Below are 113,737 nucleotides of genomic sequence, written 5' to 3' on the forward strand. Positions count from 1 at the left end.
CGTCCCCTCCCGGGCCCGGCGCGTGGTCGCGTCGATGCCCGAGTACGGGCCCTGAGCGGGGCTCCCGAGGGTCCCGGGGTGCGGCCGGGGCGGGCGGGGAACCGGAATCGTCCGGGCCACGTCACATCCCCGCGGTGCGGCCGGCAAGGCGTACCGCTGAACCCTCGGGAGGAAGTTCAGATGGATCTGGAAAGCATGCCCAGGCGTTCCGGCCGGGCACGCGCGACGGCGCTGGCCGCCCTCGTCCTGGCGGCGGTGGCCGTCCTGGCCGGTTGCGACGGCGGGACCGAGGCGGCTTCGGACGCGGCGGCCTCCGGCGGGGAGCGGGCCTCGGCGAGCGCTTCCGCCTCGCCGGGCGCGGCCACCGGCAGCGCCGACCCTGCCGCCCCGACCTCGACCTCCGCCCCGTCCGCGCCGGCCCCGGTGACCACGCCGCCGGTCGACCCGACGGCCACCGCCCCGGACCCGCGGCCGACCGGTCCGGCCCCGGCCACCAAGCCGCCGGCCCCGGCGACGACCCCGACCCCGGCGCCCACTCCCCCGGGCTCGGGCGGCAACGGCATCGCGGTGGGCGAGCCGCCGCCGAACGGCACCGGGAGCGGCTCGCCGGTGCACCCGGCGATCACCTACCGGGTGGACGGCAACAAGCTGACGGTCTGGTTCTACGGCGGGATCTGCCAGCGGTACGCGCTCAAGGCCGACGAGTCCAAGCCGGGCCGGGTGGACGTCCGGGTGACCACGGCGGCACCGGTCCCGGCCGGACAGGCCTGCGCCGAGCTGGCGAAGCGGCAGACCGTGACGGCCGACCTGAAGCAGCCGCTCCAGGGCCGGGCGGTGACCGATCTGGCGACCGGGCAGGAGGTGCCGCTGGAGGCGGACGCCAAGATCGGCCCGGATCCGGCGGTCCCGGACGTCCCCGGCAACCCGTGACCCCGGCGCGGACTCCGCGCGGACACGACGAAGGCGGCCCCCGGTGTCCGGGGGCCGCCTTCGTGGTCGGAGCGACGAGCTCCGGACCGACTAGCTGAACGAGTCGCCGCAGGCGCAGGAGCCGGTGGCGTTCGGGTTGTCGATCGTGAAGCCCTGCTTCTCGATGGTGTCGACGAAGTCGACGGTGGCGCCGCCCAGGTACGGGGCGCTCATCCGGTCGGTGACGACCTTCACACCGTCGAAGTCCTTCAGCACGTCACCGTCGAGCGAGCGCTCGTCGAAGAACAGCTGGTAGCGCAGGCCCGAGCAGCCGCCGGGCTGGACGGCGACGCGCAGCGCCAGGTCGTCCCGGCCTTCCTGCTCCAGCAGGCCCTTGACCTTGGCCGCGGCGGCATCGGTGAGGAGGATGCCACTCTCGACGGTGGTCTCGTCCTGGACGGTCATCTGCGTTCTCCCGGTCTTGACGACGGTCTGCCGCCAGTACCAACCGACGGCCGTCCGGATTCATTTCCCGGACGACGGAGTGTTTTCGGTGGATTCACGGCGGCGGTGTTCCGTGGGCCGGGCGTGCACCCGTTCCCCATACGCCTTCCATGCTCGCACACCGGCGGACCTCGGCGGCATCCCAGTCGGACGGATCCGGGCGAACCGGCCCCGCGGCGCGGGTCCGGCGGTCAGGATGGAGGGCATGCTCCTGCGCCCGCTCCAGGACTCCGCCGCCGACGCGGAGGCGGTCCGGCAGATCTCCGTCGCCGCGTTCGCCTCGCTCCCCGACACCCCGCAGGTCACCGGGCCGCCCCCGCCGTCCGTGTTCCAGCTGGCCCGCACCAGACATCTCGCGCGCACCGATCCGCAGGGCTGCTGGGTGGCCGAGCTGGACGGCGAGCCGGTGGGCGCGGTGCTCGCGCTGCGCCGCGAGGGCGTCTGGGTGCTGGCGCTGCTCGTGGTGCTGCCGCGGGCCCAGGGCAAGGGGGTGGGGCGGCTGCTGCTGGAGCGGGCGCTCGCCCACGGGCGCGGCTGTCTGCGCGGGATGCTGTGCGCCTCGCCGTCGCCGGCGGCGGTGCGGCGGTACCGGCTGGCCGGGTTCACGCTGCACCCGGCGATGCAGCTGACCGGGCGGGTGGACCGGTCCCGGCTGGTCGATCCGGGCGACCTCCCGGTGCACCCCGGCAACGCCACCCACCGGCACCTGCTGGACTCGGTGGACCGGCGGCTGCGCGGCGCCGCGCACGGTCCGGACCACGAACTGCTGCTCGCGCACTGCGAGGAGGTGCTGGTCGCGGACACCCTGGCCGGCAGCGGCTACTGCTACCGGGAGGGCGGCGAGGTGCGGCTGCTGGCGGCCACCTCGAAGCGGATCGCCACCCGGCTGCTGCGCGAGGCGCTGGCCCGGGTGCCGGAGGGGGTGGAGGCGCGGGTGGAGGCGCTGACCGCCGAGCAGGAGTGGGCGCTGGACGTCGGCCTGGAACTGGGCCTGTCCGTGGAGACCCGGGGGTACCTGGGGCTGCGCGGGATGCGCCCGCCGGCGCCGTACATCCCCAACGGCGGGCTGCTCTAGCCCGGACGCGCGCGACCCCCGCCGGGCGGTGCCGGGCGGGGGTCGGTGCGCGCGGGGACGCGGGCTCCTCGGGACAACGGGCGGCGCAGACCGCGGGGCGCCGCGGGCGTCACTCCATGGTGTCGAGGATCTCCTTGACCATCTCCATGGTGGTGCCCGGGTGCAGGAAGGCGAAGCGGGCGACCGTCTCGCCGTCCCAGCCGGTGGGGGTGACGAAGCCGATCTGGTCCGCGAGCAACTGCTGCGACCAGCGGTAGTAGTCGTCGTTGGTCCAGCCGTTGCGCTTGAAGCAGACCGCGGACAGCTGCGGGTCGAACAGCAGCTCCAGGTGCTCGCTGTCGCGGATCAGCTGCGCGGTGTCCCGGGCCAGCGTCAGGCCGGCCTCGATGGCGTCGGTGTACGCCTGGACGCCGTGCACGGCGAGCGAGAACCAGAGCGGCAGGCCGCGGGCGCGCCGGGTCAGGTGGTAGGCGTAGTCGGTGGGGTTCCACTCGTCGCCCTCGGTGTGCAGCACGTCCAGGTAGGAGGCGTCCTGGGTGTGCACGGCACGGGCGAGCTGCGGGTTGCGGTAGATCAGCGCGGCGCAGTCGAACGGCGCGAACAGCCACTTGTGCGGGTCGACGACGAAGGAGTCGGCGTGCTCGATGCCGTTGTAGCGCTCCCGGACGGAGGGGGCGAACAGGCCCGCGCCGCCGTAGGCGCCGTCGACGTGGAACCACAGGCCGCGCTCGCGGGCGACCTCGGACAGGCCCTGGAGGTCGTCGACGATGCCCTCGTTGGTGGTGCCGCCGGTGCCGACGACGGCGATCACCGTCTCCGGGTTCGGGTCGGCGGCCAGGGCGGCGCGCAGCGCCTCGCCGGTGAACCGGCGGTCGACGGTCGGGACCTTGAACGCCTCGACGCCGATGATGTTGAAGGTGTTCTTGACCGAGGAGTGCACCTGGTCGGCGACTGCGATCCGCAGCCGGACCTCGGGGCCACTGGGTCGACCCTGCTCGGCGAGCTTGCGGCGGGCCGTGTCCCGGGCGACGACCAGGGCGGAGAGGTTGCCGGCCGAGCCGCCGGAGACGAAGGTGCCGCCGGCCGAGGCCGGCATGCCCGCGCGGTCGGCTATCAGGCGCAGCACCTGGTTCTCGGCGGCGATCGCGCCGGCCGCCTCCAGCCAGGAGATGCCCTGCAGCGAGGCGCAGGAGACCACCATGTCGAAGAGCAGCGCGGCCTTGGTGGGGGCGCACGGGATGAACGACAGGTAGCGCGGGCTGTCGGCGGAGATCACCGCGCGGGAGAGCTCGTGGTCGTAGAGCTTGAGCACGTCGGCCGGGTTGTTGCCGTCCTGGTTGAGCAGGCCGGACAGCTGGGCGCGCAGGTGCTCGCCGTCACCGGGGTGGTCGAGCGGGACCGGGTCGTACTGCAGCCGCTCGCGCATGTAGTCGAAAACCAGGTCGACCAGGTCGCTGTCGGGCCGGTGCATGCGGTCGGGGGCTGCGGACACGGGTGTCCCTCTCGGCTGTGGGGGTCGGGGAGGATCCGGTGGAACGGGGGGTTGGCACCGCACGGCCGGACATGATCAGCGTAGGCAGCCCCGGGCCCTCCCCGCGCGTCGGAACGCGGCCGGTCGGGCAGCTTTCGGGCGTCTTCGGCGGACCCGGCGCAGGATTCCTGCGCGGGGGGCGAAATGGGCCGAACGGGGAGGTTCTCCCGGCCGGCCGATCGGCTAGCCGATCAGCTGGGAGAGGACCACCGAGGAGCGGCTGCGCTGGACGCCGGGCTCGCGGCGGATCCGCTCGATGACCGCCTCCAGGTGGCGCATGTCGGCGGCCCGGAGGTGGACCAGCGCGTCCGGATCGCCGGTGACCGTCCAGGCGGCGATCACCTCGGGGAACTGCCGCAGGCTGGCGAGGATCTCCTCGGGGGCGGTCCGTTCGCGGCAGTAGACCTCGACGAAGGCCTCGGTCTGCCAGCCGAGCACCGAGGGGTCGAGCACCACGGTGAAGCCGCGGACCACCCCGCGCGCCCGCAGCCGGTCGATCCGGCGGCGGACGGCGGTGGCGGACAGGTTCACCTGGAGCCCGATCTCGGCGTACGAGGCGCGGCCGTCCCCGGCCAGCCGGGCGAGCAGGAGGCGGTCGGTCTCGTCCAGGGAGGCCCCGACCGTCTCGTTCGCTCGGCTGCTGGTCATCGGTGCGGGGCTCCACGGGTCGTGCGGCGTCGGGATCGGGGCGGGGCCTCGCCCGCCGGGGACGGCGGCAGCGGCCCGCTGAAACGGTTCGGCTCCATTCTGGCGGATGTCAGGAGCGAGTTCACCGCTGACGGATGACAACGGGAGGACGCGCGTCCGTCGGCCGGGCGGCGGCGCTCAGTCGGTGAGGAGGACGATCTTGCCCCGGGTACGGCCCTCCGCGCTGAGCGCCTGGGCGGAGGCGGCCTGGGCGAGCGGGAAGGTGGAGGCGACGGTCACGGTCAGCCGCCCCTCGTCGGCGAGCGCGGCCAGCTCGGCCAGCCCGGCGGCGTCCGGGCGGACCCAGACGTAGCGGCCGCCGAGGGCCTTGACCCCGAAGTCGGCGACGGAGGCGATCCGCGCCGGGTCGGCGACCAGTCCGGCCGAGACCTCGACGGCGTCGCCGCCGACCAGGTCCAGGGCCGCGTCCACCCCCTCCGGGGCCAGGGCCCTGATCCGTTCCGCCAGCCCCTCGCCGTACCGGACCGGCTCGGCGCCGAGCTCGCGCAGGTAGTCGTGGTTGCGCTCGCCGGCGGTGCCGATCACCCGGGCGCCCAGGGCGCGGGCGATCTGGACGGCCAGGTGGCCGACCCCGCCGGCGGCGGCGTGCACCAGGACGGTGTCGCCGGGGCCCGCGCCCACCGCCCGCAGCGACTGGAGGGCGGTGAGCCCGGCCAGCGGCAGTCCGCCGGCCTGTGCCCAGTCCAGCGCGGCCGGCTTGTGGGCCAGGGTGCGGACCGGCGCGGCCACCAGCTCGGCGTAGGTGCCGTGCTCGACCGTGTCCTTGCGCACATAGCCGTAGACCTCGTCGCCGGGCGCGAACTCGGTGACACCGCCGCCGACGGCCCGGACCACGCCCGCCGCGTCCCAGCCCATCACCAGCGGGAAGTGCGCGTCGAGCAGGCCGTCCAGCCGCCCGTCCCGCACCTTCCAGTCGACCGGGTTCACCCCGGCCGCCCTGACCTGCACCAGTACCGAGTCCGGGCCGACCTTCGGGTCGGGCAGGTCGGTGTACTCGACCACTTCGGGGCCGCCGTAGCGGTGGATCGCGATTGCCTTCATGCCACCAGCGAAACCCGGCCGGACCGGGATCCGGTTCCGGCCACGCCGGACGGGCCCGGGAAGGCTCCGAACCGGCGAGCGGTTCTCGTCACATCGACAGGATGGCCATCGTCACTCTGACGCTAACCGGTTATCATAGATTGCGTCAGTTAGACGAAAAGGCTGCACCGCTTGATCGGCCGCACAGAAGGGCACCCGCCCGTGACCACCACCATCACCGAGACCTACGGCGTCGACCCCACCCCGACGCCGCTCGCTCTGCTGCTGCTCGGCCGCCAGGCCGACCCGAACAGCGAGCGCGGCGTCGAGTGCCCCGGCGACCTCCCCCCGGCCTCCGACCCGGACCTGGTCGAGCGCGCCCGCGCCGCCAAGGCCGCGCTCGGCGACCGCGTCTTCATCCTGGGCCACCACTACCAGCGCGACGAGGTGATCGAGTTCGCCGACGTCACCGGCGACTCCTTCAAGCTCGCCCGGGACGCGGCGGCCCGCCCGGAGGCCGAGTACATCGTCTTCTGCGGTGTGCACTTCATGGCCGAGTCGGCCGACATCCTCACCGGCGACGCCCAGCAGGTCGTCCTGCCGGACCTCGCCGCGGGCTGTTCGATGGCCGACATGGCCACCGCCGAGCAGGTCGCCGAGTGCTGGGACGTGCTGACCGACGCCGGGATAGCCGACGTGACCGTCCCGGTCTCGTACATGAACTCCTCCGCCGACATCAAGGCCTTCACCGGCCGGCACGGCGGCACCATCTGCACCTCCTCCAACGCCCGGCGGGCGCTGGAGTGGGCGTACGAGCAGGGCCAGAAGGTCCTGTTCCTGCCCGACCAGCACCTGGGCCGCAACACCGCGGTGCGGGACATGGGCTTCTCGCTGGACGACTGCGTCGTCTACAACCCGCACAAGCCGAACGGCGGCCTGACCGTCGAGCAGCTGCGGGACGCGAAGATGATCCTCTGGCGCGGCCACTGCTCGGTGCACGGCCGGTTCACCCTGGACTCGGTGAACGACGTGCGCGAGCGGGTCCCCGGCGTCAACGTCCTGGTGCACCCGGAGTGCCGGCACGAGGTCGTCGCGGCCGCCGACATGGTCGGCTCGACCGAGTACATCATCAAGGCGCTGGACGCCGCCGAGCCCGGCTCCAAGTGGGCCATCGGCACCGAGCTCAACCTCGTCCGCCGGCTCGCCAAGGCGCACCCGGACAAGGAGGTCGTCTTCCTCGACCGGGCGGTCTGCTTCTGCTCCACCATGAACCGGATCGACCTCCCGCACCTGGTGTGGGCGCTGGAGTCGCTGGTCGAGGGCCGGGTGCCGAACGTGATCAAGGTCGACCCGGAGACCGAGAAGTACGCCAAGGCGGCGCTGGACCGGATGCTGGCCCTGCCGTAACGATTCGCCGGACCGCAGCCGGTCCACAGCCGGTCCGGGCGCGGTCCGGACAGCGACAAAGGGCGGGCCCCCTCCGTGCGGAGGGGGCCCGCCCTCGTGTCTGGCGCGAGACGGCGGCTACTCGGGAATGCCCGGAATGAGGCCGTCACCCTCCGCCCGCAGCATCTCGCGGACGTCCTCGATGGTGGCCTCGGCGTCCGGCAGGATCAGGTCGGACGGCTCCAGCGAATCGTCCGCCAGCGGGGTGCCGAACTCCCGCACGGCGCCGAGCAGCTCCACGAGCGCCCGGCGGAACCGTTCCTCGTCCCCCGACTCCAGTGCGGTGAGAAGCTCCTCGTCGAGCTCGTTGAGCCGGTTCAGATGGGTCTCGCCCACCTGGAACTGCCCCTCACCCATGACCCGCATGATCATGCCGTGCGTCTCCCTGTTCCTGGGGATGGTCCCGGAGGTGCTCCGGGGCGGAGCTCAGGTCGGTTGCCGCTCCGACTACTTGTTGTAGTTGATCCGCGGGCCGTCCTGCTGCTGCGGCGCGGCATCCTGCGGGCGGCCCTGCTCGATCGCCTGCGGGGCGGCCGGGGATCCCCCGGTCAGCTCGGCCTTCATCCGGGCCAGCTCCAGCTCGACGTCGGAACCGCCGGCCACCCGCTCCAGCTCGGCCTCGATGTCGTCCTTGCGGCCGAGACCGCTGGCGTCGTCGAGCGCGCCGGAGGCCAGCAGCTCGTCGATCGCACCGGCCCGGGCCTGCATCTGCGCGGTCTTGTCCTCGGCCCGCTGGATCGCCAGACCGACGTCGCCCATCTCCTCCGAGATACCGGAGAAGGACTCGGCGATCCGGGTCTGCGCCTGGGCCGCGGTGTAGGTGGCCTTGATGGTCTCCTTCTTGGTGCGGAAGGCGTCGACCTTGGCCTGCAGCCGCTGGGAGGCGAGCGTGAGCTTCTCCTCCTCGGCCTGGAGCTGCTGGTACTGCACCTCCAGGTCGTTGATCTGGGACTGCATGTTCGCCTTGCGGGTGAGGGCCTCGCGGGCGAGGTCCTCCCGGCCGAGCGAGAGCGCCTTGCGGCCCTGGTCCTCGTACTTCGCCGACTGCTGCTGCAGCTGGGTCAGCTGGAGCTCCAGACGCTTGCGCGAGGTGGCCACGTCCGCGACGCCACGACGCACCTTCTGCAGCAGCTCGAGCTGCTTCTGGTACGAATAATCGAGCGTCTCACGCGGATCCTCCGCCCGGTCCAAGGCCTTGTTCGCCTTGGAGCGGAAGATCAGCCCCATACGCTTCATGATTCCGTCGCTCATGGGCCTCGGGTGCCCCCTTCTCCGGCCTGCGGTATCAGTCTCTTACCAGACACGACGAGTGTATGTGCAGCGAGCCCGTCGCCGCAGTGCACCTGCCTGCAACAAGCCTGCTACAGGTCGGTCCCGGGAAGCCTCATCCGCGGGGTGGATCCCGCCCTCATTCCACCCGCCGGTCAGCGGAGTGATCCCCTACGGGACTCCCCCCTGAACGGGTACGGGACCCCGACCCGGGTCCCCCCTGGGGCCCGTCGCGGCCGGTCCGGGACGCGATCGATACGCGTTCGGTTCCCGGGCGACCCGGAGAAGCGTCGCCGCACCCCGTAGGCTGGTGGTGTGTTCCGACGCCGTTCAGATGAAGCCGCCGCCTCCGCCACCGTGCTGGAGAAGCAGGACGGCAAGACGCAGACCCGCGACCCGCAGGCGAAGAAGGGGCGGCCCACGCCCAAGCGCAGCGAGGCCGAGACCAACCGCCGGACCAGGGTCACCGTGCCCAAGGACCGCAAGGAGGCCTCCCGCCAGGCCCGCGAGCGGATGCGCTCCGAGCGCGAGAAGCAGCGCCAGGCGCTGATGGACGGCGACGAGCGCCACCTGCCGGCCCGTGACAAGGGCCCGGTGCGGAAGTTCACCCGCGACTACGTGGACGCCCGCTGGTCGCTGGCCGAGTTCTTCCTGCCCGCCGCCGTGCTGATCCTGGTGCTCAGCATCGTCAAGGTGCCGGCCCTGCAGCTGCTCTCCACCGTGCTGTTCCTGCTCTTCTTCGTCCTGGTGATCCTGGACTTCGTGCGGCTCGGCTTCGGCCTGCGCAAGCAGCTCGCCGAGCGCTTCGCCGGGCAGAACACCCGCGGCGCGGTCGCGTACGGCCTGATGCGCATCCTGCAGATGCGCCGGCTGCGACTGCCCAAGCCGCAGGTGCGGCGCGGGGAGAAGCCCTGACCGCCGAACCGGTGGACTCCGGCTGGGCCCCTCCCCTGTGGGACGGGCCCGGCCTCTACGCGCTCCCCGGCCAGGGGGGCGGCGGCCACGACCGGCTCGCCCAGGAGCGTGACGGGTACGAGCGGCACGGCCACGAGCGGCGGCTGCCCTCGCGCAGCGGCTCCTTCGCCGGCGGCACCGGCCCCGCGCCGGGGCGCTCCGGCACCCTGCGCAACCTCGTCCGGCAGGAGATGGTCGCCCGGCAGCTCGCCGAGCAGCTCACCGGACGCACCGCCCAGCGCGTCCTCGACATCGGCTGCGGCCAGGGCACCCAGGCCCTGCGGCTGGCCCGGGCCGGCCACTACGTCACCGGCATCGACTCCGACGCGGCCGCGCTCGGCGCCGCCCAGGAGACGCTGGCCGAGGAACCCGACGCGGTACGCGAGCGGATCCAACTGCTGATCGGCGACGGGCACCAGTGCGGGCGCTGGTTCGGGGCGCGCAGCTTCGACGTCGTGCTCTGCCACGGCGTGCTGATGTACCTGCCGGACCCCGATCCGATGATCGCCTCGCTGGCCCGGCTGCTCGCCCCGGGCGGGCTGCTCTCGCTGGTGGTCCGCAACCGCGACGCGCTCGCCCTGCGGCCCGCCGCCGCCGGCGACTGGCGCGCCGCCCTGGAGGCCTTCGAGAGCGACCGGTACTACAACCGGCTCGGTCTGGCGGCCCGCGCCGACCGGATCGGCGACCTCGCCGTCACCCTCTCCGAGGTGTCCGTGCCGCTGCGGCACTGGTACGGCGTCCGGGTCCTCACCGAGAGCACCCCCGACGACGCGCCGCCCGTGGACGGCCGACAGCTCGCCCAGCTGCTGGAGGCCGAGGAGCGGGCCGGCCGCACCGACCCGTACCGGCAGGTCGCCGCGCTGCTGCACGTCGTCGGGATGAAGTAGCCCCGACGGGCAGCCCGGGGAGGCCGCCCGCGCACCGGCGCGCGGCCCCCCGTCCGGGCCGGATCAGCCCTCGTGCAGGCTCATCGTGTAGATCTCGCGGTCGTCGTCCAGCAGGACCGCGCGGTCCACGCCGTCCTCGGCCAACTGCTTCCAGTTCTCCCCGATCCAGGTCTCCGCGTCCCCCTGGCCGGCGAACTCCTCCGCCTGCCCGCTGCCAGGGGCCACCACGGTGCCGTCCGCCTTCTCGTACCGCCACGTCCAGACCATGCCCGGCTCCTCCCGCCGACGACCAGCGATGTGCTGTGCTGCGCACCCTAGGTGCTCCCTTCCGGATCACGCCATGCGCGACCCGGCGGAGAGCACCTGCCCTCAGGTTGCCCGGCCGGATCTTCGGTATGCGCCGTGGGCGAGGATGGGCGCATGACACCTGACGCACCGCTCCCCCGCACCCTGCTCCTCGGCGGCGCGCGGTCCGGCAAGTCGACCCGGGCCGAACAGCTGCTGGCCCGGTACGACGACGTTCTGTACGTGGCCACCGGCGGTACCCGGGACGGCGACGCGGAGTGGGCGCAGCGGGTCGCCCTGCACCGCGACCGGCGCCCGGCGAGCTGGCGCACCGCCGAGACCTGCGGGCTGGAGGCCGTCCTGGCCGACACCGCCGACCCGGCGCCGGTGCTGATCGACTGCCTGGCGCTGTGGCTCACCTCGGTGATGGACGAGTGCGGCGCCTGGGACGACGCGGTCTGGGCGGACGGCGGCGAGGCCGAGGTGCAGCGGCGCTGCGAAGCACTGGCGGCCGCCTGGGCGGGGACCCGGCGGCCGGTGGTGGCGGTCAGCAACGAGGTCGGCATGGGCGTCGTCCCGGCGACCGCCGCCGGCCGACGGTTCCGCGACACCCTGGGCCGGCTCAACATGATGGTGGCCGACGCCTCCGAGCGTGTGCTGCTGGTGGTGGCGGGGCAGGTTCTCAGCGTCAAGCCGCCCGTCCACTGAGGAAGTGCGGCGTGTAGCCTTCCGGACGATGGACACGACCGTGGATCTCGATACGTTCTCCTCGCTCGTCGAGCGCCCCGACGAGAGCGCCCGGCGCGCCGCCGAGGAGCGGTGGCAGGAGCTGGACCGGCCGCTGGGCGGCCTCGGCAAGCTGGAGGAGCTGGGCGCCTGGCTGTCCTCCGTGCAGGGGCGCTCCCCCGTGCGGCCGCTGTCGGCGCCCAAGGTGGTGCTGTTCGCCGCCGACCACGGGGTGGCCCGGGTCGGGGTCTCCCGGCTGCCCGCCGCGGGCGGCACGGCCGCGCGGGTGCGGGCCGTGCTCGACGGCACCGCGCCGGTCGCACTGCTCGCCCGGCGCTTCGGCGCCGAGGTGCGGGTGGTGGACGTCGCGGTCGACGCCGACACCGCGGACTTCCCCGACGAGGTGACGGCGCACCGGGTGCGGCGCGGCTCCGGGCGGATCGACGTCGAGGACGCGCTGAGCCCCGAGGAGACCGCCAGGGCGTTCCGGGCCGGGATGGCCGTCGCCGACGAGGAGGCCGACGCCGGGACCGACCTGGTGGTGCTGGGCGACCTCGGGGTCGGCTCGACCACGGTGGCGGCGGTCCTGGTCGGCGCGCTCTGCGGGACGGACGCGGCGGCGGTCACCGGACGCGGCTCGGGCATCGACGACCGGGTGTGGATGGTCAAGTGCGCGACCGTGCGCGACTCGCTGCGGCGGGCCCGGCCGGTGCTGGGCGACCAGCTGGCGCTGCTCGGGGCCACCGGCGGCGCGGACTTCGCGGCGATCACCGGCTTCCTGCTGCAGGCCGCGGTGCGGAAGCTGCCGGTGGTGCTGGACGGGGTCGTCTCGGCGGCCTGCGCGCTGGTCGCGCAGCGGATCGCGTTCCGGGCGCCGGAGTGGTGGCGGGCCGGGCAGACCAGCGGCGAGCCGGCCCAGGCGAAGGCGTACGACCGGCTGACCCTGACGCCGCTGCAGGAGCAGGGGATCACCATGGGCGAGGGCGTCGGCGCGCTGATGGCGCTGCCGCTGCTCCAGGCCGCGGCGGACACGCTGGCCGACGAGCCGCCGACGGCGTACGTGCCGGCGGCGCCGAAGGAGCCGGCGAGGCTGCCGACGGCGGCGGAGCTGCTGGGCAAGCTGTAAGGAAGGGCCGGGGCCCGGGATCCGTCGCTGGTCGACGGGTCCCGGGCCCTGCTCTTGGCACGCGCGCTTCCGGCACCCGGCCGGGTGCCGGACGGGAGTGGGTGGTTGACGGTGCGGGACGGGCTGCGGGACGGGCTGCGGTTCGCGTTCGGGACCCTGTCGGTGCTGCCGGTGCGGGTCGACCGGTGGGACCGGGCGTCCGGGGGGCGGGCGATGGTGGCCGCGCCGCTGGTCGGGGTGGTGCTCGGGGCGCTCGCCGGGGCGGCGGGGGCGCTGGTCGCCTGGCGCGCGGGCGGGCTGCTCGGGGCGGTCGCGGCGGTCGCCGTGCTCGCGGTGACCACCCGGGGCCTCCATCTGGACGGCCTGGCGGACGTCGCGGACGGCCTGGGCAGCGGCAAGCCCGCCGAGGACGCGCTGCGGATCATGAAGCAGTCGGACATCGGCCCGTTCGGCGTGCTCACCCTCGTGCTCGTCCTGCTCGCGCAGGTGGCCGCGCTGGCCGGGCAGTTCGACGGTTCCCCGCTGCGGGGCGCGCTCGCGGTGCTCGCCGCGGCGGTGGCCGGGCGCTGCGCGCTCGCCTGGGGCTGTCTGCGCACGGTGCCGGCGGCCCGGCCGGGCGGGCTCGGCGCGATGGTGGCGAGCACCGTGACGCCGGGTGCGGCGCTCGCCTCGACCGGGGCCGCGGCGGCCCTGCTCGGACTCCTCGGGATTCCCGACGGATGGTCAGCCCTCCTGCTGCCACTGGCCGTTGTGCTCGGCACCGCCGCCGCCGGGCCGCTGCTCCGGCGGTGCGTGCGGCGGTTCGGCGGGATCACCGGGGACGTGCTCGGCGCGACGGTGGAGACCGCCGCCACGGGTGCGCTGCTGGCACTGGCGCTGCTGCCCCGCTGAGGGCGCCAAAGCCCCGGTGCCGAAAGGGGGTAGACCGGGCGGCGCGTGATCCCACCATGCGGACTACCATGCGGGGAGCACCGCAGCCCTGCACCGTCGCAGGTCCTGCCCGTCCGGCGCCCGTCGCGGCGCCGGGGCCTCTGGTGTGCGCGACCGCCGCGACGGCGGTCGCACGCACCAGGGGTCCCGGGTCCGACACCGCCGGCCGGCCTGGCCGGCGGTTCCGGGCTGCGCCGGTGCGGCACTCGCGCCGCGACCGGTCGTGGACCGCGAAAGAACAGGACGCATTACGTGACTGCATTGTCTGTGAGCACCTCCGCCGCCGCCTCGCTGCGCGCGGACGCCCTGGTGATCGGCGTGGCGAAGGGCTCCAAGGGCATCGTGCTGGCCCCGGGCGGCGAGGCCGTGGCCGAGGCGTTCGAGGGCAAGCTGGCCGAGGTTCTCGCCACCCTGGGCGCGACCGGCGCCGAGGGCGACGCCGTCAAGGTGCCCGCCCCGGCCGGTCTGAAGGCCGCGCTCGTGCTCGCGGTCGGCCTCGGCGACGCCGTCGAGGGCGGGTACGCGCCGGAGGCGCTGCGCCGCGCGGCCGGTGTCGCCGCCCGCACCCTGGCCGGCAGCAAGAAGGTCGCGCTGGCCCTGCCGGCCGAGTCCGCCGAGGAGGTCGAGGCGGTCGCGCTGGGCGCCCTGCTCGGCACCTACGCGTACGGCACCTACAAGAGCAACGGCAACGGCGGCAAGGAGCCGGTCGGCGAGCTGCTGGTGCTCTCGACCCGCAAGGGCAGCAAGGACGCCAAGGCCGCGGTCGAGCGCGCCGTCGCCGTCGGCGAGGAGATGAACCGCGCCCGCGACCTGATCAACGCCGCGCCGAACGACCTGAACCCGAAGTCCTTCGCCGCGATCGCCCAGGCCGCCGGCAAGGAGCACGGCCTGAAGGTCGAGGTGCTGGACGAGAAGGCCCTGCTCAAGGGCGGCTTCGGCGGCCTGCTGGGCGTCGGCAACGGCTCGGCCAACCCGCCGCGGCTGGTGAAGGTGGCGTACACCCACCCGAAGGCGAAGGCCACCCTGGCGTTCGTCGGCAAGGGCATCACCTACGACTCGGGCGGCATCTCGCTGAAGCCGGCCGGCCACAACGAGACCATGAAGTGCGACATGGCCGGTGCCGCCGCGGTGTTCGCCGCCGTCGTCGCCGCCAAGCGCCTCGGCCTCCAGGTCAACGTCACCGCGTGGCTGGCGCTGGCCGAGAACATGCCGTCCGGCACGGCCACCCGCCCGGGCGACGTGCTGCGGATGTACGGCGGCAAGACCGTCGAGGTCCTGAACACCGACGCCGAGGGCCGCCTGGTGCTGGCCGACGCCATCGTGCGGGCCGGCGAGGAGAACCCGGACGTCATCGTCGACGTGGCGACCCTGACCGGCGCGATGATCCTGGCGCTGGGCAACCGCACCTTCGGTGTGATGGCCAACAACGACGAGCTGCGCGCGGACCTGCACGCGGTGGCCGGCGAGGTGGGCGAGCAGTCCTGGCCGATGCCGCTGCCGGCCGAGCTGCGCAAGGGCATGACCGAGTCGACCATCGCCGACCTGGCCAACATGGGCGAGCGGATGGGCGGCGGCCTGGTGGCCGGCCTGTTCCTGAAGGAGTTCGTGGCCGAGGGCATCGACTGGGCGCACCTGGACATCGCCGGCCCGGCGTTCCACGAGGCCGCGCCGTTCGGCTACACCCCGCGGGGCGGCACCGCCTCCGCGGTCCGCACCCTGGTCCGCTTCGCCGAGCAGAAGGCCGCGGGCGGCAAGGGCTGACGGACGGGTACGACCGAGGACGGGGTCCGGCGCGCACGCGCCGGGCCCCGTCCGGCTTCCGCCGCGGGTTACCTGCGAGTAGGGGGCGCGGGCGCGCTCCGCACCCGTGTTCGCTGCGGGCGAAACTTTGTTCCACAGTGCGGAACCACCGGCTGCGAGGGCACCCGGAAACCCTCTCCAGCCCCCTGTCAACCCCGCCTTGAGCTGCGACGATGCCCCTCCGTCCGGGGTAATCCCACCCCTGCGACCACCCTCAGGGACACCCCTGGGGTGGACCCGGACATCAGCCGCCGCGAACAAGTGCGAAGATGTATTTCCGGCACGACTGGGCGCCCCACAAGGGCTTCCGACCCACCGGACCGCGACCGGCCCGGCGATCCACATCCCATTGCATGGAGGACGTGACGTGGCGAACGACGCCAGCACCGTTTTCGACGTAGTCATTCTCGGAGGCGGAAGCGGCGGTTACGCCGCGGCGCTCCGCGGCGCCCAGCTGGGCCTGAGCGTCGCCCTGGTCGAGAAGGGTGAGCTCGGCGGCACCTGCCTGCACCGCGGCTGCATCCCGACCAAGGCGCTGCTGCACGCGGCCGAGATCGCCGACGAGACGAAGGAGGCCGCCGAGTTCGGCGTGCTGGCCACCTTCCAGGGCATCGACATCAACGGCGTCCACAAGTACAAGGACGACGTCGTCGCCGGCCTGTACAAGGGCCTCCAGGGCCTGGTGGCGTCCCGCAAGGTGACCTTCATCCAGGGCGAGGGCAAGCTCTCCTCGCAGACCTCGGTGGACGTCAACGGCCAGCGCATCGAGGGCCGCCACATCCTCCTGGCCACCGGTTCCGTGCCGCGCTCGATCCCGGGTCTGGAGATCGACGGCAACCGCGTCATCTCCTCGGACCACGCCCTCAAGCTCGACCGCATCCCGCAGTCGGCCGTCATCCTCGGCGGCGGCGTGATCGGTGTCGAGTTCGCCTCCGTCTGGAAGTCGTTCGGCGTCGACGTCACCATCGTCGAGGCCCTGCCGCACCTGGTCCCGCTGGAGGACGAGAACTCCTCCAAGCTGCTGGAGCGCGCCTTCCGCAAGCGTGGCATCAAGTTCGAGCTCAAGGCCCGCTTCTCCGGCGTCGAGTACACCGAGACCGGTGTGCGCGTCTCCACCGAGAACGGCAAGCAGATCGACGCCGACCTGCTGCTCGTCGCCATCGGCCGCGGCCCGGTCTCGGCCGGCCTCGGCTACGAGGAGAACGGCGTCGCGATGGACCGCGGCTACGTCCTCGTCGACGAGTACATGCGCACCAACGTGCCGACCATCTCGGCCGTCGGCGACCTGGCCCCGACCCTGCAGCTGGCCCACGTCGGCTTCGCCGAGGGCATCCTCGTCGCGGAGCGCCTGGCCGGCCTCAAGCCGGTGCCGATCGACTACGACGGCGTCCCGCGCGTGACCTACTCCAACCCCGAGGTGGCCTCCGTCGGCATCTCCGAGGCCAAGGCCGTCGAGCTGTACGGCAAGGAGAAGGTCGTCACCGTCAAGTACAACCTGGCCGGCAACGGCAAGAGCAAGATCCTGAAGACCGCCGGCGAGATCAAGCTCGTCCAGGTCAAGGACGGCGCCGTGGTCGGCGTCCACATGGTCGGCGCCCGCATGGGCGAGCAGGTCGGAGAGGCCCAGCTGATCTACAACTGGGAGGCTCTCCCGGCCGAGGTCGCGCAGCTCATCCACGCGCACCCGACCCAGTCCGAGGCCCTGGGCGAGGCGCACCTGGCGCTGGCCGGCAAGCCGCTGCACGCGCACGACTGATCGCGCCCCCACACCCCCCATCTTCCAGTTCGCAAGACTTGAATAGGAGTCGCTGAAACCATGGCGGTCTCAGTAACACTGCCCGCGCTGGGCGAGAGCGTTTCCGAGGGCACTGTCACCCGTTGGCTGAAGGCCGAGGGTGAGCGTGTGGAGGTCGACGAGCCGCTGCTCGAGGTGTCGACCGACAAGGTCGACACCGAGATCCCGGCCCCGGCCTCCGGCATTCTGGCCTCGATCAAGGTCGGCGAGGACGAGACCGTCGAGGTCGGCGCCGAGCTGGCGATCATCGACGACGGCTCGGGCGCTCCGGTCGCCGCCGCGGCTCCGGCCGCCGCTGCTCCGGCTCCGGCTCCGGCCCCGGTCGCGGAGGCCCCGGCCGCCGCTCCGGCTCCGGTCGCCCCGGCCGCCCCGGCCCCCGTTGCCGCCCCGGCTCCGGTCGCCGCCGCTCCGGCCGCCCCGGCCGCCGACGCCACCCCGGTGCTGCTGCCGGCCCTGGGCGAGTCGGTCACCGAGGGCACCGTCACCCGCTGGCTGAAGGCCGAGGGTGACACCGTCGAGATCGACGAGCCGCTGCTCGAGGTCTCCACCGACAAGGTCGACACCGAGATCCCGTCGCCGGTCGCCGGCACCCTGGTGAAGATCCTGGTCGCCGAGGACGACACCGCCGAGGTCGGCGCCCAGCTCGCGCTGATCGGTGCCGCGGGCGCCGTCGCCGCCGCCCCGGCCCCGGCTGCCGCTCCGGCTCCGGCTCCGGCCGCTGCCCCGGTCGCTGCTCCGGCTCCCGTTGCCGCCCCGGCCCCGGTGGCCGCTCCGGCTCCGGTCGCCCCGGCCGCTCCGGCCCCCGTTGCCGCCCCGGCCCCGGTCGCCCCGGCTGCCGCTCCGGCTCCGGCCGCCCCGGTGGCCGACGCCGGTGACGCCTACGTCACCCCGCTGGTGCGCAAGCTCGCCGCCGAGCACGGCGTCGCGCTGACCGCTGTCACCGGCACCGGTGTCGGCGGCCGCATCCGCAAGCAGGACGTCCTGGCCGCCGCCGAGGCCGCCAAGGCCGCGCCGGCCCCGGTCGCCGCTGCCCCGGTCGCGGCCGCCGCCGCGCCGAAGGCCGCCGCCGCCCCGTCGGCCCTGCGCGGCCAGACGGTCAAGATGACCCGCATGCGCAAGGTCATCGGCGACAACATGATGAAGGCCCTGCACGAGCAGGCGCAGCTCACCAGCGTGGTCGAGGTGGACGTCACCCGGATCATGTCGCTGCGCGCCAAGGCCAAGGACTCCTTCCTCGCCCGCGAGGGCGTGAAGCTGTCCCCGATGCCGTTCTTCGTCAAGGCCGCCGCCCAGGCGCTGAAGGCCCACGCGGTCGTCAACGCCCGGATCAACGACGCCGAGGGCACCATCACCTACTTCGACACCGAGAACATCGGTATCGCGGTGGACTCGGAGAAGGGTCTGATGACCCCGGTCATCAAGGGTGCGGGCGACCTCAACATCGCCGGTATCTCGAAGAAGACCGCCGAGCTGGCCGGCAAGGTGCGCGACAGCAAGATCACCCCGGACGAGCTGTCCGGCGCCACCTTCACCATCAGCAACACCGGCTCGCGCGGCGCGCTGTTCGACACCGTCATCGTGCCGCCGAACCAGGCCGCCATCCTGGGCATCGGCGCGACGGTCAAGCGCCCGGTCGTCATCGAGGCCGACGGCGGCACCGCCATCGGCATCCGTGACATGACCTACCTGTCGCTCTCCTACGACCACCGCCTGGTGGACGGCGCCGACGCCGCCCGCTACCTGGTGGCGGTCAAGGAGATCCTGGAGGCCGGCGAGTTCGAGGTCGAGCTCGGCCTGTAAGGCTCCGCCCGAGGGTCCCCCTCCGGCAGCACCGGAACCCCGCGTCGTCCCCGGACGGCGCGGGGTTCCGCGCGTCCGGGGCGGGCCGGCGGCGGACGGTGGGGGCGTCCTGGCGCCGTTCCGGGTTTTTCGTGCCGTTCCGGGCGATTCACCCGCTCTTCGCATGCGCGCGTGCGGCCGAACAGGGATGCTGGAGCGGTGATGGACGAGACCGACTTCTGGCAGATCATCGACGACACCCGGGAGGACGCCGAGGGCGACCCGGACGAGCAGGCGGACCGTCTGGTGGAACGGCTCGTGGAGCTGACCCCGGACGACGTCATCGACTTCGCCCGGCTCTTCGAGGCCCGGTTCCAGCGTGCCTACCGCCACGACCTGTGGGGTGCGGCCTACCTGCTGCTGGGCGGGGCCTCCGAGGACTCCTTCGACTTCTTCCGGTGCTGGCTGATCGGTCAGGGCCGGGAGGTCTTCGAGGGCGGGCTGCACGAGCCGGACGACCTGGCCGACCTGCTGCCCGGCTTCGACGAGGAGGAGGACGGCGAGGCCGAGGACCTCGGCTACGCGGCCGACGAGGCGTACGAGCAGCTGACCGCGCTGCCGCTGCCCGAGGTGGGCGGACGCCAGCCCGCGCAGCCGTTCGGAGCCGCGTTCGACTTCGACGACCCCGAGGTCATGGCAAAACGGTTCCCCAAGCTCTGGGAGCGGTACGGGGACTGACTCCGGCGGGACGGTCCGGGCGGACCCGGCGCACCTGGTGGACCTGGTGGACCTGGTGGAGGGACGGACCGGGCGGACGGGCCGGGCGGGCCGGGGCTCGCGGCCGCCGGGCCCGCCCGGGCGGCGGCTCAGGCGTTGGAGCCCGCCGCCTCGCTGGTGTCCTGCTTGATGCCCTTGAGGATCTGGTCCAGCACGGACGGGTCGGGCGCGCCCGCGGCGTCGTCCACCCCGCCCTCGAAGGCCACGAAGCCGCCGCCCTTGGCGGGGACGGCCACCATCAGGATGTAGCCCTTGCTGCCGTCCGAGGTGGTGATGTGCCAGCGCACCGCGTACCCGGAGATGCCCGCGACCGTGGTGCTGGAGGAGCCCGCGTCGGTGTGCCCGGTGATGTTGCTGAAGATCGCCGCCGCGTAGGCCGGCATGGCCGCCTCGGCCGCCGCCCGGGCGGTGGTGCCGGCGATGGTGTCCTTCTCCACCGAGAACTGGCCCCGGATGCAGTTGCCGCCGCCGGGGCAGGTGTACTGGCCGCTGCCGAGGAAGACGGTGGAGTGGGAGCCGCTGGTGTTCGCCTCCCAGCCCTCGAACACCGGCACGGTGATGGCGTGCTGCGGGTCCGCCACGGTGTCCTTGAGCACCGGGCTCGGCTTCGGCGGCGTGGTCGGCGGCGGCGGGGAGGACCTGGTCGGGCTGGGGGTGGTGGCGCTCGGGCTCGGTGTGTCGGTGACGGTGACGGTGGTCACCGGCTGGGTCGGCTTGGCGATGGGGCTGTCGCCACCGCTGTTGAGCGCCACCGCGGCCACCACGCCGACCACGGCCAGCACGCCGACCACGATGCCGATGGCCGTCCCGGTCCTGATCCGGTTCGGCCGCTCCGGCGGCGGATAGGCGGCCGGCGGGTAGCCGTACGCCGGCGGGTTCTGCGCCGGGTAGCCGTACCCGGGCTGCCCCTGCTGCGGGGCGCCGTAGCCGTAGGCCGGCGGCGCGGGTGCGGAACCCCCCGAGGGGTTCTGCCAGGCGACCTGTGTCGGGGCGTCGGCAATCGGGCCGCCGCCCGCCTGGACGGGGCGGACGTCACTGGTCCAGGCCGTGCCGTCCCACCAGCGCTCATGACCGGCCGTGCCGTCCGCACCCGGTACCGGGTACCACCCGGGAGGCGTCGAGTTGCTCACGGCCGTAACCTACCCGTCCGGGTGACGCTCCAGACAGGGCGGGTCTGTCACGACTCTGCACCACCCGCGCACCGGATCTGACGCTGCGTCAGCGCGACGGGAAGGGTCGTGCGGGAACGGTCGGGCGGGTGGCTCGGCCGGCCGGCCGGTCGCTCAGTCGGCCGCCCGACCGGTCGGCCCGTCGTCGAGGGACCGGGCCATCCAGATGTCGTCGACGTAGACGCCGTCGATCAGGAACTCCTCCTTGAGCGAACCCTCGACCACGAAGCCGCAGCGCTCGTAGAGGGCGCGGGCCGGGGCGTTGTGGCCGAGCACCCGCAGGGTGATCCGGCGGGCGCCCTGCTCCTTGGCGGTCCGGCAGGCCGCCCCGACCAGCGCGACGCCGATGCCCCGGCCGCGCACGGCGGTGTCGACCGCGAGGCCCTGGATCTGGCGCACGTGCTGGTTGCTGGCCAGCGGGGTGGGCGGGACGACCCGGATGTAGCCGACCACCCGGCCGTCGAGCAGGGCGAGCCGGAACTGGTCCGGGCTGTGGCGTTCGTCGAACACCCCCGCGTCCTCGTCGGGCCTGGGGGCGACCTCGGCCAGCGCGGTCCAGCTGGAGCGGTTGAGGGCGGCGAGTTCCTTCTCGTCCTCGGCCCGGGCGGGGCGGATGATCAGCTGATCGTTCTCGTGCATGCGCCGCATGCTAATCACCCCCGGCCCGGACGTACACGGCAATTCCCGCGACCCGGCCCCGGCGTACACGGCAATTCCCGCGACCCGGCCCCGGCGTACCCGGCAATTCCCGCGACCCGGCCGGACCGCCGCTCCCGGGAAGGCCCCCGGCCGGCTGCGAGGATGGGCCCATGAGAATCGCGGTCACAGGATCCACGGGACTGATCGGCGCGGCACTCGTCGGCTCGCTGCTGGCGGACGGGCACGAGGTGGTGCGGCTGGTCCGGCACCGCTCGCGGACCGGGCCCCGGCCGGACGGCACCACCGCCATCGGCTGGAACCCGCTGCTGGGCCAGATCGACCGGGCCGGGCTGGCCGGGGTCGAGGCGGTCGTGCACCTGGCGGGCGCCGGCGTCGGCGACCGCCGGTGGAGCGACTCCTACAAGCGGGAGATCCGGGAGAGCCGGGTCCTGGGCACCGAGACCCTGGCGACCGCCCTGGCCGGACTGGCCGAACCGCCGAAGGTCCTCGTGAGCGCCTCCGCCGTCGGCTACTACGGGCAGACCGGGGACCGGGTGATCGACGAGTCCTCACCCGCCGGGGACGACTTCCTGGCGGAGGTCTGCGTGGAGTGGGAGGCCTCGGCCCGGCCGGCCGAGCGGGCCGGGATCCGGGTGGTCCACCCGCGCACCGGGCTCGTCCTCTCCGCCGCCGGGGGCGCGGGCGGACGGCTCTTCCCGCTGTTCCGGCTGGGCCTCGGCGGCCGGCTCGGCGACGGCCGGCAGTACTGGAGCTTCATCTCGCTCACCGACGAGGTCGCGGCCCTGCGCTTCCTGATCGACCGGGAGGACATCGAGGGGGCGGTGAACCTGACCGCCCCCGAACCGGTGACCAACGCCGAGCTGACGGCGGCGCTCGGGCGGGTGCTGCGCCGGCCGACGCCGTTCCCGGTGCCGAAGGCCGTCCTGGACACGGTGCTGGGCGAGCTGGCGGTGGAGGTGGTCGGCAGCCACCGGGTCGTGCCGCGCCGGCTGCTGGACGCGGGCTTCCGCTTCGCGCACCCGGACGTCGACTCGGCGGTGCTGGCGGCTCTCTGAGGTTCGGGCCGCGCCGTTGGGGGTGGCTCCGGGGCGACTCCCCGAGGCACGGCCCCAGGGCGGCCGGGGCCGGACGCGCGCGGTCGCGTCCGGCCCCGTCGCGTAGACGCGCTACGACGTCCGCCCTGGCCAGGGGCATATGCGCAGCGGAGTCCGGGCGACTGCGGCGCAGGGCTCCGAGAGGGGGCGCACGGGAGCACACGGCGGGCGCGCTGCGCGCCCCTGGTGACCGTGCGCGCCCGTCGGACGGGAACACGGGCGAGGAGGAGCACAGTCCGTGACCGCGCGGCCACCGGATGCGGCCACTCCCCTTCCCCACCGGGTTCGGGACCCGTGTGCTTGTCTGACGCTCGTACTGACTGGGCATCACACCGGTCGGACCGTGTCCCAGCACCCTGCTGCCTGCACCGGCCCGAAATCCCGGGACCAGGGAGGGAGCCACCAGTGCCCACGTACGACTTCACCCGCCGCACCCGCCGACAGTCCGACCCGGACGTCGTCGTGGTGGGAGCCGGCCTCGCGGGCCTCGCCGCCGCCCGCGTACTCACCGCCCACGGCCTCGCCGTTCAGGTCCTGGAGGCCGCGGAACGGATCGGAGGTCGAGCGGCCTCCCACGAACTCGACGGCTTCCGGCTCGACCACGGCAGCCATCTGCTGAACACCGCCTTCCCCGAGCCGCGCCGCGTGCTCGACCTCGACCGCCTCGATCCGCGCCCGCTCACGCCGGGCGTACTCGTGCACAACGGCGGGCGCCGGTACCGGGTCGGGGACCCGCAGCTGACCACCGCCCGGCAGGCCGCCGCCCGGGTGCCACTGGGCAGTCCGCTGGACAGGGCGCGGCTCGGCAGCTGGCTCAACCGCCTCGCCAACACCCCGCCCGCACGACTGAAGGCCCGGCCGGAGACCACCGCCGCCCGGGCCCTCGGCGACCGGGGCCTCGCCCCGCGCACCGTCGACGGACTGCTGCGGCCCCTGCTCGGCGCACTGCTCAGCGACCCCGCGCTCGGTACCAGCAGCCGAGTCGCCGACCTGGTGCTCCGCTGTTACGCGCGCGGCCGGCTCTGTCTGCCCGCCGGCGGGATCGCGGCCGTGCCGGCCCAGCTGGCCGCCGCCCTGCCCGCCGGTACGGTCCGCACCGGAGTGCGGGTCACCTCGATCACGGCCGACGGCGTGGAGACCGCCACCCACGGGCGGATCGGCGCGCAGGCCGTGGTCGTCGCGACCGACCCCCGCTCGGCCGCCGACCTGCTGCCCGGTCTGCGGCTGCCGGACTTCCACCCCGTCACGACCTTCTACCACGCGGCCGACCGCACCCCCCTGGGGGAGGCCGCCCTGCTGCTGGACGGCGACCGGCCGGGCGGGCAGCCGTCCCTGGTGTCGCACTCGCTGGTGCTCAGCGAACTGCACCCCTCGTACGCCCCGACCGGACAGGCGCTGATCGCGACCACCGTGCTCGGCCGCCGCACCTTCGACGCCGGCGGACCGGCGGCGCTGGAGCCGGCCGTCCGGGCCCGGCTGGCGGAGCTGTACGGCACGCCGACCGGCGGCTGGCAGTTCCTGAGCGTGCGGCACCTGCCGGACGCGGTGCCGGCCATGCCGCCGCCGCACAACACCCGGCGGCCGGTCCGGCTGCTCGCCGGGCTCTACGTCTGCGGCGACCACCGGGACACCAGCAGCGTGCAGGGGGCGCTGGTGTCGGGGCGGCGCGCGGCCGAGGCCGTGGCGCGCGATCTCGGGCTGCCGATCGCCGTACGGGAGGCGGAGGCGGCCTGACGGCGGACGGCGCCGGAGGTGTCCTGTGCGGGCCACCCCCGGCGCCGCTCGGCGTGCGGGCGCACGGAGCGCGGCGCCCGGCGTGCGTCCTGTGCTGTGCGGCGCGTGATGTGCGGCGCGTGATGTGCGGCGGGCAGCGCCCGGCGTGCGGCGCGCGGCCCGGCTGCCCGAGTGGTGCTGGTTCGCGTGCCAATATGCCGATATGACCGCTGATCGGACGACCTCCGCTCCCCCGCCGGGCCGCCCGGTGAACGCCCGGTGAGCGCCGACTTCGATGTCCAGCCGCTCACGCTGATCCTGGTCCCGGCCGCCGCGGTGGCCGCCCCGCTGATCGCCGACCGGCTGCTGCGCTGGGTCGCCGTCCCCACCGTCGTGTTCGAGATCCTGCTCGGCGTGCTGATCGGCCCCGACGCCCTGAACTGGGCGCACGTGGACGACCTGATCGACGCGCTCTCCCAGTTCGGCCTGGCGATGCTGATGTTCCTGGCCGGCTACGAGATCGACTTCGCCAAACTGCGCGGCGGACCGCTCCGCCGGGCGGGCACCGCGTGGCTGATCAGCGTGGCGGTCGCGCTGGTCGTGGGCGCGGTGATCAACCCGAAACCCCTGGACGGCGCCTTCACCGGGCTCGTGCTGACCACCACCGCACTCGGCACCATCCTGCCGATCCTGCGCGACGCCGGCGAACTGCCCACCCCGTTCGGCTCGCTGGTCATGGCCACCGGCGCGGTCGGCGAGTTCGGGCCGATCATCGCCGTCGCCGTCCTGCTCAGCGGCAACAGCGCGGGCCGCACCGCCGTCATCCTGGGCGCCTACGCGGTGATCACCGCCGTCGCGATCGGCGGCGCCCGGCGGCCGCGGCCGGCCTGGATGACCCGGCTGATCCGCCGCACCCTGCGCACCTCCGGCCAGTTCGCCGTCCGGACCGTGATCCTGGTGCTCGCGACCATGGTGGCCGCCGCCCTCTGGCTGGAACTCGACATGCTGCTCGGCGCGTTCACCGCCGGCATCGTCTCCCGGCTGCTGCTCTCCGACATCCCCGGGCCGGCCGAGGAGGTGATCGAGGCCAAGCTGGAGGGCATCGGCTTCGGCTTCCTCGTCCCGGTGTTCTTCGTGGTCAGCGGGATGAAGTTCGATCTGGAGGCGCTGATCGACGATCCGGGCACGCTGCTGCTCGTCCCGCTCTTCGTGGTCCTGCTGCTGGCCGTGCGCGGACTGCCCGCGGCGCTGCTCGCCCCCGCCGGTCTGGGGCGGCGCGACCGGGGAGCGCTCGGCCTCTACGGCTCGACGGCGCTGCCGCTGGTCGTGGTGATCACCACGATCGAGGTGGACGCCGGCCATCTGCCGTCCTCCACCTCGGCGGCCCTGGTCGGCGCGGGCATGCTCTCCGTGCTGCTGTTCCCGCTGGCCGCGCAGCGGCTGCGCGGGGACGTCCGGCCGCCGGCCGCCGTGGAGGGCGACCGGCCGCGGGTGAACGCCGAGAGCTGGTGACTCCGCCGGTCCGGACGGAGCCCCCGGTTCAGATCACCCCCGCCTGACGGGCCGTCTCCTCGAACGCCCTGGCCACCGGGCTGCCCCGGTAGGGCGTGAGACGGCGGTGGAAGTCGCGCACGTACTCCAGCGACCGGGCCGAGCGCATCTCCCCCGCCGCCCGCAGGGCGTCGGTCGCCATGCCGCAGGCCTCGTCGAGGTCCCCCATGCCGAGCCGGGCGGTGGCCAGCACCAGCCGGCAGAAGATCCGGCTCCGGGCATAGGCGGGCGAGCGCAGCCGCAGCGACTTCTCGGCGTGCTGGGCGGCCGTCCGCCACTGCTGGAGGTCCCGGTAGCAGTGCGCGAACTCGTCCGAGAGCTGCGCCTCGTCGAAGAACCGCGCCCAGGCCGGCAGCTCGTCGCCGGTGCGGGCCGCCGCCAGCGCCCGTTCGGCCCGGACCAGCGCCGTGGTGCAGGAGCGGACGTCGCCGAGCAGGCCGTGTCCGCGCGCCTCGGCCGCGTGCAGCAGCGCCTGCACGGTCGGCGGCACCGCCGTGCCCACGCCCTGCTGGGCCACCCGGGCCAGCTGGACGGCCTCCCGGCCGTGGCCGAGGTGCACGGCCTGCTGGCTCATCGTCACCAGGACGTACCCGCCGAGCGCGCGGTCCCCGGCGGCCTGGGAGAGCCGCAGGGCCTGGACGAAGTAGCGCTGGGCCAGACCGTGCGCGGCGATGTCGAAGCTCGTCCAGCCGGCCAGCCGGGTGAGGTCGGCGACCGCGCCGAACAGGGCCCGGCCGATCTGCTCGCCGTAGCGGCCGCGCAGCATCGGCTCGGCCTCGCTCTCCAGGTAGCGGACCAGCGCCTGGCGGGCGTGGCCGCCGCCGTAGGCGTGGTCCAGCGCGCGGAACAGGTCGCCGACGGCGCGGATGGCGGCGATGTCGCCCCGGCCGACGCGCAGGGCCGGGCGCGGATCGCGGGCCGGGTCCTGGAACGGCGGCTCGACCGCGATCGGCGGACGGCGGCTCTGGGTGGGTACCCGGGCCCCGAACGCGGCCGCCCCGGCGGCGGGGCCGGTGGTCGGGCCGCCCGCGGGCGCGGCGGCCTGGCCGCCGGCGGGACCGGTCGAGGTGGTGGCGGTGCGGCCGGCCTGGGCGCCCTGGGCGGCCTGGCCGCGCGGCGCGGGGCCGGCCGGGCCGACGGGGCCGGTTGCCGCCCCGGCCGGCGCGCCCGGCCCCGGGTCGGGACGCGCCAGGGTGGAACCGTCGCGGGCGACCCGCTCGTCGGTCCGGCCGATCAGCCAGTCCCGGCTCGGCACCACCAGGCCGGCCGGGGTGAAGGCGATCCGGCGCAGCTCGGACTGCGGTCCGTTGTCCTTGCGCCACATGCTCGCGACGATGTCCACCGCTTCCTGCGGCGTCTCGGCGAACTCCAGGCCCGCGTAGACCGGGGCGCAGGCGTCCAGGCCGAGGTCCTGCGCGGTGAGGCGGCGGCCGAGCCGGCGGGTGAACACCTCGGCGATCAGGGCCGGGGTGGCGCCGCGGGGCTGCTGGCCGCGGAGCCAGCGGGTGACCGAGGTCTTGTCGTAGCGCAGGTCGAGGCCGTGCTCCAGGCCGAGCTGGTCGACCCGGCGGGCCAGGCCGGCGTGGGAGAAGCCGGCCTCCTCGATCAGGGCGGCCAGTTGGAGGTTCTGGGTGCCGGCCGTCTGGTGCCGCTCGGTGGGCGGCCGTTCCGGGACGTGCCGCTCGGGAACGGGCCGGGCGGGAGCGGACCGGTCGGGCGTGTGCCGGTCCGGACCGGGCGTGTGCCGGCTGCCTGGGCCGGGCCGGTCGAGGGCGTGCCGGTCGGGCGTGGCCTGCTCGGGCAGCCGCAGTTCGTCGGCGGTCGGGGCGTCGGGGGCGTCCGGAAGGGCCCGGCCGACCGGACCCCGGTGCTGGTCGAGCGGGTCGAGCGGTCCGTACGCCGGGCTGTCGGTTGCAGGCCTTTGGGGCATAGTCAGTCAACACCTCTCGGACGCCGCACCGGCTCCACCAGCGGTTCGGCTGCCTGTGGCGACGCCCCCTGTCGGGAATCGGCGTGAATGTAGCGAGCATTCGGGCGCTATGGGTGGTTCTGACCGAGCAATCCTCCGAACGGGTGAAGCATCCGCGCCCATTGTGGGGAAGACCCCTCAGGGTGGGTTTGGCTTTCGGGGCTTCTGCCGGCCGGCGACCGTCATGGCGGAGAACCCCACAGTTCTCAGGGGTGCTGTGGAGGACCACCACATAGGAGCCCGGGCGTCGGATTCCTACCGTTCTGGGCCATGGACACCACTTCAGCCCGCCCGCTCGACGGCCGCACCGCCCTCGTCACCGGGGCCGCCTCCGGCATCGGCCGGGCCTGTGCCGAGGTCCTCGCCGAGGCCGGCGCCCGGGTGTACGTCGTCGACCTCGCCGCCGACCCCGCCCGTCGGCTGGCCGAGCGGATCGGCGGCGTCGCGCACGTCACCGACCTCGCCGACCCGGAGGCCGTGGAGGCCCTGCCGGCCGATGCCGACATCGTGGTCAACAACGCCGGCCTCCAGCACGTCGCCCCGGTCCACGAGTTCCCGCTCGAACGCTTCGTCCAGATCCAGCGGGTGATGGTCGAGGCCCCGTTCCGCATCCTGCGCCGCACCCTCCCCCACATGTACGCGCGGCGGTGGGGCCGGGTCGTCAACATCTCCTCCGTCCACGGGCTGCGGGCGAGCCCCTTCAAATCGGCCTACGTGACCGCCAAGCACGCCCTGGAGGGCCTCAGCAAGACCGTCGCGCTGGAGGGCGCGCCGTACGGCGTCACCAGCAACTGCGTCAACCCCGGCTATGTCCGCACCCCCCTGGTGGAGCAGCAGATCGCCGCCCAGGCCCGGGCCCACGGCGTGCCCGAGGAGGAGGTCGTCGAGCGCGTCCTGCTGGAGCGCACCGCCGTCAAGCGCCTCATCGAGCCGGTCGAGGTGGCCCGGCTCGCCCTCTACCTCTGCCTCCCGCACGCCGCCTGCCTCACCGGCGCCTCGCTCCCGCTCGACGGCGCCTGGACGGCGCACTGAGCGGGGGCGTGATGGTTCCTCCAACCACGGCAGCCGACCAGGGTATGTGGGTCGGTCACATAGTCCCGGGCACCGCGGCTCCCTACCTTGTGGCGACACCCCCGTCCTGCCCGCTCCTCGCGCTGCGCCCGCTCCCCCGTCCCGTCCCGCCCTGTTCCGCCCTGTTCCGCCCTGTTCCGCCGCCCCGCCCCGTTCCCCCGTCCTGTCCTGTCCCCGGCCCGGAAGTGGTGACCCCATGACAACCGCCGTCTCGGATCAAGCACGGAGCCGCTCACTGCCCAGAGTCGTGGCGGCGAGCCTGATCGGTACCACGATCGAGTGGTACGACTACTTCCTGTACGGAACGGCCGCGGCCCTGGTGTTCGGGAAGGTGTTCTTCCCCAACAGCGACCCGCTGACCGGCACGCTGCTGTCCTTCCTCACCTACGCGATCGGGTTCGCGGCGCGCCCGCTCGGGGCGCTGGTCTTCGGGCACTTCGGGGACCGGGTCGGCCGCAAGCGGCTGCTGGTGGTCAGCCTGCTGCTGATGGGCGGCTCGACCACGCTGATCGGGTGCCTGCCGACCTACTCCTCGGTCGGGGTGACGGCGCCGGTGCTGCTGACGCTGCTGCGGCTGGTGCAGGGCTTCGCCCTGGGCGGCGAGTGGGGCGGCGCGGTGCTGCTGGTGTCGGAGCACGGCGACGCCCGGCGGCGCGGGTTCTGGGCGTCCTGGCCGCAGGGCGGCGCCCCGGCCGGGAACCTGCTGGCGGCCGGGGTGCTCTCGCTGCTGACGGGCGTCCAGTCGGAGGCGACGTTCCTGGCCTGGGGCTGGCGGGTGCCGTTCCTGCTCTCGGCGGTCCTGGTCGGGGTCGGCCTGTGGATCCGGCTGGCCGTGGACGAGTCGCCGCTGTTCAAGGAGGCGCTGGCCCGGGCGGCCGCGCGCGGGAAGGCCGAACAGCCGCCGCTGGTCGGGGTCCTGCGGCACCACTGGCGCGAGGTGCTGGTCGCGATGGGCGCGCGGATGGCGGAGAACATCTCGTACTACGTGATGACCACCTTTGTGCTCGCGTACGCCGTCTCGCACGTGCACTTCCCCAAGCAGACCGCCCTGAACGCCGTCCTGATCGCCTCGGCGGTGCAGTTCGCGCTGATCCCGGTGTTCGGGGCGCTCTCCGACCGGGTCGGGCGCAAACCGGTGTACCTGGTGGGCGCGGTCGGCGTCGGGGTGTGGGCGTTCGTCTTCTTCGGGATGGTGGACACCGGCTCCTTCGGGTCGCTGGTGCTCGCGGTGACCGTCGGCCTGGTCTTCCACAGCGCCATGTACGCGCCCCAGGCCGCCTTCTTCTCCGAGCTGTTCGCCACCCGGATGCGCTACTCGGGCGCGTCGATCGGCGCGCAGTTCGCCTCGGTGGCCGCCGGCGCACCCGCACCGCTGATCGCCACCGCGCTGCTGAAGGACTACGGCAGCTCGACCCCGATCTCGGTGTACGTGGCGATCGCCGCCGCGATCACCGTCCTGGCGGTGCTGTGCGGACGGGAGACGCGCGGGCACGACCTGGCGGAGGTGACCGGCGGCCGACCGGCCGAGGACGGCGCGGAGCCGGGAGCGGCCACGGTGGGGAAGGCGGCCACCGCCTGACACGCCGTCCGGCCCGCCGGCGCCCGTCACCGTACGGGCGCCGGCGGGCTACGGCCACCCGGGCCGAGCGGCTAGCATCGCGCTTCCCTCCCCGGGACACGAACACCCACTGCCGATTGGCGGCCGTACCATGAACGACCTCCACGCCGGCTCGGCGCCCGCACTGCGGCGACTGCTGGACCTGCTCGCCTCCGGCGCCGCCACCGAGGACTTCACCGACGTGCTGGCCGACGCGCGCCGCCGGGGCGCGCCGGCCGACGTGCTGGGCGAGATCGACGACGCGACCTGGCAGGCACTGCGGGTCCACCGGACCCTGCGCCAGCACCGGCGCCGCGAGGCCGAGTTGACCGCCCTCTTCGACACCGCCGGCGACCTCGCCGCCTCCCGCGACCTCGACTCCGTGCTGCAGGCGATCGTCCGCCGGGCCCGGATGCTGCTGGGCACCGACACCGCCTACCTCACCCTCCCGGACGAAGCCGCCGGCGACACCTACATGCGGGTCACCGACGGCTCGGTCTCGGTCCTCTTCCAGACCCTGCGGCTCAGCCTCGGCGACGGCCTCGGCGGCCTGGTCGCGCAGAGCGCCCGCCCGTACGCCACCCCCGACTACCGCACCGACGACCGCTTCCACCACACCGACGTGATCGACGCGGGCGTGGTCGACGAGGGCCTGGTGGCGATCATCGGCGTCCCGCTGCTGCTCGGCGGGCGGGTGATCGGGGTGCTGTTCGCCGCCGACCGCTCGCCCCGCGCGTTCTCCCCCGACGAGGTCGCACTGCTGTGCACCCTGGCCGCGCACGCCGCGATCGCGCTGGACACCGCCAAGGCGCTCGCCGACACCCGGTCCGCGCTCGCCGAGCTGAACAGCGCCAACGAGCTGATCCGCGCCCACTCCGCCGCCGTCCAGCGCGCCGAGCGGGGCCACGACCGGCTCACCGACCTGGTGCTGCGCGGGGCCGAGGTGCCGGACGTCGCCGCGGCCGTGGCCGCGCTGCTCGGTGGGGGAATAGCCGTACTGGACACCGAGGGCGAGCCGCTCGCCGGACGGGCCGCCGCACCCGGCGCCGGGCCGGCCGAGACGGCGGCGGCGTCCCGGGCCGAGGGGCGCGCGGTGCGCCACGGCGGGGCCTGGGTGTGCGCGGTGCTGGCCGGGCAGGAGCAGCTCGGCACGCTGGTGCTGCGCGGCCGGCCGGACCTCGACGACGCCGACCGCAGGCTGTTCGAACGGGCCGGAGTGGTGACCGCGCTGCTCCTGCTGCTGCGGCGGTCGGTCGCCGAGACGGAGAACCGGGTCCGCGGCGAGCTGCTGGCCGACCTGCTCACCGCTCCCGACCGGGATCCGGCCGGGCTGACCGCGCGGGGGCGCCGGCTGGGCGTCGACCTCGGGCGGCCGCACCTGGTGCTGGTCGCCGAGCCGGGGCGCGGCGGGGTCGGCGGGGGTCCGGCCGCCGTGCGCTCGCGGCTGGCGGGGGCGGCCGGGCGGTATCTGTTCGGCGCCCGGGGCATCAGTGCCGAGCACGGCGAGGCGGTGGTGCTGCTGGTCCCGGACGGGGGCGGGGGCGGGGGCGGTGCTCCGGTCGAGGCCGGGGCCGGGGCTGTTTCCGAGAGCGGGGCGCCGGTCGGGGCGGCGGGCGGTTGCACGGCGGGCGGAACCGCGGCCGGGGACGTCGCCCAGCGGGCGGCCGAACAGGCCGCCGAGCGGCTGGCCCGGCTGGCGGGCTTCCCGGTCACGGTGGGCGCCGGCCGCCCCGCCTCCGGACCGGTCGCGCTGGCCGCCGCGTACGCCGAGGGGCTGCGCTGCGTCCGGGCGCTGCGGGTGCTCGGCCGGGACGGGGAGGGCGCCTCGGCGGGGTCGCTCGGCTTCCTCGGGGTGCTGCTCGGCGACGGCCACGACGTCTCCGGCTTCGTCGGCGCGACGCTGGGGCCGCTGCTGGACTACGACGCCCGGCGCGGCACCGAGCTGGTCCGCACCCTGCGCGCGTACTTCGACTGCGGCGGCAGCCTCACCCGGGCCAAGGACGAGCTGCACGTCCATGTGAACACCGTCGTCCAGCGCCTCGACCGGGTCGAGGTACTGCTGGGCCAGGACTGGAACGGTCCCGAGCGCTCGCTGGAACTCCAGCTGGCCCTGCGGCTCCAGCTGCTGTCGGGGGCCTGAGCGGGCGCCTGGACGGTCCGTACGGGCCGGGGCGTACAGTGGCGAGGTTGGTCTCGAACGCCTGGCAAGGAGCAGCAGCGGTGAGCGAGAACGTTCGGTTCGTCCGGATGGGCATCGGCGACGGTGCCGTCCCGTACCAGGAGGCCTGGGAGGAGCAGCAGCGGCTGCACGCCCTCCGGGTCGCCGACGAGATCCCCGACACGGTGCTGCTGCTGGAGCACCAGCCCGTGTACACGATGGGCAAGCGCACCAATCCGGCGGACCTGCCGCTGGACGGCACCCCGGTGGTCGAGGTGAACCGGGGCGGCGAGATCACCTGGCACGGCCCCGGCCAGCTGGTCGGCTACCCGATCGTCAAGCTGCCCGACCCGATCGACGTGATCGCGTACGTGCGGCGGCTGGAAGAGGCGCTGATCCGGGCCTGCGGCGCGTTCGGCGTCGGGACCACCCGGGTCGAGGGCCGCAGCGGCGTCTGGGTGCTGGGCGGGGACATCCCGGACGCGGTGGTGGACCCCGCGCAGGTGGTGGACATCGGCAAGCTCACCCTGCGGATGGGCCTGCCGCTCGGCATCGACCCCCGACTGGCCGGTCCGGAGTACGCGCCGTCCAACGCGGGTCAGCGCGGCGACGACCGCAAGCTGGCCGCGATCGGCGTCCGGGTCGCGCGCGGGGTGACCATGCACGGCTTCGCGCTGAACTGCGACCCGGACATGACCTGGTTCGACCGGATCGTGCCGTGCGGCATCCGGGACGCCGGGGTCGCCTCGCTGGCCGGCGAGCTCGGGCGGGCCCTTCCCGTCGCCGAGGCGCTGCCGCTGGTCGAGAAGCACCTGGCCGAGGTGCTCGCCGAGCTGCCGGAGCCGGCGACCGGGCGTTGAGCCCGCGGAACCGGTTCCGGGCGTTGAGCCCGGACGCCGGTCCGGACGCTGGTTCCGGATGCCAGTCCCGATGCCGGTCCGGATGCCAGTCCCATGCCGGTCCGGACGCCGGTCCCGCACCCGGGAATCTACTTGCCGGTAGCCCTGTTGCCCTGCGATTGCGGGGTCCCGGCCCCGGCGAAGGCCGTACAAGCACAGGCGTACCCTGGGGGTACCCCGTCTAGTTCTAGGAGTCGCACGTGTCCGCTGTCGCGCCCGACGGCAGGAAGCTGCTCCGCCTGGAGGTCCGCAACAGCGAGACCCCCATCGAGCGGAAGCCCGAGTGGATCAAGACCCGCGCGAAGATGGGGCCGGAGTACAACGCCCTCCAGTCGCTGGTGAAGAAGGAAGGGCTGCACACGGTCTGCCAGGAGGCCGGCTGCCCCAACATCTTCGAGTGCTGGGAGGACCGCGAGGCGACCTTCCTCATCGGCGGTGACCAGTGCACCCGCCGCTGCGACTTCTGCCAGATCGACACCGGCAAGCCCGCCGACTTCGACCGGGACGAGCCCCGCCGCGTCGCCGAGTCCATCGTCACGATGGACCTCAACTACGCCACCATCACCGGCGTCGCCCGCGACGACCTGCCGGACGGCGGCGCCTGGCTGTACGCGGAGACCGTGCGCCAGGTGCACGCGCTGACCGCCGCCCGCGAGGCCGGGCGCACCGGCGTCGAGCTGCTGATCCCGGACTTCAACGCGGTGCCGGAGCAGCTGGCCGAGGTCTTCTCCTCGCGCCCCGAGGTGCTGGCGCACAACGTCGAGACCGTGCCGCGGATCTTCAAGCGGATCCGCCCGGCGTTCCGCTACGAGCGCTCGCTGAACGTCATCACCCAGGCGCGCGAGGCCGGGCTGGTCACCAAGTCCAACCTGATCCTGGGCATGGGCGAGACCCGCGAGGAGGTCAGCCAGGCGCTGGCCGACCTGGTCGGGGCCGGCTGCGAGCTGATCACCATCACCCAGTACCTGCGGCCGTCGCTGCGCCACCACCCGGTGGAGCGGTGGGTCAAGCCGCACGAGTTCGTCGAGCTGCAGCAGGAGGCCGAGGAGCTCGGCTTCGCCGGGGTCATGTCCGGCCCGCTGGTCCGCTCCTCGTACCGCGCCGGGCGGCTGTACCGGCAGGCGCTGGAGCACCGCGAGCGGCAGAGCGGGACGGCGGCGTCGGCCCCGGCCGCGTCCTCCCCGGTCGCGGACGCCCCGGTCGCGGCGGTCTGACGGGCAGCGGCGACGGTTTCACGCCATCGGAGGGGCGGGGCTTCGGCTCCGCCCCTTTCGCTTCACCGGACTTTGACTGCCTGGTCACGGACTGGTAACACGGAGTGGGGATGATGGCGTCTCCATGAGTGTTCGATTTTTCTCAGCCACACCTCCGAGCACGTCCGCACCTCCGCGCGCACCCGGTCACGGGTCCGCGCGCGCGGCCGCTCGGTCCGAGGGGAGCTGTTTCGGCATGCGGGTCGATTTCCGGGTGGAACTCCGGTCGGTGGGCACCGCGCTCCGGCTGGCCGAGAGCGTGCTGCTGGCGGGCGGCCAGCGCCAGGCGCGGCGGAACGCCTGGGCCGCCGTCTGCGAGAACCGCAGGCACGCGGCGGCGCGGGAACTCGACGGCGGACCGGCGGGCGCCCCGGTGGGCGGACCGGCGAACGCCGCGCGCCGCTGACGGCGGACAGCGGCGGGCGCCGAGGGGTGGGGAGCCGGGGTGGAGGACGGTACTCCAGGGGTACGTCAGGAGTACTTCGAGGGCAGTTCAGGGGCAGTTCGGGGGGCGACACACCGGGCGGAACAGGGGCACCCGGGTCACGGTTCGGGGCGAACGGGTACCCGGGCTTGGATATCCCGTACCCGCGCCACGTACCATGAGCGTTATGGCGAGGGAAACATCCGAGAACCCCGGGCGACTGAAGCAGATCCGCCTGGCATACACCATGACCAAGAAGGTCGACACCAAGATCGGCCTGATCATCGCCGGCGTCGGCCTGCTGACCTTCGGCGTGTTCCTGGCCATCGGTTTCGCGATCGAGCACCCCGTCTACCTGGGAATCCTGGGCTTCATCGTGGCCTTCCTGGCCATGGCGATCGTCTTCGGGCGCCGGGCCGAGCGCGCGGCGTTCGGGCAGATGGAGGGCCAGCCGGGCGCCGTCGCCGCTGTGCTGAACAACATCCGGCGCGGCTGGAGCGCGAGCTCCACGCCGGTGGCCGTCACCCGCAGCCAGGACGCGGTCTACCGCGCCGTCGGCCGGGCCGGCATCGCGCTGATCGGTGAGGGCAACCCGAACCGGGTCCGCCAGCTGCTCGCGTCCGAGAAGAAGAAGATGGCCCGGGTCGTCGGCGACGGCGTGCCGGTGCACGACATCGTGGTGGGCGACGGCAAGGACGAGGTCCCGCTCAAGAAGCTGCAGATCCACCTGATGCGTCTGCCGCGCGCCATCACGCCCGCCCAGGTCACCGAGACCAACGACCGGCTGCGCGCGCTGGGCGACCTGCTCTCCAAGGCCCCCATCCCCAAGGGCCCGATGCCCAAGGGCGCCCGGATGCCCAAGGGCGGCCAGGCTCGCTGAGCCCCTCCCCCGTCGACACCAGAACGGCCCCGCCGCGGAGCTTCCGCAGCGGGGCCGTTCGGCATTACGGCGCGTTCGGCGTTCCGACGTTCGGGGTTCCGGCATTCGCACCGGCTCGGGATCAGATCCGGACCTCGACGGTGCCGACCGCCTTGTCGTGCAGCCCCCGGGTGTCGCGGTCCCAGACCAGGGCCGGCACCACCAGGAAGAGCAGCGCCGTCCGCAGCAGCACCTGCGGGATGGTCGCCCGGCCGCCGTCGAGCCGGACCACCCGCAGGCCGAACAGCCGCTTGCCGAAGGTCGTCCCGGTCGTCGCGAGCAGCAGCACGATGACGGCGAAGAGCAGCGGAGTGGTCCACATGTTCGCCGAGCCCGCGGAGCCGTTGCCGAGCAGCCCGTAGGCGACGACGGCGACCAGCCAGCCGTCGACGAACAGGGCACCCAGCCGCCGGCCCGGGCCCGCGATCGAGCCGGAACCCTCCTTGGGCAGTCCGAGGCGCTCACCGCGGTAGCCGAAGTCGGCTCCCATCTTCTCGGCGGCCGCCTTCGGGCCGTCGATCCACGATCCCAACGCTTCTCTGGTGTCCACGAATCCACATTAACCGGGCGAACACCGGGGACGGCCACCGCCTCCCCGACCCGCACCGCGCCGCCCGCCCGCGCGCGCCACCGGAGAGTGAATCGGCCGCCGCCGGCTTTCCCCCGCCCTTCCCCAGTGGTCCAGACCACTTCAACGCCCCCACCTGGCCGGGCGAGGCGTTTTGTCCAGGACCGTAGGGCTTTGCCGCCCGCGTGACGTGTGCGGTTAACATTCAGGAAACGACTGGGTCACCGGCCGGAAACGGCCCATTCCTAGGGTGAGCCCCATTCGCTACGCCGAGGAGGATGGATGTTCAACAACGCCGCCGAAGTGAAGCAGTTCATCCAGGACAACGACGTGAAGTTCGTCGATGTCCGCTTCTGCGACCTGCCAGGCGTTCTGCAGCACTTCTCCGTACCCGCGGCGACGTTCGACCCGTCCGAGACCCTGATGTTCGACGGCTCGTCGATCCGCGGCTTCCAGGCCATCCACGAGTCCGACATGGCCCTGGTCCCCGACCTCGCCACCGCCAGGCTCGACCCGTTCCGCCAGGAGAAGCACCTCAACATCAACTTCTTCATCCAGGACCCGGTGACCGGCGAGGCCTACAGCCGCGACCCGCGCAACGTCGCCAAGAAGGCCGAGGCCTACCTCGCCTCCTCCGGCATCGCGGACACCGCGTTCTTCGGCCCCGAGGCCGAGTTCTACGTCTTCGACTCGGTCCGGTTCGACACCAGCGCCAACGCCTCGTACTACCACATCGACTCCGAGGCCGGCGCCTGGAACTCCGGTTCCACCGAGGGCGACGTCCGCGGCTACAAGGTCAAGTACAAGGGCGGCTACTTCCCCGTCCCGCCGGTCGACCACTTCGCCGACCTGCGCGCCGAGATGTCCCTGGAACTCGCCAAGGCGGGCCTGGAGGTCGAGCGCCAGCACCACGAGGTCGGCACGGCCGGCCAAGCGGAGATCAACTACAAGTTCAACACCCTGCTGCATGCCGCCGACGACCTGATGCTGTTCAAGTACATCATCAAGAACGTCGCCTGGCGGGCCGGCAAGACGGCCACCTTCATGCCGAAGCCGATCTTCGGCGACAACGGCTCGGGCATGCACGTCCACCAGTCGCTGTGGACCGAGGGCGTGCCGCTCTTCTACGACGAGCAGGGCTACGCCGGACTCTCCGACACCGCCCGCTACTACATCGGCGGCCTGCTCAAGCACGCGCCGTCGCTGCTCGCCTTCACCAACCCGTCGGTGAACTCCTACCACCGCCTGGTCCCCGGCTTCGAGGCCCCGGTCAACCTGGTCTACTCCCAGCGCAACCGCTCCGCCGCGATCCGGATCCCGATCACGGGCTCCAACGCCAAGGCCAAGCGCATCGAGTTCCGCGCCCCCGACCCGTCCTCCAACCCCTACCTCGCCTTCGCCGCCATGCTGATGGCCGGCCTGGACGGCATCAAGAACAAGATCGAGCCCCTCGAGCCGGTCGACAAGGACCTCTACGAGCTGGCCCCCGAGGAGCACGCCGGCGTCCCCCAGGTCCCGTCCTCCCTCCCGGCCGTCCTGGAGGCCCTCGAAGCCGACCACGAGTACCTCCTCGCGGGCAACGTCTTCACCCCGGACCTCATCGAGACCTGGATCGACTTCAAGCGCACCAACGAGATCGCCCCCATCGCCCTCCGCCCCCACCCGCACGAGTTCGAGCTCTACTACGACCTGTAGGAGCAGCTCCGACCTGCGGTAACGCAGTTCGACCTCTCGCCGTTTCCGCAGGTCAGCGCCTCGCTGACCTGCGGAGGACGAGCAGGAGCAGGAGGCCGGCGCCCCGTCGGCAAGCGCGACCTCCATCGGTGTGCAGCGGGACGACAACCGGCTCGCAAGCCAGGAGAACACCCCGCTGCCGACACCGAACGAGTGACCTACGGCGAACACGAGCCGGTCACCCGGTGAAGGTCGGGCCAGCGGGTGGGGTACGGGGGAGGTTGCGGATGGCGGGGGTGGCGATGAGGGTCGCGCAGCCGGCCAGGCAGGCGGCGGCCGACAGGAGGAGCAGGTGGGCCGGGGAGGCCAGTGCGGTGGCCGGGCCGGCCAGCAGTTGGCCGAGCGAGATGCCGGACACCGAACCCGCCAACTCGTAGGCGGAGACGCGGTTGAGCACGGTGGGCGGGGTGTGGGTCTGCACGCTGGTCGCCCACATCACCGACCAGAACGCCAGGGCGGCGCCGCCGAGGACGTGGCCCGCCAGGAGAAGTGGCAGGCCGGCGTCCACGGCCACGCAGAGCGGCAGCGCGGTGTACAGCACCATGGCCGCCGTGCCCGCGGCGAGTGGGCGGGCCGGGCGCAGTCGCAGGGCCACCAGGCCGCCGAGTACGGTGCCGGCGCCGAGGAAGGAGACCGCGAGGCCGTAGGCGTTCGGACCGAGCCGGTCGGCGACCAGGGCCGAACCCAGCGGCACCAGTGGGCCGAAGAGCAGGACGCCGAAGACCATCCAGACGAGGATCACCGCCCACATCCAGGTACGGGCGCGGAACTCCCGCCAGCCCTGGAGCAGTTCGATGCGGAGCGGGCCGCCGGTGCGGGCGGTGGGACCGGGGTCGGCCGGGGCGGGCCGGACGAGTGCCAGGCACAGGGCGCTGAGCAGGAAGGTGCCGCTGTCGATCGCGTACACCGCCCCGGCGCCGGTCAGCGCGATCAGCAGTCCCGCCAGGGCCGGGCCGAGCAGGTGGGCGAGCGCGTCGGCCACTTTGAGGGTCGCGTTCGCCCGCTGCGGGTCGGCCGCGACCAGCGGGACCATCCCGTTCACGCCCGGCAGGAACATCGCGACGGCGGCGCCGGCCACCGCCGCCATGGTCACCAGCAGCCAGAACGGCGGCCGTCCGGCGAAGAAGGCGGCCGCCAGCACGCCCTGGGTGAGCACCCGTACGAGATCGGCGGCGACCATTGTCCGACGGGCGCCGATCCGGTCCGTGAGCACCCCGCCGAACAGCACCAGGAGCACGAACGTCCCGGTCCAGGTGCCGAGGACGAGGCCGGCCCCGGAGACGCCGTACAGCGCGCCGACCGCGAGCGCGGCGGCCACGGGCATCATCGCGTCGCCGAGCACGGAGACCGCGCGGGCGGTGAAGTAGAGGGTGAAGGGTCCGGTCCACAAGGGGCTGCGGGCGTCCCGGAGTCCGGGGCCGGAGTGCGGGGCAGGTGGGGTGTGCGTCTCGGCGGTGGTCACAGCAGAGATGGTGGTTCAGACCAATCGCCTGGTCCCAGTGTCCCGAACGACACGATGGGGTACTTTCCCGCCATGACGCCGCGTCCGCTCCCCGGTCCCACCGCGCCGCACCGGGTGGTGGCCCTGCTGCTGCCCCCGCAGGACACCTTCCCGCTGGCCTGCGCGACCGAGGTGTTCGGCGACCACGGCCCGGCCGTCCCCGCCCACTACACGTTCGGGGTCTGCACCGAGCACCCCGGCCCGGTCCGCACCCGGGCGGGCTACGACCTCCTGGTCACCGCCGGGCTGGACGCACTGGAGGACGCGGACACCGTGCTCGTGCCCGGCTGGCAGCACCCGGCGGGCGCGGAGGTGCCGCCGACGGTGGTCGACGCGGTCGGCCGGGCGCACCGGCGCGGCGCGCGGGTCGTCGGCCTCTGCTCCGGTGCCTTCGTGCTCGCCGCCGCCGGACTGCTGGACGGCCGCCGGGCCGCGACCCACTGGGCCCGGGCCACCGAGCTGGCCGCCCGGTTCCCGCGGGTCCGGGTCGACCCCGGGGTGCTCTACGTGGACCACGGCGATGTCGCCACCAGCGCCGGTGCCGCAGCCGGGGCGGATCTCTGTCTGCACCTGGTGCGCGAGGACCACGGCGCCGCGCACGCCCTGCGGATCGCCCGGCAGATGGTGATGCCGCCGCACCGCGAGGGCTGTCAGCTGCAGTACGCCGAACTGCCCGCTCCGCCGGCCAGCGGCTCGCTGGCACCGCTACTGGAGTGGCTGGCCGAACGGCTGGACCGGCCGGTGAGCGTCTCCGAGATGGCCGTCCGCTCCCAGGTGTCGGCCCGGACGCTGACCCGGCGCTTCACCGAACAACTGGGCATCAGCCCTGGACGCTGGCTGCTGGACCGGCGGATCGCCGCCACCCGGGCCCTCCTGGAGGAGACCGACCTGCCGGTGGAGACCATCGCCCGCCGGGTCGGCCTGTCCTCCGCCGTCAATCTGCGCCGCCGCTTCCACGAGGCCCTGCGCACCACACCCGCCGCCTACCGGCGCGCCTTCCGGGCCAACCGGGCCGGGTGAGTCGGGCGGGAGTCGGGGACGGTCAGGCGGTCGCCGTGGTGAGGAGGGCGGTGATGCGGGCCTCGGTGGTGGGGGTGAGGGCGGTGAGGGCGAAGGTGGTGGGCCACATGGTGTCGTCGTCGAGGGTGGCCACGTCGCTGAAGCCGAGTGTCGCGTAGCGGGACTTGAACTTCTGGGCGCACTGGAAGAAGCAGAGGACCTTGCCGTCCTTGGCGTAGGCGGGCATGCCGTACCAGAGCTTGGGGGTGAGGGCGGGGGCGGCGGCCCGGACGAGGGCGTGGACGCGTTCGGCGAGGGCGCGGTCGGCCGGCTCCATCTCGGCGATCTTGGCGAGGACCTCCTGCTCGGCGTCCGCCTTGGCGGTGCGCGGGTTGCGGCGGGCGGCGGCCTTGAGCTCCTTGGCGTGCTCCTTCATGGCCGCGCGCTCGTCCTCGGTGAAGCCGTCGAAGGGCTGGGTGGGGGTCTTGGACGTGGGGGTCTTCGAAGCGGTGGTGGTCATGGTGGGCTCCTCGGTGGGACTGGTGGGGCGGGACGGTTTCATGGTGGCGCGGGAGCGCCGGGGAAGGCTTCTCAAGAACTGACCGGTTCGTCGAGCCAGCGGCCGTCGCGCATCAGCTCGCGGCCGGACAGCTCGTTCTCCTCGCGCCAGGCCTGGACGCGGCGGGGCGTGACCAGGAACCAGCCGTACCGGACGGCCGAGGCCCGCGGGTCGAAGCCGGTGCGGGCGGCGAAGCGGTCCGCCCGCTCGTACGGGAGGTCGTCGATGCCGAGGGCCTCGACCTCGCCCTCGATCATGCAGACGTCCCGGGTGTGGCCGAGTGCCAGCCGAACGGTGCCGGCGGCGGCGAGGTTGCGGCCGGTCGGGCTGCCGACCGGGGTGGCGAGCAGCAGCGCTCCGCCGTCGTGGTCGAAGGAGAGCGGGACGAGGTGGGGCACGCCGTCCGGCGAGGCCGTGGCCACCCAGACGTCGACGTCCTCGGCGAGGCGCCGTTCGATGTCCTGGCGGCGCTCGGCGGAGGGGCGCGGTCCGGTCATGGTCTCTCACTCCTGTGCTCGTCGGCGGCGTTGGACACAGCCTCCTCCGGGCGGGGCGGGGGCCACATCCGTGGTGACCACGGAACGGACCACGGAGCCGCCCCGCATAATGACGCGGTGCCGACTCCTGTGATCTCGCCCCGCGAAGCCGATGTGCTCGCGCTGCTCGGCGAACACCTCAGCAATGCCGAGATCGCCGCTCGGCTGTTCATCTCCGTGCGCACGGTCGAGTCCCACACCTCGTCGCTGCTGCGCAAGTTGGCGTTGCCGGACCGGCGCGCGCTGTCCCGGCGGGCGGTCGAACTCGCCCGTGCCGAGCGGCCCCGGCCGGCCCCCGCGCTGCCGGCGCCGCTGACGGAGTTCGTGGGGCGGGAGCGCGAACGTGCCGCGCTGGCGGTGCTGTTGGCGGACCATCGGCAGGTGACGGCGGTCGGGCCCGGCGGCGTGGGCAAGACCAGGCTGGCGCTGGCGGTGGCGGCCGAGGCGGCCGGCGGGTTCGCCGACGGGGTGTGGTTCGTCGACCTGGCCCCGGTCGCCGGTCCGGACCGGGTGGCGGCGGCCGTCGCGGCCGTCCTGGGGGTCGGCGAGCAGCCCGGACAGGGGCTCGACGAGGCGGTGTGCGCCGCGTTGTCCGAACGCCGGGCGCTCCTGGTGCTGGACAACTGTGAGCAGGTGAGGGAGGGTGTCGCGCCTTTCCTGGAACGGCTGTTGGCGTCCTGCCCGGAGGTGCGGGTGCTGGCGACGAGCCGGGCCCGGCTGCTGGTGCCCTTCGAACGGGTCTTCCCCGTACCGCCGTTGTCGCGGGACGGCGGCGGGAGCTCGGAGGCGGTCGCGCTGTTCGTCGAACGGGCCACCGCGGCGGCCGGGGTGGCGCCGGACCCGGCGCTCCGGGACGGGATCGCGGCCGTCTGCGAGCGGCTCGACGGGATGGCGCTGGCGATCGAACTGGCGGCCGCCCGCTGGCCGACGCTCGGGCTGGACGGGCTCCGGGCGGGCCTGTCGGACCAGTTGCGGATCCTGGCGGGCGGCCCGCGCGCGGACGACCGGCACCGCTCGGTGCGGGCGGTCCTGGACTGGAGCCACGAACTGCTGGAGCCCGCCGACCGGGCGCTGCTGCGGCGGGTGTCGGCGTTCGTGCTGCCGTTCACGGCCGGGGCGGCGGTCGCGGTGGCGGGCTTCGCCCCGCTCGACGCGGGCGCCGTGGCCGACGGGCTCGGCCGGCTCGCCGAGCAGAGCCTGCTCACCGCCGTCCCGTCCGCGCACGGCACCCGCTACCGGGCGCTGGAGACGATCCGGCAGTACGGCGCCGAACGGCTCGACGGGGCCGGGGAGTCGGCGCGGGTGCGGGGGCGCCACCTCGACTGGTGCCTGAGCGGCGCGGACGGACTGGCGGGGGCGACGGACGAGGAACGGCAGCTGCGGGAGGGCGCCTGGCAGGCCGGGTTCGACGCGCTGGCCGAGGAGCTGCGGACCGCGCTGGCCTGGGCCGCCGAGCGGCCCGAGCGGCGGCCCGACGCCCGCCGACTCGCGCTCGGCCTCGCCGGGCTCGCCTTCGACCGGCATCTGCTCGGCGAGGCCCAGCAGCGGCTCGAACAGGCCGCCGCCCTCGCCGACGACTCCTCCGTCCAGGGCTCCCCCACCGACGCCGACGCCGCCGACGCCGCCGACGCGCTGCGGGAGGCCGCCCGGGTGGCCGGGTGCCGACGCCTCGGCGACGACATGTACCGCCTCCACCGCGCCGCCGCGGCGGCAGCGATCGACGCCGGGGACCCGGCCGGGGCCGCCCGCGACCTGGCGGCCGCCGCCACCGTCGCCCACCGCTTCTCCAGCACCTTCGTCCGCCTTCCCGCCGCCGCGGAGGTGACCACCCTGCTGGCGCGGGCCGATGAACTGTCCGACGGCTCTCCGGCGGCCTCGGCCGCCCTCGCCCTGGCCGAGGCGGCCGTGCTCGCGGACGCCTACGGCTCCGTCCAGGGCAGCCCGGACAACACGGCCCGGGAGACGGTCGGGTACGCCGAGCGGGCCGTCGAGCTGGCCCGGCGCGCGGGCGACCCGGTGGCCGAGTCCGCCGCCCTGGACGCCCTCTCCGGTGCGCACAGCTGGGCCGGGGAGCCGTTCGCGGCCGCCGGGGCCGCCCGCCGCCGGGTCGAGCTGCTGGCCCCGGCGCCGCGCACCCCGGCCACCGCGCACGAACAGGTGGACGCGCTCGCGATGGCCGCCGCGACGGCGATCGGCGTCGGCGAACTGGACCGGGCCCGGCAGTGGGGGCGGCAGCTCGCCGAGCATCCGCTGACGGCCGAGGTGGGGCACCACGCCACGTCCTGGCTGCTGGTCGCGGACGCGTTCGCCGGGCAGGAGGAGGCCGTGCTCGCGGGCGGGGCGCGGTTCCTCCGGGCCTGGGAGCAGGGCGGGCGGCCGCGGTCGTTCTCGCTCGGCCCGGCGGCCGCGGCGGTCGCCATGGTGCACGGGCTGCGCGGCGACGACGGCGCCCGGGCGTCCTGGCTGGCCGTCGTCGGCCGGGCGGGCACCGAGGAGGAGCACCGCCACGGCTACGGCGCGGTGTTCGACGCCACGGTGCTGCTCCACCGGGGGGAGGCGGGGGCCGCGCTGGAGCGGCTGTCGCCCGCCCCGGAGGAGGTGTGGAAGTGGGTGTCCTGGGTCTGGCTGCACTGGTACGCGGCGGTGCGGGTCGAGGCCTCGGTGCTGAGCGGGCACCCGGAGGCGCGCGAGCGGCTCGCCGGGGCCCGCGCCACGGTCGCGGGCAACCCGGTCGCCGGGGCCCAACTCGACCGGGCGCAGGCGCTCCTGGACGGCGACCCGGCCCGGGTGCGGGCCACGGCCGCCGCCTTCGCCGCGGCCGGCTGCCGCTACCAGTCCGCCCGCAGCCTCCGGCTCGCCTAAGCGGCCGGGGACGGGGGCGAGGACGGGGACGGGAACGGAAGCGGGGGCGAGGACGGGCGCGCCCCCGGGCGGCGGCTCAGCGGGTGGTGACGGGGAGGGATTCGTAGCCGCGGAGCACCAGGCGGTCGCGGCGCACCGGAATGCCCGCCGGGGCCAGCCGGGGGAAGCGGTCCAGCAGCGCCGGGACGGCGATGTCCGCCTCCAGCCGGGCGAGTTGGCTGCCCAGGCAGAAGTGCTGGCCACCGCCGAAGCTGAGCGGCTGGCTGTCGGTGCGGGTCGGGTCGAAGCGGTCCGGACTGGCGTAGCGGGCCGGGTCGCGGTTGGCCGCGCCCAGCATCACCAGCACCACGGTGCCGGTGGGTGCGGGCAGGCCGGCCACCGTGAGGTCGGGGGCGGTGGAGATCCGGGAGGTGAGCTGGACCGGGGAGTCGTAGCGCAGCACCTCGTCCGTGAACAGCGAGGGGTCCAGCCCGCCGGTGCGCAGGCCCTCGGCGGCGCCGGGGTGGCGGAAGAGCAGGGTGAGGCCGTTGCCGAGGAGGTTGGTGGTGGTCTCGAAGCCGGCGACCAGGAGCAGGACGAGGTTGCCCAGCAGCTCCTCGCCGGAGATCCGGTCCGGGGAGTCGGCGGCGATCCGGGCCAGGTCGCTGACCAGGTCGCCGGTCGGCCTGGCCAGCCGCTCGGCGACCAACTCCGCGAAGTAGGAGTCCAGTTCGTCCGCGGCGGCATCGGCCGCGGCCAGTTCGCCGAGGTCCTGGATCAGCTCCAGGGCGATGGTGAGGTCCGAGGCGAGGCCCCGGAAGCGGTGGCGGTCGGCGACGGGGACGCCGAGCAGTTCGCAGATCACCTCGACCGGGAGCCGGAAGGCGAAGGCGTCCATGAAGTCGACGGGCGAACCGTCGGCGCTCCCGTCGTCCAGCTCGTCGAGCAGCCGGGCGACCGTCGCCGCGATCGCCGGGCGCAGGGCCGCGACCCGCCGGGCGTTGAAGGCCGAGGCGACGAGCGAGCGGACCCGGCCGTGGTCGGGGGCGTTGCGCTGGAGGACCGAGTGGCCGAGCAGCACGACCGAGGGGTGGACCAGCAGGTCCGCGTTGTCGGCGGTGAGGGTCCTGGTGTCCTCCACGGCGAAGGCGGGATTGCGCAGCACCTGGTTGGCGGCGGCGTGCCCGGTCACGAGGACCGCGGCGGGGCCGGCCGGGGCGGCGGCCCCGAGCTCGTGCGCCCGCGCGTAGAGCGGGTAGGGGTCGAAGCGCCCCTCCGTGGTCATGAGACGCTCGATGATCGACGCACCGTCCATGCGGGATTCCCCTCCCGTAGATCCAACTCCGCTACGGACAACTGTCGGTGGACGGAGGGGAGTTCCCGCGCAGGGGCGGTGGACCCGGTGCGGTCCGGACACGGGGCCGCGGGCGGCCGGGCGGCGCGGGGGCGGGGCGGGGTCGGCCCCGGTCGGTAGGGTAGTGGGATGGAGATCTGGATCAACCCGCGCTGCGGGAAGTGCCGCAGCGCACTGAACGAGCTGACCGGCGCGGGCGCCGAGTTCACCGTGCGTCGCTACCTGGAGGACCCGCCGAGCGTCGCCGAGCTGGAGCAGGTGCTGGTGCGGCTGGGCCTGGAGCCGTGGGACATCGTCCGGATCGAGGAGCCGGTGGCCAAGGACCTGGGCATGAAGCAGTGGGGCCGGGAGGACGGCGACCGGGCGGCCTGGCTCGCGGCGATGGCCGAGCACCCGATCCTGATCCAGCGCCCGATCATCACCGCGGACGACGGACACGCCGTGGTGGCGCGCACGCCGGAGGCGGTCAGGTCCGTCCTGCCGTAGCGGCGGCCGCCGGTACCGCTCGGCGGTACCGGCCCGGGGTACCCGGGCCACCCGCCCGGAGTACCGGCCCGGGACACCGGCCGCTACCGGCGGCCGGGTGTCAGCGGCGCTCGAACCGCCGCACCGGCTCGCCCGGCCGCCAGGAGCTGATCCGGACCGCGTCCCCCTCGACGGTGGTGTGCACGACCTGCTCCAGCTCCAGCCGGAAGGCGTCGTACGGGCCGGGCGGCGGCTCCGGGAGCTCGGCCTCGTAGGCGGCGCGCTCCGCCTCGTCGGTGAGCTCCACGGCCCGGCCGGACAGCTTGGAGTCGCCGTCCGCCAGTGTCTCGTCGCTCGGGTTGCTGTGCAGCGCGAAGCGGGCGTCGCGGCGGAGGTCCCGCACCTTCATCGCGTCGTGCATCGAGCCGAGCACGACGTCCGCCCCGAAGAAGCCCACCTCGATACCGCTCACCCGGGGTGAACCGTCACTGCGCAGCGTCGCCAGGACGTGGTGCTTGTTGGCCTCGAAGCGGGCCCGCACGGCGGGGGCCAGATCCGGTGCCTCCTGCTCGAAATCCTGCCAGGTAGCCATGCCGTCAGTGTGGCACCGGCCACTGACAGCCGCCGGGCGGACACCGCCCGGACGCCTCCCGAGGGCCGCGGACATCGGGCACGGACCTCGCCCGGAGCTCGCACCGACGGCGCCCGGACCTCGCGCCGCCGTGCGCTGTCGGTGCCCGGTGCCACACTGGCCGGGTGACCACTACGACCACCTACATCGCCTTCCTGCGCGCCGTGAACGTGGGCGGCCGGACGGTGCGGATGGAGCGGCTGCGCGCGCTCTTCGCCGAGCTGGGCCTGGAGCGCGTCGGCTCATACATCCAGAGCGGCAACGTGTTCTTCACCGCCGAGGCCACCGACGCGGCGGCCCGGGCCGCGCTCACCGAGCGGATCGAGCGGCACCTGGCCGAACAGCTGGGCTTCCCGGTACCGGTGCTGCTGCGCACGGTGGACGAGGTCCAGGCGGTGCTGGACGCCGAGCCGTTCGCGGAGGTCGAGGTGACGCCGGAGGTCAGGCTCACGCTGAACTTCCTCTCCGAGCCGCTGCCCGCGGACTTCCCGCTCCCCTACACCTCGCCGAAGGGCGACTACGAGGTACTCGGCGCCGATCCCGGCACCGCGTTCGTCGTGGTGCACCTGAAGAACGGCAAGTGGGTCACCACCGGCAATCTCTTCGGGAAGTCCTACCAGGGGGCGGTGACCTCGCGCTTCCTGCACACCACGGTCAAGATCGTGGCGGCCGCGCGCAAGACCTGAGCCGCACCGGCGGACCCGGCGGACCCGCAGCCGGCGGACCGGCAGCCCGGGGAATCTGGACAGGTCGGCGGGGGCACCCGAGAATCGGTCCATGATGTCGCGTGAGAACCGGACACAGGTGGTCCGGCCGTCCGAGGCCGAGCGGGAGCGGGCCCTCGACGCGTTGCGGGAGGGCGCCGGGAACGGCCGGCTGTCGCACGACACCTTTCTGGGCCGGCTGGACCTCGTGCTCCGTGCGAGCAGCCGGGCCGAACTGAAGTCCGTGATGGCCGACCTGCCGGCCGGGAACCCGGTCGGACGGTTCCTGCTGCGCGCGGTGGGCCGGGTCTCCGCCTTCGGCGTGCGCCTGGGCGGGGCCTGGCGGGCCGAGCGGCTGCCGGGGCTGAGCCTCCCCCACTCCGGGGGCGGGCAGTTGACGATCGGCCGGTTCCCCGGATCCGGGCTGCGGCTGAACGACGCCTCGGTCTCGCGACACCACGCCGAACTGCGCCGGGAGGGCGACGGCTGGGTGCTGTACGACCTGGGCTCGACCAACGGCACCCATGTGAACGGCTACCGGATCGTCGGCGGCATCCGGGTCCGCCCCGGCGACCAGGTGCGCTTCGGCAACCTGGAGTTCCGCCTCGCCACCGGCTGACCCGCCCCGCCCCTCGGCCCGGGGCGGTCGCGCGGGACGGAGGCCCGGCGGCCGGGCCCGGCGTGTCAGTGGGGGAACTGCCGCGGTGGCCGCTGGACGGGCAACGAGTCCTGGAAGTCGCCGATGGCGGTGGCGACCTGGCGCATCAGGACCGTCCGCTCCAGCCGGTCGAGGTAGCGGTGCTCGGCGACCAGCGCCTCCACGGTGACCCCGAAGTAGAGCGTCATCAGCGGATTGACGAAGAGCTTGCCGCCCTTGGTGCGGTCGGTGAACCGGACGTCGCCGAACTGGCCGCGCAGCGCGGCCGCCACCGAGCCCTGGACGATGCTCGGGTGCTCGGGGAACGCCGCCCGGGCGTGCTCCACGGCGTCCAGGTAGAGCGTCCCCTCCCGGCTGTCGCGCGGGACGGAGAAGGCGCCGAGGTAGCCGCCGGCCCGGTCGATCGCTGCGAGGTTCTCCAGAACCAGGGAGTGGTTGACGCCGTGGTGGGCGTCGATGCCGAAACCGAGGCAGGCGACCAGCCGTTCGGGGACCTCGGTGAGCCCGGCGACGGCGGCGAGGCTGGTCATGTCCTCCTCCGGCGTGCCGAGGCCCGCCTCGTCGCCGCGCATCAGGATGTCGGTGCCGCCGTCGACCAGCAGGAGGGCGTCGATGCCGAGTCGCTCGACGAGGGACCGGTAGGCCGCCCGCAGCGGCTGCACCCCGGTCCTGGGGAACGCCCAGACCTCGTCGGGCATGTCGTGCAGCCGGAGCCAGCGGGCGAGCGTCCGCTCGGGGAAGTAGCCCTCCGGGGCCGGGGTGTCGGGCCGGACCAGGGCCAGGTCGCTCTCCTGCCAGACCTCGGCGGGCAGGGCGTGGAGCTCGCTGAAGGAGAGGTTGGCCAGGTGCACCTCCTTGCCCGCGGCCCGCAGGGCGAGGGCGAGCGGCAGGCCCGCGTAGACGTCGAAGCCGCCGCCCGCGCCGGCGATCAGGATGCGCTCGGCGGCCAGCAGACGGGTGATCAGCGGGGGCTGGAGGAGAGAGGCCATCGAGGGACGGTAGCACCGGGCGGCACGCCCCGGCCGTTGAAGGAGGCGGGTGCTTGGATGCGGGTATGGACCAGGAGACCGTACAGAGCACCCTTGCCGACGAGGTACTGCGGGACGCCGAGGAGCGGGCCCGCGAACTGATCCGGTGCGGCTTCCAGGAGCCGGACGAGATAGCCGAGTCCCTGGTCGAGGTCCTCGACGACCAGGGACTGACGATGGAGGAGGCGGAGCGGATCGTCGCTCCGCTGTGGCGGGCGCGGCTGGAGGAGCAGGCCTCCTGGCCGGAGACGACCGACGTCGACCGGTTGGAGGCCGCCTTCGACGCCCTGGAGGAGCTGGGCATCGTCGCCGCGATGGACTTCACCTGCTGTGCGAGCTGCGGTTACGCCGAGATCGGGGGCGAGGCCGAGGAGGACTCGCGGGGCTTTGTGTTCTTCCATCAGCAGGACACCGAACGGGCGGCCGACGGCGGTGCGTTGATGCTGCGGTACGGCGGGTTCCAGCTGGACGGCGAGTCGACGGAGGCCGCCGTGCGGCGGACGGCCGAGGTCGGGCGCGCGGTGGTGGCGGCGTTGACGGCGGCCGGGCTGCCCTCGGAGTGGGACGGTGCGCCGGAGACGGCGATCGAGGTCACGCCGATCACCTGGCTCAACCGCCTGCCGGAGTAGCGGCGCTCCACGACCGGGCCCGCCGGGTCGAGCGGGGCCGACGGGCGGTCAGCGGACGACGTGGAGTTCGGCGGTGTGCTCCTGCGCGTCGGCATGGCGCAGGGTGATCTTCGCGGAGCCGACGCTGGTCTCGACGTCCTCGGTGAGGGTCTTGGTGTCCTCGCCGAGCTTGACCTCGGCCGTGGTGTCGGTGATCCGGCCCACGGTGAGGCTGAGGGTCTTGTCGCCGCCGAAGACCTCGACGGTGTGGGTGCTGTCGGCCTTCTCGGTGTGCACGGCGACATCGCAGCTGTTGTCGTTGAGGCAGAGCGAGACACCACCCTTGCAGGCGGTGAGGCCGGCGCCGAGCAGCAGCACGGCGCCGACCGCGAGGGCGGCCGAGCGGACGGCCGGCCTGCGGCGGCGACTGGTGGACAGGCCGCCGGGAAGACCACCGGGAAGGTCGGTGGCCGGACCGGCGGGCAGGTCGGTGGAGCGGAGTCCGGGGCGGTGCTCCGGGGGCGGGTTCGCGGGTGCACTCGTCATGGCTCCGACGGTAGGCGCGCGCCGCCGACCGGCCATCGGCCGTCGGCGGCACCCGGCCCCTGGCCCTCCCCCGAGCCTCCGGGCCGCCCCCACCCGGACGTCGTGCGGGGTGAATCCCCTAGGGGACAGCGGGAGTTGCCGCTCAGGACGGGTCCGGGGGCGAGGGTTCCGGGCGGAGCGAGGCCTCGACGCCGGCCACGACGATCGCCAGGCCGCGCTCGAAGCGCCGCTCGAAGTCCCCGAAGAGCTCCCGGCTCGCGGCCGCGGCGAGCGGGTGTCCGGGATCGATGGCGGCGGCACGCCGGTCCGGGTCGTAGTCGGGCGCCCGCTCCCCCGGCACCGGGTGGACGGCCTGCTCCTCGATCACGAACCCGGTGGTGAACGCGTACGCGGTGGTGAAGGCCAGGACGGCGTCGGCGAGTTCGAACCCGGCCCGGCGGAAGGCGGCGAGCAGGGCCTCCTGTCCCTCGGCGTGCCCGTAGTCGGTGAGCCGGGTGCCACTGAAGACCTTGGCGCCGTCCCGGTAGCCGAGCAGCGCGGTGCGCAGGGTGCGGCAGGTGGTGGTGATCGCCTCCTGCCAGTTCCCCGGGAGGGTGACCGGCCCGGCGTACATCCGGCGGAGCATCTCGGTGGCCATCTCGTCCAGCAGCGCCTGCTTGTTGGCGAAGTGCCAGTACAGCGCGGGCGCCTTGACGTCCAGCTCGGTGGCGATCCGGCGCAGGGTGAGGCCCTCCAGCCCGGTCTCGTCGAGCAGGCGCAGGGCGGCGTCGACCACCTGGGCGCGGTCCAGCTTCGGCGGCATGTCGCGCCCTTCCTTCCGTGACGGCCGGCCGCCTTTCGCGGCGACGGGGCCGCCCGGCGCAGCCCTGCGGTGCGACGGTGCGGCATTGACAACTTAACACCGTTAAGCCCATGCTTCCGGACGTCAGCTACTTAACAACGTTAAGGAGAGTGTGCGATGACGCACGCCCCGACCCGGACCGAGGTCCTCGTTGTCGGCGCCGGCCCGACCGGCCTGACCCTCGCCTGCGACCTGGCCCGGCGCGGAGTCTCCGCGCTGCTGGTCGAGCAGGCGGGGGCGCTGTTCCCCGGCTCGCGCGGCAAGGGGCTCCAGCCCCGGACCCAGGAGGTCTTCGAGGACCTCGGCCTGCTCACCGCCGTCCGTGCCGCCGGCCGGCCCTACCCCCGGATGCTGAACTGGGAGGACGGCGAACCGCAGGGCGAGTGGGACCTCGTCGGGGGCCCCGGGCCGGTCGTCCCGGACCCGACCGTGCCGTTCCCCTCGGTCTGGATGCTCCCGCAGTGGCGCACCCAGGAACTGCTGCACGAGCGGCTGCGCGAACTCGGCGGCGAGGTCGTCCTCGGCACCGCGCTGAGCGGCCTCGACCAGTTCCCGGACCGGGTCGAGGCCCGGCTGACCGGCCCCGACGGCGCCGAACGGACCGTCTCCGCCCGCTATCTGGTCGCCGCCGACGGCGGCCGCTCCACCGTCCGCCGGGCGGTGGGGATCCCGATGACGGGCGGGCAGGTCGACCCGCGCCCGGCCCTGGTCGCCGATCTGGAGATCGACGGCCTGGAGCGCCGGAACTGGCACGTCTGGCCGAAGGCACCCGGCGGCCCGCTGCTGCTCTGCCCGCTGCCGAGCACCACCGCGTTCCAGTTGTTCGCCCAGTTCGGCGCGGAGGGCAGCGCGGAGAACGAGGCGGAGGGCAGCGCGGAGAACGAGACGGAGCCCGACACCTCGCCGGAGGGCGTGCGGCGGACCGTCGCGGCCCGCACCCACCTGCCGGAGTCGGCGCTCGGCCGGGTGCACTGGGCCTCCTGCTTCCGGCCGCGCACGGCGCTCGCCGAGCGGTTCCGGGAGGGCCGGGTCTTCCTGGCCGGCGACGCCGCGCACATGCACTCCCCGGCCGGCGGCCAGGGCCTCAACACCAGCATCCAGGACGCCTACAACCTGGGCTGGAAGCTCGGCCAGGTGCTGCGGCACGGCGCCGACGAGGCTCTGCTGGACAGCTACGAGGAGGAACGGCTGCCGATCGCCGCCGACGTGCTGGAGATCTCCACCCGGCTGCACCGTGCGGGCGGGATCGGGGCCGGCGGACTGCGGCGCGGCCCGCGCACCGAACAGCTCGGGCTCGGCTACGAGGACGGCCCGTTGACCGTCGAGGCACGCCCCGGCCTGGCCGAGGACGCCCTGCGGGCCGGGGAGCGGGCCCCGGACGCGCCGCTGGACGGTACGGCGAACGGCGCGGCGGGCGACACCGCGAACGGCACCGCCGACAGCGGGACCGGCGAGGCGCGGCGGCTCTTCGAACTGTTCCGCGGCCCGCACGTCACCGTGCTCGCGGTCGGCCGCGCCCTGCCCGAACTGCCCGCCGGGGTGCACGGGCACCGGATCGACGGCGGAGTCACGGAGCGGGTGTACGGACCGGGCCTGTTCGTCGTCCGGCCGGACGGCTACCTGGGCCTGGCCACCCACGACCCCGCCGACCTGCCGGGCTACCTGGGCCGCCTCGGCCTGCGCTGAACCCCGCCGCGCAGGACGGCCCGTCGGCAACGGGCACGGGCACGACGGCATAGGCCCCCGGCACCTGCCACGCGCGTAGACCGAAGGGCCGCAAAAGCCCCTCGGCTCACTCCCCGGCCGCGTCCCAGGCCTCGGGCGGACCCCACAGCGGCGCCGTGCACCGCTGGTAGGTGGCCTGCCAGTGCGGCCAGTGCCGGGCCACGAGGTCGTCGCAGTCGGCGAGCAGCCGCTCAACCAGCGCCGGCTCGACGCCGTCCAGCAGCCAGGCGAGCGCGTCCGGCGTGCCCGGGCCGTCGGCGGAGTGCATCACGTCGAGCAGCTCGGGCAGGCTGCCCACCCGCGAGTTCTCCGTGAAGACCAGCTCCATCCGCGGCAGCAGCTGGCGCTCCTCGACCCGCAGATGGGTCTCCAGCCGGGCGGCGAGGTCCTCGATCGCGTAGGCCACCGGCCACACCGAACCGGTGTCCCGGCTGGCGATCCGGACCAGGGTGGTGACCCGGGTGAACGAGTGGTCGAGGTTGTGGTGGTCCGACTCCAGCCAGTTCAGCAGCAGCCGCAGCTCGGGCGCGAACCGGCGGACGATCGGCCAGATCCGGGTGTCCTGCTGCTCGTGGTGGCAGGACAGCACGGCGGTGACGAAGGTCCAGTGGCGCAGCAGCGCGGCGCCCTTCTCGTCCTCGCCGGGCTGCAGCAGCCGGAGGGCGTTGGGCAGCCTGGCGAGGTCGCGGCGGAGCGCGGAGTGCACCAGTCGCAGGCCGGCGAAGCGGTAGGCCTGCGGCTCCTCGTCGGCGGTGCGGTCGTGCACGGGGCCGCCCTGGGTGGGCAGGGCCGGGGACACCGGGGACGCTACGGGCAGCAGGTGGCTGGGCATGGCACTCTCTTCACGTCTCGGGCAGGGCTGGCACGACCTGGCGGAAGTGGTGGGCTGGCACTCCCACCAGGGTGATGAGAGGACATCAGAGGCGAATCAATGTCCGATTGACGTGCAGCTCAGCGGCTGTTCGACCCGCTTCGGTGGGCGCGGCGGCGAACGCGGCGCAACATTCCGCCGCGACCCTCGCCAGCACCGGGACTCTCGCGCTCGAACGCCGGAAACGGCGGAGCGGACCGGCCGATGCGATCGGCCGGTCCGCTCCGGACCCAGTGCCCCGGGTGCCTCAGTCGCTCTGCGGCCCCGCGAGGTTCTTGGTGAGCCACTGCAGGGTGTCCGGGATCATCTTCTTGAAGTCGGTGGTCAGGTGCTTCCCGCCGGGCTGCTCGTAGTACTCGACGGTGAGCGGCGGCGCGGCCTTCGCGACCCACGCCTTGACCAGCTTCATCTCGTACGCGTTGGCGCCGCCGGCGGTGGCCAGCATCCTGACGTCGGCCTTGCCCTGGGCGACCAGCAGGTCGGGGCTGTTGGCCTGGCGGTCGTTCTCGTAGCCCTTCCAGAGCGGCGAGTCGGGGTTGAAGTAGCCGTCGATCGGGACGGCGGCCTTGAACTTGTCCGGGTGCTGCAGGGCCAGCTTCGCGCTGCAGAACGCGCCGGTGGAGGCGCCCATCAGGCCCCAGCCGTCGCGGCCCTTCACGGTGCGGAAGTTGGCGCGCACGAAGTCGGGGATGTCCTCGGCCATCCAGGTGCCGATCTTGGGCTGGCCCGGGATGTCGGCGCACTCCAGGGCCTTGGCCTCGTTTGAGTCGAGGTTCTGCACCGGCATGATCATGATGAAGGGGTGGGCCTTGCCCTGCTTGGCGAGGTCGGCGTCGACCTCCTGGATCGGCAGCTGGTTGTCGGTCCAGGTGTTGTAGCCGGCGCTCTGGCCGCCCGCGTACAGGGTGAGCACCGGGAAGCCGGTCTTCGCGTACTTCGGGTCGTTGTACTCCGGGGGGAGCCAGACCCAGACCTTGCCGGAGACCCCGGACTTGGGGCCGGCCAGGGTGGTCATCATGATCTGGCCGGCGGCGGTGTCCCTGGCCTTGCCGAACGCGGCCTGCGGGCCGGTGGGCATCAGCACCTTGCCGGACCCGGCGGCCGGGGCGGGCGCCGCGGTGGCCGAGGTCGAACCGGCCGTCGGGGAGCCCGGGGCCGGGGAGCCCGGGGCGGAGGAGCCGGGCGCCGAGGAGCCGGGCGCCGAGGAGGCGGCGGCCGCGGAGGAGGAGCCGGTGGCCGCCGCCGTGCCCTTGCCGGCGCCGGCCTTCGCCGAATCGCCCTTGCTCCCGTCCGTACTACCGCAGGCCGCGAGCGCGGCGGCCAGGGTCAGGGCGGTGGCACCGGTCAGCACGGCGCGGAAACGGGAGGACTGCGGCTGCACGGTGAGAACTCTCCGACCGGTGTCGCGCCCGCTCCGCGGAGCCGGGCGGTGGCCCCCGGGTGGGGCCGGACAGGCCCGGGGCGCGACTGTCTGCGGGACCCCCGGGAGGCTGGTCGCCGCCCTGCGCGGCGGCGTGCCGTCCTGCGATCTTATGACGTGAGCCGCCCCGGGCCGGTTGCGCGCCGGCCTGCACCGATCCAATGTTTGTTCCCGATCGAGTAAAGCCTCTGCCGGTCCCTGCCGACCGGCGGGGGGACTCCCCCGCCGGTCGGCGGGGATCCGCCGGACCGGGACCGGAGTCCTCCTCCAGGACCGTCCGCGGGACCACCGCGGGCCCGTCCACCGCCCACCGCCGGAACCGCCCGAACGAGCGAGCGGCCACCGCGCCGCCCGGGCCTTGGACACTCGTACCAGTGACGCCGGGGCGGGGATCGGGAACGATCGGGCCAGCCGCCGTGAGCCGAGGAGTCCGCCATGCTGGAACAGATCGCCGTTGTCACCGGAGCCGGGAGCGGCGTCGGCCGGGCCGTCGCGCGGGAACTGGCCGCCGGGGGCTGGCAGCTGGTGCTCGCCGGACGGCGCGCGGAACCGCTGCGCGAGACCGCCCGGACGATCGCCACGGAGGCCCTGGTGACACCGACCGACGTCACCGATCCGGAGGCCGTGGACGCGCTGTTCGCGGCGGCCGTCGAACGCTTCGGGCGGGTGGACCTGCTGTTCAACAACGCCGGGACCTTCGGCGCCCCGGCCGCGGTGGACGAGCTGGACATCGCCGAGTGGCGGGCCGTGGTGGACCTCAATCTGACCGGCGCGTTCCTGTGCGCCCGCGCGGCGTTCCGGCAGATGCGGGCGCAGCGTCCGCAGGGTGGCCGGATCATCAACAACGGCTCGATCTCCGCGCATGTGCCGCGCCCGCAGTCGATCGCCTACACCGCGACCAAGCACGCCGTGACCGGGCTGACCAAGTCGCTGTCGCTGGACGGCCGCCCGTACCGGATCGCCTGCGGGCAGATCGACATCGGCAACGCCGCCACCGACATGACGGCCGCGATGAGCCTGGGCGTCCGGCAGGCGGACGGGCGGATCGCGGTGGAGCCGACCATGGACGTCGCCGACGTGGCCCGCACCGTGCGGCACATGGCGGAACTGCCGCTGGAGGCCAATGTGCAGTTCGCCACCGTGATGGCGACCACCATGCCGTACGTCGGCCGCGGCTGAGCCGACGACCGGAGCCGACCACCAGGCCCAGGAAGCCCACGAACGGGCCCCGGCGGCTACTCGTCGTGGGAGTGCCGGTAGCGGCGCCCGCCGCCCTCCTCGACCAGCAGGTAGACGCTGGTGGTGGGCCAGTACTCGCCCGCCTCGGCGGCGGGCAGTTCGGTCCGCAGCGCCATCCGCAGCGAGGGCGGCGGGGCGGCGGCGTGGACGCGCTTGCGGTGGCCGTCCCAGCGGCCGCCGCAGAGTTCGAGGTCGAGGACGACGGGGGTGGTGCTCATTCCGCGATGCTGCCAGCGTTCACCCGCCGAAACGGGTTTGCGGCCGCCGGTCCACTCGTAGGGGGGATGCCCGTCGCACCACGCTGACGGGCATCCCCCGCACCGACACCCGCCTACGGGCGCCAGGTGTCGTTCAGCACCACCTTGCCCGAGGCGGGCACCGTCGCGGTCCGGTTGGCCCCGGACTCCCAGGTGACCGCGCCCGAGGCGTCCTTGCGGACGTACTTGTACGCGAAGGACGTCCCGGCGGGCAGCGCCAGGTCGAGCTTCCACAGCGGGTAGGCGGCCGAGGAGAGCGGCAGCGCGGCGGCCGGGTCCCAGGCGCCGAGGGCGGGATTGTCCCCGACCACGTAGAGGTTCTGCCCCCAACTGGTGGTCGCGTTGACGGCGAAGGACGCCCCGCCGGTCACCGCGGTGCCGCCGCCGGGAGCTCCGACGTACAGCGCGACCGCGTCGCCGGCGCCGACGGTGGCGGTGAAACGGCCGTCCGTGCCGACGGTGTAGGACGGTCCGGTGCACCCCCCGGCCGCCGGGTCGCCGTGCTGGACGTCGCAGTACGAGCCTGCCGGCAGCGAGGTCTGGAAGGTCCGGGTGAGCGCGCCGCTCTCCCGGTTGATCGCCACGAAGCCCTTGCCGCCCCGGCCGAAGGCGATCGCGTTGCTGCCGTTGGACCACCAGTCGGTGAGCCCGGTGCCGGCCACCGCGTTGCGGAAGCCGACCATGTTGGCCACCTGCCGCCAGGCGTGGGTGCAGTTCCAGCCGTCCTGGTAGCAGGCGTTGACGGTGCCGCCGTTCGGCGGGCCGTCGTCGTGGCCGGTGAAGGCGTAGCCGGAGTAGACGTTGGGCGAGCCGTACGGGTGGGCCAGCACGAAGATGTTGGCCAGGGTGTAGGCGGAGCCGTCCCGGTAGGTCAGCGTGGAGCCGTTGCGCTCGGTGTCCCAGTTGTCGACGAAGGTGCGGGCCCTGTCGGTGGGCAGCAGGCCGCCGCCCCAGCCGGACAGGTCGGCGAGCCGGCCGCCCTGGAAGGCGCTCTTCAGCCAGGTGCCGGAGCGGAACTCGTCGACGTCGCCGGTGCCGGTGTACTCGGAGGGCTGGATCGGCTCGCCCGCGCCGTAGATGACCTCCTGCACCCAGTAGGCCTGCGGGTTGGCCGTCTTCGCCTTGATGGCGGCGAGGTCGGCGGCGGCGATGTGCTTGGCGGCGTCGATCCGGTAGCCGTCGACGCCCAGCGAGCCCAGGTCGTTCAGGTAGGCCGCGATCGTCCGCTGGACGTAGGCGCTGCCGGTGTCCAGGTCGGAGAGGTTGACCAGCTCGCAGTTCTGCACCTCGGAGCGGTCGTTGTAGTTGCCGATCGCCCGCCGGCAGGAGTGGAAGTCCTGGTCCTGGTAGTACCCGGGGTAGGTGTACTTGCTGTAGGCGGTGCCGCCGGTGCCGGTGCCGGAACCCGCCGACATGTGGTTGATCACCGAGTCGGCGATCACCTTGACGCCGGCCGCGTGGCAGGTGTCGATCATGTTCTTGAAGGCCGTGCGGTCGCCGAGGCGCCCGGCTATCCGGTAGCTCACGGGCTGGTAGGAGGTCCACCACTGGCTGCCCTGGATGTGCTCCTGGGGCGGTGAGACCTCGACGAAGCCGTAGCCCTTGGGGCCGAGGGTGTCGGTGCAGGCCTTGGCGACCGAGTCGAAGCGCCACTCGAAGAGGGTCGCTGTGACGTCCTTGCCGCCGCCGGGCGGGGCGGCCTGTGCGGTGGGGGCGGCGCCGAGGGCGGCGGTGAGCGAGAGGGCCAGGGCCGCCGAGGCGCCGAGCGCGCCGGCCGCGCGGACCGGCCTGGCGCTGCGGACGGGCCCGGTTCTGCGGGCAGGCCGGCGGGCGGGAACGGTGGTGACCACGTTGTCTCCTGTGGGGGTGGCTGGGGTGGGGCAGCCGGGTACCGCTGATGAAAGCTTGCTGAAACTTTCAGGAAATGTGCTGCGCCGAACTTAGGGTCACCACCGAAACCCGTCAAGGGGATGGGAGAAAGGTTTCCGCAGACCTTCAAAGGTCGCAGACGAACCCATGGCGAAGGCGCCACCCCTGGAAAGAGGTGACGCCTGTCCGGTGGGGTGGCCGACGCCCCGTCAGACCGCGTCCGGCCCGCGCTCGCCGGTGCGCACCCGGACGACGGTCTCCACCGGCACCGCCCACACCTTGCCGTCGCCGATCTTCCCGGTCCGGGCCGCCCGGACCACCGCCTCGATCACCAGGTCCGCGTCCTCGTCCTCGACGACGACCTCGATCCGCACCTTGGGCACCAGGTCGATCCGGTACTCGGCGCCCCGGTACACCTCGGTGTGCCCGTGCTGGCGGCCGTACCCGCTGGCCTCGCTGACGGTCAGTCCGTGCACCCCGGCGGCCTGCAGCGCGCGCTTGACCTCGTCCAGCTTGAACGGCTTCACGATCGCGGTGATCAGCTTCATGCGGAGGGCGCCTTGTCGGACGGGTGCGCGAGCACGCTGGCGGCGGGGCGGGCCTGGACTGTCCCCTGCCCCAGCACGCCGTGGCCCAGGACGCCGTGATCGTACGCGGTCTCGGCGTGCACGGCGAGGTCCAGGCCGGTGAGCTCGTCCTCCTCACCGGCCCGGAAGCCCATCAGCCGCTCGATCGCCCACCCGATGCCGTAGGTGACCGCGAAGGCGTAGGCCGCGACGGCGGCGACGGCCACCAGCTGACGCCCCAACTGCCCGAACCCGCCGCCGTGCAGCAGCCCCGTCGCGCCGCCGGTCATCGCGGCGGTGGCGAAGAGGCCGATCAGTACGGTGCCGATCGCCCCGGCCACGAAGTGCACGCCCACCACGTCCAGCGAGTCGTCGAAGCCGAAGCGGAACTTCCAGCTCACCGCGTACGAGCAGACCACGCCGGCCGCCAGCCCGATCACCAGCGCGCCGAGCAGGTCGACGCTGCCGCAGGACGGCGTGATCGCGACCAGGCCCGCCACCGCGCCGGAGGCCGCGCCGAGGGTGGTGGCGTGGCCGTCCCGGCGCTTCTCGACCAGCAGCCAGCCGAGCAGCCCGGCGCAGCCGGCCGCCTGGGTGTTGAGCAGGGCGGAGGCGGCCAGGCCGTTGGCGCCCAGCGCCGAACCGGCGTTGAAGCCGAACCAGCCGAACCAGAGCAGGCCCGCGCCGAGCAGCACCAGCGGCAGGCTGTGCGGGCGCATCGCCTCCTTGCGGAAGCCGATCCGGGGCCCGAGCAGCAGCGCCAGGGCCAGGCCGCTCGCCCCGCAGTTGACCTCGACCACGGTGCCGCCGGCGAAGTCCAGCGCGCCGAGCCGGGCCAGGATCCAGCCGCCGGGCGCGAACACCCAGTGCGCGACCGGGACGTAGACCAGCAGCGTCCAGACGGCGGTGAAGGCCACCCAGGCGCCGAACCTGGCCCGGTCCGCGATGGCGCCGCTGATCAGCGCGGCGGTGATGATCGCGAAGGTCAGCTGGAAGGTCGCGAACAGCACGGTGGGGACGGTGCCGGTGACCGAGGCGGGCGTGATCCCGGCCATCCCCAGGTGGTCGAGGCCGCCGATCAGCCCCCAGCCACCGGCGTCCGGGCCGAACGCGAGCGAGTAGCCGGCCAGCAGCCAGACCACCGTGACCACCGCGATCGAGACGAAGCTCATCATGATCATGTTGAGCACGCTCTTGGCGCGGACCATGCCGCCGTAGAACAGCGCCAGCCCCGGGGTCATCAGCAGCACCAGCGCGGTGGCGGCGAGCAGCCAGGCGGTGTCGCCGGTGTCGATCCCCGACGGCGCGGAGGCGGCCAGGGCCGCGGCGGGGGGAGCGGCCAGGAGCATGGGGTCCTCCGGAGGGCTGCGTGCGGAAGCAGGTGCCGGAAGTGTGGCGAGAACGGATTACCGGTCGCGGACGGACACGTTTCGCCCGTGTTTCGTGTTGCCCGCGGGTTGCCCCGGGGTGACCGCACGGTTTCCGGAAGCTCACGGCCCCGGACCGCACGGCGCCGATCCGTACCGGCCCCCGAGCCCCGCTCCCCCGCCCCGCGCGCACCCGCCCACGACACAGGGCCCGGCGGTCGCACCCGCCGGGCCCTGCCCTGTCTTTACCTGGTTTCCGCCGGTTTCACCGGCGCCGGGTCAGCTCGTGGCGATCGAGGTGTCGTCGATCACGAAGCTGGTCTGCAGCGAGGAGTCCTCGGTGCCGTTGAACTTCAGGGTGACCGTCTGGCCCGCGTAGGTCGACAGGTCGAAGGTCCGCAGCTGGTAGCCCGCGGCCGCGTCCACGTTGGAGTAGGTCTTCAGCGTGGTGCCGTTGACCTGGACCGTCAGCTTGTCGTACTGGGTGGTGCCGGACTCGCCGGTGTCGATGTGCAGGTAGAAGCTCAGGGTCGCCTTGCAGCCGGCCGGGATGGTGACCGTCTGCGAGAGGCTGTCGGTGTGGGTGGAGCCGTAGCCGTTCAGCCACGACTTCCAGGTGCCACCGTGCGGGGCCTGCGAGGACGAGTTGTCGATGACGCCGCTGGAGGCGGTCCACGGCGCGGCCGTGCCCGTCTCGAAGCCCGCGTTGCCGAGCAGCTGCGCCGGGGTGCAGGTGCTGCTGCCGTCGGTGACCGCCCAGGTGAAGGTGGCCGAGCCGGTCTTGCCGGCCGAGTCCTTCGCCGTCACGGTGACGCTGGAGTTGCCGATCGTGGTCGGGGTGCCGGTGACCGCGCCGGTGGAGGCGTTGATCGACAGGCCGGCCGGCAGGCCGGTGGCCGAGTAGGTGAGCGGGGCGGTGCCGCCGGTGGCCTTGATGGCCAGGTTGACGGCGGTGCCGACCTTGGTGCTCTGGTTGCCCGGGCTGGTGACGGTGACGCCGCCCGGGTTCGGGGGCACGGTGCCGACGTTGACGCCCGCCCAGGCGGTGCCGACCGCGATCAGCTCGGGGCTGCCGTCGCCGTAGAGGGCCTTGGCGGCGTTCTCCGTGGCGGTGCGGGCCTGGGCGAAGTTGGTGGTGGAGGTCATGTACGCGGTCAGCGCCTTGTACCAGATCTGCAGCGCCTTGTCCCGGCCGATGCCGGTGACGGTGATGTTGTTGGTGGTCGGGCTGTTGTAGCTGACGCCGTTGATCACCTTGGCGCCGCTGCCCTCCGCCAGCAGGTAGAAGAAGTGGTTGGCGACACCGGACGAGTAGTGCACGTCCAGGTTGCCGACGCCCGAGTACCAGGAGTCGGCCGAGCCGCCGTCCTTGGAGGGCTTGTCCATGTAGCGCAGCGGCGTGCCGTTGCCGTTGATGTCGATGAGCTCGCCGACCAGGTAGTCCGGGTTGTCCTTCGGCAGGTTGGCGTAGAACTCGACCGCGTTGCCGAAGATGTCCGAGGTGGCCTCGTTGAGGCCGCCGGACTCGCCGGAGTAGTTGAGGTTGGCGGTGGCGGAGGTGACGCCGTGGCTCATCTCGTGGCCGGCCACGTCCAGCTCGGTCAGCGGGTGGGTGTCGCCGGACCCGTCGCCGTAGGTCATGCAGAAGCAGCCGTCGTCCCAGAAGGCGTTGACGTAGCCGGTGTCGTAGTGGACCCGGCTGAAGGCGCCGGCGCCGTCGTTGCGGATGCCGCTGCGGCCGAAGGTGTTCTTGTAGAAGTCCCAGGTGGCGGCGGCACCGTACTGGGCGTCGACGGCGGCGGACTCGCGGTTGCTGGCCGAGCCGTTGCCCCAGGTGTCGCTGGACTTGCTGAACAGGGTGCCGTTGCCGGTGGTCCGGTTGCCCATGTCGGTGGTGTACTGCCCGCCGCGGGTGCCGTCCTTGAGCTGGAACGAGGACCCGCTCTGGGTGGTGGTCAGCGGCACGTTGCCGACGAAGACGCCGGTGCCGGTGCCGGTCTTGATGCCCTCGTTCTGGCTCAGCACGGCGCCGGTGGCGGCGTCGGTGACGACGTGCAGGCGGCTCGGGGTGCCGTCCGACTCCTTGCCGGAGACGACGGTCTCCCAGGCGAGCTTCGGGGTCCCGTCGGCGGCCCAGACGACCAGGCGCGGGGCGGTGTCGAGCGCGGAGCCGGCCTGGGCGGCCAGCGCCGCCTCCTGGGCCTTCGGCGCGGCGAGCTTCGGCGTGGTGTTCACGCCGCTCAGCACGGCCTCGCTGGCCTTGGTCACGCCCGTGGTGGCACCGGTCGCGTCCTGGTGGACGATCAGGTCGCCGCCGAGCACCGGCAGGCCGGCGTAGGTGCGCTCGTAGCGCAGGTGGCGGGCACCGTTGGTGTCCTGGACGACGTCCTTGGTGACCAGCTTCTCGTTCGCGGTCAGGCCCAGGGTCTGGGCGAGGCCGGCGGTCTGCTGGGTCGCGGAGGCGATCAGCTCGGCGCGGCTCGCCTGCTGCGCGGCGACGGCGGCCGGCGCGTCGGGGGTGACCGCCGTTGCGAGGGCCGGGAAACCGGTCACCAGCAGCGCGGTGGTGGCGGCCATGACAACCGCTGCCTTCCGAGCGTGGGCGTAACGGGACATGCGGACTCCTTTTCCGACCGCCGCGGGGTTCGCGGGCGGTGGACAGAACCTGGCCGCGGGGTTGCGACTCAGTGGGGGCCCCCGCCGCCGGTGCGCGGCGCGGGTGCGGTTGCGGAGCAAGGTGGTAATGCGTTTCGGCAGGGGGATCGCGCTGTTCCTGACCTCGGACAGCCGCACCGGGGGGTGGGGCCCCCTCGTCTGCAGCCGGAGGAATCGTGGCAGCAAACGAGCCGTTAATGACAGATGCATGCCATGGATTGGCCGATTAGCTACCGGGCCGTACATCTGCCGGACGGTCAGGAGTGTTACGCCCGTAAGAACATCCGACGATCGTTTTCATATCCGCCAAAAGGTTTGCTCACCCCCCGCAGGCACTGACCAGCGCTCAGGGCGCGGACCCGGCCCGCGGTACCCGCCCCGGGGCCCGGCGGGGGCGGCACCTCCCCTTTCCGGCCGTGCCAGGGGCGGTTTCCGGCCAACTCCATACATTGAATGGAACCGGAAACCCTGTGGATCAGTCCCGGGCCCCGCCCGTCGGTGACGGAACGGGGCCCGGTCGACGACACTCCGTCAGCTCTGCACGAACACCGCCACCGTGCGGCCCGGCACGGTGAAGGTCCCGGTCGCCGCGGCGAAGCCGGACCGCTTCACCACCGGGTCGGCGCCGCCGGCCTGGACCGGGTGCAGTGCCTGGGCCGTCCCGGCGAGCGCGCCGACGGTCTGGCTCTGCTCGGTGGGCGTCGCGTTGAACACCACCGTGATCCCCTTCCCCGCGCCCGGCAGCCCGGTGCCGTCCAGGTGCAGGGTGAGCACCCCCGGGACCTCGCCGGGCGTGCCCGACAGCGGATAGCCGAGCCGCTGCTGCACGGCCGCCAGGGTCGGCAGCGCGAACAGCGGCGAGGAGCGCTTGATCCGCAGGAAGTCCTGGTACTGCGCGCCCGCCGCCGCGATGTCGGCGGCGCCCACGGTCAGCCGCGGGTCCGCCAGCAGGGCCTTGGCGGTGGGCCACAGCTCCTTGTTGTCCGCGGCCGGCGGCAGCCCCCGGCCCCAGCCGTTGCCGTCCCGCGGGTCCCAGTGGATCGCGTTGAACCAGTCGCCGGAGTCGTAGGAGTTGGCGTCCAGCGACTTGGAACGCAGCAGGTCGCTGCCCGCCTGGACGAAGCCGGGACCCTGCGACAGCGCGGTCAGCGCGAGTGCCAGCGCCTGCATCCGGGCCCGGTCCGCGGGCGCGGTGCCGGCCGGCAGCTTGTACGCCAGCGCGTCGAACAGGTCGGCGTTGTCGTGCGCGTCCACGTAGGCGAGCGCCTCGCCGGGCCGGGCCGCGTAGCCGGTCGGGGCGCCGTTGTAGTCGACGTCCTTTCCGGTGACGGTCCGTCCGGAGCTGTCGGTGAAGGAGTAGTCGGCCAGGTTGCCGGTCAGCCCCACCTTGAGCCGGTCCGTCTGCTGGAGCAGCCGGGCCTTCTGCTGCTCCGGGGTGCCGTTGGCGGCCGAGCCGTTCGGGTCGGTGAACAGGCCCGAGGCGAAGCCCTGCTGGGGCGCCGAGGAGAGCTGGAAGTTGCCGCCGCGCGCGGAGTCCCGGAACCGGTCGTCGAAGGTGGCGATGCCGGTGCCGGCCATGTTCCGCTGGGTGGCCTGCTCGAACCGGGCGTTGTCCGCCACCGCGCCGAAGTTCCAGCCCTCGCCGTAGAGCAGGACGTTCTTCCCGTCCACGCCGTCCGAGTCCGGCGTCATCCGGCGCAGCGCCGCCTGCACGTCCAGCATGGTGGACTTCGGGTCCAGGCCCATGAGGTCGAAGCGGAAGCCGTCCACCTTGTACTCGCGCGCCCAGGTGGTGACGGAGTCGACCACCAGGCGGTTCATCATGGCGTGCTCGGGCGCGGTGTCGGCGCAGCAGCTGTCCGCGGTCACCTTGCCGTTGGCGTCCAGCCGCTGGTAGTAGCCGGGGACGACCTTGTCCAGCACCGAGTGCTCGGCCTGGCCGCTCGCGGCGGTGTGGTTGTAGACGACGTCGAGCACCACCCGCAGGCCGGCCGCGTGGATCGCCTGCACCATCCGCCGGAACTGCACGGTGCGCGCGGTCCCTTCGGGGTCGGTGGCGTACGAGCCCTCCGGCACGTTGTAGTGGAGCGGGTCGTAGCCCCAGTTGTAGGCGTCCTGGGCGGCGACGGCCGCCACGCACTCCTGCTGCTTGTCGCTGTCGGCGGCCAGCGCGGCGAGGTCGCAGGCGGGCAGCTTCTGCTCGGCCCGGTTCTCCCTGATGGTGGCGATGTCGAAGGTCGGCAGCAGGTGGACCGTGGTGACCCCGGCCGCGGCGAGCTCGCGCAGGTGCTTCGCACCGGCCGCCTCCGACTCGGTGAAGGCCAGGTAGGTGCCGCGCTCGGCCGCCGGCACGGTGTCGTCCGCGACGGAGAAGTCCCGGACGTGCAGCTCCTGGATCTGCTCCCGCCCGAGCGGGACGGCCGGCGGGACGGCGTGGTTCTCCCAGCCCGGCGGCTTGAGCGCCTTCGCGGCGAGGTCGGCGACCAGGCTGCGCCGGGAGTCGGTGGAGAGGGCGACGGAGTACGGGTCGGTGACGGTGTTGACCACCAGCTGCTGGACCGTCGGCGCCCAGACCTTGACCTGGTACAGGTAGTACTTGCCGTCGAGTTCGGCCCGGTCCCGGACCACCTCCCAGACGCCGGTCTCCTCGTCGCGCTTCAGCGGCAGGGTCCTCGGGGTGCCGTCGGAGGCGGTGTCGAAGACCTGGACGGAGACCTCCTGCGCGGTCGGCGCCCAGAGCGAGAGCGCGACCTTGCCGTTGTAGTACGCCGGTCCGAAGTCGACCCGGCCGGTGCGGCGGGCGTACAGGTCGTCGAGCGCGCCGGGGATCTGCACCCCGGTGGCGGCCAGGGCGGCGCCGCTCGGCAGGTGCTCGGTGAACAGCAGCTGGCCGCGCAGGGCTTCCGGCACCCGGGCGGCGTCGCGGGTGTCGACGGTGAAGGCGCGGTAGCCGGCCAGGTGCGGGTAGGCCGCCTTCTGGGCGGCGGTCAGCCCGCCGGGGGCGGGCTCCAGCCGGATCCACCGGCCGGGCCCGGTGAGCGTGCCCCGGTCGGCCCGGATGCCGCCCGCCGGGTCGTACACCAGCTGGGCGCTGGTGCCGGCGGCGAGGGCGGCGTCCCCGGCGCCGTACCCGGGCGGGACGACGACGGTGCGGGCGTCGATCCACTGGGCCTTGGCGGAGGAGGGGTCCAGCTGGGAGGAGGCGCCGCCGGACTGCGGCAGCAGGTAGCCCTCGCGGCCGCCGAGGATCCAGACCTCGCGGCCGGTGCCGGCCAGGTCGAGCGACTGGTCGGCGGGCAGGTCCTTGTCGTTGCCCTTGTGCAGGATGTAGCTGAGGCTGGTCGCGCCGGGGGCGAGCGGCACCTCGAAGACGGCACCGAAGGCGTCCCGGCGGACGGGCTGCAGCGGGTTGCCCCAGTCGGTGGGGCTGGCGGCGCCGGTCCAGTCGTGCAGGCCCCAGCCGTCGTAGTTCCCGTCGGCCCGGTTGTAGTGGAGCACGGCGGTGCCCGCAGGCGGGGTGTTCGCCGGGCCGGGGTTCGCGGTGCGGACGGCCGGGTCGCCCTCCTGCAGCCAGACCTCGCCGGTGGCACCGAGGTCGAGGTGCCGGTCGGCGTCGACGTCCTTGACGCCGTCCTTCTCGACGACGAAGCCGAGGTCCGAGGCACCCGGCCTGAGCTTCACATAGGCGAAGGCGCCGTAGGCGTCCCGGCCGGTGAAGCCGTGGCCGGCGGGCCACTGGGTGGCCTCGCCGTCGGCGAGGTCGCCCCAGGCGTAGAGGTTCCAGCCGTCGTAGTCGCCGTCCTTGCGCTGGTAGTGGACGACGGCGTACGGGCGGGCGGCGGCGCTGGGGACCGGCTTCGGGGCCGGGGTGCCGGTGGTGAAGCCGCCGGTCGTGGAGCGCAGCCGGCCGGCGGCGTCCTGGACCACGGCCTTGTAGCGGACGGGCGTGCCGGGGGCGACGCCCGCGAGGTCCTGGGTGACGGCGTACTTCCCGGTGTCGGAGCTGCCGAGCACCTGCCAGGGCCGGTCGCCGATCTGCGCGGCGAAGGTGACCCGGCCGAATCCGCCGCCGGGCACCTGCGCACCGACGGTGACGGTTCCGGTGGAGCCCTCGGCGGGCACCCCGAGGGTGATCGCGGGCGCGGCGGCGGTCGGCACGAGCTTCCCGGCGGCCTTGAGGACGACCGAGGAGAGGGCCGGCACGGTGACGGTGACCCTGCGGTCGGCGCCGCTGGTGGTCCGTGCGCCGGGGGCCGGGTAGACCGGGTCGAAGCCCTGTCCGGCGGAGAAGGTGTCCAGGGTGACGGTCTTCGCCCCGGTGGCGTTGTTGACCGCGACCAGGTACTCGACCTGCTGGGCGGCGTCGATCCGGGAGAAGGCGTAGACGCCGGGGCCGTCGGCCGCGTACCGCTCGATCTGGGCGCCGTCGGCGAGCGCCGGGTGGTCGCGGCGGAGCTGGGCCAGGGCGGCGATGTCCCGGTAGGGCACGGCGTCCCGGTCGTAGCGGTCGGCGGGGCCGGGGGTGCCGCCGAGGACCCGGTCGGCGTTGTAGGAGGGGGTCTGCGAGGCGAAGACGTCCTGGCGGGCGTCCTTGTCGCCGCCGGCACCGGTGAAGCCCTGCTCGTCGCCGTAGTAGACGACGGGCTGGCCGCGGGTGAGGAACATCAGCTCGTTGCCGAGCCGGTCCTTCTTCAGCAGGGTGGCCTCGTCGGCGCCGGGGTTGTCGGCGAGCAGGAAGGAGCCGAAGCGGCCCATGTCGTGGTTGCCGAGGAAGGTCGGCAGCTCGTAGGCGTCGGTGTCGGCGGTGGTGTAGCGGTGGTCCTGGCCGTAGAGCTCGGCCAGGCCCCGGGCCGGGCCGCCCTGGGAGACGTAGGCGCGGGCGGCGCCCTGGAACGGGAAGTCGAGGGTGGCCTGGAGCCTGCCCCTGGTGACGTAGGGCGCGGTGACGGCCGGGTCTCCGGAGTAGACCTCGCCGAACATGAAGAACTTCTTGTTGCCCCGCTCGGCGGCGAACTCCTTGAGCGCGGGCGCCCACTGCTGCCAGAAGGCCATGTTGACGTGCTTGACGGTGTCGATCCGGAAGCCGTCGACGCCGGCCTCCTCGACCCACTGCTGGTAGACCTTCTCGAAGCCCTTGACCACCTTGGGGTTCTGGGTGTCGAGGTCGTCGAGGCCGGAGAAGTCGCCCTCGGTGGCGGACTCGCCGGCGAAGGTGGAGTCGCCCCGGTTGTGGTAGAGCGCGGGGTCGTTGAGCCAGGCCGGGGTCTTGGCGGTGGCGTCGGAGGGCCTGCGGAAGACCGGGCTGTAGGGGAACGAGTCCTTGGTCAGCTTCGGCCAGGCCGCTCCAGCGTCGGCGAGCGCGGTCTCGTCGACGGGGTTGCCGCCGGCGTCCAGCACCGGATAGGCGCCGGTGCTGCGGTAGCCGGACTGCCCCTGCCGGTTGTCGACGATGTCGGCGGTGTGGTTGGTGATGACGTCGAAGAAGACCTTGATGCCCCGGGCGTGGGCCTTGGCTATCAGCTCCTTCAACTGCTCGTTGGTGCCGAAGTGCGGGTCGACCCGGGTGAAGTCGGTGATCCAGTAGCCGTGGTAGCCGGCGCTGGCGGCGTCCCCGGTGCCCTGGACCGGCTTGTTGGTGAAGATCGGCGCCATCCAGATCGCGGTGGTGCCGAGGTCCTGGATGTAGTCGAGCCGCTGGATCAGCCCGGCGAGGTCGCCGCCGTGGTAGAAGCCCTTGTCGGCCGGGTCGAGGCCGTGGTCCAGGCGGGTACCGGTGATGCCGCCGGTGTCGTTGCCCCGGTCGCCGTTGGCGAAGCGGTCCGGCAGGACGAAGTAGAACTGCTCGCGGGTGAGGTCGTGCCGTCCGGCGGTGGCGGCCAGCGCGGCGTCCGAGGGCGGGCCGGGCGGGGCGGCGGCGAGCGCGGCCGGTCCGGTGGCGCCGAGGGTGGCGGCGGTGAGCGCGGCGGCCAGGAGCACCGCCGTCCGGCCGGGTCTGCGAGGGGTGCTCCGCCGGCGGCGGGGCGGGACTTCGGCCACTGAAGGCTCCCTTGCGCGGGTATACGGGGTCATGGGGTGGTCGGGTGGCCGAGACGCTAGCGGCCTGCAATATGTTTCAGCAAGATGCAGAAAGCGTTTCGGTCGGGGAAAATGCGCCCCGGTCCCGCGCTCCCACCCCCGATTGCGCCGCCCCGCCCGTCCGGCGTGACAATGGGACGTATGCCCGTCCCACCGGTTGACCCCAGATCCGTCCGCACCCCCTCCCCCGGTGGGAGCCACCCCCTACCTCTGAAGGGGGACAGCCGGTGAAGAATCCACTTCCGGAGGATGAGCAGACGGCTACGGGACGTCTGGCAGACTTCTCGTCCATGGGGGAACCGACCGAGATCCAGCAGAACGGCGGCCGCATGCCCGACGGAGCCACCCTTGCGGCCCGCACCCGTACCGCGGCCCTGCGTGACCGCGTCCGCGAGCAGCGCCGGTCGCCCGCGCGGCCGAGACTCTGGTTCGAGCTGGCACTGATCGGCATCAGCTACTGGATCTACTCCCTGGTGCGCAACGCCGTCCCCGAGCAGGAGACGATCGCGCAGAAGCACGCCGGCTGGATCTGGGACCTCGAGAAGTCCCTCGGCATCGCCGTCGAGCGCTCGGTCAACCACGCGGTCGACAGCGTCGGCTGGCTGATCACCGGGATGAACTACTACTACGCGACGCTGCACTTCGTGGTGACCATCGGCGTCCTGGTCTGGCTCTACCGGTGGCACCCCGGCCGCTACGCCGCGACCCGCACGGTGCTGTTCGTCACCACCGCGATCGCGCTGGTCGGCTTCTACTTCTTCCCGCTGGCCCCGCCCCGGCTGATGACCGACGGCGGCTTCATCGACACCGTGAAGACGCACGGCACCTGGGGCTCGATGGCCTCCGGCCCGGCCACCCACGTGTCCAACCAGTTCGCCGCGATGCCCTCGATGCACATCGGCTGGTCGACGTGGTGCGGTCTGACCATCTTCTTCCTGGCCCGCCGGACCTGGGTCCGGGTGCTGGGCCTGCTCTACCCGGCGGCCACCCTGCTGGTGATCGTCTCCACCGCCAACCACTTCTGGATGGACGCCGTCGGCGGCCTGCTGTGCCTGCTGGTCGGCTTCCTCACCGCCGGCTGGCTCTACCACTCCTGGGTCTACCGGCTCCCGCAGGTGCCCGCCCGGGAGCTGCCGGCCGAGCCGGTCACGGTGCCCGAGCAGTGGAGCGAGCCCGCGGTGAGCAGTTCCCGCCGCTGAGGCCGCGGCCGAGGACGAGAAACGCCGAGAGGGGCCCCGGGCGACCGGGGCCCCTCTCGGCATTCCCCAGGTGTCAGCCGTAGAACAGCCGCTCCACCACCGACCGGGCCCGCCGGGTGGTGCGCCGGTAGTCGTCCACCAGCTCGCCGCTGTGCCCGGCCCCGTACCCCAGGTAGCGGGCCACCCCGGCCAGCTCCCGGGTGTCCGCCGGGAAGGAGTCGCCCGGCCGGCCGCGCACCAGCATCACCGCCGAACGCACCCGGGAGGCCAGCACCCAGGCCGCGTCCAGCACCTCCGCGTCCTCCGCGCCGACCAGCCCGGCCCCGGCCGCCGCCGCCAGCGCCGCCCTGGTCCGGGTGGTGCGCAGCCCCGGCAGCTCGTGCCCGTGCCGCAGCTGGAGCAGCTGCACGGTCCACTCGACGTCCGCCAGCCCGCCCCGGCCGATCTTGGTGTGGGTGGTCGGATCGGCGCCGCGCGGCAGCCGCTCCGCCTCGATCCTGGCCTTGATCCGGCGGATCTCCAGCACGTCCCGCTCGGGCACCCCCTCGCCGGGGAAGCGCAGCGGGTCGATCAGCTGCCGGAACCGCTCCCCCAGCTCCGGGTCCCCGGCCACCGGTTCGGCCCGCAGCAGTGCCTGGCTCTCCCAGGCGTGCGACCAGCGCCGGTAGTACGCCGTGTACGAGGCGAGCGAGCGCACCAGCGGGCCGTTGCGCCCCTCCGGCCGCAGGTCGGCGTCCACCTCCAGCGGCGGCTCGGTGGACGGCGCGGCCAGCAGGGTGCGCAGCTCGTGGCAGACCGCCTGGGCGGCCCGGGCGGCGTCCTCCTCCAGCGAGCCGAGCACCGGCTCGTGGACGAAGAGCACGTCCGCGTCCGAGCCGTAGCCCAGCTCGTGCCCGCCGAACCGGCCCATCGCGATCACCGCGATCCGGGTCGGCAGCTCGCCGTTGCGGGCCTCCCAGCCGGCCACGCAGGCGCGCAGCGCACCCTGCAGGGTGGCCGCGTTGAGCGCGGTGAGCGCCTCGCCGGCCGCGTCCAGCGCCTGCGCCGGGTCCTCGCCGAGCCGCCCCAGCACATCGGCGGCGGCGGTGCGGAACAGCTCCCGGCGGCGCACCGAGCGCACCGCCGCCACCGCGCCGGCCACCGAGTCGGCCCGGCGGACGGCGGCCAGCACCTCCCGCTCCAGCGCGGGCCGCCCGCGCGGCACCAGTCCCTGCGGGTCGCCGAGCATGGCGACCGCCTCCGGCGCCCGCAGCAGCAGGTCGGGGGCGAGCCGCCCGGCCGACAGGACCCGCGCCAGCTGCTCGGCGGCGGCGCTCTCGTCGCGCAGCAGCCGCAGGTACCAGGGGGTGCGGCCGAGCGCGTCCGAGACCTGGCGGAAGTTGAGCAGTCCGGCGTCCGGGTCGGCGGAGTCGGCGAACCAGCCGAGCAGCACCGGCAGCAGGGTGCGCTGGATCGCCGCCTTGCGGCTGACCCCGGCGGCGAGCGCGCTCAGGTGCCGCAGCGCGGCGGCCGGGTCGGCGTAGCCGAGCGCCTCCAGCCGGGCCCGGGCCGCGTCCTGGCGCAGGCCCGCGGCGCCCGGCGGCAGCTCGGCGACGGCGTCCAGCAGCGGCCGGTAGAACAGCTTCTCGTGCAGCCGGCGCACCTCGACGGCGTGCCGCTTCCACTCCCGCTGCAGCGCGGCGACCGGGTCGGCCCTGGTGTCGTCGTTGATCAGCGGCGCCAGCGAGCGGGCCAGCCGGCGCCGGTCCTCGTCCTCGGTCGGCATCAGATGGGTGCGGCGCAGCCGGTGCAGCTGGATCCGGTGCTCCAGCGAGCGCAGGAAGCGATAGGCGGCGTCCAGCGAGGCGGCGTCGGCGCGGCCCACGTACCCGCCCCGGGAGAGCGCGGCCAGCGCCTCCAGGGTGTTGCCGCTGCGCAGCGCCTCGTCGGTGCGGCCGTGCACCAGCTGGAGCAGCTGGACGGAGAACTCGACGTCGCGCAGTCCGCCGGGGCCCAGCTTGAGCTGGCGGTCCAGCTCGGTGGCGGGGATCGAGTCGATCACCCGGCGGCGCATCTGCTGCACGTCGGCGACGAAGTTCTCCCGGGCGGCGGCCTGCCAGACCATCGGCGCCAGCTCGGCCACGTACGCCTCGCCGAGTTCGGCGTCGCCGGCCACCGGGCGGGCCTTGAGCAGCGCCTGGAACTCCCAGGTCTTGGCCCAGCGGCGGTAGTAGGCGACATGGCTGGCCAGGGTGCGGACCAGCGGGCCGTTGCGGCCCTCGGGGCGCAGATTGGCGTCCACCGGCCAGATGGTGCCCTCGCCGGTGGTGTCGGCGCACAGCCGGGTGAGCGCGGCGGCCAGCCGGGTGGCGGCCCTGACCGCCCGGTGCTCCTCGACGCCCTCGCGCGGCTCCGCGACGAAGATGACGTCGACGTCGGAGACGTAGTTGAGTTCGCGGCCGCCGCACTTGCCCATGCCGATGACGGCGAGCCGGCAGTCGGCGGCGGCCTCCGGGTCCTGCGCGGCGGCCAGGTCCAGGGCGGTCTGGAGGGTGGCGCCCGCCAGGTCGGCGAGTTCGGCGGCGGTCTGGGCGAGGTCGGTGGTGCCGGTCAGGTCGCGGGCGGCGACCGCCAGCAGGCAGCGGCGGTAGCCGACCCGCAGCGCGTCGCCCGGGCGGCCGGTGGTGTCGGCGGCGACGGCCTCGGCGAGCGCCCGGCGGAAGTCCGCCGGGCCGGGGTGCATGTCGCGCAGCTCGAAGGTGACCAGGACGTGCCAGTCGTGCGGGTGCCTGGCGAGGTGGTCGGCGAGCGCGGTGGACGCGCCGAGCACCCCGAGCAGCCGGTCGCGCAGCGGCTTGGAGGTGGTCAGGGTGTCGCGCAGGGTGTGCCGGTCGGTCTCCTCGGCGGCCTCCAGCAGCCGGGACAGGCCGAGCAGGGCGAGGTCAGGGTCGGCGGTGGCGGCGAGCGCGTCGAGCAGCACCGGGTCCGCGGCCAGGCCGTCCAGAGCCGGTTCGGCGAGCAGCCGCAGCGCCTTGGCCGGGTCGGTGAACCCGCGCCGCGCCAGTCTGGTCTCCGGTCGGCTCACCCGGCTGCCGGCCCGCTGTTCCTCCACCGCCATCGCCCCTCCGTCCGTCCGCCCCCCGTCCGCCCCAGCAGGCTACGCGTCCCGGGCGCGGCGCGCCCGGGCGTGACCACCGGGCGGACACCGGTGTCACCCGTCCGTGACCCCCTGCCCGCCGCGCTCGTTCACCCGGCGTCCGCTCCCGCTGCCCGTCCCACCCTCCCGGAGGGTCCGATGCCCGGTCGTCTGCCCTCGCTCACCGGGCTGCGCTTCTGGGCCGCGCTGCTGGTGGTGCTCTACCACCTGGCGCGCAAGCTCGGCGAGCTGCCGCTGCTGGGCCCACTGTCCTGGTACGGACGTTCGGGAGTCACCTTCTTCTTCGTCCTCTCCGGTTTCGTCCTCGCCTGGACGTACGAGGGCTCGCCGGCCACTGCCCGGTCCTTCGCCCGGCGCCGGTTCGCCCGGATCTGGCCGCTGCACGCGCTGACCACCGCCCTGTCGCTGGGCGCGAACGCCGCCCTGGGCCTGGCCGTCCCGCTGGCGGCCGTGCTCTGGTCGCTGCCGCTGCTGCACGCCTGGGCGCCGGGGACGGTCTTCGGCGGCAACCCGGCCTCCTGGTCGCTGGGCGCCGAGGCCTGGTTCTACCTGCTGTTCCCGGGCCTGCTGCGGCTGCTGGCCCCGCGCCGGCGGAGCTGGCTGCCGCTGGCGGCGGCCTGCGCCGCGCTCGGCCCGGTGCTGTGGACGGCGGGCGCGCTGCTGCCCGCCGATCCGGCCCTGCGCGGCTGGCTGCTGGACTACCTGCCGCTGACCCGCACCCCGCAGTTCGTGCTCGGGGTGGTCACCGGGCTGGCCGCCCGGCACGGGCTGCTCCCCCGGGTGCGGCTCGGCGCGGCCGCGGCGGCGGTGGCCGGCTGGCACGTCCTGCTGGTGCCCTGGCACGCGGCCGTCCCCGACTCCCTGTGGTGGGGCCCGTACAGCGCCTCGCAGCTGTTCCCGGCCCCGCTGTTCGCGGCGCTGCTGGTGGCCGCCGCGGGGCGGGACGCGGCGGGCACCGCGCCCCGGCTGCTCTCCGGGCGGACGGCGGTGCTCCTCGGCGAGTGGTCCTACGCCTGGTACCTGGTGCACGAGATCGGCATCCGCTGCTGGCTGTGGACGGCCGGCCGACCGACCGGGACGCTCGCGCTGCTGGCCGTCGACCTGCTGCTCGCCGCCGGGACGCTGGCCGTGGCGGGCGCCCTCCACCGGTGGGTGGAGCGCCCCTGCGAGCGGCTGCTGCGCGGGGCGCCCCGGCACACCGGAACGCCGCTGCCGCACCCCCCGGTGCGGGTGGTGCGGCAGCGGCGCCGGTCGGTGGCGGGCGGTCAGCCCTCCAGCGAGCCGTCCAGGTTCACGTAGGCGTAGAAGACACCGAGGTCGTAGCCGTCCTTGTCGGTGTCGAACTTGATGCTGATGTCGGTGTCCCCGTTGCGCAGGAACGGCGAGATGTCCCAGCGGTTGGAGTCGTAGCCGAAGTTGTTGCGGTTGTACGGGTTGCGGACGAACTGGTCCGCCGGGGTCAGCTCCTCGATGGTGGAGTTGAACGCGTCGTTGGAGGCGTGGTTGACGTCCGAGAAGATCGACAGCGGCCCGTTGGTGGACTTCATCGCCAGGGTGTCCCCGGTCCACTTCAGGTCGCCGTCGTAGACGATGAAGCCGAGCTTGCCGGCGACCGGCCCGGTGGCCGGGGTCTGCAGCCCGTCGAGGGTGAACTCGCGGGGCGGGCTGTCCGGCAGCTCCACCTGGAAGCCGTCCCAGATGTGGACGTGGCGCAGCGGCTTGCAGTCGTTCTCGTAGGCCACCACGATCGACCAGCCGCCCCAGCTGTGCGGCTTCACCACCGAGTCCATGTTGGCGGCGGTGTAGGTGCCGTTGCCGGCGTTCTTCACCAGGTCGGTGATGTCGGCGGAGGCCTGGTAGCTGCTCTCCTCGGTGGTGGTGATGTAGCCGATGGACGGCTGGTCGTTGGCGATGTTGCGGTACTGGTTCTCGCCCGGGACCTTCAGGTAGATCTCGTCGATCTGGCTCTCCGGCAGGACGGTGCTGCCGATGCCGCGGGTGCCGCCCCAGTACAGCCGGGCGTACTTGACCTTGGAGCCCTCCAGCAGCCCGAGGTCGGCCGAGCTGGCCGAGTAGATCTCGTCGCCGAGCGGGCCGATGCTGCCCGGATCGATGTTGATGTACTTCATCTGGTAGTTGTTGTTGATCGGCCGGCTGCCCGCGCCGGTCCGGGCGTCCACGCACGGCGGCTGCGCCGGGTCGACCGGCGGCTGGGTCTCGTCGCAGGTCATCAGGGAGTTGCTGATCCGCGTGACGGAGCCGTGGAAGTCGCCCTGGAAGCGCGTCTTGAACGGCAGCGGGTTCGAGACGATGGTGTCGGCACGCTGCTGCGGGCCCTTGGGGCCCGAGCCGCGGGCGTCCGCGATCGGGGCGGTGAGCAGCTGTCCGGCGACTGCGACGACGGCCACACCGGAAATCCCGATCCGACGGGCGAGGGTACGGACGGCGGCGGCGCGGCTGACGGTGGAGGAGGGCATGAGGTCCTCTCAGGGGGGAGGGGATTGATCACGCTTATCGGATCACAACGCAACGTCACAATCTCCTCACGTACCGCCATCAGGGAACGGGCCAACCCAAACGGCGGGCCCGCCGTCATCCATTGGAACGACGGCGGGCCCGGTGGTGCTTGACGTGGCGTCAGCCTCTGCGGCGGGACCCCTGCGGCGGGATCCCCGGGGCGGGACCTACAGCACCTGGAGGTTCTTGCGCAGCTCGAAGGGGGTGACCTCGGAGCGGTACTCCTCCCACTCCTGCTTCTTGTTCCTGAGGAAGAAGTCGAAGACGTGCTCGCCGAGGGTCTCCGCGACCAGCTCGCTGCGCTGCATCAGGTCGATCGCCTCGCCCAAGTTCTGCGGCATCGGCTGGATGCCGAGGGCGCGGCGCTCGGGGTCGGTGAGGGCCCACACGTCGTCGTCGGCGCCCGGCGGGAGCTCGTAGCCCTCCTCGATGCCCTTGAGGCCGGCCGCCAGGGTGACGGCGTAGGCCAGGTAGGGGTTGCAGCCGGTGTCCAGGGAGCGGACCTCGACCCGGGTGGAGCCCTGCTTGCCCGGCTTGTACATCGGGACCCGGATCAGCGCGGAGCGGTTGTTGTGGCCCCAGCAGATGTACGACGGGGCCTCGCCGCCGGCGCCGGCGGTGCGCTGGGAGCCGCCCCAGATCCGCTTGTAGGAGTTCACCCACTGGTTGGTGACGGCGGCGGTCTCGGCGGCGTGGCGGAGCAGGCCGGCGATGAAGGAGCGGCCGACCTTGGAGAGCTGGTACTCGGCGCCCGACTCGTGGAAGGCGTTGCGGTCGCCCTCGAACAGCGAGAGGTGGGTGTGCATGCCCGAGCCGGGGTGGTCGGAGAAGGGCTTGGGCATGAAGCTGGCGTGCACGCCCTGCTCCAGCGCGACCTCCTTCATCACCAGCCGGAAGGTCATGATGTTGTCGGCCGTGGAGAGCGCGTCGGCGTAGCGCAGGTCGATCTCCTGCTGCCCGGGGGCGCCCTCGTGGTGGGAGAACTCCACCGAGATGCCCATCGACTCCAGCATGGTGATCGCCTGGCGGCGGAAGTCGTGGCCCACCCCGCGCGGGGTGTGGTCGAAGTAGCCGGAGTGGTCGGCGGGGATCGGCGCGGTGCCGTCGCCGGGCAGGTTCTTCAGCAGGAAGAACTCGATCTCGGGGTGGGTGTAGAAGGTGAAGCCCTGGGCGGAGGCCTTCTCCAGGGTGCGCTTCAGCACGAACCGCGGGTCGGCGTAGGAGGGCGAGCCGTCCGGCATCAGGATGTCGCAGAACATCCGGGCGGTGCCCGGCGTCTCCGAGCGCCACGGCAGGATCTGGAAGGTGGTCGGGTCCGGCTTCGCGATCATGTCGGACTCGTACACCCGGGCGAATCCCTCGATCGCCGAGCCGTCGAAGCCGATGCCCTCCTCGAACGCCTGCTCCAGCTCGGCCGGCGCCACCGCCACCGACTTCAGGAACCCCAGGACATCGGTGAACCACAGCCGGACGAACCGGATGTCACGCTCTTCGAGCGTCCGAAGCACGAACTCCTGCTGCTTGCCCATGGGGACAGTCTCACCTCTGCTCTTTACGTTCGTGTTACGCCCGGAAACCACCCCGGCAGCGACTGCTCCCCATCATGGCGGATCGCGGCCGCCGGAGGCACTGGCGACCCCGGCCGAGACATAACGTCAGATCGACGATTAGACTCGTCGGTATGCCCAATCTGCGTCTCGCTCTCTGCCAGACCGACCCCTGGGTCGGTGACATCGCGCGCAACGGCGACGAGGTGGTGCACTGGACCAGGCAGGCCGTCGAGGCCGGTGCCCAGCTGGTCGCGTTCCCCGAGATGGCCCTGACCGGCTACCCGGTCGAGGACCTCGCGCTGCGCCGCTCCTTCGTCGAGGCGTCGCGGTCCGGGCTGACCGGGCTGGCCGGGCGGCTCGCCGCGGAGGGGCTGGGCGAGGTGCCCGTGGTGGTGGGCTACCTCGGCCGTTCGGAGCAGGCCTCGCCGCGCTTCGGCCGGCCGGCCGGATCCCCGCAGAACTGCGCCGCGGTGCTGTTCCGCGGCGAGGTCGCCACCCGGTTCGCCAAGCACCACCTACCGAACTACGGCGTGTTCGACGAGTACCGCTGGTTCGTCCCCGGCGACCAGCTGCCGGTGGTGCGGGTGCACGGGGTGGACGTCGCGCTGGCGATCTGCGAGGACATCTGGCAGGACGGCGGCCGGGTGACCGCCGCCCGCGAGGCCGAGGCCGGCCTGCTGCTGGTGATCAACGGCTCGCCGTACGAGCGGAACAAGGACGACGCCCGGCTGGAGCTGGTGCGGCGCCGGGCCGCCGAGGCCAGCTGCACGCTCGCCTACGTGAACATGGTCGGCGGCCAGGACGAGCTGGTCTTCGACGGCGACTCGATCGTGGTCGCCCCGGACGGCGAGGTGCTGGCCCGTTCGCCGCAGTTCGAGGAGCACCTGCTGGTGCTGGACCTCGACCTGCCGGCCGCCAGCAGCGACCACACCGACGGGCTGCTGCTCGCCGACGGCCTGCACCTGGTCCGCGCCGAGCTGGGCGGCGAGCCCGCCGACGCGCCCGCCGAGCGGGTCCGGGCCGAGGTCGCGCCGCGGATCACCGACGAGGCCGAGATCTGGTCCGCGCTGGTCTCCGGCACCCGGGCCTACGTGCACAAGAACGGCTTCCGCTCGGTGCTGATCGGCCTGTCCGGCGGCATCGACTCGGCCGTGGTGGCCGCCCTCGCGGTGGACGCCGTCGGCGCCGGGAACGTCCACTGCGTCTCGATGCCGAGCCGCTACTCCTCGCAGCACTCCCGGGACGACGCGGCCGAGCTGGCCCGCCGCACCGGGCTGCACTTCCGCACGGTGTCGATCGCCCCGATGTTCGACGCCTACGTGGCCGCCACCGAGCTGACCGGACTGGCCGAGGAGAACCTCCAGTCCCGGCTGCGCGGCACCCTGCTGATGGCGATCTCCAACCAGGAGGGGCACCTCGTGCTCGCGCCCGGCAACAAGAGCGAGCTGGCGGTCGGCTACTCGACCCTGTACGGCGACTCGGTCGGCGCCTACGGCCCGATCAAGGACGTCTACAAGTCGCTGGTCTTCCGGCTGGCCCGCTGGCGCAACGAGGAGGCCGAGCGGCTCGGCGAGGTGCCGCCGATCCCGGAGAACACCATCGTCAAGCCGCCGTCCGCCGAGCTGCGGCCGGACCAGAAGGACACCGACTCGCTGCCGGACTACGACCTGCTGGACACCGTCCTCGACCTCTACGTCGAGGGCGACCAGGGCCGGGACGCGATCGTGGCGGCCGGCTTCGACCCGGCCGTGGTGGACCGGGTGGTGCGGCTGGTCGACACCGCCGAGTACAAGCGCCGGCAGTACCCGCCGGGCCCGAAGATCTCGGTCAAGGGCTTCGGCCGGGACCGCCGGCTGCCGATCACCAACCGGTGGCGCCGCGGCTGAGTACGGGCCCGGGCCGAGGCGCCGGGCCCCCTCGGCGGATCACTTGTAGCGATAGGTGGCGGCCACCGCGAGGTGGTCGCTGCCGTCCCGCTCCAGGGTCCGCGAGTCGGTGGGCTCCAGTCCGCCCTTGCTCATGATCTGGTCGATCCGGGCCATCGGGAGGGACGCCGGCCAGCTGAAGCCGAAGCCGTCCCCGGCCGCGCCCTGGGCCGAGCGCATCTGCGAGGTGATCGGCGCCAGGCTGCGGTCGTTCATGGTGCCGTTGAGGTCGCCGAGCAGCAGCACCTTCTTCAGCGGCTCGGCCTCGACGGCGTCGCCGAGCGCCTGCGCGCTGACGTCCCGCTGGTTGACGGTGAAGCCGCCCTCGGCCTTGAGCCGGACCGACGGCAGATGGGCGACGTACACCGCGAGCGGGCCCTTCGGGGTGGTCACCTCGGCCCGGAACGCCCTGGTCCAGCCCATCTTGATGTCCACCACCGAGACGTCGCCGATCGGGTACTTGGACCAGAGCCCTACCGTGCCCTCCACCGCGTGGTACGGGTAGGTCGCGGCCAGCCCGGACTCGTAGGCGCGCAGCGGCCGACCGGCCAGCTCCTGGAGCGCGACGATCTGCGCCCCGGACTTCTCCAGCATCCGGACGGTGCCCTGGGGGTCGGTGTTGGCGGCGGCCACGTTGTGGCTGACCACCGTGAAGTCCCCGGTGCCGCCGCTCTTGTCGGTGAGCAGGCCGCCGAACATGTTGGCCCAGATCACCACCGGCACCAGCAGCGCGAGCAGCGCGGTGGCGGAGCGGCGCAGCAGGGCGGGGACGAGCAGGACCGGCACCGCCAGCCCCAGCCAGGGCAGGAAGGTCTCCAGCAGGCTGCCGAGGTTGCCGACGCTGTTCGGCACCTCGGCGTGGAAGGCCAGCAGGGCGCCGGTGAGCAGGGCCAGTACGGCGAGCGCGAGGCCGCGCCGCCAGGTGTTGCTGCCCCGGGCGTCCCGGCCCCAGTCGCGCACGCCGAGGAACCCGGCCGGGCGTCGGCCGGATCCCGGGTCGCCGGCCGCTGCCGGGGACACCCGGTCCGCCCTGTCCGCCTGCGCCATCCGTGACTCCCGTCGTTCGCGCCGTCTGTCCGTCCGCGAGGCCGCTGCCGCCTGGCGGCGGAGGGCGTGCCGGACCTGTGCCGGTTCGGTCGGATTCCGGCCCAGCCTATGTCGGGACAGACGCCCGGCCGGGCGACCGGGGTTCCGGCGTGGCCCGGTTGGTGAGCCAGGCCACTGCGCGGTCGGCCGGGCCGCGACCGCCTCCCGGCCTGCGGCGATGCCGGAGGCCGGGCCGGGCGGCGGGCGCGGGACGGCCTCGGGACGACTGCGGGACGACTGCGGGAGTGCCCGTCCGGTCAGGTCCGGGCGGACCGGAGGGCGGGGCCCGCGACGCCGTCGAGGAGGGCGTCGACCATCCGCTCGGCGAGCCGCGGGTCGTCGAGGTCGGAGTCGTCCCAGAGCACGCTGCGGGCGAGGATCGGGCCGCTCAGCAGATCGCCGAGCAGTTCCTCGTCGAGGTCGGCGCGCAGCTCGCCGCCGGCGACGCCGCGCCGGATCACCTGGCGGACGGCCTCCCGGCGGGGTGCGATCACCCGTGCGCGGTAGGCGGCGTGCAGCTCGGGCCAGCTGTGCATCTGGCCGAGGGCCGCCTTGAGCACCCAGCGGGAGCGCTTGGCCAGGCCGCGCTGCCGCATGTACTCGATCATCGCGACGAGGTCGCCGCGGATCGACCCGGTGGTCTCGGGGAGCGGCTCCTCCAGTCTGCTGACCATGTCGATCAGCAGGGCCTCCTTGTTGGGCCAGCGCCGGTAGATGGTGGCCTTGCCGACGCCGGCGGAGGTGGCGATGCCCTCGATGGTCAGTTCCGCCAGGCTGGTGCCGGCCGCCATCAGTTCCTCGACGCCGGCGAAGATCGCCTGTTCGGCGGCCTCGCTGCGGGGCCTGCCGCGGCGCGGGCCGGTGCAGGGCGGCGGCGCGGCCGTCGGGTCGGTCTTCATCTCGCATCTCCCGGTTGTGGAGCCCCCGCCCGGAGAGTGGCGGGGGTCGCACGCGCTCGTGGGCCCTGTCACCGGCAGTCCTCCCGGCGGCAGGGCCCCATTCTCGCTCAGCCCGGCCGCCGGTCAGGCGTCCGCGGCCGCCTTCCCGAGGGCCGCGGCCGCCCGCTCGCCGTGCTGTGCCGCGTCCGCCGCCGCACCGGGGCCGGTGGGACCGCCCGCGGGACCGCCGGCCGGCACCTTGCCGGGCAGCAGGAACCAGGCCAGCAGGGCGCCGACCGCGGTGATCCCGGCGGAGAGCCCGGCCACCACGTGCATCGCGTGGATGAAGGAGTCGTTGGCCGGGCCGATCAGTTCCTTGCCCCGCTCGCCGAGCCGCGCGGCGACGGCCATGGTGGCCTCCAGCGACTCGCCCGCCTTCTCCCGCAGTTCCGGGGTGGGCAGCTGGGCGAGCTTGTCGGAGACCCCGTCGCGGTAGACGGTGGAGAGCACGGCGCCGAGCACCGCGACCCCGAGCGAGCCGCCGACCTGGCGGAAGGTGTTGTTGACGGCCGAACCGGCGCCGGCCTTCTCGCGCGGCAGCGAGCCCATGATCGCGACCGTGATCGGCGGCATGACGTGGGCCATGCCGGTGCCCATCAGCAGGCCGAGCACGACCAGCACCCAGATCGGGGTGGTGGCGCCCAGCAGCAGGTAGCCGAGGAAGCCGACCGAGATGAACACCATGCCGGCGGCGGAGGTGGCGCGGACGCCGAAGCGGTCGACCACCAACCGGGCGCGCGGGGCGAAGACCAGCTGGGCGGCGGCCAGCGGCAGCATCAGCACGCCGGCCTCCAGGGCGCTGTAGCCGCGCACGCTCTGGGTGTAGAAGACGCCGAAGAACGAGACGCCCATCAGCGCGAAGAACACCACGCCGATCACCACGACCGAGGCGCTGAACACCTTGTTGCGGAACCAGTTGACGTCCAGCGCGGGGTGCGCGGTGCGGCGCTCGAAGAGCACGAAGGCGGTCAGCGCCACCAGGCCGAGGAGCACCGGCCCCCAGGCCGCGACGGCGGTGAAGTCGGCCAGCTCGCCGCCCTTGATGATGCCGTAGATCAGCGCCACCAGGCCGACGATGGAGAGCAGCACGCCGACCGGGTCCATCCGGCCCGGGTTGGGGTCCTTGGACTCCGGGACGAGCAGGGTCATCGCGATCAGCGCGACGATCACGATCGGCACGTTGACCAGGAAGACCGAGCCCCACCAGAAGTGCTCGATCAGCAGGCCGCCGGTGATCGGGCCGATCGCGATCGCGAGTCCGACCGCGCCGGCCCAGATGCCGATCGCCTTGGGCTGCTCGGCGCGCTCGAAGACGTTCATGATGATGGCGAGCGTGGCCGGCATGGCCAGCGCCCCGCCGACGCCCATCAGGGCGCGGTAGCCGATCAGTTCGCCCGGCGTGGAGGCGAGCGCGGAGAGCAGCGAGGCGAGGCCGAAGACGACCATGCCGGCCAGCAGGGCCCGCTTGCGGCCGAAGCGGTCGCCCAGCAGTCCGGAGGTGAACAGCAGTCCGGCGAAGACCAGGGTGTACGAGTTGATCGACCATTCCAGGTCGCTCTGGCTGGCGCCGATGCCGGTGGGCGCCGGGGAGGCGATGGTCTTCATCGCGACGTTGAGGATCGAGTTGTCGAGGACGACGACGAGCAGGGCGAGCACCAGGGTGCCCAGGATCGCCCAGCGGCGGCGGTGGATGGCTTCCGGCACCCGGGGTGGTGCGGCGGCGGCGGTGGTCATGGCTTCTTCCCGTCCGTGGTACGGCGTGGCACTGGCGGGCACATTCGAGCCGCGGTCGTCTCGTAAACCCCCCGCAGTGAGCGTAGCGCTCATTTCGATACGAGACGACTCCGTTTCGTAAAACCCTGGCAAAGACCCGCGCGCCTCTCCCGCACCCGGCGCGGCCTCGCCCCTTTTGCACCCGCGCCGGGCCGTGCAAGCATGGAGGTGATCCGGGGACGCCGCACGGCGCCACGAGACGACAACCCTTCAGGAGCCTGTTCGATGAACGCTTCTTCGCCTTCGCCTGCCCAGAACCAGGCGTCGACCACCACCCTCTACGGTGGGGTCACCACCCGCCGCGTCACCGTCCGCGACCTCGCCGCAGCCAAGCAGCGCGGCGAGAAGTGGTCGATGCTGACCGCCTACGACGCCCTCACCGCCGGCGTCTTCGACGAGGCCGGGACGCCCGTCCTGCTGGTCGGCGACTCCGCCGGCAACTGCCACCTCGGCTACGAGACCACCGTGCCGGTGACCATGGACCAGATGGTCATGCTGGCCGGCGCCGTCGTCCGGGGCACCAAGCGGGCCATGATCGTCGCCGACCTGCCGTTCGGCTCCTACCAGGAGTCCCCGGCCCAGGCGATGCACAACGCGGTCCGGCTGATGAAGGACGCCGGGGTCGGCGCGGTCAAGCTGGAGGGCGGCGAGCGCAGCGCCCGCTCGATCGAGCTGCTGGTCGAGGCCGGCATCCCGGTGATGGCGCACATCGGCCTCACCCCGCAGTCCGTGCACGCGCTGGGCGGCTACCCCGTCCAGGGCCGCGGCGACGAGGCCGCGCACCAGCTGCTGCGCGACGCCAAGGCGGTGCAGCAGGCCGGCGCCTTCGCGGTCGTCCTGGAGGCGGTGCCCGCCGAGCTGGCCAAGCAGGTCACCGAGCAGCTCACCGTCCCCACCGTCGGCATCGGCGCCGGGGTCGACTGCGACGCCCAGGTGCTGGTCTGGACCGACTTCGCCGGGATGACGGCGGGCCGGGTGCCCAAGTTCGTCAAGCAGTACGCCAACCTGCGGGCCGTCCTCGGCGACGCCGCCCGCGCGTTCGCCGAGGACGTCCGCGGCGACGCCTTCCCCGCCCCGGAGCACACCTTCCACTGACGCGCTCCCCGTCACCGGGACCCGGCCGCGGCCGGGCCGGGCCCCGGTGACAGCCGCCTGACAGCGCGCCGACAGCGGCCCGCCGACAGGCCGCCCGCCCGACACCCGGCTGACAGCGGGCTGACAGCCGGGTCGGACAGTCTTCTCGCATGACACGAATCTCCACCGCCCCGAACGACCGGGGGCCCGCTGCGGGGAATGCCGTCGAGGTCCGCGGCATCGTCAAGCACTTCGGCAGCACCAAGGCGCTCGACGGCGTCGACCTCACCGTGCGCGAGGGCACCGTCCTCGGCGTGCTCGGCCCCAACGGAGCCGGCAAGACCACCCTGGTCCGCGTCCTCTCCACCCTCATCAAGCCCGACGCCGGCACCGCCTTCGTCGGCGGCTACGACGTGCTGCGCCAGCCCAAGCAGCTGCGCCGCACCATCGGCCTCACCGGCCAGTACGCCTCGGTCGACGAGCTGCTCTCCGGCTACGAGAACCTCTACCTGATCGGCCGGCTGCTCGACCTCTCCAGCAAGGAGGCCAAGGCGCGCGCCACCGAGCTGCTGGAGCGGTTCTCGCTCACCGAGGCCGCCAAGCGCGTCGCCAAGACCTACTCCGGCGGCATGCGCCGCCGCCTCGACCTGGCCGCCTCCATGATCGGCCGCCCCCGGGTCCTCTACTTGGACGAGCCCACCACCGGCCTGGACCCGCGCACCCGCAACGAGGTCTGGGACGAGGTGCAGCGGATGGTCGCCGACGGCGCCACCGTGCTGCTCACCACCCAGTACATGGAGGAGGCCGAGCAGCTCGCCAACGAGCTGACCGTCATCGACCGCGGCCGGGTGATCGCGGCCGGCGGCATCGCCGACCTCAAGGCCCAGGTCGGCGGCCGCACCCTCCAGGTCCGGCCCGGCCACCCGGCCGAGCTGCCGGAGATGGCCCGCTGCCTGCACGACACCGGCATCGCCACCGCCACCTTCTCCGCCGACACCGGCCTGCTGTCGGTGCCGCTCACCTCCGAGGACCAGCTGACCGCCGTCATAGGCGTCCTCGGCACCCGGGGCTTCGGCATCGCCGACATCGACACCAAGCTGCCCAGCCTGGACGAGGTCTTCCTCGCCATCACCGGCAAGCCCTCGGACCGCCCGGCGGCCGAGGACGCCGCCCCCAGCCTCGCCAAGGAGCCCGTCGCATGACCACCGCCACGCTCGCCCCCGCCCGGGCCGAGGAGGGCCGGATCGGCCTGCCCGGCCATCTGCGGCACGTCGGCGCGCTGACCCGCCGCAACCTGATGCGGATCAAGGCCGACCCGGAGTCGATGTTCGACGCCGTCCTGATGCCGGTCATCTTCACCGTGCTCTTCGTCTACGTCTTCGGCGGCGCCATCTCCGGCGGCCAGGACGCCTACAAGCAGTACATGATCCCCGGCCTGCTCGGGCAGACCGGCATCACCCTGGCGATGGCCGTCGGCACCGGCCTCAACAGCGACTTCCAGACCGGGGTGATGGACCGGTTCCGGACCCTGCCGATCGGCCGGTCCTCGGTCCTGCTCTCCAAGATCGCCGCCGAGACCTGCCGCGCCCTGCTCTCCTTCACCATCCTGATCGTCTTCGCGCTGATCCTCGGCTTCGAGCTGAAGGGCGGCTTCCTGGAGCTGCTGGCCGCGGTCGGACTCTCGCTGCTGTTCGGCATGTCCATCGTGTGGATCTCGATGCTGCTGGGCATGGCGCTGCGCAGCGCCCAGGCCGTCCAGGGAGTCGCCATGCTGGTCCTGATGCCGATGCAGTTCGGCAGCTCGATCTTCGCCCCGACCGACACCATGCCGGGCTGGCTCCAGGCCTTCACCAAGGTCAACCCGCTGTCCGCGCTGGCCGACGCCTGCCGGGCCCTGATGAACGGCCAGGGCGCCGTGGCGCACCCGGTGCTGATCGTGCTGGCCTGGTCGATCGGCATCACCGCGGTCTTCGCGCCGCTCGCCGTCGCCCGGTTCCGCAAGCGGACCTGAGCCCCGGCCCGACCGGCCCGACCGGCCGGTACGCCGGTCCCGGACGCGCGAGGGGAGCGCCCGGGGCCGGCTCCCGGCTCAGCGCACCAGTTCGTCGAGCATGGCGTTGGTCTCCGCCATCGACATCGTCCGCCCCTCGGCGGTGGCCGCCTCGAACTCCGCGTCACCGAGCATCCCGCGCAGGATCTCCTCGGCCCGCTCCCGCTCGACCCGGTCGAGGTAGCCGCCCTTCGGGCCGTTCATCCCGGCGTGCGCGCCGAACAGCACCGCGGCCAGCCGGGCCTGCACCGGATCGCCGTCCCGCCGGGCGAAGGCCTCCAGCAGCCCGATCACCGGCGGCAGCAGCATCACCGACATCTGCTCCACGAAGCCGCTCGCCGCGGCCGGCACCGAGCGCATCAGCTGCCGGCCCTCGCGGACCAGCTCCCGTCCGAGGTCGGGATCGCCGGCCCGGGCGGTGATCCAGCCCCGGGTGACCGTCAGCATCCCGCCCACCACGTCCGGGGCGAAGGCGCCGATCCGCGTCCACCGGAGCACGTCCAGCTCGGCCAGGGCCCGCTCGTAGTCCCCGCGCTGCACACTGATGCCGCAGAGCATCAGGTGACCGAACAGCAGCGCGCCGTTGGTCGCCTGGTTGTCCCCCGGCTCGATCCCGTCCAGCGCCGCCCGGATCCGCCGCTCCCCCGCGTCGAGGTCCGCGTCCAGCATCGCCGACCCCAGGTGCACCTGGAGCATCGGCACCTCCTGCGGCGCGCCCAGCTCCTCGGCCAGCTCGATCGCCCGGCGGTACGCCTCGACCGCGTCCGCCGAGCGGCCCTGGTTGGCCAGCGACTCGCCGCGCGCGGACAGCGCCTGGGACATCCCCCAGCGGTCGCCGGCTCTGCGGTACAGGTCCAGCGACTCCTCGCCGTCCAGGGTGCTCTGCTCGGCCCCGCCCGGCCAGTCGTTCATCATCTTGGCCCGGATCTGCAGGATGAACGCCAGGTCGCTCGCGCTGCCGTACTCCCGGCAGCCCTCCACCGCGTCGTCCAGCAGCTCCCGCATGGTGTCCAGCTGGCCGATCAGGAAGGCGCCGAAGACCCGCATCAGCCCGGGGAAGCGGTAGGACTGCGGCAGGTCGCGGCCGTAGGCCTCGGTGACCTTGCGGGCGATGGCGACCGCCTCCTGGTCGGCCAGGACGTCGAGATTGCCCTCGAACATGCTGATCAGCCGGTAGATGACGATCGCCCGGCGGGCCTCCCCGAGCGCCTCCGGCGGCATCGGCACCGGGTACTCCAGCACATGCCGGTCCAGCGGCACCGGACGGGCGTCGGCGAACGGGTCCGGGCCGATCGACAGCACCGCGTCGTACCAGCGGCGGGCCTCCTGGCTGTAGCCGCGCAGCGACCAGTACCAGCTCATGCCAAGCGCCAGGACCAGCGCGTCGTCCTCGTCCCGGCGGCAGACGGCCCGGCGCAGCGCCGCCCGGATGTTGTCGTGCTCGCGCTCCAGCACCGCCAGCCAGTGCAGTTGCTCGGGCCCGTGGATGTTGAGATCGGCGCCGCGGACCAGCTCGCGGAAGTACCCGACGTGCCGGCCCCCGGTGGCGGCGGTCTCCTCCGCCTCGGCCAGCCGCTCGTCCGTGTACTCGTGGATGGTCTCCAGCATCCGGTAGCGCGGCGGCCCCTCCCCGTCCAGGTCGGCCACCAGCAGGGACTTGTCGACCAGCGAGAGCAGCAGGTCGGCGACCTCCTCGCGGGGCACCTCGGTCTCGTCCGAGCAGACCGACTCGGCCGCCTCCAGGCTCCAGCCGCCCGCGAACACCGCCAGCCGGCGAAGCACCGCGCGCTCCTGCTTGCCGAGCAGGTCCCAGCTCCAGTCGACCACCGCGCGCAGCGTCTGCTGACGCGGCAGCAGGGTCCGGCTGCCCGCGGTGAGCAGCGCGAACCGGCTGTCCAGCCGGTCCGCGATCTGCCGGGCCGTCATCACCCGGAGCCGGGCGGCGGCAAGTTCGATGGCCAGCGGCAGCCCGTCCAGCCGGCGGCAGATCTCGGCGCAGGCCTCCGGGTCGCTCCGCGGGTCGAAGCCGGGGCGGGCGGCGGCGGCCCGCTCGGTCAGCAGCCGCAGCGCCACCGGGTCCGGCAGCGGCTCCACCGGCAGGACGGTCTCGCCCGGCACCCCCAGCGGCTCCCGGCTGGTGGCCAGCACGGTGAGCCCCGGGCACTCGGTGAGCAGGGTGTCCGCGAGGTCGGCGGCGGACTGGATCAGGTGCTCGCAGTTGTCCAGGACGAGCAGCATCCGGCGGCGCCCGCAGTGCTCGATCAGCCGGCGCACCGGGTCGTCGGTGCGGCCCTCGATCACCTCGGCGACCATGCTGGCGCCGGTGTGCAGGACGGTCGCGCGCAGGCCGAGCGCCGACACCACCGCGCCCGGCACCGCGTCCGGGCGCTCCACCGGGGCGAGCTCGGCCACCCAGACGCCGTCCGGCCAGTTCCCGGCGCCCTGCTCCAGCCGGCCGGCCTCGACCGACAGCCGGGTCTTGCCGGAGCCGCCGGGGCCGGTGAGGGTGACCAGCCGGCTGGTGGCCAGGACGGAGCGCAGCGCGGCGAGGTCGTTCTCCCGGCCGACGAAGCTGGTCAGCCGACCGCGCAGATTGCCGGGCGCGCGGGCGGGCGGCGCCGGTACTGGTGCTGGTGCCGCTGCTGCCGACGGGGCGGGCTCCGCGCCCGGGGCGGCCGGTTCGACCGGCCCGGTCGGGCTCAGCAGCTCGGCGTGCAGCGACTGGAGCCGGCGCCCGGGATCGACGCCCAGCTCGTCCGCCAGGGCGCGCCTGGTGTTCTCGTAGTGGCGCAGCGCCTCGGCCGTCCGGCCGGACTCGTGCAGCGCCCGGACCATCAGGTACTGCAGCGGCTCGTCCAGCGGCCGCCCCTCGCACAGCTCGGCGAGTTCGGCCACCAGCTCGGCCGCCCGGCCGAGGCCGAGCTCGGCGGTGATCCGGTGCCGGCGGACCTCCTCGCGCTGCGCCTCCAGCCTGGTCGCCGGGCCGCCCCGGTCCGGCAGGTCGGCGAGCGCCGGTCCGCGCCACAGCGAGAGCGCGGCGCGCAGCCGCTCGGCGGCCGACACGTGGTCGCCCTGCTCCAGCGCCCGGCGGCCCTCCCCGGCCAGCCGCTGGAACTCGGCGAGGTCGGTGGCGGGCTCGGTCAGCCAGTACCCGGCCGGGCCGGAGCCGACCCGGTCGCGGCCGATGGTCCGGCGCAGCCGGCCGACCAGGGTCTGGAGCGCGGCCGACGCGTCCTGCGGTGGCTCGGCGTCCCACACCTCGTCGACCAGCAGGTCGGCCGGCACCGGCCGCCCCTGGCGCAGGGCCAGTGCGGCGAGCAGGGCGCGCAGCCGGGCTCCGCCGAGCGGGACCGGGGTGCCGTCGTCGTGGTGGGCCGTGGTGGTGCCGAGGATGCCGTAGTGCACCGCACCATTCTGGTGGATCGACCCCGTCCCCCACGCACATTTGTCCAGCCCTCGACCCTGACTGCACCCTGACTCCGGGGGACCGTGCCAGGAACCCGGTGCCGGGCTCCGTACGTTCACCCTGGACGGCTTGTCCGGCGCGGGCCCGCCCGGCATGATCGGCCTCTGCCCAGCCATCGCCCTCCCGACCCCCGGAGCACCCACACCATGACCTTCGCCGCCACGCAGCGCTCACGCAGCGAGGACCGCCGGATCAGCCCGGTGTTCTGGGCCCTGCTCGCGATCTTCGCCACCTCCGCCGTGGCGGTGTTCCAGGGCTACGGCAACGCCCGGTTCGGGATCTTCCTGTTCGTGGTGGCCGGCTGGATGGTCTCGCTCTGCCTGCACGAGTACGCGCACGCGCGCACCGCGCTGCACGGCGGCGACATCAGCGTCGGCGCCAAGGGCTACCTGACCCTCAACCCGTTCAAGTACGCCAACGCCCTGCTCAGCTTCGTGCTGCCGATCGTGTTCGTGCTGCTCGGCGGCATCGGCCTGCCCGGCGGCGCGGTCTGGATCGAGCGGCACCGGGTGCGGGGCCGGCTCAAGCACAGCCTGATCTCGGCCGCCGGACCTCTGGTGAACCTGCTCGCCGCGGTGCTGCTGCTGGTCCCGGTCGGCGCGGGCTGGCTGGACGACTCCTCGGTGCACGCGGTCTGGAGCGGCTACGAGCTGGACGTCTCGCCGCTGGCGCTCGCCCTGGGCTTCCTCGGCATGCTCCAGCTGAGCGCGACCCTGCTCAACCTGCTGCCGGTGCCCGGCCTGGACGGCTACGGGATCGTGGAGCCGTGGCTGTCGGCCAAGACCCGGCGCGCGATCGAGCCGTTCGCGCCGTACGGCATGCTGGCCGTCTTCGCGCTGCTCTGGCAGCCGGAGATCAACCACTGGTTCTTCGAGGTCGTCTACGGGGCGATGGAGCTGCTGGGCGTCGACCGGGTCTACGCACAGGTGGGCCACGAGCTGTTCATGTTCTGGAAGAACTGACCGGACGGACCGGACCGGGGCGGCGCGTCCTCCGGAGCGGGCCTCAGGCCCGCTCGGCCGCCGCGCGGGCCAGCTTCTCCCGGCGCACGTTCATCCAGAGCACATTGCTGGCGATGCCGGCCATCGGCAGCCAGACGAGGCCGAGCCACCAGCCCTGCACCAGCGAGACCACGGCGGCGGCCAGCGCGAGAACGACGACGAGCGAGGCGAGGACGGACGTGCGGGGCATGGCGGGGTACTCCTGCGGCCGGGGGTGAGGTCGGCCCCCATTGTCGCCGACCTCACCCCCGGACCGGGTCCAGGGGTGAGGTCGGCGATCCGGTCCGATCGTCGGACGACCGGACCGGGCAGTCGGTGGACGCCGCTGCTCAGACGTCCGTGATGCGCAGACCCGCGTGCGCCTTGTAGCGGCGGTTGACCGAGATGAGGTTCGCCACCAGCGACTCCACCTGGTGCGCGTTGCGCAGCCGGCCCGCGAAGACGCCCCGCATGCCGGGGATCCGGCCGGCCAGCGCCTGCACGATGTCGGTGGCGGCCCGCTCCTCGCCGAGCACCATCACATCGGTGTCGATCCGCTCGATCGACTCGTCCTGGAGCAGCACCGCCGACAGGTGGTGGAAGGCCGCGGTCACCCGGGAGTCCGGCAGCAGGGCGGCGGCCTGCTGGGCGGCGCTGCCCTCCTCCGGGACGAGTGCGAAGGCGCCCTGCTTGTCGAAGCCGAGCGGGTTGACGCAGTCCACCACGATCTTGCCCGCCAGCTCCTCGCGGAGGGCGGTAAGGGTGGCGGCGTGCCCGTCCCAGGGCACCGCCACGATGACGATGTCGCTCTCACGGGCGGTGGCGGCGTTGTCCGCGCCGCGCACCCCGAGGCCGATCGCGTCCGCCGAGGCCTGCGCGCGGGCCGCGTCGCGCGATCCGATGATCACCTGCTGGCCGGCCTTGGCCAGCCGCAGGGCCAGCCCCCGCCCCTGGTCGCCGGTGCCGCCGAGGACACCGACCACCAGCTGCGAGACGTCCGGCAGCTCATGGGCCGGGTTTGTCGCTGAATCGAGGGAAGTCATGGGCCGATCCTGCCAAACGAGCGGCCCGTCGCGACATCCTGAGTGCCATGGACGCGGTGAGAGTTTCGGCACTGAGGGACCGTCTGGCCGGAACCGGTTGGCTGGAAGCCGTCGGTGGCTTCGCCGGGGAGCTGCGGCACGCGGTCACCCGGCGCGGGGCGGGCGAGTTACTGCTCGTCGGCACCACGGGGTACGAGCCCTGGCACCTGGCGGCCCATCTGGAGGACGAGGCCGCCTGGTCGGACGTCCCCCGGCTGGCGCCCACCCTGCTGCGGCACCGGGTCCCGGCCGCCGCCCCCGCCCATCTGGCGCACGGTCTCGGCCGGCTGACCGGGGCCGGGCGCGGCGCGACCGTCCTGGTGGTCGCCCCGTCCGCGGCCGGGGAGCCGCTGCTGGAGCGGGTGCACGACGCCCGGCGGCACGGGGCGACGGTGCTGGCGCTGCAGGGCGCGGCGCCCGGCGGCACGGACGGGTCCGCCGGCCCGGACGACCTGGCCGGGCTGGCGCACCGGCGGCTCGCCGTCGGCACGGCCGAGGACGAGCCCTTCGACCTCGCCCAGCACCTGGTCAGCGCCGCCGCCGGGAAGCCGCCCGGGCAGCGCTCGGCGCTGGGGCGGCTGGCCGCGCTCGCCGAGCGGCTCACGGCGGGGCCGACGATCAGCCGCTGGTGACGGCGGGCGGGGCGACGGGCGGGGGCCGGACGGCAGGCGGGTAGGGCGGCGGGCGGGGGCGGCGGCCGGTGCGGCGGCGGCCGGAAAATCCGTTGCGGCCGGGCCCGGCCCCCGCCGAGGATGGTCGCTCGTGAACGAAGCCGCCCCGTCTCCGAGCGGTCGGGTGAAGTCCCTGCTGCGCACGGTCGCCCCCGACCTGACCCCCTGGCGTTCCTCCCGGGAGTTCCGCCTGCTGTGGCTCTCCGGCTGTGTCACCGGGTTCGGCAGCTTCCTCACCTATGTCGCCGTGCCGATGCAGATCAAGGAGTTGACCGACTCCTCGGTCGCGGTCGGCCTGGTCGGCGCCTTCGAGCTGGTCCCGCTGATCGTCTTCGGCCTCTGGGGCGGCGCCCTCGCCGACGCGCTCGACCGGCGCCGGCTGGTGCTGTTCGCCGAGGCGGGCCTCGGCCTGCTCAGCGCCCTGCTGCTGGTCAACGCGCTGCTGCCGACCCCCGTGCTGTGGCCGATCTACCTGGTGGCCGCGCTGGTCGCCGCCGCCGACGGCCTGCAGCGACCGGCCCTGGACTCGCTCACCCCGCGGCTGGTCCCGCACGACCAGCTGACCGCCGCCTTCGCGCTCAACTCCCTCTACCGCAACGCCGCCTCGGTGGCCGGTCCGACCCTGGCCGGCATCGTGGTCACCTTCGCCGGGGTGCAGACCGCGTTCGCCCTGGACGTGGTCACCTTCGCCGCCTCGCTGCTGCTGCTCTCCCGGATCCGGGCGGTGCCGCCGCCCACCGGCGCCGAGAAGCCCTCGGTGCGGGCGGTGCTCACCGGCGTCCGCTACGCGTGGAGCCGCAAGGACCTGCTCGGCACCTACGCGATCGACCTGTGCGCGATGCTGTTCGCCTTCCCGGTGGCGATCTTCCCGTTCCTGGCCGCGGACCTGGACGCCGGCTGGGCGCTCGGCCCGATGTACGCCGCCTCGGCGGTCGGCGCCCTGCTGGTCTCGGTGACCGGCGGCTGGACGTCCCGGATCCACCGGCACGGCCGGCTGCTGCTGGTCGCGGCGCTCGGCTGGGGCGTGGCGATCGCGCTGGCCGGCCTGTCCGGCTCGGTCTGGCTGGTGCTGCTGTTCCTGGCGCTGGCCGGCGGCGCCGACCAGATCAGCGGGATCGCGCGCTCCACGCTGTGGAACCAGTCGATCCCGGACTCGGTGCGCGGCCGGATGGCCGGGGTCGAGCTGCTCAGCTACTCGGTCGGGCCGCAGCTCGGCCAGGTCCGGGCGGGCGGCATGGCCGGACTGGTCGGCGTCCGGGCCTCGGTGTGGGTCGGCGGCGTGGCCTGCGTGGTGGGCGTGCTCGCGCTGGCCACCGCACTGCCCCGGCTGCTGTCCTACGACGACCGCACCGACCCGCACGCCGCCGCCGTCCGCGCCGAGCACGAGCGCGCGGCGGCGGAACGGACGGCGTCGGAACGGGCGGCGTCGGAACGGGCGGCGGGACCCGCCTCGGCCGAGGAGAGCCCCGCCGCCGCGGGCTAGCAGAGCAGGGCTACTCCCCCGCGCCGTCCTGCGGCCGGTCGTTCCACTGGGGGTCGTTCTTCCACTCGCGGTTGCGCAGCTCCGCGGTCTCCAGCGCGTGCGCCGCCTCCTGCTGGGTGGCGTACGGGCCGAGGCGGTCCTTGGCCGGGCACTCCGGCCCCTCCTCGACCTTGCCGTGCTTGATGCAGTAGAACCATTCGCCGGGCCGGCCGGTCGGCTTGTTCCGGCGGAATCCCAGGGCCATGGTGGTCACCTCCGTATCGGCGGTCGTGTCCCCGCCGTGGCGTCGCGTCGTCCTGATCATTCCCCGCCCCGGCGCCGTCCGCACACCCGGTGCCCGCCCCCGGAGCGGAGGGCCCGACACTTAGAATCGGCGCCATGGCACTCGTACCCGGCATCCAGTCACCCATCCGCAAGGTCCCGGCGCACATCCCGCGCCCCGAGTACGTCGGGAAGCCCGCCCCGACGCCGTACACCGGGCCCGAGGTGCAGACCGCCGAGACGATCGAGAAGATGCGGATCGCCGGCGGGATCGCCGCCCGGGCGATGGCCGAGGCGGCGAAGCTGATCGCCCCCGGTGTCACCACGGACGCGCTGGACGCGGTCGCGCACGCGTACATGTGCGACCACGGGGCCTACCCGTCCGACCTCGGCTACCGGGGCTTCCCCAAGTCGGTCTGCACCTCGATCAACGAGGTCATCTGCCACGGCATCCCCGACTCGACCGTCCTCCAGGACGGCGACATCGTCAACATCGACGCCACCGCGTACATCCACGGGGTGCACGGCGACCTCAACGCCACCTACCTGGTCGGCGACGTGGACGAGGAGTCCCGGCTGCTGGTCGAGCGGACCAGGGAGTCGCTGGACCGGGCCATCAAGGCGGTCAAGCCGGGCCGTCTGATCAACGTGATCGGACGGGTCATCGAGTCCTACGCCAAGCGCTTCGACTACGGCGTGGTCCGGGACTTCACCGGACACGGCATCAACACGTCGTTCCACTCCGGCCTGATCGTCCCGCACTACGACAGCGAGCGGGTCACCGAGGTCATCAAGCCGGGCATGACCTTCACCATCGAGCCGATGCTCACCCTGGGCACCTACGACTACGAGATCTGGCCGGACGGCTGGACCGTCGTCACCAAGGACCGCAAGCGCACCGCCCAGTTCGAGCACACCCTGGTGGTCACGGCGGACGGCGCGGAGGTCCTCACCCTGCCGTAGCGCCGGACGACGTGGGCCGACCCGTCGGGCCGGCCCACGTCGGCGGACGGCTCGTCAGCCGATCAGCCACTGCTCCTCGGCCACCGCGCCCACCTCGGTGCAGGCGTCGGTCAGCACGTCCAGGACGCGCAGCGGGTCCGGCAGCGGCTGCTCGGGCCCGCGCAGCCAGCGCACCTCGGAGCCGTCCGGCAGCGCGGCCGGCGGCAGCAGGGTGTACGAGCCGCGGCAGTGCCAGCGCAGGCCGGGGTGCTCGGACATGGTGTCGGGCGTGGAGTCCAGGGCGCTCGGCCACCACTCGTCCTCGTCCACCGGGGTGCCCCTGGTGGCGGTGAAGAACAGATAGCGGTCCTCGCCGACCGCGGCCACCGGGCCCTCGACGCCGAGCGCGGTCAGGCGCTCCAGGGCGAGCCGGCCGGCCTCGGCCGGGACGTCCAGTACGTCGTGGGCGCGGCCGGTGGCGGTGACGAAGTTGGCCAGCGGGTCACGGGAGAGCCAGCGGGCCAGCTGCTCCGGGTCGGTGGTGGCCTGCGTCTGCCAGGCGAAGGAGACCGGGTGCTGGGCCGGGGCCGGACAGGCCACCCGGTCGCAGGAACAGCGGTACCCGGCCGGATGCGCGGCGGGAGCGAGCGGGAAGCCGGCGCGCACGGCGCCGAGCAGTTGGTCCAGTCTGGCCGCGGGGGTGTCGGGTGCCGCCGACCGGGCCCGCTCACGATCCCGCTTCTGCCACCAGGCCGTCCACCTGCCGCCGGATTCCATCGGGCCCCTTCCGCGCATTGCCGTGCCTGGTGTGACACAGCGTTCGACGTACCACTCCGACGCAACGCACGGCGCCCCCCGCTGCTTCCCCGGGTGGTGCTCGGCACTGCGGTCCCGCGCCCCGCCGGCCGGAGCCGGGGTTGCCGGACGGTCGACGCCCGGGGTCACGGTACGGAGTCAAGGCGGCACGACGGCTGCGGCTCGGCGGCCCGGCGGGCACGATGAGATGCGCCTCGCCCGGCCCGTACGGGCCCGCTGACCCGGGTGGACCCCGAGGGCGTAACAGGAAGGATAAGGGTGCGCGGGCCCTTCGGATGACCGGGGGCGGTGCCTCTCCGGTCACACTCCCGGCACCCGGCCCTCACACGGCCTCCGCCGGGGCGCCCGCGGCGGCCGGGTCGGCCCCCTGCGCCCGGCCCGCCGGGAACCCCCGCCGGGGTGAGACCCTGGTGGGGTGAAGAGCGCGGACACCGAATTCGTCGGCGGCCCCCTGGACGGCCGGACCCTCCCCATCCCGCTGGGCCCGATGTACGGGGTGCCCAAGAAGTACACCGTGCCGGTCCCTTCGCACGGGGACACTCCGGCGCGCACACTGGTGTACGTCCGGGCCAAGCAGCAGCGGGGCACCCGCTGGTTCTGGCGCTACGAGTACGACGAGGCGGCCACCGCCCGCGCTTCCGGGTGACGGCCGCCTCCCCTCGCGGGAGGACGGCCATGGCGAGAACCGAACGGCACCCGAGGAACCGCTCCCGGTCGGTGGCGCTGCACAATCGGCAGGCGGCCGGGGTCACGGTCGGCCTGCTGGTGGCGATCAGTGTCTACAGCGCGGTGCTGGGATCCAACGGCTGGCTCTGGTTCGGCTGGACGGTGCTGCTGCTCGCGTGCGTGGCACTGTTCGCCGTCCGCTCCTGAGCAGCCGCACCGTCCCTCCCGGCAGCGGTGCCGGGACCCGTACCGGTCAGGCGTCCTCGGCCAGGATCAGGTACAGCTTCTTGCGGGCCTCGTTGAGCACCTCCAGGCCCTTGGCGCGCTGCGCCTCGGTGCCCGTCGCCATGACCTGGCGGACGGCCTGCTCCACCGCGCCCAGCGCCTGGCCGACCTCCTGGACCGCGGCCCAGTCGACCTCCTGGCCGGCCTCGGCCCACGGCTCGTCCGGTCCGGCCTCGGCCTCGGTCCGGCCCGCCTCGGTGAGCTGGACCAGCCGCTTGCCGCCGACCTCCTCCGCCGTGACCAGGCCCTCCTCCTCCAGCAGCTGGAGGGTGGGGTAGACCGAGCCGGGACTGGGCCGCCAGGCCCCGCCCGAGCGCTCGGCGATCTCGGCGATCATCTCGTAGCCGTGCATCGGCCGCTCCTTGAGCAGCGCCAGCAGCGAGGCACGCACGTCCCCGCGCCGGGCCCGCCCGCCGCGCCGTCCGCGCACCCACGGCGGCGGCCCGCCGAAGCCGCCCCGGGCCCACGGCGGACCCGGGCGTCCGCCCGGCCCGCCGCCGCCGAAGGGCGGCCCGAAGGGACCGAACGCCCCCCGGCCCTCGTACCTCTCACCGGGCGCGCCGGCGAACTCCGGCCCCGGGCGGCAACCGCCGGGACCGCCTTCTCCACGGAATCGTCCTGGGCGCATGGCACCCACCTCCAGTTCGGACCGCTCGGACGCGGCCCCGTCGCGACGATCGTCAGACGATCGTTCGGGACAGTCGAGTTACTGTCTCGATAACTCGACGATATATCGCTGACTGTCGGTCGTCAACGCTTTCCGATACACCTTCCGACACTGCCACCCCCTCGGCCGCTACGGTGCGTCCATGGCCGGAGAACGAGACCTCGCAACGCTGCTGCGCGACCTGCGCCCCGAGCTCAACCCGGGGCGGTACGTCTACTGCACGCTCCCCAACAAGGTGCCCGCCGGACTGCGGCCGGTCGCCACCGTCGCCGAACCCGAGGGGGTGACCGTGGTGGTGGCCCAGGAGGAGGCGGACGCACTGGGCCTGCGCTACGAGTACGTGGCCGCCTGGATCACCCTGCGGATCCACTCCGCCCTGGAAGCCGTCGGCCTGACCGCCGCCGTCGCGACCCGGCTCGCCGAGGAGGGACTCAGCTGCAACGTGGTGGCCGGTTACCACCACGACCACCTCTTCGTCGCCGCCGACGACGCCGAACGCGTCCTCGGCGCCCTGAAGGAGCTCTCCGCCCGCTCCGCATGACCGGGTGGCCCCACCGGGTGGCCGCCCGCCGAGGGCGCTCGGACACTGGGAAGGGCCGGGCAGCCGCCCGGCCCCGCCGTCCGCCCGGAAGGAAGTGCGCCGCCATGGCCACCTGCGTCACCTGCGGCAACGACTACTGGCTCGCCTTCGAGATCAAGACCGTCACCGGCGACGTCTACACCTTCGACAGCTTCGAGTGCGCCATGGAGAAGCTCGCTCCGCGCTGCGAGCAGTGCAGCGTCCGGATCGTCGGCCACGGTGTCGAGGTCGCCGGGATGTTCTTCTGCTGCGCCCACTGCGCCCGCGTCAACGGCGGCCTCGGCGACCAGATCCGCGACGCCGTCGGCACCCACCCGGGCTGACCCGCCCGCGCCGGGAACGCCGAAGGCCCCCCGACCGTGGGTCGGGGGGCCTTCGCGGACGTCAGGGGCGGAAGAGTCGGCCTGTACGCCGGGTTCTGTCTCCCGGGCCGCTCGCGCGGGCCGGGGAGGCGGTCATCCATCTAGGGCTGCCGTTGCCGACAGCCTCGTGCGGTCCACCCGCGGACTCGGGCGAGCAGCCCTCAAGCATCCGCGCACAGCGCCCTGGGGCGCCGATCTTGACCTTGCTCCAGGTGGGGTTTACCTAGCCGGCCGGGTCACCCCGGTCGCTGGTGGTCTCTTACACCACCGTTTCACCCTTACCCGTCGCCGAAGCGGCGGGCGGTCTGTTTTCTGTGGCACTGTCCCGCGGGTCACCCCGGGTGGGCGTTACCCACCACCCTGCTCTGTGGAGCCCGGACGTTCCTCGGCGGGTCCTGGGACCCGTCGCGACCGCCCGGCCGGCTCTTCCGCCGTAGGGGTCATCGTAGCCGCTCGGGCGGGGCCTCCCGTACTCCGGGGCGGGCCGGCGGCGCCTCCGCGCCGAGGTGGGCGGCCACCCGGGCGGCGGTGGCGGTGCCCCAGGCGGAGGTGGTGACCAGGCCGAGCACCAGGATCGTCGCGCCGAGCCCCACCAGGATCCACCAGCCGGCGTGGCTCGCCGGGGCGAAGCCGGTGAGCACCGGGCCGGCCACGGCCGAGACGACCACGGTGCCGATCACCGCGACCCCGAGCGACTGGCCGACCTGCCGGCTGGTCGAGGCGACGGCCGCCGCCACCCCGGCCTGGGCCCGCGGCATGCCGGACACGGCGGAGTTGGTGATCGGCGCGTTGACGAAGCCGAAGCCGAAGCCGAACAGCCCGTACGCGGCCAGCAGCAGCCCCGGCGGGGAGTCCGCCGCCAGCCGGGTCAGCAGCAGACCGCTGCCGACCAGGCCGAGCCCGGCCAGCACCAGCGGCAGCCGGGGACCCCTGGCGCCGACGATCCGGCCCGACAGCGGCGCGCAGACCAGCATCATCACCGCCATCGGCAGCGTCCACAGGCCGGCCTCCATCGGGCTGTACCGGCGGACGTCCTGCAGGTAGATGGTGTTGAGGAAGAGGAACCCGCCGAGCGAGGCGAAGGCGCAGACGGCGGTCAGGGTGGCCCCGGTGAACGGCGCGCTGCGGAAGAACCTCGGGTCCACCAGCGGCTCGGCGACCCGCCGCTCCCAGAGCGGGAAGGCCACCAGCGCGGCGAGCGCGGCCACGGCCAGGCCGAGGATCAGCGGGGAGGTCCAGCCGTGGTCCGGGCCCTCGATGATCGCGGCGGTGCCGCAGCCGAGCAGCACCACCATCAGCAGCTGCCCCACCGGGTCGAGCCGGCGGGCCCGCGGTGCCCGCGACTCGGGGACGTAACGGGCGGTCAGCAGGCAGGCCAGCAGTCCGACCGGGACATTGATCAGGAAGATCGCCGGCCAGCCGGCGGCATGCACCAGGAAGCCGCCGAGCAGCGGCCCGAGCGCCATCGAGATGCCGACCACCCCGCCCCAGACGCCGATCGCCCGGGCCCGCTCGCGGGGCTCGGTGAAGGTGTTGGTGATGATCGACATCGCCACCGGGTTGAGCATCGAACCGCCCACCGCCTGCACCGCCCGGAACAGCACCAGCCACCCCAGGCTCGGCGCCAGGCTGCAGAGCAGCGAGCCGAGCACGAAGACCACCAGGCCGGTCTGGAACACCCGGCGGCGGCCGAACCGGTCGGCGAGCGAGCCGAACAGCATCAGCAGCGAGGCCAGCACCAGGGTGTAGGCGTCGATGATCCACTGCAGACCGGAGGCCGGGGCGTCCAGGTCCTTCTGGATCTCCGGGAGGGCGATGTTCACCACGGTGTTGTCGAGACCGACGATGAACAGGCTCATGCAGCAGATCGCCAGGACGAGCTGTCGGCGGCGCCGGCCGGGGTCGGCGACGGGCGGCGGACTCATGAAGGTCGCATCGGGCACGTGTCGATCCTCCCACCGGGACCCTGCTCAGAGGGCGGCGAAGCGGACCGTCCGGGTGGCGGGGTCCGCGACGGTGAGCCGCGCGGCGATCCGGCCGCCGAGCGGCAGGGCGGTGCCGGGTGACTCCCCGTCGGCCCCCTCGCCGGGCCCGGTGCCCGCCCGGTCGCAGCGGGCCCGGACGGCCGGTTCGCGGAGCTGGACGGTGCCCCGGTCCGGCCGCTTGCCGTCCACGTCGATGACCACCGCCGGGAAGTCCTCGCCCACCCGGCCGGACAGCACCTCCGCCTCCACCAGGTCCACGCAGGCCCGTTCGACCTCGCCCGCGCGGCGGTCCCCCGCCGTCATCAGCGCGGCCACGTCCACCAGCGCCTCGCGCGCCCAGTCCGGCGGCTCCTCGCCCGCCGCGACCGCCGCGCAGACCTCCTGGGCGAACCGGTCCCCCAGCCGGCGCAGCGGCGCGGTGCAGTGCGCGTACGGCGCGGCCAGCGCGGCGTGCCCGGGGTCGTCGGGCGCGGGCACGCCCCGGGCGGTGTCGAAGGCCCGGTAGCCCGCGCCCCGCAGCAGTCCGGTGCACTCGTTCAGGAAGGCGGCGTGCAGCGGGCGGTCCGGGTCCAGCGAACGGACCAGGTCCGGGTACGGCAGGCCGTCGGGCCAGTCGATGTCCAGCGCGCGGGCGGTGCGGCGCAGCCGCTCGTACGCGGCGGGCGGCGCGGCGGGCAGGGTCCGGAGCAGGCCGACCCCGGCGTCCAGCATCAGCTCGGCCGCGGCCATGCCGGTGAGCAGCGAGATCTGGGCGTTCCAGCCGTCGGCGGGGGTGGGCGCGCGGTAGCCGAGGACGTAGCCGCGCGGGGTCTCCTCGATCTCCTGCTCGGGCACGGGGAGGCTGATCCCGCCGCGCTCGCGCTCCCGCTCCTCGCGCAGCCGGCCGACGGTGGCGAGCAGGACGAGCTGCTCGTCGGCGCCGCCGGCGTCCACGGCGCGCTGGACGGCCGCGTAGTCGAGCCGGCGGTGCGAGCGGACCACGGCGCGCCGCAGGTCGGCGAGGACCACGGCGCCGTCCTCGTCCAGGTCGATCTGCCAGAGCAGCGCGGGGCGGGGTTCGCCGGGCAGCAGGCTGGCCGCGTCCTCGGAGAGCCGGGTGGGGTGCAGCGCGACCGGCCGGTCGGGGAAGTACAGGGTCTGCACCCGGCGGCGGGCCTCCTCGTCGATCGCCCCGCCGGGGCGGACGAAGGCGGCGACGTCGGCGATGGCGTAGTGCACCCGGTAGCCGCCGCCGGGGCGGTGGGCGAGGTGCATCGCCTGGTCGAGGTCGCGGGAGCCGGGCGGGTCGACGGTGAACAGCGGCAGCTCGGTGGCGTCGTGGTCGGGCAGCCGGGGTGCCCCGGCGGCCCGCTCGGCCTCCGCCAGCGCCGCCTCGGGCCATTCGGTGCGGATCTCCAGGGCGGCCCGCAGCTCGGCCAGTTCGGCATTGATCCGGGCGGAGTCGGCGGCCTTGACGCGCAGTTTTCGGCGGGGCATGGGGGCAGCGTAGGGCCGGGCGGGTGGTTCCGGCCGGAGGTCGGCGGCGGGCGGCGTGCCGGTGTCCGGGCGGGGCGCGCGGCCGGGGCGCGCGAGCGGGGCGGGCGCGCGAGCGGGCCGTCGGCGTAAGGAGTCGTAGCGTGGGGGCGCTGATGATCGACGGCGAAGGGGGAACGGGCGATGCGGGCGGTACGGGTCGTGGGGACGGCGGTGGCCGGGGTGCTGGCGGGAACGGGGGCGCTGCACGCGGTGTGGACGGTGTCGCCGTGGCCGTTGCGGACCCCGGAGGAGTTCGCGGACACCGTGGTCGGCACCGGCGACGGGGTGCCCCCGGCGGCGGCGTGCGCGGCGGTGGCGGGGCTGCTCGGTGCGGCCGCCTACCTGGTGGCCGCGGAGGCCGGGGCGGTGCCGGCGGTCGGGCCGGCGCGGCTGCGCCGGGCGGGGGTGTGGACGGTGTCGGCGGTGCTGCTGACCCGCGGCGCGGGCGGGCTGACGCTGGTCGGCGGCGAGCGGGCGCTGCGCTCGGAGCGGTTCCGGCGCCTCGACTCCCGGTACTACTCGCCGCTCTGCCTGGCGCTCGGCACCGGTGCGGCGGTGGTGGCGGCAGCCGGTACGGGTTACCGGGAGCCGGGGCCGGTTGCGTAGGGTGGCCGGGTCCGCCGCCACAAAGTGTTGAGGAGTCGCCGTGCTGGTCCTGTTGCCGCCCTCGGAGGGGAAGGCCGCGTCCGGGGACGGCGTGCCGGTGGCGCTCGACGGACTGTCGCTGCCCGGGCTGACGGCGGCCCGGACCCGGGTGCTGGAGACGCTGGTCGGGCTCTGCCGCGGCGACGAGGACACCGCCGCCGAGGTGCTGGGGCTGAGCCCCGGGCTGCGCGGCGAGGTGGCGCGCAACGCGGGCCTGCCGACGGCGGGCGCCTTCCCGGCCGGGGAGGTGTACACCGGGGTGCTCTTCGACAACCTCGGGCTGGCGACGCTCGACGAGGCCGCGTACGACCGCGCCGCGCGGACGCTGCTGGTGTTCTCCGGGCTCTGGGGCGCCGTGCGGATCGACGACCGGATCCCGCCCTACCGCTGCTCGATGGGCGTGAAGCTCCCCGGCCTGGGGGCGCTCGGAGCGTACTGGCGGAGCGCGACGGCGTCCGTGCTGCCGGAGGTCGCCGACGGGCTGGTGCTGGACCTGCGCTCCTCCGCGTACGCGGCCGCCTGGAAGCCCGCCGGCGAGCTCGTCGCCCGGACGGCGACCGTGCGGGTGCTGCAGGAGCGCGACGGCCGGCGCACGGTGGTGAGCCACTTCAACAAGGCCACCAAGGGCCGCCTGGTCCGTGACCTGCTGGTCGCGGGCGCCGAGCCCAAGACGCCCGGCGAGCTGCTGGACGCCCTGCTGGGGCTCGGCCACCGGGTGGAGGTCGCCGCCGAGGGCACCGCGCGCAAGCCGTGGCAGCTGGACGTGGTGGTCACCGAGGTGCACTGAGCGTCCCCGGACGCGTTCCCGGACACGTTTCCCGGACGCATTCCTGGACCGAGGCGCGCCGGGGCCGGCCGGACGGGATCCGACCGGCCCCGGCGTCCGTCAGCGCAGGTGCCCGGTGTCGTTGAGCAGCCGCAGCGAGGCGTTGCCGTCCGCGTAGTACTGGACGGCGCAGATCGAGGCGGCGGACAGCTCCATCCGGTACAGCGAGTCCGGCGGGGCGCCCAGCGCCAGCCGGACCAGCGTCTTGATCGGGCTGACGTGCGAGACCACCAGCACGGTCTTCCCGGGGTAGCGGGCGAGGACCTTGTCCCGGGCCACCCCGACCCGGTGGGTGAGGGTGGTGAAGCTCTCGCCGCCGCCGGTCGGCCTGGCCCTGGCGGAGCCGAGCCAGGCGGCGAGGTCCTCCGGGTGCCGCTCCTGGACCTCGCCGAAGGTCAGCCCCTCCCAGGCCCCGAAGTCGACCTCGCGCAGCCCCTCCTCGTACCGGACCTCCAGGCCCAGCCGGGCGGCCACGGTCTCGGCGGTCTGCCGGGTGCGCAGCATCGGCGAGGCCACCACGGCCTGGACCGAACCGCGCGCGGCGAGCGCCTCGGCGGCCCGCTCGGCCTGCCAGCGGCCCTTCTCCGACAGCTCCGGGTCGGTGCCGCCGCTGCCGGAGAACCGCTTCTCCGGCGTGAGGTGGGTCTCGCCGTGCCGGAGCAGGACGAAGGTGGTCGGGGTGCCGAGGTCGGCGGGCGCCGCCCAGCCTGCCTTGGGGGCGGCGGTCTCCAGCGGCGGTGCGGGTTCGTCGACGACGGCGACGGCCTCGGGGGCCCTGGGCTCCCACTGGCGCCCCGCCTTGCCCGCGTCCATCGCCTCGTTGGCCAGCCGGTCGGCGTCCTTGTTCTTCTCGCGCGGGATCCAGGTGTACGCCACCTGTCCGCGCGGGAAGACCTCGCGCGCCTCGGCCGCGAGCGGCTGCATGTCCGGGTGCTTGATCTTCCACCGGCCGGACATCTGCTCGACGACCAGCTTGGAGTCCATCCGGACGTCCACCGAGGCGGCCGGGTCGATCGCCCGGGCCGCCCTCAGGCCGGCGATCAGGCCCTTGTACTCGGCGACGTTGTTGGTCGCGTGGCCGATGAACTCCGCAGCCTCGGCGATGATCTGTCCGGTGTCGCCGTCCCGGACCACCGCGCCGTAGCCGGCCGGCCCCGGGTTGCCCCGGGAACCGCCGTCCGCCTCGACGACGAACCTGCGCACGGCCACCGGGTCAGACGCCCGAGTCGGCGGTGCGGACCAGGATCCGCGAGCAGTTCTCGCAGCGGACCACCTTGTCGGCCGGCTCGGCCTTGATGGAGTTCAGCTCGGTGATCGAGAACTCGGTGCGGCAGCCCTCGCAGCGGCGCTGGAACAGCCGGGCCGCGCCGACGCCGCCCTGCGTCTCGCGCAGCTTGGCGTAGACCTTCATCAGGTCGGCCGGGACGACGGCGGCGACGGCCTCGCGGTCGCGGCGGACCTTCTCCACCTCGGCGTCGATCTCGGCGTACGCGGCGTCCCGGCGGCCCTCGGCCTCGGTCAGCACGACGGTGGAGTGCTCCAGGCGCGCGGTCAGCTCGGTGACCCGGGTCTGGGCGGACTCCAGCCGCTCCATGATCTCCAGCACGACGTCCTCGAGGTCGCCCTGGCGCTTGGCCAGCGAGCCGATCTCGTGCTGGAGGTTCTCCAGGTCCTTCGGCGAGGTGATCGCGCCGGAGTCCAGGCGCTGCTGGTTGCGGGCGGCCCGGGAGCGCACCTGCTCCACGTCCTGCTCGGCCTTGGTCAGCTCACGGGTGGTGTCGCCGTGCTGGGCCTGGGCGGCGATCACCAGGTCCTTCAGCGCGGTGTGGTCGGCGTTGACCTTGTCGATCTCGGCGTGCTCCGGCAGGCTGCGCCGCCGGTGGGCCAGCTGGTCGAGCTTGGAGTCGAAGGCCTGGAGGTCGAGCAGGCGGATCTGGTCGGCGGGCGCGGCGTTCAAGCGGAGAGCTCCTGTGAATCGGGTCAGGCGGGGAAGGACATGGGGGCGTGCGCGGTCCACGGGTCGGTGACCGTGCGGGAGACCCTGGTCTCCACGGTCCACCCGCGCTTCTCGGCGGTACCGAGCAGCGCCCGCTCGGCCAGCGGCAGCCAGGGCCACTCGGTGGCCCAGTGCGCGGCGTCGACCAGGGCGACCGGCGCCGCCTCGGCGGCCTCGGAGGCCGGGTGGTGGCGCAGGTCGGCGGTCAGGTAGGCGTCGACGCCCGCCGCGCGCACCTCGGCGAACAGGCTGTCGCCCGAGCCGCCGCACACCGCGACCCGGCTGATCAGCCGGTTCGGGTCGCCGGAGACCCGGACGCCGGCGGCGGTGGCCGGCAGGCCGGCGGCGACCCGCGCGGCGAACGCGGCCAGCGGCAGCGGGGGCTCCAGCAGGCCGACCCGCCCGGTGCCGCGCCGGCCCAGCGGGTCGGTCGGGTCCGGGACCAGCGGGCCGGTCACGGTCACACCGACCGCCTCGGCGAGCGCGTCCGAGACGCCCGGGTCGGCGTGGTCGGCGTTGGTGTGGGCCACGTGCAGGGCGATCCCGGCGCGGATCAGGGTGTGCACGACCCGGCCCTTGAAGGTGGTGGCGGCCACGGTGGTGGTGCCGCGCAGGTACAGCGGGTGGTGGGTGACCACCAGGTCCGCCCCCCACTCGACGGCCTCGTCGACGACCGCCTGCACGGGGTCGACGGCGAACAGCACGCGGCGGACCTCGGCCTGAGGGTCTCCGCAGACCAGGCCGACGGCGTCCCAGGACTCCGCCCACTGCGGCGGGTACAGCTCTTCGAGGGCGGTGATGACGTCGGACAGTTTCGGCACCTGTCGAGACTACCGTGCGCACGGGGGGAGCCGTCCGCCCGCCCGGCCGCCCGCCCGGCGGCCCGAGCGCCCGCCGGACCGGCCCCGGGGCCCGGTGGGCGGCCCCGCCGGGGGCGCGCGGGCGCGCGTCAACCCGCGGCGCGGGTGTCCCCGGGCGGACGGCGGCCTCGTTCGACCGGCGCCCGGGACCGTTCGGGCCGGGTGACCGGGCGATCGTCGCGCACACCCCGCGGCTCGCACGAATTCGAAACGGCGCCCGGATCACCCTTACGAGTGAAGTGACCGGCTTCGGATTGAGCATCGCTCGCTACCGAAAGTAACTTCACTTCTGCGAACGGGAGTTGTCCCGGCAGCGGGAGTCGCCCCGACCGGGGCACCGGGAGGGCGACCGGCCGGAGACGCCGGCCCGGGTACACACCGGTGCACGCCGGGTGCACCCGGCGGGCCAGGCGCGCCGAACGGGCCGGATGCGGCCGGGGCGGTGCGGGCCGCCACCGGGCGACGGCCCCCGGGCCTTCCGAGGAACCGATTTCAGGCCGTGGCCGCGCGCCCGGTGCCCGAGCAGTGGGCACCGGGGCGGGCGCGTCGGCACCCGACGAAGGGATGTGGTGGCGGATGCGGGCGGACACATCGCTGCGGACGGCCGGCGGCACGGACCCGACGGGCGACGGCTCGGCGGGCGACGGTCCGGACCGGGACGGCCGGTGGCCCGGGATGACACGTGCCGCCCTCGCCGCCGGGAGCCGACCGGTCGACGGACCGGACGGGCGCACCGACGGGCAGCACGGACGGAGCGGACGGGACGGACGGGACGGACGGGACCGACCGGACCGGCGGGTCCGCTGGCAGGTGGACGTCGAGGGCTTCTGGTGCACGGCCAGACCGACCCCGGGCGAACTCCCCGACGAGGGCTGGAAGCTCCACGTCAGCGCCGCCTCCACGGTCGGCGGCGCGGTGCTCGCGGCCGTCACCGAAGTACTCGCCGAGGACCCGTGCGCGTTCCGGTTCGCGACCGGCCCGGCCCAGCTGCACGAGCTCAACTCACGCCACAGCGAACAGGGTTCGGCCGGCAAGTTCATCACCGTCTACCCGGTCGGCGAACCGCAGTTCCGGCGGCTGGCCGCCGCGCTGCACCGCGCCACCGACGGCCTGCCCGGGCCCGCGGTGCTCTCCGACCGCCCGTACCGGCCCGGCAGCCTCGTCCACTACCGGTACGGCGCCATCGCGGCCCGGGCCGAACTGGGCAACGACGGCGGGTACCGGTCGATGCTGCGCGGGCCGGACGGCGAGCGGGTCGAGGACGTGCGCGGGGCCGCGTACCGGATCCCGCCCTGGGCCCGGGACCCGCTGGCCGCCGACGGACCGCGGACGTTCGACGGACCGCGGGCCTCCCCCGGCCCGGCCCCGCTCGGCCCGACCCCGCCCGGTGCGCCCGGTCCCGCCGCTTCCCCCGGGCCCGGCTACCGGCCGGGCGTCGGCCGGCCCGCGCCCCGGCGGCGCGGCAGCGGCGGGGTCCTGCTCGCCGGGCGCTACGTGGTCACCGGGGCGATCCGGCACGGCGCCAAGGGCGGCGTCTTCCTCGGCCGCGACACCGACGGCGGCGCCGAGGTGGTGGTCAAGCAGGCCCGCGCGCACATCGAGATGGACCCGGCCGGCACCGACGCGCGCGCCGCCCTGCGGCACGAGGCCGCGCTGCTCGCCCGGCTGGAGGGCCTGGGGCTGGCCCCGAGACCGGTCGAACTCGTCGAACAGGACGACTCGCTCTTCCTGGTGCAGGAACGAATCGCCGGACAGCCGCTCGGCAGCTGGGTCGCGGCCAGACTGCGCCGGGACGGCAGCCCCGACGTCGACTGGGCCGAGGCCGGACCGATGGCCCACATCCTGCTCGACCTCGTCGAGCGGGTGCACGAGCAGGGGCTGGTGCTGCGCGACCTCTCCCCCGGCCACGTGCTGGTCCAGCCGGACGGCTCGCTGCGGCTGGTGGACCTGGAGCTGGCCGCCGAGGCCGGCAGCCCCGCCGGCGCGGCCGGCGTGCCCGGCTACCGTGCTCCCGAGCAGGCGCCGGGGCGGCTCGCCCTGGTCACCGGGGCGGCCCCGGCGGCGGCCCGGCGCGGCGGCGGGTTCGCAGGCCTGACGGCGGGGCGCCGCGGCGACGGCACCCGCACCGCCGAGCCGGAGGCGGACCTCTACGCACTGGGCGGGCTGTTCTTCCTGCTCGCCACCGGCCACGACCCGCTGCTGCCCGAGGACCTGCCGCACGCCCGCCCGGTCACCGACCGGCTCGGCCGCTGGCTCGCCCTCGCCGCCCGCTGCGGCACCACCGCGCGCCGGCTGGCCCCGGCCGTCCTCGGCCTGCGCGCCGAGGACCCGCGCCACCGCTGGCACCCGGCCCTGGTCCGGGAGTCCCTCGCGACCGACGGGCGCACCCCCGCCCGGGCCGACCGCCCGTCCGGCCCGGACCGCCCCGCACCGGCGCGGGAGCCCGAGCGCCTCGACGGACCCGGGCCGACCGGAGCCGACGGCGGCACCGACCGCACCGACAGCGACGCGTTCTGGCACACCGAACCCGCGGCGACGCCCGAGCGGCCGGGGCCCGGACCGGCCGCCTCCACCCGCGTCCACGGCCGCACCGCCGGCCCCGACCGCAGCCGCGACCGCGGCGACACCGCGGTCCTCGACCGGGTGCTGCACGACGGACTGCGCCACATCGCCGCCACCGCCACCCCCTCGCGCCGGGACCGGCTGTGGCCCGTGGTGCCGGCCGGCGAACGGGCGGACCCCTGCAACGTCCAGCACGGCGCGGCCGGGGTACTGGCCGTCCTCGCCCGGGCGGCCGTCACCGCCGGGCTGCCGGAGGACGTCCGGACCGGCGCCCGGACCACCGCCCGGACCGCCGCCGACTGGATCGAACGCCGCTGCGCCGCCGAACCGGTGGTGCTGCCCGGGCTGCACTTCGGACGCTCCGGCGCCGCCTGGGCACTGCTGGACGCCGCCCGCGCCCTGGACGACCGGGCCCTGGCCCGGCGGGCGGCCGAGCTGGCCGCGCGGATAGCCGTCGAGTGGCCGAACCCGGACGTCTGCCACGGCGCGGCCGGCGCCGGCTTCCTGCAACTCCGCTGCGCCGCCGAGGAGCTGGCCGGGTCCCCCGCCGACGACGGTGCGGGCGGGGCGGCGGCCGGGTCGGCCGAGTTCCTGGCCCGGGCGTCGCGGTGCGGCCACGGCCTCCTCACCGCCGCCCGGCAGGCGCCCTACGGCGCGGTGTGGCCGGTGCCGCAGGACTTCGACTCCGCGCTCGCCGGGATCACCCACCTCGGGTTCGCGCACGGGGTCGCCGGTGTCGGCGCCTTCCTGCTGGCGGCGGCCGGGGCCACCGGTGACGCCGCGCTGCTCGCCGGCGCCGTCCAGGCCGGCCGCACCCTCGCCGCCACCGCCCGCCTCGACCCCTCGGCCGCCCCGGGCCGGGCCGGCGACGGCGCCGCCCCCGCCGCCCGGTGGCCGCGGAGCGCCGACGACCCCGCGCACGTCCGCCTGACCCACTGGTGCAACGGCTCCTCCGGCGCCGGCACCTTCCTGCTGCGGCTCTGGCGCGCCACCGGCGACGCCGACGCACACCGGCTGGCCCTGGCCGCCGGGCGGGCGGTCACCGCGGGGCGCTGGCACAGCGGTGTCTGCGCCTGCCACGGCCTGGCCGGGGACGGGGAGTTCCTGCTCGACCTCGCCGAGGCCACCGGTGATCCGGGGTTCCGCTCCGCCGCCGTCGAGTCGGGCCTGCTGATCGCCGCCCGCGCGGCCCTGCGCGACGGGCTGCTGGCGCTGCCGGACGAGACCGGTACCGGGTGCGCGCCCGCGTACGGCACCGGGACGGCGGGGGCGCTGGCCTTCCTGCTGCGACTGCGGCACGGCGGCCCGCGGCTCTGGGTGGACCCGGTCCCCTTCGACACACCCTTCGACCCACCCCTCGGTGCGCCGTCCGGGCGGACCGGTCCCGATCCGGCCGGGCGGGTGGATCCGTGGACGTGACCACCCGGGCCGGGACCCAGGCCCTGCGCCGGCTCGGCTTCACCTTCGCCCCCGACGGCAGCCACGCCGCCTGCCTGGCCTCCGCCGCCGACGGCGGCTGGTACGCCGAGAGCTGGCACCTCCCCGCCCGGGGCCCCGCCCGGCCGACCGGGCTCCCGCTGCCCGGCCACCGCTCCGAGGACCTCCGCTCGCAGCTGGTCGCCCTGCCGGACGGCTCGGTGCTGGTCCGCCGGGCCGACGGCGACCGGCACGACCTGGTGACACTCTCCGCCGCCACCGACCAGTACGGCCGGGCCGTCACCGCCGAACGGCCGCTGACCACCCTGCGGATGCCCGGGCTCCGGCTCCTGCCGCTCCCGGCGGGCGCGCCGTCCGGCCCCCGCGCCCCGGTCGCCCTCGCCGTGGGCAGCGACACCCGACCGGGCACCACGGTCTGGGTGGTCCGGGCCGACGGCTCGCCACCGCACCAGATCGCCGAGATCCCGGGCCTGCACGGCGGTGGCATCTGGCTGGACCACGCCGGCGCACTGCTGGCCCTCGACCGGGTGGGCGACGGGCTGGTCCGCACCGTGGTGCTCGATCTGCGCACCGGCACCGTCACCCCGCTGCTGGAGATCGGCGAGCGCAGCAACGACCGGCTGCTGCTGTTCGACCCGGACAGCCGGTTCGCCATGGTGCGCAGCGACGCGCCCGGCACCGACCGGATCGGCTGGGGCGTGCCGGGCGGCGGGGAGCCGCTGCGGTTCCCCGAAGTCCTGCACGTCGCGGGCATGTTGCTGCGGCCGGTCGCCCTGCGTCCGGCCGCCGACGGACCCCGGGTCGCGGTGCAGATCGACCACGGCGCGGGCTGCTCGCTCGCCCTGTGGCGGCCCGCCCTGGGCCGGCTGGACCCGCTGCCGGTCCCGCCCGGACGCCTGGGCGCGGTCGGCCACTGGTCGGCGGACGGGCTGCGGCTGCCGTACTCGGCGCCGGACCACCCGGCCGCGCTCGCCACCCTGGACGTGGACGCGCTGCTGACCCAGGGCCCGGTCGCCAGCACCTCGGGGCCGGTGCCGCTGCCGCTCCAACTGGCGCCGCTGGGCTCGGGGTTGCCGGGGCCGTGGCGGGACACCGTGCTGCCCTGGCAGCACGGCACCACCAGGAGCCGCCCCGGCACGACGCCGCGCGGCTGGCGGCTGGACGGCTCCGCCGAGCCGGGCGACGGCGGCCGCTGGCACCCCGCGCAGAGCCTCGAACTCTCCGGCCCGACAGGCCCGTTGGAGGCCGTGGTGTACGGCGGGGACGCCTGGCTGAGCAGCCCCCAGCTGGTACTCGCCCTGCACGGCGGCCCGGCGGACGCCTGGCGACTGGAGTTCGACCCGGCGCTGCAGCGGATGGCCGGCGAGGGCCTGGCCGTGCTCGCCCCGAACCAGCGCGGCTCGACGGGCTACGGGGTGGCGCACGCGCTGGCGATCCGGGGTGCCTGGGGCGGGCCCGACCTCGACGACGTCCTGCACCTGCTGGAGGGCATCGCCGGCCAGCGGGCCGCGCTCGGACTGGAACCGCCGGCCCTGTTCGGGGTCAGCTACGGCGCCTTCCTCGCGCTGCTGGCGGCGGCCCACGCCCCAGCCGAGCAGGTGGCGCGCTGCGCGGTGGTCGCGCCGTTCCTGTCCGGCGCCCGGCTGCTCGCCGAAGCCGCCGACCCGGTCCGGGCGTTGACCACCCGACTGGGCGGCGGGGAGCCGATCGCGGACGCCCGCGGACCGCGCGACGTGCTCCAGCTGGTGCACCGGATCGGCGCGCCGCTGCTGGTCGTGCACGGTGACCGGGACGAGGTGGTACCGGTGAGCCAGTCCCGTTCGCTGCGGCACGAGTTGCTGCGGATCGGGCGCACCGAGGGCGCCGACTTCCGCTACGTCGAGGCGGCGGGGGCCGGGCACGAGGTGCTGGCCGAGGAGGGCGGCGCGGTGCTGCACGAACTGCTGGCGGGCTTCCTGCGCACCGGCCGCCCGGGTTAGGGCGTTTCCCGGGGGCCGCCGGGGCGGTGGTGCTGCTCGACCATCGTCCGGACCGGCGGTGGCCGAGGACACCGCGGCGGCCGGTCGCCACCGCGGCCGCTCCGCCGCCGACGACACCCCCGAGGCGGACCCGCACGGCCGCCATCGCGCGGCCTCGGCCGACCTGGCCTGAGCCGGTCGCGGTGGGTCCGGCCCGGCGAGGTGCCGCGGCCGGACCCACCGCCCGGCGCCCGAGCCCGCAGTCCGTCAGTCCGCAGCCCTCAGCCCTCAGCCCGGCAGCACGACCGTCCGCAGCGCCTCGCCGCCCCGCATCTGCGCCAGCGCCTCGTTGACCTCCGCCAGCGCGACCCGGTGCGTGACCATCCCCGCCAGGTCGATCCGCCCGGCCCGCCACAGCTCCACCACCAGCGCCACGGTGTCCGACAGCGGGGCCCCGCCGTACAGCGAGGGCAGCAGCCGCTTCTCGTTGAAGAACAGCTCCCCCATGGTGAACCGCACCGGATCGTCCTGCGCCCCGGCGCCGATCACCACGACGGCGCCGCCGCGCCGGGCCGCGTCGTACGCCGCCCGGACGGTGGCCGAGCGGCCGACCGCCTCGAAGACGTAGTCGAAGCCGCCGCCCGGCAGGCCCTTCGCCGCCGCCCTGAGCTCCTCGGGGGCGAGTGCCTCGGTCGCGCCGAAGGCGAGCGCCCGTTCCCGGCGGGACACCACCGGGTCGACCACCGCGATCCGGGCCGCGCCGCAGACCCGGGCGCCCTGGACGGCGGCGACGCCCACCCCGCCGGCGCCGATCACCGCGACCGACGCG

Annotated in this window: 94 protein-coding genes, 1 other RNA gene and 1 pseudogene (2 of these 96 running past the window's edge); 50 read left to right on the forward strand and 46 right to left on the reverse strand. The window is 74.2% G+C overall.

The window, feature by feature from the left end:
- Together IF01_RS0102345 and IF01_RS43465 are read left to right on the forward strand one after the other, a co-directional pair.
- Positions 1-55: the final stretch of a hypothetical protein gene (locus IF01_RS0102345; RefSeq protein WP_030391517.1), read on the forward strand. It extends 164 nt beyond the left edge of the window; the window shows 55 of its 219 coding nt (coding positions 165-219); its start codon lies off the left edge, out of view; its stop codon occupies positions 53-55.
- Positions 56-180: 125 nt separating this feature from the next.
- A complete protein-coding gene (locus IF01_RS43465; protein ID WP_051754828.1) occupies positions 181-930 on the forward strand; it encodes a hypothetical protein in 750 nt (249 codons plus the stop codon).
- 90 nt (positions 931-1,020) lie between these two features.
- Here IF01_RS43465 and erpA read toward each other — a convergent pair whose 3' ends face one another.
- Positions 1,021-1,374, reverse strand: a complete 354-nt coding sequence (erpA, locus tag IF01_RS0102355) for an iron-sulfur cluster insertion protein ErpA (RefSeq protein ID WP_030391519.1) — start codon at positions 1,372-1,374, stop codon at positions 1,021-1,023.
- A 244-nt stretch (positions 1,375-1,618) separates the two neighbouring features.
- On the opposite strand from erpA, the gene IF01_RS0102360 reads away from it, so the two are divergent.
- Positions 1,619-2,488, forward strand: a complete 870-nt coding sequence (locus IF01_RS0102360; RefSeq protein ID WP_030391520.1) for a GNAT family N-acetyltransferase — start codon at positions 1,619-1,621, stop codon at positions 2,486-2,488.
- A 109-nt stretch (positions 2,489-2,597) separates the two neighbouring features.
- On the opposite strand, the gene IF01_RS0102365 is transcribed toward IF01_RS0102360, so the two are convergent.
- The 3 genes from IF01_RS0102365 to IF01_RS0102375 form a co-directional block, all read right to left on the reverse strand.
- Positions 2,598-3,980: a pyridoxal phosphate-dependent decarboxylase family protein gene (locus IF01_RS0102365; RefSeq protein WP_094745443.1), complete on the reverse strand. Its 1,383-nt coding sequence runs from the start codon at positions 3,978-3,980 to the stop codon at positions 2,598-2,600.
- Positions 3,981-4,202: 222 nt separating this feature from the next.
- Positions 4,203-4,667 carry an Lrp/AsnC family transcriptional regulator gene (locus IF01_RS0102370; RefSeq protein WP_051742023.1) on the reverse strand — a complete coding sequence of 155 codons (465 nt, stop codon included), beginning with the start codon at positions 4,665-4,667 and terminating at the stop codon, positions 4,203-4,205.
- A gap of 177 nt (positions 4,668-4,844) precedes the next feature.
- On the reverse strand, positions 4,845-5,768 hold the full coding sequence (locus tag IF01_RS0102375; protein ID WP_030391523.1) for an NADP-dependent oxidoreductase: 924 nt from the start codon (positions 5,766-5,768) through the stop codon (positions 4,845-4,847).
- A 201-nt stretch (positions 5,769-5,969) separates the two neighbouring features.
- Between IF01_RS0102375 and nadA the strand changes: the two genes are divergently transcribed.
- Entirely contained in the window at positions 5,970-7,154 is a 1,185-nt protein-coding gene (gene nadA / locus IF01_RS0102380; RefSeq protein ID WP_369826238.1) for a quinolinate synthase NadA, read from the forward strand.
- A gap of 117 nt (positions 7,155-7,271) precedes the next feature.
- Here the strand turns inward: nadA and pspAA are convergent, their stop codons facing one another.
- A complete protein-coding gene (gene pspAA / locus IF01_RS0102385; RefSeq protein WP_030391525.1) occupies positions 7,272-7,565 on the reverse strand; it encodes a PspA-associated protein PspAA in 294 nt (97 codons plus the stop codon).
- A 75-nt stretch (positions 7,566-7,640) separates the two neighbouring features.
- Positions 7,641-8,444 (reverse strand): PspA/IM30 family protein, encoded by an 804-nt coding sequence (locus tag IF01_RS0102390; protein ID WP_078879583.1) that lies wholly within the window; start codon positions 8,442-8,444, stop codon positions 7,641-7,643.
- A 375-nt stretch (positions 8,445-8,819) separates the two neighbouring features.
- Between IF01_RS0102390 and IF01_RS0102395 the strand changes: the two genes are divergently transcribed.
- Complete coding sequence (locus IF01_RS0102395; protein ID WP_045938270.1) at positions 8,820-9,377, forward strand: DUF3043 domain-containing protein; 558 nt, start codon at positions 8,820-8,822, stop codon at positions 9,375-9,377.
- An 11-nt stretch (positions 9,378-9,388) separates the two neighbouring features.
- Positions 9,389-10,303, forward strand: coding sequence for a class I SAM-dependent methyltransferase (locus IF01_RS0102400; RefSeq protein WP_341845474.1), 915 nt, complete (start codon positions 9,389-9,391; stop codon positions 10,301-10,303).
- A 63-nt stretch (positions 10,304-10,366) separates the two neighbouring features.
- On the opposite strand, the gene IF01_RS0102405 is transcribed toward IF01_RS0102400, so the two are convergent.
- Positions 10,367-10,570 (reverse strand): hypothetical protein, encoded by a 204-nt coding sequence (locus IF01_RS0102405; RefSeq protein ID WP_030391529.1) that lies wholly within the window; start codon positions 10,568-10,570, stop codon positions 10,367-10,369.
- A gap of 69 nt (positions 10,571-10,639) precedes the next feature.
- Between IF01_RS0102405 and cobU the strand changes: the two are divergent.
- The 7 genes and pseudogenes from cobU to IF01_RS0102445 all read left to right on the forward strand — a co-directional run.
- Positions 10,640-11,296, forward strand: a pseudogene (gene cobU, locus IF01_RS0102410) (bifunctional adenosylcobinamide kinase/adenosylcobinamide-phosphate guanylyltransferase); the annotation flags it as partial.
- 28 nt (positions 11,297-11,324) lie between these two features.
- Complete coding sequence (locus tag IF01_RS0102415) at positions 11,325-12,440, forward strand: nicotinate-nucleotide--dimethylbenzimidazole phosphoribosyltransferase (protein ID WP_037778633.1); 1,116 nt, start codon at positions 11,325-11,327, stop codon at positions 12,438-12,440.
- 105 nt (positions 12,441-12,545) lie between these two features.
- Entirely contained in the window at positions 12,546-13,331 is a 786-nt protein-coding gene (locus IF01_RS0102425) for an adenosylcobinamide-GDP ribazoletransferase (protein ID WP_030391532.1), read from the forward strand.
- Positions 13,332-13,622: 291 nt separating this feature from the next.
- Entirely contained in the window at positions 13,623-15,131 is a 1,509-nt protein-coding gene (locus IF01_RS0102430; RefSeq protein WP_030391533.1) for a leucyl aminopeptidase, read from the forward strand.
- A 388-nt stretch (positions 15,132-15,519) separates the two neighbouring features.
- The gene (gene lpdA, locus IF01_RS0102435) at positions 15,520-16,926 is read left to right on the forward strand and encodes a dihydrolipoyl dehydrogenase (protein ID WP_094745444.1); all 1,407 of its coding nucleotides are present in this window, start codon (positions 15,520-15,522) and stop codon (positions 16,924-16,926) included.
- 60 nt (positions 16,927-16,986) lie between these two features.
- A complete protein-coding gene (sucB, locus tag IF01_RS0102440) occupies positions 16,987-18,765 on the forward strand; it encodes a 2-oxoglutarate dehydrogenase, E2 component, dihydrolipoamide succinyltransferase (protein WP_030391535.1) in 1,779 nt (592 codons plus the stop codon).
- A 201-nt stretch (positions 18,766-18,966) separates the two neighbouring features.
- Complete coding sequence (locus tag IF01_RS0102445) at positions 18,967-19,482, forward strand: DUF4240 domain-containing protein (protein WP_030391536.1); 516 nt, start codon at positions 18,967-18,969, stop codon at positions 19,480-19,482.
- Between the two features lie 128 nt (positions 19,483-19,610).
- Here IF01_RS0102445 and IF01_RS0102450 read toward each other — a convergent pair whose 3' ends face one another.
- Positions 19,611-20,651: a DUF2510 domain-containing protein gene (locus IF01_RS0102450; RefSeq protein WP_030391537.1), complete on the reverse strand. Its 1,041-nt coding sequence runs from the start codon at positions 20,649-20,651 to the stop codon at positions 19,611-19,613.
- Between the two features lie 153 nt (positions 20,652-20,804).
- The gene (locus IF01_RS0102455; RefSeq protein WP_030391538.1) at positions 20,805-21,329 is read right to left on the reverse strand and encodes a GNAT family N-acetyltransferase; all 525 of its coding nucleotides are present in this window, start codon (positions 21,327-21,329) and stop codon (positions 20,805-20,807) included.
- Positions 21,330-21,499: 170 nt separating this feature from the next.
- On the opposite strand from IF01_RS0102455, the gene IF01_RS0102460 reads away from it, so the two are divergent.
- The 3 genes from IF01_RS0102460 (at position 21,500) to IF01_RS0102470 (ending at position 25,669) form a co-directional block, all read left to right on the forward strand.
- Entirely contained in the window at positions 21,500-22,405 is a 906-nt protein-coding gene (locus IF01_RS0102460) for a TIGR01777 family oxidoreductase (RefSeq protein ID WP_030391539.1), read from the forward strand.
- A 444-nt stretch (positions 22,406-22,849) separates the two neighbouring features.
- A complete protein-coding gene (locus IF01_RS0102465) occupies positions 22,850-24,178 on the forward strand; it encodes an NAD(P)/FAD-dependent oxidoreductase (RefSeq protein WP_030391540.1) in 1,329 nt (442 codons plus the stop codon).
- A 258-nt stretch (positions 24,179-24,436) separates the two neighbouring features.
- Complete coding sequence (locus tag IF01_RS0102470; RefSeq protein ID WP_051742027.1) at positions 24,437-25,669, forward strand: cation:proton antiporter; 1,233 nt, start codon at positions 24,437-24,439, stop codon at positions 25,667-25,669.
- Between the two features lie 28 nt (positions 25,670-25,697).
- Here the strand turns inward: IF01_RS0102470 and IF01_RS0102475 are convergent, their stop codons facing one another.
- Positions 25,698-27,638 (reverse strand): NsdA family TPR-like regulatory protein, encoded by a 1,941-nt coding sequence (locus IF01_RS0102475; protein WP_244215401.1) that lies wholly within the window; start codon positions 27,636-27,638, stop codon positions 25,698-25,700.
- 309 nt (positions 27,639-27,947) lie between these two features.
- On the opposite strand from IF01_RS0102475, the gene IF01_RS0102480 reads away from it, so the two are divergent.
- The 7 genes from IF01_RS0102480 to IF01_RS0102510 all read left to right on the forward strand — a co-directional run bounded on the left by IF01_RS0102480 (position 27,948) and on the right by IF01_RS0102510 (position 35,959).
- Positions 27,948-28,709: a 3-hydroxybutyrate dehydrogenase gene (locus IF01_RS0102480; RefSeq protein ID WP_030391543.1), complete on the forward strand. Its 762-nt coding sequence runs from the start codon at positions 27,948-27,950 to the stop codon at positions 28,707-28,709.
- A 235-nt stretch (positions 28,710-28,944) separates the two neighbouring features.
- Positions 28,945-30,327, forward strand: coding sequence for an MFS transporter (locus IF01_RS0102485; RefSeq protein ID WP_030391544.1), 1,383 nt, complete (start codon positions 28,945-28,947; stop codon positions 30,325-30,327).
- Between the two features lie 130 nt (positions 30,328-30,457).
- The gene (locus IF01_RS0102490) at positions 30,458-32,485 is read left to right on the forward strand and encodes a helix-turn-helix domain-containing protein (protein ID WP_030391545.1); all 2,028 of its coding nucleotides are present in this window, start codon (positions 30,458-30,460) and stop codon (positions 32,483-32,485) included.
- Positions 32,486-32,592: 107 nt separating this feature from the next.
- The gene (gene lipB, locus IF01_RS0102495; protein ID WP_030391546.1) at positions 32,593-33,363 is read left to right on the forward strand and encodes a lipoyl(octanoyl) transferase LipB; all 771 of its coding nucleotides are present in this window, start codon (positions 32,593-32,595) and stop codon (positions 33,361-33,363) included.
- Positions 33,364-33,602: 239 nt separating this feature from the next.
- Positions 33,603-34,616 carry a lipoyl synthase gene (gene lipA / locus IF01_RS0102500; protein ID WP_030391547.1) on the forward strand — a complete coding sequence of 338 codons (1,014 nt, stop codon included), beginning with the start codon at positions 33,603-33,605 and terminating at the stop codon, positions 34,614-34,616.
- 235 nt (positions 34,617-34,851) lie between these two features.
- On the forward strand, positions 34,852-35,061 hold the full coding sequence (locus IF01_RS41205; protein ID WP_037778635.1) for a hypothetical protein: 210 nt from the start codon (positions 34,852-34,854) through the stop codon (positions 35,059-35,061).
- 205 nt (positions 35,062-35,266) lie between these two features.
- Positions 35,267-35,959, forward strand: a complete 693-nt coding sequence (locus IF01_RS0102510; protein ID WP_030391548.1) for a DUF4191 domain-containing protein — start codon at positions 35,267-35,269, stop codon at positions 35,957-35,959.
- Between the two features lie 121 nt (positions 35,960-36,080).
- Here IF01_RS0102510 and IF01_RS0102515 read toward each other — a convergent pair whose 3' ends face one another.
- Positions 36,081-36,548, reverse strand: a complete 468-nt coding sequence (locus IF01_RS0102515) for an RDD family protein (RefSeq protein WP_030391549.1) — start codon at positions 36,546-36,548, stop codon at positions 36,081-36,083.
- Between the two features lie 300 nt (positions 36,549-36,848).
- On the opposite strand from IF01_RS0102515, the gene glnA reads away from it, so the two are divergent.
- On the forward strand, positions 36,849-38,261 hold the full coding sequence (glnA, locus tag IF01_RS0102520; protein WP_030391550.1) for a type I glutamate--ammonia ligase: 1,413 nt from the start codon (positions 36,849-36,851) through the stop codon (positions 38,259-38,261).
- A 217-nt stretch (positions 38,262-38,478) separates the two neighbouring features.
- Here glnA and IF01_RS0102525 read toward each other — a convergent pair whose 3' ends face one another.
- The gene (locus tag IF01_RS0102525; protein WP_208624268.1) at positions 38,479-39,762 is read right to left on the reverse strand and encodes an MFS transporter; all 1,284 of its coding nucleotides are present in this window, start codon (positions 39,760-39,762) and stop codon (positions 38,479-38,481) included.
- A gap of 72 nt (positions 39,763-39,834) precedes the next feature.
- On the opposite strand from IF01_RS0102525, the gene IF01_RS0102530 reads away from it, so the two are divergent.
- Positions 39,835-40,821: a GlxA family transcriptional regulator gene (locus IF01_RS0102530; protein ID WP_030391552.1), complete on the forward strand. Its 987-nt coding sequence runs from the start codon at positions 39,835-39,837 to the stop codon at positions 40,819-40,821.
- A 22-nt stretch (positions 40,822-40,843) separates the two neighbouring features.
- Here IF01_RS0102530 and IF01_RS0102535 read toward each other — a convergent pair whose 3' ends face one another.
- Positions 40,844-41,320, reverse strand: a complete 477-nt coding sequence (locus IF01_RS0102535; protein WP_030391553.1) for a DUF1801 domain-containing protein — start codon at positions 41,318-41,320, stop codon at positions 40,844-40,846.
- Positions 41,321-41,391: 71 nt separating this feature from the next.
- Entirely contained in the window at positions 41,392-41,856 is a 465-nt protein-coding gene (locus IF01_RS0102540; protein WP_030391554.1) for a pyridoxamine 5'-phosphate oxidase family protein, read from the reverse strand.
- 117 nt (positions 41,857-41,973) lie between these two features.
- On the opposite strand from IF01_RS0102540, the gene IF01_RS0102545 reads away from it, so the two are divergent.
- Positions 41,974-44,757, forward strand: a complete 2,784-nt coding sequence (locus IF01_RS0102545; protein ID WP_037778810.1) for an ATP-binding protein — start codon at positions 41,974-41,976, stop codon at positions 44,755-44,757.
- A 76-nt stretch (positions 44,758-44,833) separates the two neighbouring features.
- On the opposite strand, the gene IF01_RS0102550 is transcribed toward IF01_RS0102545, so the two are convergent.
- Positions 44,834-46,051, reverse strand: a complete 1,218-nt coding sequence (locus IF01_RS0102550) for a cytochrome P450 (RefSeq protein WP_030391556.1) — start codon at positions 46,049-46,051, stop codon at positions 44,834-44,836.
- 168 nt (positions 46,052-46,219) lie between these two features.
- On the opposite strand from IF01_RS0102550, the gene IF01_RS0102555 reads away from it, so the two are divergent.
- Positions 46,220-46,576 (forward strand): arsenate reductase family protein, encoded by a 357-nt coding sequence (locus IF01_RS0102555; protein ID WP_030391557.1) that lies wholly within the window; start codon positions 46,220-46,222, stop codon positions 46,574-46,576.
- Between the two features lie 100 nt (positions 46,577-46,676).
- On the opposite strand, the gene IF01_RS0102560 is transcribed toward IF01_RS0102555, so the two are convergent.
- On the reverse strand, positions 46,677-47,147 hold the full coding sequence (locus tag IF01_RS0102560; RefSeq protein WP_030391558.1) for a pyridoxamine 5'-phosphate oxidase family protein: 471 nt from the start codon (positions 47,145-47,147) through the stop codon (positions 46,677-46,679).
- 164 nt (positions 47,148-47,311) lie between these two features.
- On the opposite strand from IF01_RS0102560, the gene IF01_RS0102565 reads away from it, so the two are divergent.
- Together IF01_RS0102565 and IF01_RS0102570 are read left to right on the forward strand one after the other, a co-directional pair.
- Complete coding sequence (locus IF01_RS0102565; protein WP_030391559.1) at positions 47,312-47,872, forward strand: DUF1697 domain-containing protein; 561 nt, start codon at positions 47,312-47,314, stop codon at positions 47,870-47,872.
- A gap of 91 nt (positions 47,873-47,963) precedes the next feature.
- Complete coding sequence (locus IF01_RS0102570) at positions 47,964-48,509, forward strand: FHA domain-containing protein (RefSeq protein WP_030391560.1); 546 nt, start codon at positions 47,964-47,966, stop codon at positions 48,507-48,509.
- Between the two features lie 65 nt (positions 48,510-48,574).
- On the opposite strand, the gene IF01_RS0102575 is transcribed toward IF01_RS0102570, so the two are convergent.
- Positions 48,575-49,537 (reverse strand): DUF1152 domain-containing protein, encoded by a 963-nt coding sequence (locus IF01_RS0102575; protein ID WP_030391561.1) that lies wholly within the window; start codon positions 49,535-49,537, stop codon positions 48,575-48,577.
- A 65-nt stretch (positions 49,538-49,602) separates the two neighbouring features.
- On the opposite strand from IF01_RS0102575, the gene IF01_RS0102580 reads away from it, so the two are divergent.
- Entirely contained in the window at positions 49,603-50,205 is a 603-nt protein-coding gene (locus IF01_RS0102580; RefSeq protein WP_051754830.1) for a DUF6891 domain-containing protein, read from the forward strand.
- A 48-nt stretch (positions 50,206-50,253) separates the two neighbouring features.
- Here IF01_RS0102580 and IF01_RS0102585 read toward each other — a convergent pair whose 3' ends face one another.
- Both IF01_RS0102585 and IF01_RS0102590 read right to left on the reverse strand, forming a co-directional pair.
- A complete protein-coding gene (locus IF01_RS0102585; RefSeq protein ID WP_030391563.1) occupies positions 50,254-50,730 on the reverse strand; it encodes a hypothetical protein in 477 nt (158 codons plus the stop codon).
- A gap of 142 nt (positions 50,731-50,872) precedes the next feature.
- The gene (locus IF01_RS0102590; RefSeq protein ID WP_030391564.1) at positions 50,873-51,532 is read right to left on the reverse strand and encodes a TetR/AcrR family transcriptional regulator C-terminal domain-containing protein; all 660 of its coding nucleotides are present in this window, start codon (positions 51,530-51,532) and stop codon (positions 50,873-50,875) included.
- Positions 51,533-51,688: 156 nt separating this feature from the next.
- Between IF01_RS0102590 and IF01_RS0102595 the strand changes: the two genes are divergently transcribed.
- On the forward strand, positions 51,689-53,257 hold the full coding sequence (locus IF01_RS0102595; protein WP_030391565.1) for an FAD-dependent monooxygenase: 1,569 nt from the start codon (positions 51,689-51,691) through the stop codon (positions 53,255-53,257).
- 106 nt (positions 53,258-53,363) lie between these two features.
- Here IF01_RS0102595 and IF01_RS0102600 read toward each other — a convergent pair whose 3' ends face one another.
- Positions 53,364-54,128: a hemerythrin domain-containing protein gene (locus tag IF01_RS0102600; RefSeq protein ID WP_030391566.1), complete on the reverse strand. Its 765-nt coding sequence runs from the start codon at positions 54,126-54,128 to the stop codon at positions 53,364-53,366.
- 286 nt (positions 54,129-54,414) lie between these two features.
- A complete protein-coding gene (locus IF01_RS0102605) occupies positions 54,415-55,548 on the reverse strand; it encodes an alpha/beta hydrolase (RefSeq protein WP_233290311.1) in 1,134 nt (377 codons plus the stop codon).
- A gap of 474 nt (positions 55,549-56,022) precedes the next feature.
- Here IF01_RS0102605 and IF01_RS0102610 point away from each other — a divergent pair, with 474 nt between their 5' ends.
- Positions 56,023-56,766, forward strand: coding sequence for an SDR family oxidoreductase (locus tag IF01_RS0102610; protein ID WP_030391568.1), 744 nt, complete (start codon positions 56,023-56,025; stop codon positions 56,764-56,766).
- 56 nt (positions 56,767-56,822) lie between these two features.
- Here the strand turns inward: IF01_RS0102610 and IF01_RS0102615 are convergent, their stop codons facing one another.
- From IF01_RS0102615 to pulA, 6 genes are all read right to left on the reverse strand, one after another.
- Positions 56,823-57,044, reverse strand: coding sequence for a hypothetical protein (locus tag IF01_RS0102615; RefSeq protein ID WP_030391569.1), 222 nt, complete (start codon positions 57,042-57,044; stop codon positions 56,823-56,825).
- Positions 57,045-57,157: 113 nt separating this feature from the next.
- A complete protein-coding gene (locus IF01_RS0102620; protein ID WP_051754831.1) occupies positions 57,158-58,933 on the reverse strand; it encodes a carbohydrate-binding module family 20 domain-containing protein in 1,776 nt (591 codons plus the stop codon).
- Between the two features lie 228 nt (positions 58,934-59,161).
- Positions 59,162-59,500, reverse strand: a complete 339-nt coding sequence (locus IF01_RS0102625; RefSeq protein WP_030391571.1) for a P-II family nitrogen regulator — start codon at positions 59,498-59,500, stop codon at positions 59,162-59,164.
- Positions 59,497-60,867, reverse strand: coding sequence for an ammonium transporter (locus IF01_RS0102630; RefSeq protein WP_063764110.1), 1,371 nt, complete (start codon positions 60,865-60,867; stop codon positions 59,497-59,499). Before IF01_RS0102630 ends, IF01_RS0102625 begins: the two co-directional genes overlap by 4 nt.
- 297 nt (positions 60,868-61,164) lie before the next feature.
- Positions 61,165-63,501: a M4 family metallopeptidase gene (locus IF01_RS0102635; RefSeq protein ID WP_030391573.1), complete on the reverse strand. Its 2,337-nt coding sequence runs from the start codon at positions 63,499-63,501 to the stop codon at positions 61,165-61,167.
- A 570-nt stretch (positions 63,502-64,071) separates the two neighbouring features.
- Positions 64,072-69,576 carry a pullulanase-type alpha-1,6-glucosidase gene (gene pulA, locus IF01_RS0102640; protein ID WP_030391574.1) on the reverse strand — a complete coding sequence of 1,835 codons (5,505 nt, stop codon included), beginning with the start codon at positions 69,574-69,576 and terminating at the stop codon, positions 64,072-64,074.
- Positions 69,577-69,905: 329 nt separating this feature from the next.
- On the opposite strand from pulA, the gene IF01_RS0102645 reads away from it, so the two are divergent.
- Positions 69,906-70,814, forward strand: a complete 909-nt coding sequence (locus IF01_RS0102645) for a phosphatase PAP2 family protein (protein WP_051754832.1) — start codon at positions 69,906-69,908, stop codon at positions 70,812-70,814.
- 73 nt (positions 70,815-70,887) lie between these two features.
- Here the strand turns inward: IF01_RS0102645 and IF01_RS0102650 are convergent, their stop codons facing one another.
- A complete protein-coding gene (locus IF01_RS0102650) occupies positions 70,888-73,911 on the reverse strand; it encodes a bifunctional [glutamine synthetase] adenylyltransferase/[glutamine synthetase]-adenylyl-L-tyrosine phosphorylase (protein WP_051754833.1) in 3,024 nt (1,007 codons plus the stop codon).
- 177 nt (positions 73,912-74,088) lie between these two features.
- On the opposite strand from IF01_RS0102650, the gene IF01_RS0102655 reads away from it, so the two are divergent.
- Positions 74,089-75,249, forward strand: a complete 1,161-nt coding sequence (locus tag IF01_RS0102655; RefSeq protein ID WP_051754834.1) for an acyltransferase family protein — start codon at positions 74,089-74,091, stop codon at positions 75,247-75,249.
- Here the strand turns inward: IF01_RS0102655 and IF01_RS0102660 are convergent.
- Together IF01_RS0102660 and glnA2 are read right to left on the reverse strand one after the other, a co-directional pair.
- Positions 75,216-76,427, reverse strand: a complete 1,212-nt coding sequence (locus tag IF01_RS0102660; RefSeq protein WP_030391578.1) for a hypothetical protein — start codon at positions 76,425-76,427, stop codon at positions 75,216-75,218. The two genes, IF01_RS0102655 and IF01_RS0102660, sit on opposite strands and share 34 nt — an antisense overlap.
- 207 nt (positions 76,428-76,634) lie before the next feature.
- A complete protein-coding gene (glnA2, locus tag IF01_RS0102665; protein ID WP_030391579.1) occupies positions 76,635-77,996 on the reverse strand; it encodes a gamma-glutamylpolyamine synthetase GlnA2 in 1,362 nt (453 codons plus the stop codon).
- A gap of 152 nt (positions 77,997-78,148) precedes the next feature.
- Between glnA2 and IF01_RS0102670 the strand changes: the two genes are divergently transcribed.
- On the forward strand, positions 78,149-79,903 hold the full coding sequence (locus IF01_RS0102670; protein WP_030391580.1) for an NAD+ synthase: 1,755 nt from the start codon (positions 78,149-78,151) through the stop codon (positions 79,901-79,903).
- Between the two features lie 39 nt (positions 79,904-79,942).
- Here IF01_RS0102670 and IF01_RS0102675 read toward each other — a convergent pair whose 3' ends face one another.
- The 3 genes from IF01_RS0102675 to IF01_RS0102685 all read right to left on the reverse strand — a co-directional run bounded on the left by IF01_RS0102675 (position 79,943) and on the right by IF01_RS0102685 (position 83,700).
- Positions 79,943-80,989 carry an endonuclease/exonuclease/phosphatase family protein gene (locus IF01_RS0102675; protein WP_030391581.1) on the reverse strand — a complete coding sequence of 349 codons (1,047 nt, stop codon included), beginning with the start codon at positions 80,987-80,989 and terminating at the stop codon, positions 79,943-79,945.
- Positions 80,990-81,285: 296 nt separating this feature from the next.
- A complete protein-coding gene (locus IF01_RS0102680; protein ID WP_030391582.1) occupies positions 81,286-81,927 on the reverse strand; it encodes a TetR/AcrR family transcriptional regulator in 642 nt (213 codons plus the stop codon).
- A 123-nt stretch (positions 81,928-82,050) separates the two neighbouring features.
- Entirely contained in the window at positions 82,051-83,700 is a 1,650-nt protein-coding gene (locus IF01_RS0102685; protein ID WP_051754835.1) for a DHA2 family efflux MFS transporter permease subunit, read from the reverse strand.
- A 264-nt stretch (positions 83,701-83,964) separates the two neighbouring features.
- Here IF01_RS0102685 and panB point away from each other — a divergent pair, with 264 nt between their 5' ends.
- The 3 genes from panB to IF01_RS0102700 all read left to right on the forward strand — a co-directional run bounded on the left by panB (position 83,965) and on the right by IF01_RS0102700 (position 86,824).
- Entirely contained in the window at positions 83,965-84,834 is an 870-nt protein-coding gene (gene panB / locus IF01_RS0102690; protein WP_030391584.1) for a 3-methyl-2-oxobutanoate hydroxymethyltransferase, read from the forward strand.
- Positions 84,835-84,983: 149 nt separating this feature from the next.
- Complete coding sequence (locus IF01_RS0102695) at positions 84,984-86,015, forward strand: daunorubicin resistance protein DrrA family ABC transporter ATP-binding protein (protein ID WP_030391585.1); 1,032 nt, start codon at positions 84,984-84,986, stop codon at positions 86,013-86,015.
- A complete protein-coding gene (locus IF01_RS0102700; RefSeq protein ID WP_030391586.1) occupies positions 86,012-86,824 on the forward strand; it encodes an ABC transporter permease in 813 nt (270 codons plus the stop codon). The genes IF01_RS0102695 and IF01_RS0102700 overlap by 4 nt, the downstream gene beginning before the upstream one ends.
- A 78-nt stretch (positions 86,825-86,902) precedes the next feature.
- On the opposite strand, the gene IF01_RS0102705 is transcribed toward IF01_RS0102700, so the two are convergent.
- Positions 86,903-90,268, reverse strand: a complete 3,366-nt coding sequence (locus tag IF01_RS0102705; protein ID WP_030391587.1) for an ATP-binding protein — start codon at positions 90,266-90,268, stop codon at positions 86,903-86,905.
- A gap of 207 nt (positions 90,269-90,475) precedes the next feature.
- On the opposite strand from IF01_RS0102705, the gene IF01_RS0102710 reads away from it, so the two are divergent.
- The gene (locus IF01_RS0102710) at positions 90,476-91,291 is read left to right on the forward strand and encodes a site-2 protease family protein (RefSeq protein ID WP_030391588.1); all 816 of its coding nucleotides are present in this window, start codon (positions 90,476-90,478) and stop codon (positions 91,289-91,291) included.
- 43 nt (positions 91,292-91,334) lie between these two features.
- On the opposite strand, the gene IF01_RS0102715 is transcribed toward IF01_RS0102710, so the two are convergent.
- Both IF01_RS0102715 and npdG read right to left on the reverse strand, forming a co-directional pair.
- Positions 91,335-91,520: a hypothetical protein gene (locus IF01_RS0102715; protein WP_030391589.1), complete on the reverse strand. Its 186-nt coding sequence runs from the start codon at positions 91,518-91,520 to the stop codon at positions 91,335-91,337.
- Between the two features lie 139 nt (positions 91,521-91,659).
- On the reverse strand, positions 91,660-92,352 hold the full coding sequence (npdG, locus tag IF01_RS0102720; protein ID WP_030391590.1) for an NADPH-dependent F420 reductase: 693 nt from the start codon (positions 92,350-92,352) through the stop codon (positions 91,660-91,662).
- 47 nt (positions 92,353-92,399) lie between these two features.
- Between npdG and IF01_RS0102725 the strand changes: the two genes are divergently transcribed.
- Positions 92,400-93,023, forward strand: a complete 624-nt coding sequence (locus IF01_RS0102725; RefSeq protein WP_030391591.1) for a hypothetical protein — start codon at positions 92,400-92,402, stop codon at positions 93,021-93,023.
- Between the two features lie 130 nt (positions 93,024-93,153).
- The gene (locus tag IF01_RS0102730) at positions 93,154-94,545 is read left to right on the forward strand and encodes an MFS transporter (RefSeq protein ID WP_244215402.1); all 1,392 of its coding nucleotides are present in this window, start codon (positions 93,154-93,156) and stop codon (positions 94,543-94,545) included.
- 10 nt (positions 94,546-94,555) lie between these two features.
- Here IF01_RS0102730 and IF01_RS0102735 read toward each other — a convergent pair whose 3' ends face one another.
- The gene (locus tag IF01_RS0102735) at positions 94,556-94,789 is read right to left on the reverse strand and encodes a hypothetical protein (protein WP_030391593.1); all 234 of its coding nucleotides are present in this window, start codon (positions 94,787-94,789) and stop codon (positions 94,556-94,558) included.
- A 134-nt stretch (positions 94,790-94,923) separates the two neighbouring features.
- On the opposite strand from IF01_RS0102735, the gene map reads away from it, so the two are divergent.
- Positions 94,924-95,769, forward strand: a complete 846-nt coding sequence (gene map / locus IF01_RS0102740) for a type I methionyl aminopeptidase (RefSeq protein WP_030391594.1) — start codon at positions 94,924-94,926, stop codon at positions 95,767-95,769.
- 54 nt (positions 95,770-95,823) lie between these two features.
- Here the strand turns inward: map and IF01_RS0102745 are convergent, their stop codons facing one another.
- A complete protein-coding gene (locus IF01_RS0102745) occupies positions 95,824-96,525 on the reverse strand; it encodes a bifunctional DNA primase/polymerase (RefSeq protein WP_030391595.1) in 702 nt (233 codons plus the stop codon).
- Between the two features lie 454 nt (positions 96,526-96,979).
- Between IF01_RS0102745 and IF01_RS0102750 the strand changes: the two genes are divergently transcribed.
- Both IF01_RS0102750 and IF01_RS48040 read left to right on the forward strand, forming a co-directional pair.
- Entirely contained in the window at positions 96,980-97,210 is a 231-nt protein-coding gene (locus tag IF01_RS0102750; protein WP_030391596.1) for a DUF8847 domain-containing protein, read from the forward strand.
- Between the two features lie 29 nt (positions 97,211-97,239).
- The gene (locus tag IF01_RS48040) at positions 97,240-97,437 is read left to right on the forward strand and encodes a hypothetical protein (RefSeq protein WP_149030497.1); all 198 of its coding nucleotides are present in this window, start codon (positions 97,240-97,242) and stop codon (positions 97,435-97,437) included.
- A gap of 46 nt (positions 97,438-97,483) precedes the next feature.
- Here IF01_RS48040 and IF01_RS45165 read toward each other — a convergent pair whose 3' ends face one another.
- Positions 97,484-98,143, reverse strand: a complete 660-nt coding sequence (locus IF01_RS45165; RefSeq protein WP_078879584.1) for a PadR family transcriptional regulator — start codon at positions 98,141-98,143, stop codon at positions 97,484-97,486.
- A gap of 181 nt (positions 98,144-98,324) precedes the next feature.
- Between IF01_RS45165 and IF01_RS0102765 the strand changes: the two genes are divergently transcribed.
- Positions 98,325-98,723: an ACT domain-containing protein gene (locus IF01_RS0102765; RefSeq protein WP_030391598.1), complete on the forward strand. Its 399-nt coding sequence runs from the start codon at positions 98,325-98,327 to the stop codon at positions 98,721-98,723.
- A 104-nt stretch (positions 98,724-98,827) separates the two neighbouring features.
- Complete coding sequence (locus IF01_RS0102770) at positions 98,828-99,085, forward strand: metallothionein (protein ID WP_030391599.1); 258 nt, start codon at positions 98,828-98,830, stop codon at positions 99,083-99,085.
- Positions 99,086-99,153: 68 nt separating this feature from the next.
- Here the strand turns inward: IF01_RS0102770 and rnpB are convergent.
- The 3 genes from rnpB to IF01_RS0102780 form a co-directional block, all read right to left on the reverse strand.
- An RNA gene (gene rnpB, locus IF01_RS43480) (RNase P RNA component class A) lies at positions 99,154-99,551 on the reverse strand.
- Between the two features lie 13 nt (positions 99,552-99,564).
- A complete protein-coding gene (locus IF01_RS0102775; protein ID WP_051743092.1) occupies positions 99,565-101,049 on the reverse strand; it encodes an MFS transporter in 1,485 nt (494 codons plus the stop codon).
- Between the two features lie 45 nt (positions 101,050-101,094).
- Complete coding sequence (locus IF01_RS0102780; RefSeq protein WP_030391601.1) at positions 101,095-102,585, reverse strand: RNB domain-containing ribonuclease; 1,491 nt, start codon at positions 102,583-102,585, stop codon at positions 101,095-101,097.
- Positions 102,586-102,765: 180 nt separating this feature from the next.
- On the opposite strand from IF01_RS0102780, the gene IF01_RS41215 reads away from it, so the two are divergent.
- Both IF01_RS41215 and yaaA read left to right on the forward strand, forming a co-directional pair.
- Complete coding sequence (locus tag IF01_RS41215) at positions 102,766-103,230, forward strand: DUF3995 domain-containing protein (RefSeq protein ID WP_037778645.1); 465 nt, start codon at positions 102,766-102,768, stop codon at positions 103,228-103,230.
- 40 nt (positions 103,231-103,270) lie between these two features.
- Complete coding sequence (yaaA, locus tag IF01_RS0102790; RefSeq protein WP_030391603.1) at positions 103,271-104,056, forward strand: peroxide stress protein YaaA; 786 nt, start codon at positions 103,271-103,273, stop codon at positions 104,054-104,056.
- 99 nt (positions 104,057-104,155) lie between these two features.
- On the opposite strand, the gene IF01_RS0102795 is transcribed toward yaaA, so the two are convergent.
- The 3 genes from IF01_RS0102795 to IF01_RS0102805 are packed head-to-tail and all read right to left on the reverse strand — an operon-like array spanning position 104,156 to position 106,912.
- Positions 104,156-105,298: a bifunctional RNase H/acid phosphatase gene (locus IF01_RS0102795; protein ID WP_375340967.1), complete on the reverse strand. Its 1,143-nt coding sequence runs from the start codon at positions 105,296-105,298 to the stop codon at positions 104,156-104,158.
- A 10-nt stretch (positions 105,299-105,308) separates the two neighbouring features.
- Positions 105,309-106,052 carry a zinc ribbon domain-containing protein gene (locus IF01_RS0102800; RefSeq protein WP_030391605.1) on the reverse strand — a complete coding sequence of 248 codons (744 nt, stop codon included), beginning with the start codon at positions 106,050-106,052 and terminating at the stop codon, positions 105,309-105,311.
- Positions 106,053-106,075: 23 nt separating this feature from the next.
- Positions 106,076-106,912, reverse strand: a complete 837-nt coding sequence (locus IF01_RS0102805; RefSeq protein WP_030391606.1) for a Nif3-like dinuclear metal center hexameric protein — start codon at positions 106,910-106,912, stop codon at positions 106,076-106,078.
- Positions 106,913-107,626: 714 nt separating this feature from the next.
- On the opposite strand from IF01_RS0102805, the gene lanL reads away from it, so the two are divergent.
- Both lanL and IF01_RS43470 read left to right on the forward strand, forming a co-directional pair.
- Positions 107,627-110,932, forward strand: a complete 3,306-nt coding sequence (gene lanL, locus IF01_RS41220; RefSeq protein ID WP_157855141.1) for a class IV lanthionine synthetase LanL — start codon at positions 107,627-107,629, stop codon at positions 110,930-110,932.
- A complete protein-coding gene (locus IF01_RS43470; RefSeq protein WP_051754838.1) occupies positions 110,923-112,929 on the forward strand; it encodes a S9 family peptidase in 2,007 nt (668 codons plus the stop codon). The genes lanL and IF01_RS43470 overlap by 10 nt, the downstream gene beginning before the upstream one ends.
- A gap of 267 nt (positions 112,930-113,196) precedes the next feature.
- Here IF01_RS43470 and IF01_RS0102825 read toward each other — a convergent pair whose 3' ends face one another.
- Positions 113,197-113,737 carry the end of an alcohol dehydrogenase catalytic domain-containing protein gene (locus IF01_RS0102825; protein ID WP_030391609.1) on the reverse strand. The gene runs 551 nt beyond the window's last position, so the window shows 541 of its 1,092 coding nt (coding positions 552-1,092); its start codon lies off the right edge, out of view; the stop codon is at positions 113,197-113,199.

This window comes from Kitasatospora purpeofusca (genome assembly GCF_000718025.1).
GTDB lineage: Bacteria > Actinomycetota > Actinomycetes > Streptomycetales > Streptomycetaceae > Kitasatospora > Kitasatospora purpeofusca.

Excerpts from the sequence above, each read along its gene's own strand:
- IF01_RS41215 (WP_037778645.1), top strand. The coding sequence starts at position 102,766 with ATGCGGGCGGTACGGGTCGTGGGGACGGCGGTGGCCGGGGTGCTGGCG.
- IF01_RS0102540 (WP_030391554.1), bottom strand. The coding sequence starts at position 41,856 with ATGACCGGACCGCGCCCCTCCGCCGAGCGCCGCCAGGACATCGAACGG.
- IF01_RS0102615 (WP_030391569.1), bottom strand. The coding sequence starts at position 57,044 with ATGAGCACCACCCCCGTCGTCCTCGACCTCGAACTCTGCGGCGGCCGC.
- npdG (WP_030391590.1), bottom strand. The coding sequence starts at position 92,352 with ATGACTTCCCTCGATTCAGCGACAAACCCGGCCCATGAGCTGCCGGAC.
- IF01_RS41205 (WP_037778635.1), top strand. The coding sequence starts at position 34,852 with ATGCGGGTCGATTTCCGGGTGGAACTCCGGTCGGTGGGCACCGCGCTC.
- IF01_RS0102460 (WP_030391539.1), top strand. The coding sequence starts at position 21,500 with ATGAGAATCGCGGTCACAGGATCCACGGGACTGATCGGCGCGGCACTC.
- IF01_RS0102550 (WP_030391556.1), bottom strand. The coding sequence starts at position 46,051 with ATGGACGGTGCGTCGATCATCGAGCGTCTCATGACCACGGAGGGGCGC.
- IF01_RS0102660 (WP_030391578.1), bottom strand. The coding sequence starts at position 76,427 with ATGCCCTCCTCCACCGTCAGCCGCGCCGCCGCCGTCCGTACCCTCGCC.
- pspAA (WP_030391525.1), bottom strand. The coding sequence starts at position 7,565 with ATGATCATGCGGGTCATGGGTGAGGGGCAGTTCCAGGTGGGCGAGACC.
- lipB (WP_030391546.1), top strand. The coding sequence starts at position 32,593 with ATGGGCATCGGCGACGGTGCCGTCCCGTACCAGGAGGCCTGGGAGGAG.
- sucB (WP_030391535.1), top strand. The coding sequence starts at position 16,987 with ATGGCGGTCTCAGTAACACTGCCCGCGCTGGGCGAGAGCGTTTCCGAG.
- IF01_RS0102625 (WP_030391571.1), bottom strand. The coding sequence starts at position 59,500 with ATGAAGCTGATCACCGCGATCGTGAAGCCGTTCAAGCTGGACGAGGTC.
- IF01_RS48040 (WP_149030497.1), top strand. The coding sequence starts at position 97,240 with ATGGCGAGAACCGAACGGCACCCGAGGAACCGCTCCCGGTCGGTGGCG.
- IF01_RS0102635 (WP_030391573.1), bottom strand. The coding sequence starts at position 63,501 with ATGTCCCGTTACGCCCACGCTCGGAAGGCAGCGGTTGTCATGGCCGCC.
- IF01_RS0102580 (WP_051754830.1), top strand. The coding sequence starts at position 49,603 with ATGGACCAGGAGACCGTACAGAGCACCCTTGCCGACGAGGTACTGCGG.
- IF01_RS0102480 (WP_030391543.1), top strand. The coding sequence starts at position 27,948 with ATGGACACCACTTCAGCCCGCCCGCTCGACGGCCGCACCGCCCTCGTC.
- IF01_RS45165 (WP_078879584.1), bottom strand. The coding sequence starts at position 98,143 with ATGCGCCCAGGACGATTCCGTGGAGAAGGCGGTCCCGGCGGTTGCCGC.
- IF01_RS0102405 (WP_030391529.1), bottom strand. The coding sequence starts at position 10,570 with ATGGTCTGGACGTGGCGGTACGAGAAGGCGGACGGCACCGTGGTGGCC.
- map (WP_030391594.1), top strand. The coding sequence starts at position 94,924 with ATGGCACTCGTACCCGGCATCCAGTCACCCATCCGCAAGGTCCCGGCG.
- IF01_RS0102490 (WP_030391545.1), top strand. The coding sequence starts at position 30,458 with ATGAACGACCTCCACGCCGGCTCGGCGCCCGCACTGCGGCGACTGCTG.
- IF01_RS0102570 (WP_030391560.1), top strand. The coding sequence starts at position 47,964 with ATGATGTCGCGTGAGAACCGGACACAGGTGGTCCGGCCGTCCGAGGCC.
- IF01_RS0102575 (WP_030391561.1), bottom strand. The coding sequence starts at position 49,537 with ATGGCCTCTCTCCTCCAGCCCCCGCTGATCACCCGTCTGCTGGCCGCC.
- IF01_RS0102710 (WP_030391588.1), top strand. The coding sequence starts at position 90,476 with ATGACCTTCGCCGCCACGCAGCGCTCACGCAGCGAGGACCGCCGGATC.
- IF01_RS0102600 (WP_030391566.1), bottom strand. The coding sequence starts at position 54,128 with ATGCCCAGCCACCTGCTGCCCGTAGCGTCCCCGGTGTCCCCGGCCCTG.
- IF01_RS0102775 (WP_051743092.1), bottom strand. The coding sequence starts at position 101,049 with ATGAGTCCGCCGCCCGTCGCCGACCCCGGCCGGCGCCGCCGACAGCTC.
- IF01_RS0102735 (WP_030391593.1), bottom strand. The coding sequence starts at position 94,789 with ATGGCCCTGGGATTCCGCCGGAACAAGCCGACCGGCCGGCCCGGCGAA.
- IF01_RS0102770 (WP_030391599.1), top strand. The coding sequence starts at position 98,828 with ATGGCCACCTGCGTCACCTGCGGCAACGACTACTGGCTCGCCTTCGAG.
- IF01_RS0102375 (WP_030391523.1), bottom strand. The coding sequence starts at position 5,768 with ATGAAGGCAATCGCGATCCACCGCTACGGCGGCCCCGAAGTGGTCGAG.
- IF01_RS0102670 (WP_030391580.1), top strand. The coding sequence starts at position 78,149 with ATGCCCAATCTGCGTCTCGCTCTCTGCCAGACCGACCCCTGGGTCGGT.
- IF01_RS0102745 (WP_030391595.1), bottom strand. The coding sequence starts at position 96,525 with ATGGAATCCGGCGGCAGGTGGACGGCCTGGTGGCAGAAGCGGGATCGT.
- IF01_RS0102685 (WP_051754835.1), bottom strand. The coding sequence starts at position 83,700 with ATGACCACCGCCGCCGCCGCACCACCCCGGGTGCCGGAAGCCATCCAC.
- IF01_RS0102610 (WP_030391568.1), top strand. The coding sequence starts at position 56,023 with ATGCTGGAACAGATCGCCGTTGTCACCGGAGCCGGGAGCGGCGTCGGC.
- IF01_RS0102390 (WP_078879583.1), bottom strand. The coding sequence starts at position 8,444 with ATGAGCGACGGAATCATGAAGCGTATGGGGCTGATCTTCCGCTCCAAG.
- lanL (WP_157855141.1), top strand. The coding sequence starts at position 107,627 with ATGACACGTGCCGCCCTCGCCGCCGGGAGCCGACCGGTCGACGGACCG.
- IF01_RS0102485 (WP_030391544.1), top strand. The coding sequence starts at position 28,945 with ATGACAACCGCCGTCTCGGATCAAGCACGGAGCCGCTCACTGCCCAGA.
- IF01_RS0102645 (WP_051754832.1), top strand. The coding sequence starts at position 69,906 with ATGGGGGAACCGACCGAGATCCAGCAGAACGGCGGCCGCATGCCCGAC.
- IF01_RS0102585 (WP_030391563.1), bottom strand. The coding sequence starts at position 50,730 with ATGACGAGTGCACCCGCGAACCCGCCCCCGGAGCACCGCCCCGGACTC.
- IF01_RS0102560 (WP_030391558.1), bottom strand. The coding sequence starts at position 47,147 with ATGGCTACCTGGCAGGATTTCGAGCAGGAGGCACCGGATCTGGCCCCC.
- IF01_RS0102650 (WP_051754833.1), bottom strand. The coding sequence starts at position 73,911 with ATGGCGGTGGAGGAACAGCGGGCCGGCAGCCGGGTGAGCCGACCGGAG.
- IF01_RS0102655 (WP_051754834.1), top strand. The coding sequence starts at position 74,089 with ATGCCCGGTCGTCTGCCCTCGCTCACCGGGCTGCGCTTCTGGGCCGCG.
- IF01_RS0102765 (WP_030391598.1), top strand. The coding sequence starts at position 98,325 with ATGGCCGGAGAACGAGACCTCGCAACGCTGCTGCGCGACCTGCGCCCC.
- IF01_RS0102360 (WP_030391520.1), top strand. The coding sequence starts at position 1,619 with ATGCTCCTGCGCCCGCTCCAGGACTCCGCCGCCGACGCGGAGGCGGTC.
- IF01_RS0102455 (WP_030391538.1), bottom strand. The coding sequence starts at position 21,329 with ATGCACGAGAACGATCAGCTGATCATCCGCCCCGCCCGGGCCGAGGAC.
- IF01_RS0102555 (WP_030391557.1), top strand. The coding sequence starts at position 46,220 with ATGGAGATCTGGATCAACCCGCGCTGCGGGAAGTGCCGCAGCGCACTG.
- IF01_RS0102725 (WP_030391591.1), top strand. The coding sequence starts at position 92,400 with ATGGACGCGGTGAGAGTTTCGGCACTGAGGGACCGTCTGGCCGGAACC.
- glnA (WP_030391550.1), top strand. The coding sequence starts at position 36,849 with ATGTTCAACAACGCCGCCGAAGTGAAGCAGTTCATCCAGGACAACGAC.
- IF01_RS0102680 (WP_030391582.1), bottom strand. The coding sequence starts at position 81,927 with ATGAAGACCGACCCGACGGCCGCGCCGCCGCCCTGCACCGGCCCGCGC.
- erpA (WP_030391519.1), bottom strand. The coding sequence starts at position 1,374 with ATGACCGTCCAGGACGAGACCACCGTCGAGAGTGGCATCCTCCTCACC.
- panB (WP_030391584.1), top strand. The coding sequence starts at position 83,965 with ATGAACGCTTCTTCGCCTTCGCCTGCCCAGAACCAGGCGTCGACCACC.
- IF01_RS0102630 (WP_063764110.1), bottom strand. The coding sequence starts at position 60,867 with ATGCTCCTGGCCGCTCCCCCCGCCGCGGCCCTGGCCGCCTCCGCGCCG.
- IF01_RS0102780 (WP_030391601.1), bottom strand. The coding sequence starts at position 102,585 with ATGCCCCGCCGAAAACTGCGCGTCAAGGCCGCCGACTCCGCCCGGATC.
- IF01_RS0102535 (WP_030391553.1), bottom strand. The coding sequence starts at position 41,320 with ATGACCACCACCGCTTCGAAGACCCCCACGTCCAAGACCCCCACCCAG.
- IF01_RS0102530 (WP_030391552.1), top strand. The coding sequence starts at position 39,835 with ATGACGCCGCGTCCGCTCCCCGGTCCCACCGCGCCGCACCGGGTGGTG.
- IF01_RS0102445 (WP_030391536.1), top strand. The coding sequence starts at position 18,967 with ATGGACGAGACCGACTTCTGGCAGATCATCGACGACACCCGGGAGGAC.
- IF01_RS0102510 (WP_030391548.1), top strand. The coding sequence starts at position 35,267 with ATGGCGAGGGAAACATCCGAGAACCCCGGGCGACTGAAGCAGATCCGC.
- IF01_RS0102695 (WP_030391585.1), top strand. The coding sequence starts at position 84,984 with ATGACACGAATCTCCACCGCCCCGAACGACCGGGGGCCCGCTGCGGGG.
- IF01_RS0102715 (WP_030391589.1), bottom strand. The coding sequence starts at position 91,520 with ATGCCCCGCACGTCCGTCCTCGCCTCGCTCGTCGTCGTTCTCGCGCTG.
- IF01_RS0102475 (WP_244215401.1), bottom strand. The coding sequence starts at position 27,638 with ATGCCCCAAAGGCCTGCAACCGACAGCCCGGCGTACGGACCGCTCGAC.
- IF01_RS43465 (WP_051754828.1), top strand. The coding sequence starts at position 181 with ATGGATCTGGAAAGCATGCCCAGGCGTTCCGGCCGGGCACGCGCGACG.
- IF01_RS0102415 (WP_037778633.1), top strand. The coding sequence starts at position 11,325 with ATGGACACGACCGTGGATCTCGATACGTTCTCCTCGCTCGTCGAGCGC.
- glnA2 (WP_030391579.1), bottom strand. The coding sequence starts at position 77,996 with ATGGGCAAGCAGCAGGAGTTCGTGCTTCGGACGCTCGAAGAGCGTGAC.
- IF01_RS0102675 (WP_030391581.1), bottom strand. The coding sequence starts at position 80,989 with ATGGCGCAGGCGGACAGGGCGGACCGGGTGTCCCCGGCAGCGGCCGGC.
- IF01_RS0102700 (WP_030391586.1), top strand. The coding sequence starts at position 86,012 with ATGACCACCGCCACGCTCGCCCCCGCCCGGGCCGAGGAGGGCCGGATC.
- IF01_RS0102590 (WP_030391564.1), bottom strand. The coding sequence starts at position 51,532 with ATGCCGCCGAAGCTGGACCGCGCCCAGGTGGTCGACGCCGCCCTGCGC.
- IF01_RS0102370 (WP_051742023.1), bottom strand. The coding sequence starts at position 4,667 with ATGACCAGCAGCCGAGCGAACGAGACGGTCGGGGCCTCCCTGGACGAG.
- IF01_RS0102595 (WP_030391565.1), top strand. The coding sequence starts at position 51,689 with ATGACGCACGCCCCGACCCGGACCGAGGTCCTCGTTGTCGGCGCCGGC.